General features: G+C 71.3%; 118 protein-coding genes, 2 tRNA genes, 1 other RNA gene, 1 pseudogene and 2 riboswitches (2 of these 124 only partly in view). Of the genes and pseudogenes, 62 read left to right on the top strand and 60 right to left on the bottom strand.

Annotated features, from left to right (window positions below):
* Positions 1–758 carry the end of an EAL domain-containing protein gene (locus EV292_RS01490; RefSeq protein WP_243693548.1) on the top strand. Its footprint begins 940 nt before the window's first position, so 758 of the gene's 1698 nt are visible here — the last part of the coding sequence; its start codon lies off the left edge, out of view; the stop codon is at positions 756–758.
* On the opposite strand, the gene EV292_RS01495 is transcribed toward EV292_RS01490, so the two are convergent.
* From EV292_RS01495 to EV292_RS01510, 4 genes are read right to left on the bottom strand one after another with little or no spacing between them, the layout of a single operon-like run.
* The gene (locus EV292_RS01495; protein ID WP_132907421.1) at positions 728–1924 is read right to left on the bottom strand and encodes a CCA tRNA nucleotidyltransferase; all 1197 of its coding nucleotides are present in this window, start codon (positions 1922–1924) and stop codon (positions 728–730) included. The two genes, EV292_RS01490 and EV292_RS01495, sit on opposite strands and share 31 nt — an antisense overlap.
* Positions 1912–2502 carry a CoA pyrophosphatase gene (locus EV292_RS01500; protein ID WP_132907422.1) on the bottom strand — a complete coding sequence of 197 codons (591 nt, stop codon included), beginning with the start codon at positions 2500–2502 and terminating at the stop codon, positions 1912–1914. Before EV292_RS01500 ends, EV292_RS01495 begins: the two co-directional genes overlap by 13 nt.
* Positions 2499–3062, bottom strand: coding sequence for a DUF1285 domain-containing protein (locus EV292_RS01505; RefSeq protein WP_207913311.1), 564 nt, complete (start codon positions 3060–3062; stop codon positions 2499–2501). Before EV292_RS01505 ends, EV292_RS01500 begins: the two co-directional genes overlap by 4 nt.
* Before the next feature lie 38 nt (positions 3063–3100).
* A complete protein-coding gene (locus tag EV292_RS01510) occupies positions 3101–3610 on the bottom strand; it encodes an N-acetyltransferase (protein WP_132907423.1) in 510 nt (169 codons plus the stop codon).
* A gap of 82 nt (positions 3611–3692) precedes the next feature.
* On the opposite strand from EV292_RS01510, the gene EV292_RS01515 reads away from it, so the two are divergent.
* Positions 3693–4325, top strand: coding sequence for a glutathione S-transferase N-terminal domain-containing protein (locus EV292_RS01515; RefSeq protein ID WP_132907424.1), 633 nt, complete (start codon positions 3693–3695; stop codon positions 4323–4325).
* A gap of 2 nt (positions 4326–4327) precedes the next feature.
* Entirely contained in the window at positions 4328–4702 is a 375-nt protein-coding gene (locus tag EV292_RS01520; protein ID WP_132907425.1) for a dihydroneopterin aldolase, read from the top strand.
* Here EV292_RS01520 and EV292_RS01525 read toward each other — a convergent pair.
* Complete coding sequence (locus EV292_RS01525) at positions 4677–5579, bottom strand: hypothetical protein (RefSeq protein WP_243693549.1); 903 nt, start codon at positions 5577–5579, stop codon at positions 4677–4679. The two genes, EV292_RS01520 and EV292_RS01525, sit on opposite strands and share 26 nt — an antisense overlap.
* A gap of 224 nt (positions 5580–5803) precedes the next feature.
* Here EV292_RS01525 and EV292_RS01530 point away from each other — a divergent pair, with 224 nt between their 5' ends.
* The 4 genes from EV292_RS01530 (at position 5804) to EV292_RS01545 (ending at position 8381) form a co-directional block, all read left to right on the top strand.
* Positions 5804–6475: an energy transducer TonB gene (locus EV292_RS01530; RefSeq protein WP_132907426.1), complete on the top strand. Its 672-nt coding sequence runs from the start codon at positions 5804–5806 to the stop codon at positions 6473–6475.
* 64 nt (positions 6476–6539) lie between these two features.
* Entirely contained in the window at positions 6540–7331 is a 792-nt protein-coding gene (locus EV292_RS01535) for a MotA/TolQ/ExbB proton channel family protein (RefSeq protein WP_132907427.1), read from the top strand.
* Between the two features lie 118 nt (positions 7332–7449).
* Positions 7450–7929, top strand: coding sequence for a biopolymer transporter ExbD (locus EV292_RS01540; RefSeq protein WP_207913312.1), 480 nt, complete (start codon positions 7450–7452; stop codon positions 7927–7929).
* Between the two features lie 23 nt (positions 7930–7952).
* Positions 7953–8381 carry a biopolymer transporter ExbD gene (locus tag EV292_RS01545; protein WP_165926991.1) on the top strand — a complete coding sequence of 143 codons (429 nt, stop codon included), beginning with the start codon at positions 7953–7955 and terminating at the stop codon, positions 8379–8381.
* A 566-nt stretch (positions 8382–8947) separates the two neighbouring features.
* Here EV292_RS01545 and EV292_RS01550 read toward each other — a convergent pair.
* Positions 8948–10687: a HAMP domain-containing methyl-accepting chemotaxis protein gene (locus EV292_RS01550; protein WP_165926992.1), complete on the bottom strand. Its 1740-nt coding sequence runs from the start codon at positions 10685–10687 to the stop codon at positions 8948–8950.
* A gap of 459 nt (positions 10688–11146) precedes the next feature.
* On the opposite strand from EV292_RS01550, the gene EV292_RS01555 reads away from it, so the two are divergent.
* The gene (locus tag EV292_RS01555; RefSeq protein ID WP_132907429.1) at positions 11147–11497 is read left to right on the top strand and encodes a tetratricopeptide repeat protein; all 351 of its coding nucleotides are present in this window, start codon (positions 11147–11149) and stop codon (positions 11495–11497) included.
* A gap of 106 nt (positions 11498–11603) precedes the next feature.
* On the opposite strand, the gene EV292_RS01560 is transcribed toward EV292_RS01555, so the two are convergent.
* Complete coding sequence (locus tag EV292_RS01560; RefSeq protein WP_243693550.1) at positions 11604–12821, bottom strand: FAD-dependent oxidoreductase; 1218 nt, start codon at positions 12819–12821, stop codon at positions 11604–11606.
* A gap of 94 nt (positions 12822–12915) precedes the next feature.
* On the opposite strand from EV292_RS01560, the gene EV292_RS01565 reads away from it, so the two are divergent.
* From EV292_RS01565 to EV292_RS01575, 3 genes are all read left to right on the top strand, one after another.
* A complete protein-coding gene (locus tag EV292_RS01565; protein ID WP_132907430.1) occupies positions 12916–13536 on the top strand; it encodes a biliverdin-producing heme oxygenase in 621 nt (206 codons plus the stop codon).
* 135 nt (positions 13537–13671) lie between these two features.
* Entirely contained in the window at positions 13672–14688 is a 1017-nt protein-coding gene (locus EV292_RS01570) for an LLM class flavin-dependent oxidoreductase (RefSeq protein ID WP_132907431.1), read from the top strand.
* Between the two features lie 57 nt (positions 14689–14745).
* Positions 14746–14828, top strand: a riboswitch (glycine riboswitch).
* A 170-nt stretch (positions 14829–14998) separates the two neighbouring features.
* Complete coding sequence (locus EV292_RS01575) at positions 14999–16336, top strand: L-serine ammonia-lyase (RefSeq protein ID WP_132908126.1); 1338 nt, start codon at positions 14999–15001, stop codon at positions 16334–16336.
* A gap of 233 nt (positions 16337–16569) precedes the next feature.
* Here the strand turns inward: EV292_RS01575 and EV292_RS01580 are convergent, their stop codons facing one another.
* The 3 genes and pseudogenes from EV292_RS01580 to EV292_RS01590 form a co-directional block, all read right to left on the bottom strand.
* A complete protein-coding gene (locus EV292_RS01580; RefSeq protein ID WP_132907432.1) occupies positions 16570–17316 on the bottom strand; it encodes a flagellar hook capping FlgD N-terminal domain-containing protein in 747 nt (248 codons plus the stop codon).
* Between the two features lie 11 nt (positions 17317–17327).
* Entirely contained in the window at positions 17328–19052 is a 1725-nt protein-coding gene (locus EV292_RS01585) for a flagellar hook-length control protein FliK (protein WP_132907433.1), read from the bottom strand.
* Between the two features lie 46 nt (positions 19053–19098).
* A pseudogene (locus EV292_RS01590) lies at positions 19099–20748 on the bottom strand (FHIPEP family type III secretion protein); the annotation flags it as partial.
* 1 nt (position 20749) lies between these two features.
* Here EV292_RS01590 and EV292_RS01595 point away from each other — a divergent pair.
* Positions 20750–21478, top strand: a complete 729-nt coding sequence (locus EV292_RS01595; RefSeq protein ID WP_243693619.1) for an OmpA family protein — start codon at positions 20750–20752, stop codon at positions 21476–21478.
* Positions 21479–21495: 17 nt separating this feature from the next.
* On the top strand, positions 21496–21924 hold the full coding sequence (locus EV292_RS01600; protein WP_132907436.1) for a hypothetical protein: 429 nt from the start codon (positions 21496–21498) through the stop codon (positions 21922–21924).
* Positions 21925–22035: 111 nt separating this feature from the next.
* Here the strand turns inward: EV292_RS01600 and EV292_RS01605 are convergent, their stop codons facing one another.
* The 5 genes from EV292_RS01605 to EV292_RS01625 all read right to left on the bottom strand — a co-directional run bounded on the left by EV292_RS01605 (position 22036) and on the right by EV292_RS01625 (position 24078).
* Positions 22036–22254 carry a DUF4170 domain-containing protein gene (locus EV292_RS01605; protein ID WP_132907437.1) on the bottom strand — a complete coding sequence of 73 codons (219 nt, stop codon included), beginning with the start codon at positions 22252–22254 and terminating at the stop codon, positions 22036–22038.
* A 176-nt stretch (positions 22255–22430) separates the two neighbouring features.
* Complete coding sequence (locus tag EV292_RS01610) at positions 22431–22886, bottom strand: hypothetical protein (protein ID WP_132907438.1); 456 nt, start codon at positions 22884–22886, stop codon at positions 22431–22433.
* 37 nt (positions 22887–22923) lie between these two features.
* Positions 22924–23199 (bottom strand): DUF3618 domain-containing protein, encoded by a 276-nt coding sequence (locus tag EV292_RS01615; protein WP_132907439.1) that lies wholly within the window; start codon positions 23197–23199, stop codon positions 22924–22926.
* Positions 23196–23537, bottom strand: coding sequence for a phage holin family protein (locus tag EV292_RS01620; protein WP_132907440.1), 342 nt, complete (start codon positions 23535–23537; stop codon positions 23196–23198). Before EV292_RS01620 ends, EV292_RS01615 begins: the two co-directional genes overlap by 4 nt.
* Before the next feature lie 4 nt (positions 23538–23541).
* A complete protein-coding gene (locus EV292_RS01625; RefSeq protein ID WP_132907441.1) occupies positions 23542–24078 on the bottom strand; it encodes a hypothetical protein in 537 nt (178 codons plus the stop codon).
* 133 nt (positions 24079–24211) lie between these two features.
* Between EV292_RS01625 and eno the strand changes: the two genes are divergently transcribed.
* Complete coding sequence (eno, locus tag EV292_RS01630) at positions 24212–25492, top strand: phosphopyruvate hydratase (RefSeq protein ID WP_132907442.1); 1281 nt, start codon at positions 24212–24214, stop codon at positions 25490–25492.
* A gap of 44 nt (positions 25493–25536) precedes the next feature.
* Complete coding sequence (locus EV292_RS01635) at positions 25537–25854, top strand: septum formation initiator family protein (RefSeq protein WP_132907443.1); 318 nt, start codon at positions 25537–25539, stop codon at positions 25852–25854.
* Positions 25855–26120: 266 nt separating this feature from the next.
* Here the strand turns inward: EV292_RS01635 and EV292_RS01640 are convergent, their stop codons facing one another.
* The 3 genes from EV292_RS01640 to EV292_RS01650 are packed head-to-tail and all read right to left on the bottom strand — an operon-like array spanning position 26121 to position 28721.
* On the bottom strand, positions 26121–26945 hold the full coding sequence (locus tag EV292_RS01640) for an alpha/beta hydrolase (protein WP_132907444.1): 825 nt from the start codon (positions 26943–26945) through the stop codon (positions 26121–26123).
* A gap of 58 nt (positions 26946–27003) precedes the next feature.
* Positions 27004–28173, bottom strand: a complete 1170-nt coding sequence (aroB, locus tag EV292_RS01645) for a 3-dehydroquinate synthase (protein WP_132907445.1) — start codon at positions 28171–28173, stop codon at positions 27004–27006.
* Positions 28170–28721, bottom strand: coding sequence for a shikimate kinase (locus EV292_RS01650; RefSeq protein ID WP_132907446.1), 552 nt, complete (start codon positions 28719–28721; stop codon positions 28170–28172). Before EV292_RS01650 ends, aroB begins: the two co-directional genes overlap by 4 nt.
* Positions 28722–28818: 97 nt before the next feature.
* Here EV292_RS01650 and EV292_RS22470 point away from each other — a divergent pair, with 97 nt between their 5' ends.
* Genes EV292_RS22470 through EV292_RS01665 form a run of 4 tightly spaced genes read left to right on the top strand, consistent with a single transcriptional unit; the run spans position 28819 to position 32577 of the window.
* The gene (locus tag EV292_RS22470) at positions 28819–28956 is read left to right on the top strand and encodes a hypothetical protein (protein ID WP_165926994.1); all 138 of its coding nucleotides are present in this window, start codon (positions 28819–28821) and stop codon (positions 28954–28956) included.
* Positions 28937–30718 carry a hypothetical protein gene (locus tag EV292_RS01655; protein WP_132907447.1) on the top strand — a complete coding sequence of 594 codons (1782 nt, stop codon included), beginning with the start codon at positions 28937–28939 and terminating at the stop codon, positions 30716–30718. Before EV292_RS22470 ends, EV292_RS01655 begins: the two co-directional genes overlap by 20 nt.
* Positions 30718–31617, top strand: a complete 900-nt coding sequence (locus EV292_RS01660; protein ID WP_132907448.1) for a tyrosine recombinase — start codon at positions 30718–30720, stop codon at positions 31615–31617. The genes EV292_RS01655 and EV292_RS01660 overlap by 1 nt, the downstream gene beginning before the upstream one ends.
* A gap of 9 nt (positions 31618–31626) precedes the next feature.
* Complete coding sequence (locus EV292_RS01665; RefSeq protein WP_132907449.1) at positions 31627–32577, top strand: acetyl-CoA carboxylase carboxyltransferase subunit alpha; 951 nt, start codon at positions 31627–31629, stop codon at positions 32575–32577.
* Between the two features lie 126 nt (positions 32578–32703).
* Here EV292_RS01665 and EV292_RS01670 read toward each other — a convergent pair whose 3' ends face one another.
* The gene (locus EV292_RS01670; protein WP_132907450.1) at positions 32704–32874 is read right to left on the bottom strand and encodes a Flp family type IVb pilin; all 171 of its coding nucleotides are present in this window, start codon (positions 32872–32874) and stop codon (positions 32704–32706) included.
* 165 nt (positions 32875–33039) lie between these two features.
* Complete coding sequence (locus EV292_RS01675; RefSeq protein ID WP_132907451.1) at positions 33040–33222, bottom strand: hypothetical protein; 183 nt, start codon at positions 33220–33222, stop codon at positions 33040–33042.
* Between the two features lie 38 nt (positions 33223–33260).
* Between EV292_RS01675 and EV292_RS01680 the strand changes: the two genes are divergently transcribed.
* From EV292_RS01680 to EV292_RS01710, 7 genes are all read left to right on the top strand, one after another.
* Positions 33261–33677: a (deoxy)nucleoside triphosphate pyrophosphohydrolase gene (locus tag EV292_RS01680; protein ID WP_132907452.1), complete on the top strand. Its 417-nt coding sequence runs from the start codon at positions 33261–33263 to the stop codon at positions 33675–33677.
* Positions 33678–33690: 13 nt separating this feature from the next.
* Positions 33691–33871: riboswitch (cobalamin riboswitch) on the top strand.
* A gap of 121 nt (positions 33872–33992) precedes the next feature.
* Positions 33993–35921, top strand: a complete 1929-nt coding sequence (locus EV292_RS01685) for a TonB-dependent receptor (protein WP_243693551.1) — start codon at positions 33993–33995, stop codon at positions 35919–35921.
* A gap of 1 nt (position 35922) precedes the next feature.
* The gene (locus EV292_RS01690) at positions 35923–36741 is read left to right on the top strand and encodes an ABC transporter substrate-binding protein (protein ID WP_132907453.1); all 819 of its coding nucleotides are present in this window, start codon (positions 35923–35925) and stop codon (positions 36739–36741) included.
* Positions 36738–37700, top strand: a complete 963-nt coding sequence (locus EV292_RS01695) for an iron ABC transporter permease (protein ID WP_132907454.1) — start codon at positions 36738–36740, stop codon at positions 37698–37700. The genes EV292_RS01690 and EV292_RS01695 overlap by 4 nt, the downstream gene beginning before the upstream one ends.
* Entirely contained in the window at positions 37697–38467 is a 771-nt protein-coding gene (locus EV292_RS01700; protein WP_132907455.1) for an ABC transporter ATP-binding protein, read from the top strand. Before EV292_RS01695 ends, EV292_RS01700 begins: the two co-directional genes overlap by 4 nt.
* 218 nt (positions 38468–38685) lie before the next feature.
* Complete coding sequence (locus tag EV292_RS01705) at positions 38686–40392, top strand: GMC family oxidoreductase (protein ID WP_207913313.1); 1707 nt, start codon at positions 38686–38688, stop codon at positions 40390–40392.
* Positions 40389–41096 (top strand): gluconate 2-dehydrogenase subunit 3 family protein, encoded by a 708-nt coding sequence (locus EV292_RS01710; RefSeq protein WP_132907456.1) that lies wholly within the window; start codon positions 40389–40391, stop codon positions 41094–41096. Before EV292_RS01705 ends, EV292_RS01710 begins: the two co-directional genes overlap by 4 nt.
* A 313-nt stretch (positions 41097–41409) precedes the next feature.
* Here EV292_RS01710 and EV292_RS01715 read toward each other — a convergent pair whose 3' ends face one another.
* The gene (locus EV292_RS01715; RefSeq protein ID WP_132907457.1) at positions 41410–42276 is read right to left on the bottom strand and encodes an NmrA family NAD(P)-binding protein; all 867 of its coding nucleotides are present in this window, start codon (positions 42274–42276) and stop codon (positions 41410–41412) included.
* Positions 42277–42570: 294 nt separating this feature from the next.
* On the opposite strand from EV292_RS01715, the gene EV292_RS01720 reads away from it, so the two are divergent.
* Positions 42571–45810, top strand: coding sequence for a TonB-dependent receptor (locus tag EV292_RS01720; protein WP_132907458.1), 3240 nt, complete (start codon positions 42571–42573; stop codon positions 45808–45810).
* A 181-nt stretch (positions 45811–45991) separates the two neighbouring features.
* Here the strand turns inward: EV292_RS01720 and EV292_RS01725 are convergent.
* A tRNA-Cys gene (locus tag EV292_RS01725) sits at positions 45992–46065 on the bottom strand.
* 156 nt (positions 46066–46221) lie between these two features.
* Here EV292_RS01725 and EV292_RS01730 point away from each other — a divergent pair.
* Genes EV292_RS01730 through EV292_RS01740 form a run of 3 tightly spaced genes read left to right on the top strand, consistent with a single transcriptional unit; the run spans position 46222 to position 49001 of the window.
* Entirely contained in the window at positions 46222–46893 is a 672-nt protein-coding gene (locus EV292_RS01730; RefSeq protein ID WP_132907459.1) for a protein-L-isoaspartate O-methyltransferase, read from the top strand.
* A gap of 43 nt (positions 46894–46936) precedes the next feature.
* Positions 46937–48421 carry a TolC family outer membrane protein gene (locus EV292_RS01735; RefSeq protein ID WP_132908129.1) on the top strand — a complete coding sequence of 495 codons (1485 nt, stop codon included), beginning with the start codon at positions 46937–46939 and terminating at the stop codon, positions 48419–48421.
* A 34-nt stretch (positions 48422–48455) separates the two neighbouring features.
* Positions 48456–49001 carry a DUF2497 domain-containing protein gene (locus tag EV292_RS01740; protein WP_207913314.1) on the top strand — a complete coding sequence of 182 codons (546 nt, stop codon included), beginning with the start codon at positions 48456–48458 and terminating at the stop codon, positions 48999–49001.
* 52 nt (positions 49002–49053) lie between these two features.
* Here EV292_RS01740 and EV292_RS01745 read toward each other — a convergent pair whose 3' ends face one another.
* Genes EV292_RS01745 through EV292_RS01760 form a run of 4 tightly spaced genes read right to left on the bottom strand, consistent with a single transcriptional unit; the run spans position 49054 to position 51979 of the window.
* Complete coding sequence (locus tag EV292_RS01745) at positions 49054–50403, bottom strand: HAMP domain-containing sensor histidine kinase (protein WP_132907460.1); 1350 nt, start codon at positions 50401–50403, stop codon at positions 49054–49056.
* 1 nt (position 50404) lies between these two features.
* The gene (locus tag EV292_RS01750) at positions 50405–51091 is read right to left on the bottom strand and encodes a response regulator transcription factor (protein WP_132907461.1); all 687 of its coding nucleotides are present in this window, start codon (positions 51089–51091) and stop codon (positions 50405–50407) included.
* Positions 51057–51461: a PDZ domain-containing protein gene (locus EV292_RS01755; protein WP_243693552.1), complete on the bottom strand. Its 405-nt coding sequence runs from the start codon at positions 51459–51461 to the stop codon at positions 51057–51059. Before EV292_RS01755 ends, EV292_RS01750 begins: the two co-directional genes overlap by 35 nt.
* Positions 51458–51979 (bottom strand): DUF1003 domain-containing protein, encoded by a 522-nt coding sequence (locus EV292_RS01760; RefSeq protein ID WP_132907462.1) that lies wholly within the window; start codon positions 51977–51979, stop codon positions 51458–51460. The genes EV292_RS01755 and EV292_RS01760 overlap by 4 nt, the downstream gene beginning before the upstream one ends.
* Before the next feature lie 135 nt (positions 51980–52114).
* On the opposite strand from EV292_RS01760, the gene EV292_RS01765 reads away from it, so the two are divergent.
* The 8 genes from EV292_RS01765 to EV292_RS01800 all read left to right on the top strand — a co-directional run bounded on the left by EV292_RS01765 (position 52115) and on the right by EV292_RS01800 (position 62704).
* On the top strand, positions 52115–52450 hold the full coding sequence (locus EV292_RS01765; protein WP_132907463.1) for a hypothetical protein: 336 nt from the start codon (positions 52115–52117) through the stop codon (positions 52448–52450).
* A 3-nt stretch (positions 52451–52453) separates the two neighbouring features.
* On the top strand, positions 52454–53200 hold the full coding sequence (locus tag EV292_RS01770; protein WP_243693553.1) for a virulence factor: 747 nt from the start codon (positions 52454–52456) through the stop codon (positions 53198–53200).
* 114 nt (positions 53201–53314) lie between these two features.
* Positions 53315–53719, top strand: a complete 405-nt coding sequence (locus EV292_RS01775; protein ID WP_132908133.1) for a DUF2147 domain-containing protein — start codon at positions 53315–53317, stop codon at positions 53717–53719.
* Positions 53712–56345, top strand: coding sequence for a bifunctional lysylphosphatidylglycerol flippase/synthetase MprF (mprF, locus tag EV292_RS01780; protein WP_132907464.1), 2634 nt, complete (start codon positions 53712–53714; stop codon positions 56343–56345). The genes EV292_RS01775 and mprF overlap by 8 nt, the downstream gene beginning before the upstream one ends.
* The gene (locus tag EV292_RS01785; RefSeq protein WP_132907465.1) at positions 56342–56545 is read left to right on the top strand and encodes a hypothetical protein; all 204 of its coding nucleotides are present in this window, start codon (positions 56342–56344) and stop codon (positions 56543–56545) included. Before mprF ends, EV292_RS01785 begins: the two co-directional genes overlap by 4 nt.
* A 106-nt stretch (positions 56546–56651) precedes the next feature.
* On the top strand, positions 56652–59966 hold the full coding sequence (locus tag EV292_RS01790) for a glycosyltransferase (RefSeq protein WP_132907466.1): 3315 nt from the start codon (positions 56652–56654) through the stop codon (positions 59964–59966).
* Positions 59967–60131: 165 nt separating this feature from the next.
* Complete coding sequence (locus EV292_RS01795) at positions 60132–61532, top strand: NAD(P)H-hydrate dehydratase (RefSeq protein ID WP_132907467.1); 1401 nt, start codon at positions 60132–60134, stop codon at positions 61530–61532.
* Positions 61529–62704 (top strand): class I SAM-dependent RNA methyltransferase, encoded by a 1176-nt coding sequence (locus EV292_RS01800; RefSeq protein ID WP_132907468.1) that lies wholly within the window; start codon positions 61529–61531, stop codon positions 62702–62704. Before EV292_RS01795 ends, EV292_RS01800 begins: the two co-directional genes overlap by 4 nt.
* Before the next feature lie 551 nt (positions 62705–63255).
* Here EV292_RS01800 and truA read toward each other — a convergent pair.
* The gene (gene truA / locus EV292_RS01805; RefSeq protein ID WP_132907469.1) at positions 63256–63999 is read right to left on the bottom strand and encodes a tRNA pseudouridine(38-40) synthase TruA; all 744 of its coding nucleotides are present in this window, start codon (positions 63997–63999) and stop codon (positions 63256–63258) included.
* Complete coding sequence (gene fmt, locus EV292_RS01810; RefSeq protein ID WP_132907470.1) at positions 63996–64901, bottom strand: methionyl-tRNA formyltransferase; 906 nt, start codon at positions 64899–64901, stop codon at positions 63996–63998. Before fmt ends, truA begins: the two co-directional genes overlap by 4 nt.
* A 55-nt stretch (positions 64902–64956) precedes the next feature.
* On the opposite strand from fmt, the gene recR reads away from it, so the two are divergent.
* Together recR and def are read left to right on the top strand one after the other, a co-directional pair.
* Positions 64957–65553, top strand: a complete 597-nt coding sequence (recR, locus tag EV292_RS01815) for a recombination mediator RecR (protein ID WP_132908134.1) — start codon at positions 64957–64959, stop codon at positions 65551–65553.
* A 45-nt stretch (positions 65554–65598) separates the two neighbouring features.
* Entirely contained in the window at positions 65599–66132 is a 534-nt protein-coding gene (def, locus tag EV292_RS01820; protein WP_132907471.1) for a peptide deformylase, read from the top strand.
* A 4-nt stretch (positions 66133–66136) separates the two neighbouring features.
* Here def and EV292_RS01825 read toward each other — a convergent pair whose 3' ends face one another.
* From EV292_RS01825 to EV292_RS01835, 3 genes are all read right to left on the bottom strand, one after another.
* Entirely contained in the window at positions 66137–67360 is a 1224-nt protein-coding gene (locus EV292_RS01825; RefSeq protein ID WP_132907472.1) for an NAD(P)/FAD-dependent oxidoreductase, read from the bottom strand.
* Position 67361: 1 nt separating this feature from the next.
* Positions 67362–68264 (bottom strand): RNA polymerase sigma factor RpoH, encoded by a 903-nt coding sequence (rpoH, locus tag EV292_RS01830; protein WP_132907473.1) that lies wholly within the window; start codon positions 68262–68264, stop codon positions 67362–67364.
* A 73-nt stretch (positions 68265–68337) separates the two neighbouring features.
* Complete coding sequence (locus EV292_RS01835) at positions 68338–69285, bottom strand: RluA family pseudouridine synthase (protein ID WP_132907474.1); 948 nt, start codon at positions 69283–69285, stop codon at positions 68338–68340.
* A 22-nt stretch (positions 69286–69307) separates the two neighbouring features.
* On the opposite strand from EV292_RS01835, the gene EV292_RS01840 reads away from it, so the two are divergent.
* The 12 genes from EV292_RS01840 to EV292_RS01895 all read left to right on the top strand — a co-directional run bounded on the left by EV292_RS01840 (position 69308) and on the right by EV292_RS01895 (position 78759).
* Positions 69308–69760: a M67 family metallopeptidase gene (locus EV292_RS01840; RefSeq protein WP_132907475.1), complete on the top strand. Its 453-nt coding sequence runs from the start codon at positions 69308–69310 to the stop codon at positions 69758–69760.
* A 9-nt stretch (positions 69761–69769) separates the two neighbouring features.
* Positions 69770–70414: a histidine phosphotransferase family protein gene (locus tag EV292_RS01845; RefSeq protein ID WP_132907476.1), complete on the top strand. Its 645-nt coding sequence runs from the start codon at positions 69770–69772 to the stop codon at positions 70412–70414.
* 196 nt (positions 70415–70610) lie between these two features.
* Positions 70611–72914, top strand: a complete 2304-nt coding sequence (locus EV292_RS01850; RefSeq protein ID WP_132907477.1) for a chemotaxis protein CheW — start codon at positions 70611–70613, stop codon at positions 72912–72914.
* Complete coding sequence (locus EV292_RS01855; RefSeq protein ID WP_132907478.1) at positions 72911–73351, top strand: chemotaxis protein CheW; 441 nt, start codon at positions 72911–72913, stop codon at positions 73349–73351. The genes EV292_RS01850 and EV292_RS01855 overlap by 4 nt, the downstream gene beginning before the upstream one ends.
* Positions 73352–73493: 142 nt before the next feature.
* Entirely contained in the window at positions 73494–73859 is a 366-nt protein-coding gene (locus EV292_RS01860) for a response regulator (RefSeq protein WP_132907479.1), read from the top strand.
* 78 nt (positions 73860–73937) lie between these two features.
* Positions 73938–74954 carry a chemotaxis protein CheB gene (locus EV292_RS01865; protein WP_243693554.1) on the top strand — a complete coding sequence of 339 codons (1017 nt, stop codon included), beginning with the start codon at positions 73938–73940 and terminating at the stop codon, positions 74952–74954.
* Positions 74951–75802: a protein-glutamate O-methyltransferase CheR gene (locus EV292_RS01870; RefSeq protein WP_132907481.1), complete on the top strand. Its 852-nt coding sequence runs from the start codon at positions 74951–74953 to the stop codon at positions 75800–75802. The genes EV292_RS01865 and EV292_RS01870 overlap by 4 nt, the downstream gene beginning before the upstream one ends.
* A gap of 18 nt (positions 75803–75820) precedes the next feature.
* A complete protein-coding gene (locus EV292_RS01875) occupies positions 75821–76738 on the top strand; it encodes a DMT family transporter (RefSeq protein WP_243693555.1) in 918 nt (305 codons plus the stop codon).
* Positions 76735–77424, top strand: a complete 690-nt coding sequence (locus EV292_RS01880; protein ID WP_132907482.1) for an N-acetylmuramoyl-L-alanine amidase — start codon at positions 76735–76737, stop codon at positions 77422–77424. Before EV292_RS01875 ends, EV292_RS01880 begins: the two co-directional genes overlap by 4 nt.
* A 39-nt stretch (positions 77425–77463) precedes the next feature.
* Positions 77464–77856: RNase P RNA component class A (gene rnpB / locus EV292_RS01885), an RNA gene on the top strand.
* Positions 77857–77911: 55 nt separating this feature from the next.
* The gene (locus tag EV292_RS01890; protein WP_132907483.1) at positions 77912–78460 is read left to right on the top strand and encodes a J domain-containing protein; all 549 of its coding nucleotides are present in this window, start codon (positions 77912–77914) and stop codon (positions 78458–78460) included.
* Positions 78457–78759: a (2Fe-2S) ferredoxin domain-containing protein gene (locus EV292_RS01895; RefSeq protein WP_207913315.1), complete on the top strand. Its 303-nt coding sequence runs from the start codon at positions 78457–78459 to the stop codon at positions 78757–78759. Before EV292_RS01890 ends, EV292_RS01895 begins: the two co-directional genes overlap by 4 nt.
* Positions 78760–79001: 242 nt before the next feature.
* On the opposite strand, the gene EV292_RS01900 is transcribed toward EV292_RS01895, so the two are convergent.
* The 9 genes from EV292_RS01900 to EV292_RS01940 all read right to left on the bottom strand — a co-directional run bounded on the left by EV292_RS01900 (position 79002) and on the right by EV292_RS01940 (position 82404).
* Positions 79002–79418 carry a SufE family protein gene (locus tag EV292_RS01900; protein ID WP_132907485.1) on the bottom strand — a complete coding sequence of 139 codons (417 nt, stop codon included), beginning with the start codon at positions 79416–79418 and terminating at the stop codon, positions 79002–79004.
* 55 nt (positions 79419–79473) lie between these two features.
* Positions 79474–79713, bottom strand: coding sequence for a hypothetical protein (locus EV292_RS01905; protein WP_132907486.1), 240 nt, complete (start codon positions 79711–79713; stop codon positions 79474–79476).
* Between the two features lie 26 nt (positions 79714–79739).
* Positions 79740–79994 (bottom strand): hypothetical protein, encoded by a 255-nt coding sequence (locus EV292_RS01910; protein ID WP_243693556.1) that lies wholly within the window; start codon positions 79992–79994, stop codon positions 79740–79742.
* Positions 79995–80022: 28 nt separating this feature from the next.
* Entirely contained in the window at positions 80023–80310 is a 288-nt protein-coding gene (locus tag EV292_RS01915) for a hypothetical protein (protein ID WP_132907487.1), read from the bottom strand.
* 23 nt (positions 80311–80333) lie between these two features.
* Positions 80334–80642, bottom strand: coding sequence for a hypothetical protein (locus EV292_RS01920; RefSeq protein WP_132908137.1), 309 nt, complete (start codon positions 80640–80642; stop codon positions 80334–80336).
* Positions 80643–80673: 31 nt separating this feature from the next.
* Positions 80674–81054: an envelope stress response membrane protein PspC gene (gene pspC / locus EV292_RS01925; protein ID WP_132907488.1), complete on the bottom strand. Its 381-nt coding sequence runs from the start codon at positions 81052–81054 to the stop codon at positions 80674–80676.
* Positions 81054–81350 (bottom strand): envelope stress response membrane protein PspB, encoded by a 297-nt coding sequence (pspB, locus tag EV292_RS01930; RefSeq protein ID WP_132907489.1) that lies wholly within the window; start codon positions 81348–81350, stop codon positions 81054–81056. Before pspB ends, pspC begins: the two co-directional genes overlap by 1 nt.
* Before the next feature lies 1 nt (position 81351).
* Positions 81352–82014 carry a phage shock protein PspA gene (gene pspA, locus EV292_RS01935; RefSeq protein ID WP_132907490.1) on the bottom strand — a complete coding sequence of 221 codons (663 nt, stop codon included), beginning with the start codon at positions 82012–82014 and terminating at the stop codon, positions 81352–81354.
* An 81-nt stretch (positions 82015–82095) separates the two neighbouring features.
* The gene (locus EV292_RS01940) at positions 82096–82404 is read right to left on the bottom strand and encodes a hypothetical protein (RefSeq protein ID WP_132907491.1); all 309 of its coding nucleotides are present in this window, start codon (positions 82402–82404) and stop codon (positions 82096–82098) included.
* On the opposite strand from EV292_RS01940, the gene pspF reads away from it, so the two are divergent.
* Entirely contained in the window at positions 82403–83476 is a 1074-nt protein-coding gene (gene pspF / locus EV292_RS01945) for a phage shock protein operon transcriptional activator (RefSeq protein WP_132907492.1), read from the top strand. The two genes, EV292_RS01940 and pspF, sit on opposite strands and share 2 nt — an antisense overlap.
* Positions 83477–83539: 63 nt before the next feature.
* Positions 83540–84154 carry a superoxide dismutase gene (locus EV292_RS01950; protein WP_132907493.1) on the top strand — a complete coding sequence of 205 codons (615 nt, stop codon included), beginning with the start codon at positions 83540–83542 and terminating at the stop codon, positions 84152–84154.
* A 661-nt stretch (positions 84155–84815) separates the two neighbouring features.
* Here EV292_RS01950 and EV292_RS01955 read toward each other — a convergent pair.
* The 9 genes from EV292_RS01955 to EV292_RS01995 form a co-directional block, all read right to left on the bottom strand.
* Entirely contained in the window at positions 84816–85088 is a 273-nt protein-coding gene (locus EV292_RS01955) for a DUF1488 family protein (protein WP_132907495.1), read from the bottom strand.
* 84 nt (positions 85089–85172) lie between these two features.
* Positions 85173–85838 carry a spermidine synthase gene (locus EV292_RS01960; protein ID WP_132907497.1) on the bottom strand — a complete coding sequence of 222 codons (666 nt, stop codon included), beginning with the start codon at positions 85836–85838 and terminating at the stop codon, positions 85173–85175.
* A gap of 10 nt (positions 85839–85848) precedes the next feature.
* Positions 85849–86217 (bottom strand): DUF6481 family protein, encoded by a 369-nt coding sequence (locus EV292_RS01965; protein WP_132907498.1) that lies wholly within the window; start codon positions 86215–86217, stop codon positions 85849–85851.
* 87 nt (positions 86218–86304) lie between these two features.
* Positions 86305–86380, bottom strand: a tRNA-Lys gene (locus EV292_RS01970).
* A gap of 113 nt (positions 86381–86493) precedes the next feature.
* On the bottom strand, positions 86494–87600 hold the full coding sequence (gene rodA / locus EV292_RS01975; protein ID WP_132907499.1) for a rod shape-determining protein RodA: 1107 nt from the start codon (positions 87598–87600) through the stop codon (positions 86494–86496).
* Positions 87597–89711 (bottom strand): penicillin-binding protein 2, encoded by a 2115-nt coding sequence (gene mrdA, locus EV292_RS01980; protein ID WP_132908138.1) that lies wholly within the window; start codon positions 89709–89711, stop codon positions 87597–87599. The genes rodA and mrdA overlap by 4 nt, the downstream gene beginning before the upstream one ends.
* Positions 89711–90220, bottom strand: a complete 510-nt coding sequence (mreD, locus tag EV292_RS01985) for a rod shape-determining protein MreD (protein WP_132907500.1) — start codon at positions 90218–90220, stop codon at positions 89711–89713. Before mreD ends, mrdA begins: the two co-directional genes overlap by 1 nt.
* Entirely contained in the window at positions 90217–91119 is a 903-nt protein-coding gene (gene mreC, locus EV292_RS01990) for a rod shape-determining protein MreC (protein ID WP_132907501.1), read from the bottom strand. The genes mreD and mreC overlap by 4 nt, the downstream gene beginning before the upstream one ends.
* A 24-nt stretch (positions 91120–91143) precedes the next feature.
* Positions 91144–92184 (bottom strand): rod shape-determining protein, encoded by a 1041-nt coding sequence (locus EV292_RS01995; protein WP_132907502.1) that lies wholly within the window; start codon positions 92182–92184, stop codon positions 91144–91146.
* A 147-nt stretch (positions 92185–92331) separates the two neighbouring features.
* Here EV292_RS01995 and mutL point away from each other — a divergent pair, with 147 nt between their 5' ends.
* The gene (gene mutL / locus EV292_RS02000; RefSeq protein WP_132907503.1) at positions 92332–94110 is read left to right on the top strand and encodes a DNA mismatch repair endonuclease MutL; all 1779 of its coding nucleotides are present in this window, start codon (positions 92332–92334) and stop codon (positions 94108–94110) included.
* 241 nt (positions 94111–94351) lie between these two features.
* Here mutL and EV292_RS22475 read toward each other — a convergent pair whose 3' ends face one another.
* The 4 genes from EV292_RS22475 to rpsF form a co-directional block, all read right to left on the bottom strand.
* On the bottom strand, positions 94352–94516 hold the full coding sequence (locus tag EV292_RS22475) for a hypothetical protein (RefSeq protein ID WP_165926972.1): 165 nt from the start codon (positions 94514–94516) through the stop codon (positions 94352–94354).
* A gap of 420 nt (positions 94517–94936) precedes the next feature.
* Entirely contained in the window at positions 94937–95530 is a 594-nt protein-coding gene (rplI, locus tag EV292_RS02005; protein WP_132907504.1) for a 50S ribosomal protein L9, read from the bottom strand.
* A 12-nt stretch (positions 95531–95542) separates the two neighbouring features.
* Complete coding sequence (rpsR, locus tag EV292_RS02010) at positions 95543–95767, bottom strand: 30S ribosomal protein S18 (RefSeq protein WP_007403456.1); 225 nt, start codon at positions 95765–95767, stop codon at positions 95543–95545.
* Entirely contained in the window at positions 95767–96195 is a 429-nt protein-coding gene (rpsF, locus tag EV292_RS02015) for a 30S ribosomal protein S6 (protein ID WP_132907505.1), read from the bottom strand. Before rpsF ends, rpsR begins: the two co-directional genes overlap by 1 nt.
* Before the next feature lie 209 nt (positions 96196–96404).
* On the opposite strand from rpsF, the gene fabD reads away from it, so the two are divergent.
* From fabD to mltG, 6 genes are all read left to right on the top strand, one after another.
* Positions 96405–97364, top strand: coding sequence for an ACP S-malonyltransferase (fabD, locus tag EV292_RS02020; RefSeq protein ID WP_132907507.1), 960 nt, complete (start codon positions 96405–96407; stop codon positions 97362–97364).
* A gap of 30 nt (positions 97365–97394) precedes the next feature.
* Positions 97395–97820, top strand: a complete 426-nt coding sequence (locus EV292_RS02025) for a GxxExxY protein (protein WP_132907508.1) — start codon at positions 97395–97397, stop codon at positions 97818–97820.
* Between the two features lie 3 nt (positions 97821–97823).
* Positions 97824–98561 carry a 3-oxoacyl-[acyl-carrier-protein] reductase gene (gene fabG / locus EV292_RS02030; protein ID WP_132907509.1) on the top strand — a complete coding sequence of 246 codons (738 nt, stop codon included), beginning with the start codon at positions 97824–97826 and terminating at the stop codon, positions 98559–98561.
* A 131-nt stretch (positions 98562–98692) separates the two neighbouring features.
* Positions 98693–98929 (top strand): acyl carrier protein, encoded by a 237-nt coding sequence (locus tag EV292_RS02035; protein ID WP_028056834.1) that lies wholly within the window; start codon positions 98693–98695, stop codon positions 98927–98929.
* Between the two features lie 137 nt (positions 98930–99066).
* On the top strand, positions 99067–100323 hold the full coding sequence (fabF, locus tag EV292_RS02040) for a beta-ketoacyl-ACP synthase II (RefSeq protein ID WP_132907511.1): 1257 nt from the start codon (positions 99067–99069) through the stop codon (positions 100321–100323).
* 11 nt (positions 100324–100334) lie between these two features.
* Positions 100335–101303 carry an endolytic transglycosylase MltG gene (gene mltG / locus EV292_RS02045; RefSeq protein ID WP_132907512.1) on the top strand — a complete coding sequence of 323 codons (969 nt, stop codon included), beginning with the start codon at positions 100335–100337 and terminating at the stop codon, positions 101301–101303.
* A gap of 131 nt (positions 101304–101434) precedes the next feature.
* Here the strand turns inward: mltG and gyrB are convergent, their stop codons facing one another.
* The 4 genes from gyrB to EV292_RS02065 form a co-directional block, all read right to left on the bottom strand.
* Entirely contained in the window at positions 101435–103951 is a 2517-nt protein-coding gene (gene gyrB / locus EV292_RS02050; RefSeq protein ID WP_132907513.1) for a DNA topoisomerase (ATP-hydrolyzing) subunit B, read from the bottom strand.
* Between the two features lie 65 nt (positions 103952–104016).
* The gene (locus EV292_RS02055) at positions 104017–104895 is read right to left on the bottom strand and encodes an alpha/beta hydrolase (RefSeq protein ID WP_132907514.1); all 879 of its coding nucleotides are present in this window, start codon (positions 104893–104895) and stop codon (positions 104017–104019) included.
* 3 nt (positions 104896–104898) lie between these two features.
* Positions 104899–106104: an MFS transporter gene (locus EV292_RS02060; RefSeq protein ID WP_132907515.1), complete on the bottom strand. Its 1206-nt coding sequence runs from the start codon at positions 106102–106104 to the stop codon at positions 104899–104901.
* Positions 106105–106362: 258 nt separating this feature from the next.
* The gene (locus EV292_RS02065) at positions 106363–107517 is read right to left on the bottom strand and encodes an MFS transporter (RefSeq protein WP_165926995.1); all 1155 of its coding nucleotides are present in this window, start codon (positions 107515–107517) and stop codon (positions 106363–106365) included.
* Between EV292_RS02065 and EV292_RS22480 the strand changes: the two genes are divergently transcribed.
* Positions 107516–107671, top strand: a complete 156-nt coding sequence (locus tag EV292_RS22480; protein WP_165926996.1) for a hypothetical protein — start codon at positions 107516–107518, stop codon at positions 107669–107671. The genes EV292_RS02065 and EV292_RS22480 overlap by 2 nt on opposite strands.
* Before the next feature lie 51 nt (positions 107672–107722).
* Here EV292_RS22480 and recF read toward each other — a convergent pair whose 3' ends face one another.
* The 3 genes from recF to EV292_RS02080 all read right to left on the bottom strand — a co-directional run.
* Positions 107723–108760, bottom strand: a complete 1038-nt coding sequence (gene recF, locus EV292_RS02070; RefSeq protein WP_132907517.1) for a DNA replication/repair protein RecF — start codon at positions 108758–108760, stop codon at positions 107723–107725.
* Positions 108761–108854: 94 nt separating this feature from the next.
* Positions 108855–109985 carry a site-specific DNA-methyltransferase gene (locus EV292_RS02075; RefSeq protein WP_132907518.1) on the bottom strand — a complete coding sequence of 377 codons (1131 nt, stop codon included), beginning with the start codon at positions 109983–109985 and terminating at the stop codon, positions 108855–108857.
* 180 nt (positions 109986–110165) lie between these two features.
* Positions 110166–110247, bottom strand: partial view of a ribonuclease HII gene (locus tag EV292_RS02080; protein ID WP_132907519.1) — the 3' portion only. It continues 527 nt past the right edge of the window; 82 of the gene's 609 nt are visible here — the last part of the coding sequence; its start codon lies off the right edge, out of view; the stop codon is at positions 110166–110168.

Here is a 110247-nt window from a genome sequence, read left to right on the forward strand (position 1 = left end):
CGCTGCGCCGCGCGATCGAGAACGAACAGCTTCACCTCGTCTATCAGCCGATCCTCGATCTCACCTCGGGCAAGGTCAGCGGGTTCGAGGCGCTGGCGCGCTGGACCGACGATGAGGGTGTGAACGTGCCGCCGGTGCGCTTCATCCCGGTGGCGGAGGAATCGGGGCTGATCGTTCCGCTCGGCCGCTGGGCAGTCGACACCGCGATGCAGACGCTGGCGGACTGGGACGGGCGCTGGGGCGGGCATTGCGGCGCGGCGGTGGCGGTCAACGTCTCGCCGATCCAGCTCCAGCGCGACTCGATCCCGGGCATGGTCGAGCGCGCGCTCGGTGCCGCCGGGCTCGGGGGCGAGCGGCTCAAGCTGGAGCTGACCGAGAGCGCGATCATCGCCGATCCCGATCGGATCGCGGGCGTGCTGATGGCGCTGAAGGAGCTCGGTACCGTCATCGCCATGGACGATTTCGGCACCGGCTTCTCGAACCTGGCCTCGCTCCACACGCTGCCGATCGACCTGCTCAAGATCGATCGCAGCTTCGTCACCGGCATGCTGACCGACCGCGACCAGCTCGCGATCGTGCGCGCGATCCTCGGCCTGTCCAAGGCGCTGGGGATGGACACGGTGGCCGAGGGGATCGAGACGATCGAGCTCGGCCAGACGCTGGGCGCGCTCGGCTGCACTTATGGCCAGGGCTATGCCTATGCCCGCCCGCTCGACGCCGACGCGGCCTATGCGTTCCTGGTCGCGCGCAACGCCTGAGCCACTTCCTCGTCCGCGATCGCCTCGGCGCGTGCCGCATCGGGGAAACCCTCCGCGATCCAGCGATCCTCCACCCGCCTGAGCACGCGCGCCACCTCCGGCCCGCGCGTGAGCCCCCGCGCCACCAGCGCGCCGCCCCCGATCGGCAGCGCCGGCGACGACCAGCCGCGCAGCGCCGCCGCGTCGGCCCCGGCGAGCAGCAGCCGGTCGAGCGCGATCGTGGCGCCGACGCGATAGGCGAGCGCGCGCGCGCCCTCGTCGCCCGCGCCCGCACCCGCCTGCACCAGCCGTTTGCGGTCGGCATTGGAGAGCTTGAGCCGCGCGCCCACGCCTTCCGCGGCGTCGCGCGGGAGCAGCGCGGCGAGACGGCGGATCGCGTCGGGCGCGACGTCAGCGGCGCGCTCACGCTCGGCCAGCGCCGCCAACCGCGCGACGCCGTCGTGATCGATCTCGGGCAGCACCGGGCGGAAGATGCCGCTGTCGTGCATCAGCCGCACCGCCGCCACCGCGCCCGGCGCGACGAGCAGCTTGAGCAACTCGGCGGCGACCCGCTCGCGGCTCAGCGCCATCAGATCGTTGGCGCGATCGACGCAGGCGGCGAGCCCGGCGGCGTCGATCGTCGCGCCGAACCGCGCGTGGAAGCGGAAGAAGCGCAGGATGCGCAGGTGATCCTCCGCGATGCGCCGGTGCGGGTCGCCGATGAAGCGGACCCGGCGCACCGCGAGATCGTCGAGCCCGCCGAAATAATCATAGATCGCGCCGCTCGCCGGGTCGGCGTAGAGCGCGTTGATCGTGAAGTCGCGCCGCGCCGCATCCTCGCGCCAGTCATCGGCGAAGGCGACGATGGCGTGCCGCCCGTCGGTGGCGACGTCGCGGCGCAGCGTGGTGACCTCCACCACTGTTCCCTCGCTCACCGCGGTGACGGTGCCGTGCGCGATCCCGGTCGGGATGGTGCGGATACCCGCCGCGGCGAGCCGCGTCACCACGGCCTCCGGGTGGAGCGGCGTGGCGAGATCGATGTCGGCGACGTCGAGCCCGAGCAGCGTGTCGCGCACCGCGCCGCCGACGTAGCGCGCGTGCCCGCCCGCGGCGTCGAGCGCCTCGGTGAGGCGCGCCAGGCCGGGGCGGGTGCGCCACGTCGCGGCGGGAAGGATCACGTCGACCATCGCAGCCGCCGCGACAGATTGACGATCATGCCCGCGGTGGCGCCCCAGATCCGGCGCTCGCCCCACAGCAGCTCGAAATAGGCGCGCTCGCGCCCCTGCCAGGTCGCCCGGCGCGGCTGGTGGTGGGCGGCGTCGAGCAGGAAGTCGAGCGGCACCTCGAACAGGTCCGCCACCTCGGCCTCGCTCGGCACCAGCGGCAGGTCGGGGGGCACGACGCCGATGATCGGCGTGACGCGGAAGCCGGTGCCGGTGCGATAGACATCGGACGCGCCCACCACCTCCACCGCGTCGCGCGGCAGCGCGATCTCTTCCTCCGCCTCGCGCAACGCGGCGGCGATCGCGTCCTCGCCGGGATCGAGCCGGCCGCCGGGAAAGGCCACCTGACCGGCATGGCGTCGCAGCGTCTCGGTGCGCTGGGTCAGCAGCACGCCGGGGCGCGCGCGATCGGTCACCGCGACCAGCACTGCCGCTTCGGTGAGCGTGTGACCGCCCGACAGGTCGCCGTCATCGCCCTCGATCAGCGCGGTCTCGGCCTCCGAGACGAGCGCGACGGCGAGCCGCTCCGCCAGGGTGGTCATCGCGGGGCGAGCGGGAAGAAGGTGCCGCCGCTCCACACGCCGGGCGGCACGTCGTCGCCCGCGAGCGCGCGCTCGGCCAGCTCGTAATAGAGCGAGCGCGCGACCAAGGCCTCCAGCCCGCCGCGCACGACGAGGTAGGGGCGCGGCCCATCGTCGCGTTCGACGAAGCGCAGCGGGTGCGTCGCGGAAGCGGTCACCACGTCGCCGGTGTTGAGCCGGAACGCCAGCGTCGCGTCACGACCCGTGCCCGCGGCCTTGAGCTCCACCGCGACGAAAGGCGCATCCTCCACCACGATGTCGAGCTTCTCGACCGGGGTGACCAGCACGTAGCCGCCGTCCGGCTCGCGGCGCAGGATCCGGCTGAACGCGCGCACCATCGCGGGCCGCGTGATCGGACTGCCCTGGTGGTACCAGGTGCCGTCGCGCGCGATGCGCATCTCGCTGTCGCCGCAATGCGCCGGGTTCCAGCGCTCGACCGGGGGAAGCTGGTCGCTCTCCGCCAGACGGGCGATGTCGGCGACGGACAGATCGTTGAAATCGGGTGGGGGCGCCATCGGCATGCGCGCCAGTTAGGGCGCCCCGGGGCGGGGGTAAAGGCTCAGGCCGACGCGGTGACGCGCGGCGCGATCGTCCCGTCGCCGTGCGGCACCCCCGCGCCGCGCGCGAGCAGTCGGTGACGCTCGACCGGGCCGGGCAGCCGCCATCCCGCCGTCGCCGCGGCGGTGAAGCCGAAGAAGCGTCCGTAATAATCGGGATCGCCGATCAGCATGAGGTTCAGCCCGCGCGCGTCGGCGGCCGCCAGCGCGGCGGCGGTGAGCCGGCGCCCCAGTCCGCCCTGCTGCCGCGCCGGCTCGACTGCGACCGGGCCGACCAGAACCAGCGGCACCTCGGCGCCATCGTCCCCCAGGAAGCGCACCGGCCAGCATTGGATCGAGCCGAGCAACGCCCCCGCCTCGACCAGCGCGAAGCTCAGCCCGGCGAGCGGGGCGGTGCCGGCGCGCAGCCGATAGGCGGTGCGCTGGTGCCGATCGGTGCCGAAGGCACGGTCGAGCAGCGCCTCGATCGCCGCGCCCGCCACTGCCTCGATCGCCACCAGTTCGGCCGCCATATGCCTTCCTCGCTGCCGGGGCATGGACGCCCGGGCGCGGGCGCTTTAGCGGGACCGCGACCGAACGCAACCGGGATCACCGATGAAGCTCTATGACGCGGCCTGGGCGCCGAACCCGCGCCGCGTGCGCATCTATCTCGCGGAGAAGGCGATCTCGATCGAGCGCGTCGCGATCGACCTGCGCGCCGACGAACAGCTCGGCGACAGCTATCGCCGCGTCAACCCGCGCGGCACCGTTCCCGCGCTGGTGCTCGACACCGGCGAGGTGATCGCCGATTCGGTCGCGATCTGCCGCTTCCTCGAGGCGCTGCACCCCGAACCGCCGCTGTTCGGCACGCGCGCGATCGAAGTGGCCCGGGTGGAGGCCTGGACGCGGCGGGTCGAGCAGGACGGCTATGCCGCCGCGGTCTACGCGCTGCGCGAACGGGCGCCGCGATTCGCCGATCGCGCGCTGCCGGGGCATTGGCCGCCAGTGCCACAGATACCCGAACTGGCGACACGCGCCGCCACGATGTGGACGAGGTTCGCCGCGGCGCTCGACGAACGGCTGGCCGAGTCCGAGTGGATCGCGGGGGAGGGCTATACCTTCGCCGACGTCTCCGCGCTGGTCACGATCGATTTCGCGCGCGCCGCCGCGCTGGACATGCCCGCCGACGCCGTCCACCTGCGCCGCTGGCACGCCGCGGCGACGGCGCGCCCCAGCGCGGGAGCCTGACGATGGACGACGACACGCTCGAGCTCGAGGTCCACGACCTCGAGGTGCAGGTGCTCACCGGCATCTATTCGGAAGAGACGCACCTGCCGCAGCCGCTGCGGATCTCGTTGACCGTGCTGCTCGACGCGCCCGCCCGCTACCGGCCGGACACACCCTTGTCGGCGTCGAAGAATTACCTCGACCTACGCCATGCCGCGACCGATGCGCTCGCCACCGCGGGTCACTTCACGCTGATCGAGGCGGTCGCGGACCATATCGCGGAGACGCTGTTCCTCCAGGATCGTCGCGTCCGCCGTGTCAGGGTGAAGATCGTCAAGCTCGCCATCGCCGAGGCGGGCGAATCGATCGGGATCACGCTGGTCCGCCAACGGCGTTGATCGACGTCGCCTCTGTACCATTTCGGCACGGGCCGAGCTGGTCGAGAACGAGGCGATAGTCCGCCTGCGCCTGCTGCGCGTCACCCGGTTCCAGCGACGCGGTGGCGCGCTCGGGCAGGGCCGCGGGCAGCGCGCAGGCGAGCCGATACCAGAGCAGGGTGTCGCGGCGCGGCGCCTCCGCGGCGTCGTCGATGATCTCGCTGAGCGCGACCGACCAGCGCGGTTCCTCGCCCGGTCGTCGAAGGATCGACAGCGCGGCGGGGCGATCGTCCTTGGTGGTCAGGAAGATCTGGGTCTCACCCTCGCCGGGGAGCGCGCCGGGGACGTGGAAGGCGCCGCGGACCCCGGTGATCACCGGGGGCGCGTCGCGCGCGGTGAACTCCTGCGCGATGCGGCGCGCCAGCGACTCGACCGCCGGGGTCCAGTCGCGCTGCGCGTCGGGGGTGACCAACTGCACCTGATCGGGACGCCCCGCGACGGGACGCGCGAAGGCGAGCACGCGGCGCTTCTTCAGATTGGGGGCGCGACCGCGCCAGTCCGGGCCAGCGTCGACTACCCAGCCGACGCGCTGCGGGATCGCGCTGGTGCCGCGCACCAGCGTACCCACATCGGCCTCGACGTAGAAGCGCGTGAACCCCGGCGCGAGCCCGCCCGCCTCGGCGCCCTTGATCTTCGCGGCGGAGCGAATCGTCGCGTCGATGATCAGCGGGCTCTGCTCGACCAGCCCGGCCAGCGTGGCATAATCGACGGCGGGTGAGGCGGTTGCGGCAGGCGGAGTCTGCGCCGCCGAGGCGCCGGGCACGAGCAGGAGCAGGCTCGCCGACGCGAGCAGCGCGAAGGGGGGTCGCGTCGCCGACCGATTCTGGCGTAGGATCATCCGCGCTGGGTACGTCAACCTGCCTGAACGATACAGAAATAAATCTGTCGTCGTTCGATTGTACGTTTGTTGCGCCTGACAAAGCGTTTGCGTCCCCAAAACGGGCGCGATAGGACTCGACCGTCTGTGGCCTGCCCTCGGGGAAGCTACGGAACGGTTAACAACCCCGGCCGGATCCGCTCCGGCCGCCCAAGGGCCGCAGGATGAGGGAGTTTCGTTGCTGAATGGCCTATTCTGACCAGAAGATGAGCGGAGGTAAGATCGGCGCGCTGGTGATCGTCGCGCTGATCCACGTCGCTCTCGGCTATGCCTTCGTTACCGGCCTCGCGACCAATTTCGTCAAGAAGCAGGTTGAGAAGCTGAACACGTTCGACGTCGAGGAGCCACCGCCCCCGCCGCCGGACGAGCCGCCGCCCCCGCCGCCCGACGTGCCGATGACGCCGCCGCCGGTGGTGTCGCCGCCGCCGATCGTGCAGAACCCGAACCCGCCGCCCGTGGCGATCGCGACGGTTCCGACTCCGCCGCCGGTCTTCGTGCCGACGCCGACGGTCGCACCGCCCGCGCCCCCGGCACCGCCCGCGCCGCCGGCGCCAGCGGTGAGCAAGGCCGCGGGTCTGAAGGGTAACCCGGGTCAGTATTTCGGCGCCGACAACTACCCGCCCTCGGCGATCCGCGCCGGCGAGCAGGGACGTGTCGTCGCGAAGCTGACCGTGGGGACGGACGGCCGCGTGACCGACTGTACGGTGACGACGTCGAGCAACTCCTCGGCGCTCGACCAGGCGACCTGCCGCATTGCCAAGGCCCGCGTGCGTTTCTCGCCCGCGCAAGATGCTGCCGGCAACCCGATCGCGTCCAGCTACACCCTCCCGGTGCGCTGGGTGCTTCCGGAGAACTGATCCGCGTGAACATGGCGACGCGGACGCGTCTGCCGACAACATTTTGGCTTAAGGAAGACGAAGAATGATCATCAACATCCTCGCCGCGGGTGGGACCGCGGCAGCCGAGAACCAGTTCGGCCTGCAGCAGGCGCTCAAGGAAGGCGGCATCATCTCGCAGTCGGTGTTCACCATCCTGGTGATCATGTCGGTGGTGTCGTTCTACATCCTGTTCTCGAAGCTGTTCGAGCAGCAGAAGATCATCAACCAGGCGAAGCGCGTCCGCGCGAACTTCTGGACCAGCAACTCGCTGCGCGAGGGTTCGGCCAAGCTCGACAAGAACTCGGCCTACAAGCAGCTGGTCGACGACGGCCTGGCGGCGCAGGAGCAGCACTCGAAGCTGACCGACCCGGTCGAGGCGCATGACTGGCTGCACGGCTCGCTGGCGCGTTCGGAGTCGGCGATCAACTCGAAGCTGGGCGGCGGTCTGGCCTTCCTCGCGACCGTCGGCGCGACCGCGCCGTTCATCGGTCTGTTCGGCACCGTGGTCGGCATCTACCGCGCGCTGATCAAGATCGGCGCCTCGGGCGACCCCTCGATCGACAAGGTCGCGGGTCCGGTCGGTGAGGCGCTCATCATGACCGCGCTCGGCCTGGTCGTCGCGGTTCCCGCGGTGCTCGCGTACAACTGGCTGCAGCGCCGCAACAAGTCGATCGCCGAGGACCTGTCGGCCTTCTCGAACGACGTGCTCGGCTTCCTGGCCTCGAACGGCGCGGTGCGTCCGTCGCTCGGCAACACCCCGGCGAAGGCCCCGGTGAAGCCGGCCGCGGCGACCACGACCGCGGGCCAGGCCGGCGGCGTGCAGACCCGCCCGTAAGGCGAAAAGGGGTATGCGGGGCCGTCGCTGCGGCGGCCCCGCCGATCACCTGCCACCGCGGCGACGTCACCGGAGGCGACGCGACGCGGCGGAACGAAGGAATAGGAAAGCCTGATCCATGGCGATGAGCGTTGGCGGTGACTCCGCTGCTGAAAAACCGATGTCGGACATCAACACGACGCCCCTCGTGGACGTCATGCTGGTTCTCCTCATCATCTTCCTGATCGCGGTCCCGGTCGCCATCCAGACGGTCAAGGGCATCACGCTCCCGAACGTCCGGTTCGACCCGACCACGACCAAGCCAGAGAACGTCTCGCTGTCGGTCACCTCGGCGGGCGACGGCAATTGTCAGGTCTATTGGGGCGTCTCCCCGGTGACCCACCAGGAGCTGCTCGATCGCGCCGTGGCCAAGCTGAAGGCCGAGATCGATCGGCAGGGCGGGCCGGGCAACCCCGACCTCGAGCTGCCGGAAGCGCACGTCCGCGGCGACGTCAACACGCCCTGGCGCTGCGTGGCGGGGACGATCTACAACATGCAGATGGCCGGCTTCGCGAAGGTCGGGTTCATCTCGCAGCCGAAGACCGGCGACGCCGGCTAAGGCGAGGGACAGGAGTAGCTGACATGGCAATGAGTGGTGGCCGCGACGACGGCGAGCCGATGATGGAGATGAACACGACGCCGTTGATCGACGTCATGCTCGTGCTCCTCATCATGTTCATCATCACCCTCCCGGTTCCGACGCACGCGGTGAAGGTCGACCTCCCGGTCAACGACCCCAACCAGCGCAAGACTCCGGTCGACCCGGTCAAGAACAAGATCGCGATCGACGCGGCCGGCAACGTCACCTGGAACGGCACGCCGGTCAACGCGACCGTGCTGCGCCAGTATCTCGACCAGTCGGCGGCGATGACCCCGGAGCCCGAGCTGCAGTTCCAGCCCGACCCGGCGACGCGCTACTCGGTGGTCGACCAGACGCTGGCCGACATCAAGCGCTCGAACATCACGAAGCTGGGCTTCGTCGGCAACGAGCAGTTCTACAAGGAATTCTGAGCCTCTCAGAGGGACGGTAGACGGGGAAGGGCGGTCCTGCGGGGCCGCCCTTTCTCGTTCGAGGTCATGGCCACGCCCGGCGATGATATGTTGCGCGGATGGCGGGTTGGCGGGGTGGGACCGTTCGTCGCGGACGGCAGTATAGACGCCGCTGCGTGGACGGCGCAGGCCGGCGCGGCAGCCCCAGGCACCGCGGCGAGGTGACATCGCTGCCCCTGCGGCGCTGGGTGCCTGACACCGAGACCAGCTTACGTGCGACGCCTCCTCGCTCCGAGGGCGTCGCGCTTTCGTAACGAATGGTCGGATCGGCCTCCCAGCGTGATCGCGGGGCATCGGGCCGGCGACGTGGCGGGGGCCAAGCTCGATGATCGTCTGTCACGATCAGCGCCCCGCGCCGCGGGCAGCGCGGTCGACGCCCGCATCGCTGACCCAGCGTGTGATCCATCTGGTTCGAACCAGCAGGGTGTTCCTGCGAACGCAGGAGCCCAGGGCCACGAGCGTGCCGTCAGCGGGCACTGGGCTCCTGCATTCGCAGGAGCACGGCTCGACCCGGGTGGGATGAGGCCTTAGCCCGCGTCGGTCCGCCGCCACGGCACCAGCGCGGTGGCCGGCGCCGTCGTGCTATCGGCGAGCCGGAAGCGTTCGACCTGTTCGGTCATCGCCCGCACCAGCAGGTCGAGCTGATGGACCGCGCTCGTCGCTTCCTGCACCATCGCGACATTGTCCTGCGTGGTGGCGTCCATCTGCGCTACGGCGTCGTTGACCTGCTGCAACCCGATCGACTGTTCGCGCGCCGCGTGCGAGATCGAGGCGACCAGTTCGGCGGCGTCGATTACGCGCGCCTTGATCCGCTCGAGCGCGCCCCCCGCCTCGGTGACGAGCCCCACCCCGACGTCCACCTGGCGGACCGAGCCGGTGATCCGCACCTTGACGTCATGCGCCGCCTCGGTCGAGCGCTGCGCCAGCGCCCGCACCTCGGCCGCGACCACCGCGAAGCCGAGCCCGGCGTCACCCGCGCGCGCCGCCTCGATCCGCGCGTTGAGCGCGAGCAGGCTCGTCTGGAAGGCGAAGCCGTCGATGACGCTGATGATCTCGCTGATCTCGGCGGAGGAGCGTTCGAGCGCGATCATCGCCTCGGTGGCGCGGCGGACGATCTCGCCCATCTCCTCCGCGTCGCCGCGCGCCGCGGCCACCATCGCATTGGCGCGCCCGGCGGCGTTGGCGGTCTCCTCCACCGTCTGCGTGATCTGGTGCATCGCGGAGGCCGTGTTGGCGAGCGAGGACGCCTGGCGCTCGCTGCGCTCCGCGAGCTCGTCGGAGGCGGAGCGGATCATGTCGGCGCTGTCAGCCAGTTCGTCGGCGCTGCGGCGCACGATCGCCAGCGCGGCGGCCACCGCCATCATCGCGGTGTTGAGGTCGGCGCCGAGCTGCGCGAACTCGCCGGCGAGATCGCCGTCGACGCGCACGGTGAGATCGCCGCGCGCGAGCGCCGCCAGCGCGCGACCGATCTGCTCGATGATCTGCCGCGCCTGCTCCTGTTTGCCACGTTCGGCGAGGAGGAGCTGACGCTGCAGGTCGGCGAGCGTCTGCGACATCTGGCCGATCTCGTCGGAGCGGCCGAAATCGGGGATGCGTGCGCTCGCGGCGCCGTGCGCGAGGTCGCGCATGCCCGCCTGCAACTGATGGAGCGGCAGGATCACGCTCCGCCGCGTGATGATGATCCCCGCGACCAGCCCGCTGACGGTGAGCGCGAGCACCGCGACGACGAAGATCGCCGCGGCATCGGATTCGACCTGGCTGGCATCGTCGCGCAATGTCCCGGTGCGCTCGGTCATCGCCTCGATCACTCCGTCGGCGACCTTGGACGCGGCGCGTTCGGCGGGGCGGACCTGGCGATGAAAGCGCGCGAGCGCGCCGCGGCGGTCGCCCGATTGCGCCTGACGCGCCACCGCCTGCAAGGCATCGATCACGCCATAGGACAGGCTGAAATAGTCGGGCGGCAGCGCATTGTGCTCGGTACGTTCCAGCGTTCGCAGCTCGGTCCGCATCTTGCGCGAGCGGGTGTCGAACTTGCTGATGATCGTGGGAAGCTCGTGCGGGTCCTGCTCGGTGACGAGGTTGAGGGCGTCGCGCTGAAGCGAGCGACTCAGCGACCGGATCTCGCTGAGGAGGAATACCCGGTCCTGGGTCGCCGCGGCGGTGGCGTTGGCGTCATGGATCTGGCGCGCCGAATACCAGGTGAGCGCGGCGAGCAGCCAGAGCAGCAGCAGCGCGCCCACGAGGGGAGTGAGGAGCCGCGCGGTCACGCTGCGCTTTAGCAGATGGTCTTGCCGACGGGGCTCGGCCGCGTCGGTCGAACGCGCGCGCATCGAGATGACGCCTTGAGAAGCCATGCGACGATTCGGTCCGCAGCCTGTCGATGGTTCCTGCGCTATCTTCTCGATCTTTACGGGGCAAACCGCGGCCGAGGCGACACCAGCGCCGATCGAACCCGTCATTCGGCCTCCATTGTAGATAGTTGCACCGAGGTGCCGTGGTATCTTGCAGAATGATGACAGATCGGCACGTAGTCCTGACAATCTAAGCCTATGTTTATCGCTGACTTGTGCGGCCTGTCGCGGTGCTGTCATGTTCCCGCACAAATGACCCAGCGCGGTGATCCGCGCCCGTCGACCATCGCTTGCCCTGTTGTCGGAAAAGTGACACATTGGCGTCACAAAACCGTAACCTAAGCGTTCGGTACGGGAAGAGGATAGGAGGTCATCATGCGCAACATGGGCTTCGTGATCGCGGGCTCGGCCGCGATGATCGTCGCGGCTCCAGCGGTCGCGAAGGATCGGGTCGGCTATCAGGCGATCGCGGCGGGCAGTCTCGCCCAGGCCGAGCAGACGATCGATGCCGAGCGCGCGATCTTCCCCGAACGTCCCGAGTTGATGCTCAATCTCGCGGCGATCTACGCGCGGACGGGGCGGAGTGGGCAGGCGCGGGCGCTCTATGGCGAGGTGCTGGGCCGCGAGCCGGTCGCGATGGATCTGGCGGACGGTAGCGTCCAGTCCTCGCACCTGCTGGCGCAGCGCGGGCTCGCCAAGCTCGGCGCGACGATCGCCTCACGCTGAAAGGCGCGGGCGACGCAGGCCGGCGATGCGCCAGCCTGCGCCGTCGCGCTAATGTGCTTCGCAGGCAACGCGGTGTCGTCCCAAGGCAACACCAGGCCGCCGCTGGTCACAGCGCGACGGAGGGATCCCTCAACGTGTCGGCGTCGGTGGTCGCGCCCGCGAGCACGAGCGCGCGCCCTTTGACGAAGTCGCGCGCGGCGTTGACGCAGTCGAGGGCGATCACGCGCCCGGTTCGGCGATAGATGACGCTGAACCGTCCGGTGGCGGGATCGCCGCGGACGATCTCCTCGTCATGGCCGATCGCCAGGCCGACCGTCTGCAGCTTGAGATCATATTGGTGGGACCAGAACCACGGCACCGCGTCATAGGGTTCCGGAGCGCCGGTCAGATGCCTGGCCACGATAGTCGCCTGGTCGGTCGCGTTCTGCACCGATTCGAGCCGGATCAGCGCGCCATCCGCGAAGCGATTGATATGCGCGGCACAATCCCCGATGGCGTAGACATGCGGCAGGCTGGTGCGACAGTAAGCATCGACTGTCACGCCATTGTCGCCCGCCGCGCCAGCGTCGCGCAGCGGTGCCACCGCGGGCACGATGCCGATCCCCACGATGACCATCTGCGCCGTTAGCATCGCGCCATCGGCGAGTCGCACGCCCGCCGACGCCCCGTCGCGCTCCTCGATACAGGCCACTTCGGCGCCGAGCCGCAGCGTCACGCCGCGGGCGCGATGCGCCTTGGCATAGAAATGCGACAGCGTCGTTCCGGCGACGCGCGCGAGCAGGCGATCCTGCTGCTCGACCAAGGTCACCTGTTTGCCGCAGGTCCTCAGCACCGCGGCGGCCTCGAGCCCGATATACCCACCGCCGACGATCGCGACCGTGTCGACCCGCGGCAGCTCGCCGATGAGACGATCGACGTCGGCGCGGGTCCGCACCATGTGGACGCCGGCGAGGTCATGCCCCGAGCAGCTCAGCCGCCGCGGGGCGCCGCCCGTCGCCCAGATCAGCGACCCATAGCCGATCGAGCGACCGCCGAGATCGAGCCGCCGCGCGACCGCGTCGACCCGCTCGACGCGTTCGCCGAGCCGCAGCGTGATCGCGCGCTCGGCCCAGAAGGCGGCGGGGCGGATCAGCATCCGCTCGAACGCGCGCTCGCCGAGAAGATAATCTTTCGACAGCGGCGGGCGCTCATAGGGCAGATCGGGCTCGTCGCCGATCAGCGCGACGCTGCCGGCGAAGCCGCGCTGGCGCAATGCCGCCGCCGCCGCCGCGCCGCCATGGCCGGCGCCGACGATCACCACGTCATATGCTTCGCTGGATGCCACGCCCGTCTCCCACGACCCGCGCGCAGATGATCGATCCGACGAGGCGCCGCAAGCGCCCGTTGCACGCGACCGGGCGCGGGTGCTAGCGCGAGGCGTGACCGACCGCGCCCGACCGACCGCTCCGCCACCGGCGACCCGGACGCAGCGGCTGCGCGACGCCACCGCCGCCGCGCATCGCGGTCTCGACGCGGCGGTGATGGCGCTCGATCCCTTCGCCAGCCGCGCGCATTATGCGCGGCTTCTGGCGGTTCATCACGGCTTCCACCGCGACGTCGCCGCGCTCTATGCCTCCCCCGAGCTGGCGATCACGATCCCCGATCTGGCGGCGCGCGGGCGGGCAGAGGCAGTGGAGCAGGACATGGCCGACCTGGCGGTGACGTCCGCTTCTCCCGCGCCGCCCGCTTTCGCGCCGGGGGGCGCGATCGATCGCGCGCGCGCACTGGGCTGGTTGTATGTCGCGGAAGGCTCCAGCCTCGGCGCGGCGCTGCTGCTCAAGGCGGTGGCGCCGCTGGGGCTCGATGCCGGCTTCGGCGCGCGCCACCTCGCTGGCCATCCGGAGGGCCGCGCCGCGCACTGGCGATCGTTCACCGCCGCGCTCGACGCCGCGACGCTGCACCCCGACGAAGAGGCGCGGGCGGTCGCGGGCGCGCATGAGGCCTTCGCCGCGGTGCAGGCGCTCGTCGACCGCGAAAGGGCGCGCGCCGCGGCGGCCTGACCCGCGGCGGTCGTCGGGTAAGGGCCGCCGCCTTGTCGTCGCACCGCCGCGCCGCCAGATACGATGCCGACACAGGCGCCGGTCCGGCGTGGAGGCGTTGCTTGAAGAAGGTCGGGGCATGAAGAAGGTCGGGGCATGAAGAAAATCGGGTTCCTCTCCTTCGGCCATTGGTCGCCGTCGGGGCAATCGGCGACGCGCTCGGCCAGCGACGTGCTGCTCCAGTCGATCGAGCTGGCGGAAGCGGCGGAGCAGCTCGGCGTCGACGGCGCTTATTACCGCGTCCACCATTTCGCGCGACAATTGTCCTCGCCGTTCCCGCTGCTCGCGGCGGTCGGCGCGCGCACCCGTCGGATCGAGATCGGCACCGGCGTGATCGACATGCGCTACGAGAACCCCTTCTACATGGCGGAGGACGCCGGCGCCGCCGACCTGATCAGCGGAGGGCGGCTCCAGCTCGGGCTGAGCCGCGGCTCGCCCGAGCAGGTGATCGAGGGCTGGCGCCATTTCGGTTACGCCCCGGCGGAGGGCGAGAGCGACGCCGATATGGGGCGCCGCCATGCCGCGCTGTTCCTCGACCTGCTGCGCGGCGAGGGGTTCGCGCGGCCCAACCCACGGCCGATGTTCCCCAACCCGCCGGGGCTGTTGCGGCTGGAGCCGCACGCGCCGGGGCTGCGCGAGCGGATCTGGTGGGGCTCGGCGTCGGACGCGACCGCGGTCTGGGCGGCGCAGCAGGGAATGAACCTGCAGAGCTCGACGCTCAAGGCGGACGAGACCGGCGAGCCCTTCCATCTCCAGCAGGCGCGGCAGATCCGCGCCTATCGCGAGGCGTGGGCGGCGGCGGGGCATCAGCGGACGCCGCGCGTCTCGGTGTCGCGCTCGATCTTCGCGCTCGTGGACGATCGCGACCGCGCCTATTTCGGCGCCGCCGCGGGGAGCGACCAGATCGGGGTGATCGATGACATGCGCGCGGTGTTCGGTCGCTCCTACGCCGCCGAGCCCGACCGCCTGATCGAGCAATTGCGCGCGGACGAGGCGATCGCCGCCGCGGACACGCTGTTGCTCACGGTGCCCAACCAGCTCGGCGTCGACTATAATGCGCATGTGCTGGAGTCGATCATGACGCATGTCGCGCCCGCGCTCGGCTGGCGCTGAGCCGGGCGCGGCGCGCATCGGTGGCTTGACCCGTCTGGCGGCGCGCGGGATAGCAGCGGGGCCGACGTGGGAGAGACCGGAGCGATCCGGCACCGAAGGAGCAACCGCCCCGGAAACTCTCAGGTAGAAGGACCCGCCGGCGCCAACATCTGGAGAGCGGTGCGGCGACGCACCCGCCGACGGGATAATGATCTCAGGCGCAAGGGACAGAGGGGCAGACGGGCCGCAGCGGCGGCCCCGGGGAGGTCACGTGCGCATCAGTCCCGACGTCGTGCTGCTCGATCGCGGCGCGTCGCGCCCGATCAGTGTCATGGAGCTGTTCACCATCGGTGTCGGGCCGTCCAGCTCGCACACGGTCGGGCCGATGCGCGCCGCGCACGATTTCGCGCAGCGTGCGCTCGCCGCCGACTCGCCGCCGCGCCGCGTCCGATGCGATCTCTACGGTTCGCTCGCGCTGACCGGGCGCGGCCATGCCACGGACACCGCCACGATCCTCGGGCTCGCCGGCTGGTTGCCCGAGCGGCTCGATCCCGATGCCGTAGCCGCGATCCTCGCCGAGGTGCGCGCGACTGGCGGCCTGCCGCTGGGGGGCGAACGGCCGATCGCGTTCGTCGAGGCGAGCGACCTGCTCTTCCACCCGCGTACCTTCCTGCCGCAGCATCCCAATGCGATCCGCTTCGTCGCCGAGGCGGAGGACGGCACGCAGCTGGAGGAGACCTATTTCTCGGTCGGGGGCGGCGCCATCCTTCGCCTCGGCGCGCCCGCGAGCGCGCAGAATGTGGCGGTCCGCCATCCTTTCTCCTCGAGCGCCGAGCTGCTGGCACGCTGCGTCGAGAGCGGGCTGACGATCGGCGCGCTGGTGCGCGCCAATGAGGAAGCGTGGCGTTCGCCGGCGGAGAGCGACGCCTTCGTGGATTCGGTGCGCGACGCGATGAACGCCTGTATCGATCGCGGCATCGCGCAGGAGGGGGTGCTGCCCGGCGGCCTGCGCGTGCGTCGTCGCGCGCGCGCGATGTATGAGGGGCTGTCGCGCTGCGGTCCGCAGCGGAGCCCCGCCGAAGTGTTCGAATGGGTCAGTCTCTGGGCGCTCGCGGTCAATGAGGAGAATGCCGCCGGCGGCCGCGTGGTGACCGCGCCGACCAATGGCGCGGCCGGCGTGCTGCCCGCGGTGCTGCGCTTCTACGAGACGCTGGTGCCGGGCGCCTCGCGCGCGGGGGCGCGCCACTTCCTCTACACCGCGGCGGCGATCGGCATGCTCTACAAGAAGCGCGCCTCGATCTCGGCGGCGGAGATGGGATGCCAGGGCGAGGTCGGCGTGGCCTGCTCGATGGCCGCCGGGGCGCTGGCGGCGGTGCTCGGCGGCAGCGATCGCCAGGTCGAGAATGCCGCGGAGATCGGGATGGAGCATAATCTCGGGCTGACCTGTGACCCGATCGGCGGACTGGTTCAGATACCCTGTATCGAGCGCAACACGATGGGGGCGGTGAAGGCGATCAATGCCGCCTATCTGGCGCTGCGCGGTGACGGTGAACATGTCGTCAGCCTCGACGCGGTGATCGAGACGATGCGCCAGACCGGCGAGGACATGAAGAGCCAGTATAAGGAGACGAGTCTCGGCGGGCTGGCGGTGAACGTGGTCGAATGCTGAGCGAGCGAGGCGTGGCCGCGGCGCCCGCCGTTCATCGGGCGGCGTGCACGATCCCGAGCGGGACCGCGCGTGCCGCTGCCCCGGCCGATGCGCCGCGCGTCAGCATGTGATCCATCTGTGCGAACCGGCGGTGTGCTCCTGCGGACGCAGGAGCCCAGAGCCACGAGCGTCCCGTCCGCGGCACCGTGCTCCTGCGTCCGCAGGAACACGGTTCAACCCAGGCGGATCAGACCTTAGCGTGCCGCGTCGGTCACGGCACTGTCGATCGCGAGCAGCGCGTCGAGCGGATAATTGGTGCCGTTGACGGTGACGATCGCACGCCCGTCGAGCATCATCGCCGAGCTGATCACGCCCGACGCGGTGACCGCGCCGTTGATCGTGCCGCCGTTGATGTCCTTGGCGGTCATCGTCAGCGTGTAATTGCCCGCCGGCGCGCGCGCGCCCGTCGAGGTCGAGCCGTCCCAGCTCACCTGGCCCTTGGCCGCGCGATCGACGAGCAGGGTCTTCACCACCGATCCCTGGCTGTCCTTCACCTCGGCGACGAGGGAGGAAGGCACCTGGCTATATTGATAGGTCCAGGTGGCGGGTTTGTCGTCGCTCAGTCCGGCGACCGGGCTGTCGAAGCGCGCGACGCGGCCGACATAGTTGGACGCCTGCGCCATCTCGCCCGCGGACAATTTGGCGAGGATCGACTTGAGCGTGCCGCTCTGCTGGATCGCCTGTTCGGTCTGCGCGAACTGCACCAGTTGCTGCGTGAACTGTGACGTGTCCATCGGGTTGAGCGGGTTCTGGTTCTGGATCTGCGAGGTGAGCAGCTTCAGGAACATGTTGAAGTCAGCGCCGATCGTCGGCTTCTGCTGGCTGCCCGGTGCGTTGCTGTCCGACACCGCCTCGTTGGCGCTGATGCTGTTGCTCGGCTTGGACCTGTTCTGCTCCTGCGCGGGCTTGGTCGGTGAGGAATGGGAGATGGCGACGGTCATGAATAGGCTCCTCAGGCGATCACATCGACGCGGCCGCTGCTGCGCAACCGGCGTGGGGGGAGGGGGGCGTCCTGGACGACGAGGGGATCGCGCTCGTCCATGCCGCGGGGACGGTCGCCCTGCGTCGGATCGTACCAGCGCTGGCCGCTGCTCGGCTGTCGCTCGGAGAAGTGGAACGAGCCGCTGTCCGCGCGAAGCCCGGCGTCGCTGAGCGCACGTTGCAATTGATCGACGTCGCGGCGCAGCAGATCGAGCGCGGCGCGATTGTCCGCGGCCACCACGGCGCGCAGCTCGCCCTGATGGGTGAAGCTCAGCCGCACGTCGATCCGCCCCAGATCGGGTGGATCGAGCCGCAGCGAGACATGATCGCGGCCCTCGACCAACCCGCGCGCCATCGCGACGCCAGTGTCGTGACCGATCGTGCCGAGCTGCGCCCAATGGGTTGCGTCGCCATGCGCCGCGGTGCCCTGATGCGCGGCATAGGTTCGGTCGGCGCGCTGCGTCAGGGCGGTCGCGTCGATCCCATCCCGCGGCATCGGCGAAGGAGCGGGACCAACGCCGGGGCGGGCCTCGGAGATCAGCGACGGCAGCACCGCAGCATGATGCGCGCGCGGCGTAGCGGGCAGGTCGATAGACGTCCTTTCTTCGCGATCGCCGACGTTCGTGGTCGCGCTTTCGGCGTGCGGGCGGATCGCGCCGGCCGGGTCGGGTGTGAGCGCGGCGAAGCCGGCGCCGTCATCGACGAACGCGGCGCCCTGGGAAGAGGCCGGGTCGCCCTGACCATCACGCACCGGTGACGGGGCACCACCGTCCCGGCCGGCGCCTTCCCTAAACGCGCCCCGCGCCGCTGCCGACGATGACACGGGTTCATCGACCCGCGTGACCTCGGCGGTGACCGGCAGGAGGACGCCCTGGACCGGGACCGCGACGGGCGGCCATGGCGTCGGCATCGCGGCCCGATCGTCGGCTCGGTGCGGTACGCGCGACGATTTCGGCGAGCGCGCCGCGCGCGGCGGCGCCGAGCGATCCGCGCTCTCAGGCGTCTCGGGGGAGTCCGCGCCGGGGAGCGCGCCGGCCAGCGCGACCGCATCGATGCGCGAAGCCGTTGCGGGGTCGGCCGCTACCGCGGCGGTGCTCGCCGCTGCGACCGCCGACGACGGATCGACGGCGAGTAGCGCGTCCGTGGCAACAGACGTGCTCTGTTCGAGGGCGGAGTCCGCTCGCACCGATGACGGGGGGTCGCGATCAAGCGCTGTCATCTCCGCGTTGGCGGCCGATCCGGGCGCTGGAGCGATGAGGTGCTCGCCGGCCGAGTGTGCCGCGCTCGCCGGCTCGAGCGAGGGCGGGGTCTCACCCCAGAGCGGCGTGATAACGTCGGCGCCATCGGTGCGCGCGACGGCGGGAGCGCGGTCGAGTGCCGGCGCCGCCGTAATGGCATCGGTCGTCGCGTCGAACCGGAACGACCCCATGGTCGGAGACACCGCCGCCGCGGTACGCATCGCGCCGGCGAGACCGACGTGCCGCGATCCCGTCGCGTCGCCGTTCCCCGCGCCGACGACGCGCGGCGGAGCCGACGACACCGCCGCCTTCTCGCCGGCGCCAACCCCGCCGCCCGCGAGCTCGGCCGATACGATGCGATCGAAGCCCGACGCGTCGCCCGCGCCGTCGTCACCATTGCCGCCGCGCGGCGATGCGGCGGGGCTGGCAAAAGCTGCATTGACGTCGATGGCGGCCACGCTGATCCCTCTCGGACACTTGAGGTTCTTATAGGAGGTGCGGCGCTCAGGCCGCGGCGGCGCTGGGTGAAATCTCGTCCAGCGTGCCCAGCGTGCGGACGCGGACGCGCGGGTGGATCTCGCTCTGCGACAACACCACCGTCGCGGGCCGCGCGCGCTCGATCACCGAGCGCACGAACGGCCGCAGCGCAGGACTGGTGAGCAGGCACGGGATCTCGTTGCGCGCCGCCCAGCGATCCAGCGCCGCCCCGACCGCGACGATGAACGCCTGGACGTCGTCGGGCGCCATCGCCAGCTGACGCTCGTCGCCCTGGCCGACGATGGCTTCGGAGAAGGTCTCATCCCAGCGCGGCCCCAGCAGCAGCACCGGGACAGCGCCGTCATGCGCGTGCTGCGCCGAGATCTGTCGCGCCAGCCGCGCGCGCACATGTTCGGCGATGAAGCGGATCGACTGGGTGAAGCCGATCGCCTCGGCGATGCCCTCGAGGATCGTCGGTATGTCGCGGATCGACACCTCTTCCGCGAGCAGCGTCTGCAACACGCGCTGCACCGCGGACACGGTGATCTTGGCGGGGATGATCTCGGCCACCAGCTTGTCGACGTCGCGATGCACCTCGGTGAGCAGCTTCTGCGTCTCGGTATAGGTGAGCAGGTCGGGCAGGTTGGCCTTGACCACCTCGGTCAGATGCGTCGTCACCACCGTGCCGCAGCTCACCGTCGTCAGCCCGCGCAGCCCCGCCTCGTCGCGCAGGCTGCGATCGATCCACAGCGCGGGCAGGTCGAACACCGGCTCGCGCGTCGCCTCGCCCGCGATCCCGAGCGGCGCGCCACCCGGGTTGATCACCAGCAATTTGTCGATCCGCAGCTCGCCGCGCGCCGCCTCCGTGCCGCGGACGTAGACCAGATATTGGTGCGGCGGCAGCGTCATATTGTCCAGGATCCGTACCGCGGGCAGGACGAAACCGTAATCGGACGCGAGCTGGCGCCGCAGCGCGCGCACCTGGTCGTCGAGCCGCGGCTCGCTGTTCGAATCGTTGATCAGCGGCAGCAGCGCATAGCCCAGTTCGATCCGCACCGCGTCGATCGCCAGCGTCGCCGCGATCGGCTCGCCGGTCTCGCCCGCATTCTTGTCGGCCTCGATGATCGACAGCGCCAGTTCGTCGGCGCGCCGCCGCGACGCCGCCTGGCCGAGCGACCAGCTCAACCACCCGCACCCCGCCGCCAGCAGCGCGAAGGGGACAAACGGCAACCCCGGCGCCAGCGCGAGCGCCGCCAGCAATACCGCGACGATCGCGAAGGCTTGCGGGTAGCGCCCGAGCTGCTCGCTCAGCGCCAAGCCGGTCTTGCCGCGGGCGCCGCCCTTGGAGACGAGCAGACCGGCGGCGGTGGAGACGATCAGCGCGGGGATCTGGCTGACCAGTCCCTCACCCGCGGTGAGGATCGTGTAGGTGCGAAACGCTTCGCCGAAGGGCAGGCCGTGGATCAGGACGCCGATCGTCAGCCCGACCAGGATGTTGATCCCGGTGATGACGACGCTGGCGATCGCGTCGCCCTTCACGAACTTGGAGGCGCCGTCCATCGCGCCGTAGAAGCCGCTCTCGGCCTCCAGCTCGGCGCGCTTGGCGCGTGCCTGATCCTCGGTGATCATGCCGGCGGAGAGATCGGCGTCGATCGCCATCTGCTTGCCCGGCATGCTGCTGTGGCTGATCGCCACGCCCGACAAGGGGCGGCTGAAGGGACTGGCGCAATATTTCTCCACCTCGGTGACGACGATGGCACCGGCGGCGCAGACCGATCAGCAGGAACTGACGCCCGGCACTGGCGGACGGCTGCGGCGCGCCCAGGGCGACCAGCCCGAGGCGTTCGGGATGATCAGCGCCGAGGCGGGCACCGCAGGCGCGGCGCGCGGCGGCACCGCCGACATACCGGCGGCGAGCCGGCGTACGCTCGCCGACGAGCTCAAGGTGGCGTTGGAGCTGACCCCCAATACGGTGGCGGGGCCCAAGTCGGTCCAGGTCGATCACGCGCGCGACGGCACGCGGATCACGCTGATGGACACGGCGCAGCAGAGCATCTTCGAGGGGCCGACCGCGCAGCTCAACGTTTATGGGCGGGCGCTGCTCGAGCGGGTGGCGCGCAAGCTCGAGCGGGTCGACGCACAACTGGCGGTCGAGGGGCATACCAGCGCCGAGGGGGGTGCGCAGAGCCCCGCCAACTGGCGCCTCTCGGCGGAGCGCGCGCAGGCGGCGCACGATTATCTGGTCGCGGCGGGGCTCTCGCCCGGTCGCTTCGCGCAGATCGTGGCGCGCGCGGGGACGCAGCCGGTCTATCCCGACGCGCCCGGTCGACCGGAGAATCGCCGGATCGCCATCATCGTGCTGGCCGAGCCGCCGGTCCTGCCGCGCGACGCCAGCCTCCGTTACTGAACGCAAGGAACCTCGCGGTGTCCCCTTTCCTCCGTCGTCTCCTCGTCGTCGTCGGCGGCGTCCTTCTCGGCGCGCTGAGCGGGCTGGAGGCGAGCCATATCGTCGGCGGCGAGGGGCTGTTCGGCGCGGCGCCGCGCCGCGCCTTCGTCCCGGTCGGCGCGCTGACCGCGCCGCTGGTGGGAACCGACGGGCGGCTCCTGGGCTATCTGAGCTTCGAGGCGGAGATCGAGGTGCCGGTGCGGCGCGAGCGCGAAGTCCGCGCGGGGCTCCCGGTGCTCGCCGATGCGGTCAACCGCACCAGCTTCGCCGCGCCGCTGGCCGGCGAGGCCAACGGCTTCGTGCCGCAATTGCCGGTGTTGCGCGAACTCGTCCATGCCGCCGCGTTGAAGACCTATGGGCCGGACGTCGTGTCTCGCACCGTGATCACCCGCGCCAGCCTGACCTGAGCGACCGACAACACGACCAGCCGCGCTCGCCCTTCGCGCCGGAGCGCGCGGCGCTCCGCGCTGACCGTCCGAGCGGGCGCGACCCTCCGCCCGCAGCTTCAACCTTCCGGCTCAGGCCGTGAGGTCAGGCTCCAGCAGGCGGTGCAGGTGCACCACGACATATTTCATCTCGGCATCGTCGACGGTGCGCTGCGCGGCGGCGCGCCACGCCTTCTCGGCGCTGGCATAATCCGGGAACACGCCGACGATGTCGATCGAGGACAGGTCGGCGAAGTCGAGCGTGCGCGGGTCAGTCACGCGTCCACCGAAGACGAGGTGCAGCTTGCTCATGGGGCGGCTCCTGAGAGGGTGAGCGATGAGAGATGCCGCCGCCTGACCCGAACGGACGAGAGCAGCCGGCGACTGGCGCGCGACTGCTCTCCTGATCCCGTGCGGTGTCGGTGCCGCGATGCCGCTCACCTGTTGTGAAACCGGCCTTAGCGCCACCCGCCGCGCGATAGAAGGGGTCAGCTCGCGCTCTTCACCTGCTCCTTGCCCGCCTTGGCGGCCGCCGCGCCGGCGCTGGTCGCCGCCTTGACGACGCCCTGGAACAGCGACTTGGCTTGGCCGCGCGCGGCATCGGGGGTCAGGCCGAGCTGCTCGATCTCGCCGCGCCCCGCCTCCTTGGCGGCGGCGAAGGCGGCGAGCGCGGCGGCGTTCACCTTCTTGCCCACCGGCGCGAGCAGGTCCTTCTCGCGCTGCCCGCGCGGGATCACCGCCGCGACCAGGGCGCCGAGCGCGAGCCCGCCGACGACCAGGCCGAGCGGGTTGGCCTCGAGGGTCTCGGCGGTGGCATGCGCCGCATCGCTGGCGCGATGACGCGCGCTCTCATAGGCGTGCGACGCTCGGTCGCGTGCCTGGTCCACGCCGTCGCGCAGGCGGCCGTGGCTGTCGGCATGATCGTGATTCTGCTGGTCGGTCATGGTCTCTATCCTCTCGGCCTGGCGGACGAAGTTGATGTCACGATGTCTTCCTGCTGAGCAGGCGCGCGATCCGCTTCCGGTTGAGGAAAGCGAGCAATAACGCGCCGGCACCGGCAACAGTGGCGGGGTTGCGCCGGGCCGCCTCGAGGCTGGCGCGCGCGGCGCGATTGCCGCCGCCCAGCACCTCGGCCTTGGCGACGCTGACGAGCCGGCGCGGCTCGAGCTCCGCCTGAAGTGCCTCGACGGTGCCGTTGAGCCGCGCGCGCGCTTCGGCCGCGCGCGCCTCGGCGGCGATGAGGTCGGCGCCGCTCATGCGCCCGGCTTCGCGGTCAGGCGTGAGCGGCCCGCGAGCGCGAGCACCAGCGCAACGAGCAGCACGCCGCCCACCACCACCAGCGTCGCCAGTCCCGGGCCGATCAGCGTCGCCAACGTGAGCACCAAGCCTACGAGCAAGGTGATCAGCGCGGCGAGCGCGAGCACGCCCGCCACCGCGAACAGCATCGCGGCCTTCTTGTAGCGGGTCGCCGCCGCACCGGCCTTGGCCTTGGCGAGCGCGATCTCGGCGCGCGCCACGTCACGCGCGTCGTGCGTCAGCCGCGCGACGAGGTGGGGGATGCTGGGCTCCCCGATCACCGGTTCACGTAGCTCCATCGGGTCAGGCGTCGCGCTGGTCGAGGCCCGCGCTCAGCAGCCGTGCGACGACGAAGCCGACGCCCGCGGCGACGCCCACCGCCACCGCCGGGCTCTTGCGCACCAGCTCGCGCGCGTCGGCCAGCAGGTCGTCGACGCTCTTCTCGTCGATCGCGCTGGTGAAGCCCTGCACGCGGTCGGCGGCGCCGCGCGCATATTGGCCGTATTGCTCACCCAGCTTGTCGTCGACCTGTTGCGCGGCGTCGCGCAGCAGCTGCGAGAGCTGGCCGAGCGCGTCGCTCGCCTTGGCCTTGCCGTCCTCGGCGAAGAGGCGCGCCTTATCGGCGGCCTGTTCACGGCCCTTGGCGACATTGTCGCGCAACGCCTGCTTGGCGCCGGCGACGGTGCTGCCGGTGTCGCCGCCCGCGCCGCTCTCGGGCGAGAAGTCGACGCCGGCGTCCTTGAGCGGCGCGGCGGGGGTGAAGCGCGCGTCGGCGGGCGGCGCCGTGATATCGCCGTCGCTGATCGGCTGCGCGGTGTCGCGGTCCTGCTGGTCGGCCATGATCCATCCTTCCCTGGTCGAAGTCGAACAACCGGCGCCGGGGGCCGGGGGTTCCCTCGCGTTGCAGCCCGCCGCGGTGATCGCTACACGCGGCGGCGTCGCCGTTGGGGCAGCAAGCTAAGAGGATCGTTACGTGACCGCAATCATCGACCTGCACGGCCGCCAGATCATCGACAGCCGCGGCAACCCGACCGTCGAGGTCGACGTCCTGCTCGACGACGGCAGCTTCGGCCGCGCCGCGGTGCCCTCGGGCGCCTCGACCGGCGCGCACGAGGCGGTGGAGAAGCGCGACGGCGACAAGGCGCGCTGGTCGGGCAAGGGCGTGGAGCGCGCGATCGAGGCGATCAACGGCGAGATCGCCGAGGCGATCGTCGGGCTCGACGCCGAGGACCAGCTCGAGGTCGATCACGCCATGATCGAGCTGGACGGCACCGAGAACAAGGGCCGGCTCGGCGCCAACGCGATCCTCGGCGTCAGCCTCGCGGTCGCCAAGGCGGCGGCGGACGCACGCGGGCTGCCGCTCTACCGCTACGTCGGCGGTGTCGCCGCCCACGTGCTGCCGGTGCCGATGATGAACATCATCAACGGCGGCGAGCATGCCGACAATCCGATCGACTTCCAGGAGTTCATGGTCGTGCCGGTCGGCGCGGAGTCGCTGGCCGAGGCGGTGCGCTGCGGCTCGGAGATCTTCCACACGCTCAAGAAGGGGCTGAGCGAGAAGGGCCTCGCCACCGCGGTCGGCGACGAGGGCGGCTTCGCGCCGAACCTTGCCAGCACCACCGACGCGCTCGACTTCATCATGACCTCGATCGAGCGCGCCGGCTACACGCCGGGCGACGACGTCATGCTGGCGCTCGACTGCGCCGCGACCGAGTTCTTCAAGGACGGCAAGTACGTCATCTCGGGCGAGAACCTCACGCTCGAGCCGGCCGCGATGGCGGAGTACCTCGCCGATCTCGCGGCGCGCTACCCGATCTTCTCGATCGAGGACGGCATGGCCGAGGACGATTTCGAGGGCTGGAAGGCGCTGACCGACGCGATCGGCAAGAAGGTGCAGCTAGTCGGCGACGACCTGTTCGTTACCAACCCGAAGCGGCTGCGCGACGGCATCCGCCAGGGCCTGGCCAATTCGCTGCTGGTGAAGGTCAACCAGATCGGCACGTTGAGCGAGACGCTGGAGGCGATCCGCGTCGCCGAGCGCGCCGGCTATACCGCGGTGATGTCGCACCGTTCGGGCGAGACCGAGGATTCGACCATCGCCGATCTCGCGGTCGCCACCAACTGCGGCCAGATCAAGACCGGCAGCCTCGCCCGGTCGGACCGGCTCGCCAAGTACAACCAGCTGATCCGCATCGAGGAGGAGCTGGGCGACGTGGCGCGCTACGCCGGACGCGACGTGCTCCGCCTGCGCTGATTGGGCTTGCCAAGGACGTGGCGGCGCGCGAGAATCGCGCCGCCATGCCCGCCCGCAAACCCGATCGTCTCCGGACCACGCTCCGCTCCGCCGCGCTGCCCGCGCTGGCGGTGACGATCATGCTGTTCTTCGGTGCCTATGCGATCCTGGGGCCGAACGGCGTTCTCGCGCTGGGCGATTACAAGCGCCAGTTGGTGGCGCGCGAGCGGCAGTTCTCCGCGCTCGACGCGCGCCGCGAGATGCTGCGCAACCGCGTGGCGCTGCTCGACCCGCGCCACGCCAACCCCGACATGGTTGACGAGCTGGTGCGCAAGGAGCTCAATGTCGCGCATCCGGATGAGGTGATCGTCCCGCTGAAGTGAGGGGCGGCGGATGGTAGGGGGCGGCGGTGTTCACGGGACAGATGCAAAACCTTCCCGTCATCCCGGACTTGTTCCGGGATCCACCGTTCCGCACACTCAGTGCGCGTTGCTTTCGCGGTGGAGTGGATCCCGGAACAAGTCCGGGATGACGGGAGAGGAAGAGCGTCTCGCGAGTTAGGCGAAGGGGCGCGTTGTCGCTGGGGTGGCGACAGGCGCTTAGGGTAAGGGGCCTGCGCCAGAAGCCACGATCCGCTCGCCCCCTCCGATCACCGCCCCAAAAACGTCAGCAGGTCGCGCGTCAGGCGTTCGCCCTCGGTCGCGAACAGGCCGTGCGGGGCGCCGTCATATTCCACCAGCTGCGCGCCCTGAATACCGCGCGCCGCCTGCCGCGCGCTCGCGTCGATCGGCACCGTCTTGTCGCCGGTGCCGTGCAGCACCAGCGTCGGCACGCGGAAGGCGGGGAGATCGCCCCTGAAATCGGTGTGGCCGAAGCTCTCGGCGCATTTCAGCGTCGGCTGTAGCCCGGCCTGCATCGCCAGCCGCCACGCCCAGTCGAGCGTCGCCTCGCTGACCGGGCTGGTGACATAGCCGACGCCGAAGAAATCCTTGAAGAAGGTGCGGAAGAAGTTCGGCCGGTCCTTCAGGATGCCGTCGCCGATCCCTTGCAGCGTCTCCTCGGGGACGCCGTCAGGATTGTCGTCGGTCTTGAGCATGTAGGGCACGACCGAGCCGATCAGCGCCGCCGAGATCACGCCCTTGCCGTCGTAGCGCGACTGGTAGCGCGCCACCTCGCCGCCGCCCATCGAGAAGCCGACCAGCGTCACGTCCTGCGTCGCGCCCGCCGCCTCGAGCACGTCGTTCAGGTCGTCGGTGAGCGTGTCATAATCATAGCCGCCCCACGGCTGGCCCGATCGCCCGAGGCCGCGGCGGTCGTACGCGATTGCGCGGAAGCCCCCGTCGGCCAGCGCCTTCATCTGCGGGTCCCAGCTGTCCGACGAGAGCGGCCAGCCGTGGATCAGCACCACGGGGCGACCCTCGCCCCAGTCCTTGACGTACAGATCGGTGCCGTCGCGCGTCTTGACGTAGGGCATGGGCTCGCTCCTTGGGAAACTAAGCCACGTTAACCGCCGCGCCGCGGCCCCGTTCCGCTCAGTCGGTCGCAGTCGCGGAAGCGCTCGCCGCGGCGCGCGGCTGCGCGGCGAGGAAGGCCTCCACCTCGCCGAGCGCCACGCCGCGATCGAGATAGGTCTGGCCGATGCCGCGCGCGAGCAGGAAGGGCAGGGTGCCCGCCTCCATCTTCTTGTCGTGGCGCATATGCTCGACCAGCCGCTCGGCCGGCGCGTCGATGCCCGCCGCGGCGAGCCCGTCGGGCAGGCCGCTGTCACGCCAATGCGCCGCCACGCGCTCGGCGTCGGCAGCGGAGCAGCGCCCCGTCGCGGCCGAGAAGGCGAAGGCGAGCGCGCACCCCGCCGCGACCGCTTCGCCGTGGAGTAGGCGGTCGGAGAAACCCGCCTCGGCCTCCAGCGCGTGGCCGAAGGTGTGGCCGAGGTTGAGCAAGGCGCGGCGGCCGTTGGTCTCGTGCTCGTCCTCGGCGACGATCCGCGCCTTGGCGGCGACCGCGTGCGCGATGGCATGGGTGCGCGCGGCCGGGTCGCCGGCGAGCAGCGCCGCGCCGTGACGCTCGCACCAGGCGAAGAAGTCGGCGTCGTCGATCAGCCCGTATTTCACCACCTCGGCATAGCCGGCGCGGACTTGGCGCGCCGGCAGCGTGTCGAGCACGTCGGGGTCGATCAGTACGAGGCGCGGCTGGTGGAAGGCGCCGATCAGATTCTTGCCCGCGCGCGCGTTGATCCCGGTCTTGCCGCCGACCGACGAATCGACCTGCGCCAGCAGGGTGGTCGGGATCTGGACGAAGCGGCAGCCGCGCTTGAGGATCGCGCTGGCGAAGCCGACCAGGTCGCCGATCACCCCGCCGCCGAGCGCCACGACATGGTCGCCGCGCTCGACCCCGAGCGCGAGCAGCTGGTCGGTGAGCCTCTCGAGCGTGGCCCAGCTCTTCGACGCCTCGCCCGCGGGCAGCACGATCGAGCGATGCCCGACCCCGACCGCGTCGAGCGCGCCGCCCAATGCGGCGAGATGGTCGGCGACGTTGACGTCGGCGACGATCACCAGCGGGCGCCGGCCCGCCAGCGGCGCGAGCCACTCGCCGGCGCGGGTCAGCAGGCCGGGCTCGATCACCACGTCATAGCTGCGCTCGCCCAGCCGCACGGGGACGGTAGCGCCCCGGCCAGAGGGCGCGCCGGTCTGCTCTTCACTCATCTGCCCAGGGCCTCCAGGATCGCGCGCACAGTCGTCTCGTGCGGGGCGTTGGCGCTGGCGACGCGAAGATGCGCCAGCGCGTAGAGCGGGTTGCGAACGGCGGCGAGGTCGCGCAGCACCGCCGCCGGGTCGCGTCCGCGCAGCAGCGGACGGGTGTCGCGGCGGCGCACGCGCTCGGCCAGCACCTCCACCGGCGCGTCGAGCCAGATCGCCAGCGCCTCGGACAGGATCAGCGCGCGCGTCTCATCGTTGACGAAGGCGCCGCCCCCCGTCGCGATCACCTTGGGGCGGCCGTCGATCAGGCGCTGGATCACGCGGCGCTCGCCGTCGCGGAAATAGGCCTCGCCGAACTGCGCGAAGATGTCGCTGATCGACATGCCGGCGGCGGACTCGATCTCGGTGTCGGCGTCGACGAAGGGCAGGCCGAGCCGTGTCGCCAGCCGGCGCCCGACGGTGGACTTGCCCGCGCCCATCAGCCCGACCAGCACGATCGGCTGGCCGATCCAGGCGGCTCCTCGTTCGCGCGGGGCAGGCGGGCTTTGCAACATCGTCGGCAGGGCTATACAGCGCCTTCATGCCCCGGCAACAGCGTGCGCGCCGCGCGCTTCTCCCGGGGCGGTTGGGCGCGTGCGCGATGGGGTATCCATGTCTCGGTTGATCGTCTCGGTGGTGGTGTTGCTGGTGATCGTGCTCGGCGCCCTGTTCTTCCTCGCCGGGCGCGCGACCGAGCAGCCGACGACGCGGGTCGAGAAGGCGGTCGAGCTTGGCAACCTCGCGAACTAGGCGCGCGCTCGTCGCGGGCGCCGCGGCGCTCGCGATCGGTGCCGCCGCCGCGGCGCAGCAGCGCCCCGAGTCGCTGCTGCCGCCCGGCTTCGGCGACAACGCGCCGACGCCCGTCCCGTCGCCGAGCACGAGCCCTGCCGCGCCGGGCGCCCCTGCGGCGGGCACCGCGCCCGCGCCCGCGCCGCGTGTCACGGCGACGACGCCGGCGGGGCCGCTGCCGCCGCTGCCGCCGTTGGTGATGCCGTCGCCGACGCCGAGCGCGACCCCCGCCGCGCCGCGCTACGAGATGCCCGCCTTCGCGCGCCGCTCGCTGGCACAGGTCGGCCCCAGCGACAGTTTCGCCGCCGACGCCTTCGCGGGCGCCGACGGTCGGTACGTCGAGCGACTGATGCGCCAGCTCTCGGCACCGATCGCGTCGCGCTGGCTGTCGATCGCGCTGCGCCGCCTGCTCGCGGCCGAGCTGGTGACCCCCGCGCACGTCAACGGTGCCGACTTCGCGGCGGAGCGCGCCTGGCTGCTGCTGCGGATGGGCGAATCGGTCACCGCTCGCGCTGTGGCGCAGTCGGTGGACGCCGACCGCGTCACGCCCAAGCTGCGCCAGATCTGGATGCAAACCGCGCTCGCCACCGCCGATCCCGGTGCCTTGTGCCCCTTGGCGGCGGGTGCCGGGGACAGCGAGCGCGGCTGGATCGTCGCGCGCGCGATGTGCGCCGGGCTGACCGGCACCGCGCGCACCCAGCCGCTGCTCGCCGAGATCCGCCGCCGCCGCGTCGCGAGCGGCATCGATCTCCAGCTCGCGCAGAAGGTGATGGGCGCGGGGCTCAACAGCCGTCAGGCGATCACGATCGAATGGGCGCCGGTCACCGAGCTGACCGCGTGGCGCTTCGGCTTGGCGACCGCGACCGGCGTGCCGATCCCGGCCGAGCTCTATGCCACGGTCGGATCGCAGGTCACCGGGTGGCGCGCGCTGGCGCCCGCGATCCCGCTCGGCGAACGCGCCGCGGTGGCGGATCGGGCCGCCGCGATGGGCACCTTGTCGAGCGCGGCGCTGGTCGATCTCTACGCTGCGCTGGGCGATGCGGAGGAGGTGCCCGCGCCGTTCGCTCGCGCCGCCAACGACCTGCGCGACGCTTATGTCGGCGACAGCCTCGACACGCGGCTGGGGGCGATGACGCGGCTATGGGACTCGGCCGAGACGCCGGCGGCGCGCTATGGCCGGCTGATCCTCACCGCGCGCGCGGCGGCGCGGCTGCTGCCCGCGGGCGAGGTGGAACAGGCCGATCGTCTCATCGCCTCGATGCTGAGCGCCGGGCTGGATCGCACCGCGCAACGTTGGCGCGCGCACGTGCGCGCGGGCGGGGATGCCTGGGCGATGCTGCTGCTCGCCGACCCGGACGGCGGCGCGCGCGGCGTCAGCGCGGCGGATTACGCCCCCGGCGGCGCCAACGCCGAGCGCAAGAAGCAGCTGTTCTTCGCCGCGCTGGCGGGACTGGGGGACGTGCCGGCGGCGGATCTGGCCGAGGCGGGCGAGCGCTTCGGCGTGCCCGTCGCCACCGCCAATAACTGGACCCGCGCGCTGGACCGCGCGGTGGCGGTCCGCCAGCAGGGAACGGTGGTGCTGCTCGCCGCGGTCGGCTTGCAGGCGAACGGCTGGGGCGGGGTGCCGCCGGCGGCGCTCTACCGCGTGGTGGCGGCGCTGCGCGCGGTGGGGCTGGACGGCGAGGCGCGGATGATCGCGGCCGAGGCGATCGCCCGGCTCTGATGAGCGACGACCGGCGCGCGATCGAGCGCTTCCTCGAGATGATGGCGGCGCAGGCGGGGGCGGCGACGAACACGCTCGCCGCCTATCGCCGCGATCTGACCCTGGCATCCGAGGTGCTCGACGGCGGGCTCGCGCACGCCGATGCGGCGGCGCTGGGCCGGCTCGCCGATGGCTGGAGCGCGCTCGCCAGCGCCAGCGTCGCGCGCAAGGCGTCGGCACTGCGTCGCTTCTTCGCGTTCCTGGTGGAAGAGGGGGCGCGCGCCGACGATCCGTCGCCCGCGCTGCCGCGCCCCAGCCTGCGCCGCGCGCTGCCGCGCACGCTGAGCCATGCCGACGTCGACCGGCTGTTCGCGGCGATCGCCGACCGGCTCGCGCGCGTCCCGGTCATCCCGACCGACCTGCGGCTCGCGGCGCTGTTCGAGCTGCTGTACGGCTCGGGCCTGCGCGCGAGCGAGCTGGTGTCGCTGCCGCGCAACGCGGTTCATCCCGATCGCCCGTTCCTGATCCTGCGCGGCAAGGGCGGCAAGGAGCGGCTGGTGCCGATCTCCGATCGCGCGCGCGCCGCGGTGGCGGCGTGGCGCGCCCATGTGGCGACCGATCGGTTGTTCCTGTTCCCGTCGGGGACGACGCATCTGTCGCGCGTGCGCCTGTTCCAGCTGGTGCGCGCGCTCGCCGCGGAGGCGGGGATCGCGCCCGATCGCATCAGCCCCCACGTGCTGCGCCATGCCTTCGCGACTCACCTGCTGGAGGGCGGCGCCGACCTGCGCGCGCTCCAGACGATGCTGGGCCATGCCGATATCGCGACCACCGAGATCTACACGCATGTCGACAGCCGCCGGCTGGTCGAGCTGGTCAACGAGCGCCACCCGCTCGTTGACGCGTTGCGTCAGCGCGCCTAGCTGCGGCCGATGCCTAGTTTCCTCGACTTCGAGAAGCCCATCGCCGAGCTGCAGGCGCGTATCGACGAGCTGCGCGACACCGGTGCCGAGGGCGCGATCGATATCTCCGCCGAGATCGCCAAGCTCCAGGCCAAGTCGGACAAGCAGCTCAAGGACACGTTCGCCAAGCTGACCCCGTGGCAGAAGACCCAGGTGGCGCGCCATCCCGAGCGTCCGCACTTCCGCCATTATGTCGCCGGGCTGTTCGACGAGTTCGTCCCGCTGGCGGGTGACCGCGCCTTCGGCGACGACCAGGCGATCCTCGGCGGCTTCGCGACCTTCCGCGGCCAGCGCGTGATGGTGCTGGGCCATGAGAAGGGCGACGACACCGCGAGCCGGCTCAAGCACAATTTCGGCATGGGCAAGCCCGAGGGCTATCGCAAGGCGATCCGGCTGATGGCGCTGGCCGATCGATTCGGGCTGCCGGTGGTGACGCTGGTGGATACGTCGGGCGCCTTCCCCGGCATCCAGGCGGAGGAACGCGGTCAGGCCGAGGCGATCGCGCGCTCGACCGAGGCCTGCCTCGCGCTCGGGGTGCCGCTCGTCGCCTCGGTGGTGGGTGAGGGCGGCTCGGGCGGCGCGATCGCGCTCGCCAGCGGCAATCGCGTGCTGATGTTCGAACATGCGGTCTATTCGGTGATCTCGCCCGAGGGGTGCGCCTCCATCCTGTGGCGCACCGCCGATCGCGCGCCCGATGCGGCGGAGGCGATGAAGGTCACCGCGCAGGATCTGAAGACGCTGGGCGTGATCGACGCGATCGTGCCCGAGCCGCTGGGCGGGGCGCATCGCGACCCCGCGGCGGCGATCCGCGCGCTGGGCGACGCGATCGAGCGGACGCTCGGCGAGCTCGCGCCGATGTCCCCCGACGCGCTGCGTGCCGATCGTCGCGACAAGTTCCTGCGGATGGGGCGCCTGAGCTGAGCCGCGCGCGCCCGCACGGCGCGGGATGATCGCTCGACGATGGGGCGAGACCATCGCCCGCGTTCAAAAGAAAAGGGCGGCGGAACCGAAGTTCCGCCGCCCCCATCCTGTCAGAGCGTCGCCGGATCAGGCGCCGTTCTTCATGTTGGTCTGGATGCCGTTGAAGGTGTTGGTCAGCTGGGTGCCGACGCTCTTCATGGCGGTGATGGCAGCGACGGCGACCAGCGCGGCGATCAGGCCGTACTCGATCGCGGTGGCGCCCTTGCTGTTCTTCAGGAAAGCGCGAATCTTCTGCATGTCGATCTCCGAGACAATGGTACTTCAGTTACCCGGCCGAAGAGCCTTGTCCGGCTCCAGCGGGTTCGATGTACCCCCATCAGAGTTGACAAAGCTTTAAGTCTGATCGGCAAATTTGTTCGATGTCACGCCGGTCGCGGGACGTCGGGAACTCAGCGCGTTCGATCAGCGCGCGGTGAGGAGATTGGCGGCGACCGTCGGGATCAGCGCGACGAGCGAGAGCGACAGGCGCGCGACCACGATCGCGGCCGCCAGCCCCGCCGCGGCGAGCAACAGCCGATGCTCGCCCGCGGCGATCTGCCCGCCGAGACGCGGGAGCAGCGAGCGGCTGGTGCGGGGACGTGCCATGACTCCATTATAGCGCCGCGGGGATTAAGGAACGGTCGATGACGATGCTGGTGGTTGCCGCCGCGCTGCTCGACGAGGAGGGACGCTGCCTGATGCAGCGCCGCCCCGCGCACAAGCGGCATGGCGACCTGTGGGAATTCCCCGGTGGCAAGGTCGAATCTGGCGAGGCACCCGCCGCGGCGCTCGTGCGCGAGCTGCGCGAGGAACTCGCGATCGCGGTCGATCCGGCGGACGCGACGCCGCTGTCCTTCGCCGCCGACACGACGACGGCGCCACCGCTGGTCATGCTCCTCTACGTCGTGCGGCGCTGGACCGGCGTGGCGACGCCGCTCGCCGCCTCGGCGCTGCGCTGGGACCGACCCGCGGCGCTCGCCGCGCTGCCGATGCCGCCGGTCGACGTACCGCTGCTCGCCGCCTTGCGCGATTCGCTTGCTCGCGGTGCCGCGCTGTCCTAGGGGCGCCGGCGCGACAGGTTCCCCGCGAGGGGAAGCAAAAGGGAAGCCGGTAGCGCGAAGCGATCCGGCGCTGCCCCCGCAACTGTGACCGGCGAGCCTCCTCCCGCGCGTGCCACTGGACCCTCGGGTCCGGGAAGGCCGGAGTCGAGGCGCTGACCCGGGAGCCAGGAGACCTGCCCGTCGCGGTTGTCCTTCGCGCGGACGGGGTGTGCCGGGCGATCGAGGTCTCTGCCCTCGCGTGACGACGACCGGGCGGCGACGCCGCGGCACGGGGCCGCGCGTCGATCCGCCCGCGAGTGTGAGGGGGAAGACGTGGTGTTCTCGAATCGATTCATTCTGGCCGCGGTGCCGCTGCTCGCCGTCGCGGGCGCGGCGCAGGCGCAGAGCGCGCAGTCCAACGAGGCGCTGGGACGCGCCGCCGCGGCGGGCGACGAGGTGATCGTCACCGCCGACCGCGCCGCCGTCCCGGCGTCGAGCGTGGCGCAGGCGGTGACGGTGCTCGACACCGCCACGATCGAGCAGCGCCAGGCCACGGTGATGTCCGACCTGCTGCGCCAGACGCCCGGCGTCGCGGTGACGCGTACCGGCGGCGTCGGCAGCCTGACCTCGGTGTTCATCCGCGGTGCCGAGAGCGAGCAGACCGCGACGCTGATCGACGGGGTCAAGATCAACGATCCGTCCTCCCCGGCGGGCGGGTTCAATTTCGGCGAGCTGCTGGTCGGCAATGTCGCGCGGGTCGAGGTGCTGCGCGGCGCCTCGTCGGTGCTGTGGGGCAGCCAGGCGATCGGCGGCGTGGTCAACCTGATCACGCGCCAGCCGACCGAGCGGCTCAGCGTCTCCGCGCGCGCGGAAGGCGGATCGATGGGAACGGGACAGGCCTTTGCCAACGTCTCGGGCCGGTCGGGCGCGATCGCGGCGAGCGTCGGCGCGGGCTATTACAGCACCAACGGCGTCTCCTCTTTCGCGCGCGGCAGCGAGCGCGACGGCTTCCGTTATTATGGCGGCAACGCCAGCGTCACCGCGACGCTCACGCAGAACGTGTCGGTCGATCTGCGCGGTTATTATGCCAACGGCCGGACCGAGTTCGACGGCTTCCCGCCGCCCGACTATACGCTGGGCGACACCGCCGAATATAGCGACGCGGAACAATGGGTCGGTTATGGCGGGCTGAACGTCGCCATGTTCGACGGCGCGCTGCGCAACCGCCTCGGCTATGCGCGCACCGATATCGCGCGCGTCAGCTACGACCGCGCCGCGACCCCGCGCGAGACCTATCGCTCGCGCGGACGCAACGACCGGATCGAATATCAGGGCATCGCCGCTCTGGGGGCGTGGGCGCGCGCGACCTTCGGGGCGGAGCGCGAGGTGTCGCGCGCCTTCACCCGCGGCTATGGGACGACCGAGCGCGGGCGCGCGCGGCTGTTCAGCCTCTATGGCCAGCTCGCGCTGACGCCGCTGGCGGGGGTGACCGCCACGGGCGGGGTGCGCCACGACGACCACGACCGGTTCGGCGGCGCCACGGTCGGCGCGGCGAGCCTGGCCTGGACCCCCAATGACGGCGCCACCTTGCTGCGCGGCAGCTGGTCCGAGGGGTTCAAGGCGCCGACGCTGTTCCAGCTCAACAGCAGCACCGGCAATCCCAACCTCCGCCCCGAGCGATCGAGCGGATGGGATGCGGGCGTGACCCAGCGCGCGCTGGGCGGGGCGCTGGAGGCGAGCGCCACCTGGTTCCACCGCGTCTCGCGCGATCTCATCAACACGCGCGCCTGCAGCCCGGCGATCGACGGCCCGATCTGCGCGGATCGGCCGTTCGGCATCTATGACAATGTCGCGCGGACGCGCGCGCAGGGGCTCGAGCTCGCGCTGACGCTGCGCCCGGTCGAGGCGCTGACCGTGGTGGGCGCCTACACCTATCTCGACGCCGAGAACCGGTCGGCCGGCGCCAATCTCGGCCGCCCGCTGCTGCGTCGTCCACGGCACAGCACCACGTTCAACGCCGATTACCGCTGGCCCTTCGGCCTCTCCACGGGCGCGACACTCACCGCGGTAGGGGACAGCGTCGACGTGGGATATGTCCGCCTCGACGGCTATGTTCTGGCCGATCTGCGCGCCGCGCTGCCGATCACCGACCGGATCGAGGTCTATGCCAGGCTCGAGAATGCGTTCGATCAGCGCTACGAGGCGGCGGTGGACTATGGCAATCCCGGGCGCGCGGCGTACGGCGGCGTGCGGCTGCGCTATTGAGATGCGGCGCGGCGCGATCCTCCTGCTGGCGGCGGCGCCGGCGCTGCTCTCCGCCGCGGCACCGCGCGCGCCGCGGATCGTGTCGATCAATCCCTGTCTCGACGCGGTGCTGGTGCGGGTCGCCGATCCGGCGCAGATCGCCTCGATCAGCGCCTATTCGCAGTACGCGCGCGCCAGCTCGATCCCGCGCGCGGTCGCCCGCCGCTTCAACGCCAACGCGGGCACCGCGGAGGAAGTGGTGGCGCTGCGCCCCGACCTCGTCGTCGCGGGCGGGCACGTCGCCCCGGCGACGGTGGCGGCGCTCGCGCGGTTGCGGGTGCCGCTCGCGCAATATGCGGTGCCCGCCACCGTGGAGGAAAGCGTCGCACAGGTCCGCGATCTGGCGCTTCGGGTGGGCCATCCCGCGCGCGGCGTCGCGCTGGCGGCGCGAATCACCGCCGCGGCCAGCCCGGTGCGGGGCGCGCGGCTGCCCGCGATCATCTTCGGGCCGGGCGGGCTGGTCCCGGGCGCGGGTACGCTGCCCGACGATCTGCTCGCGCGGGCGGGCTATCGCAACATGAGCGCGGCCTATGGTCTGGCGCGCTGGGACGTGCTGCCGCTCGAGCATCTCGTCGCCGCGCCGCCGCGGATCGTCTTCTCGGTCGCCGCGGCGGAAGGCGGCGGCGACCGCGCCGAGCGCCACCCCGCGCTGCGACGGCTCGCGCCGGGGTTGCGGATCGCGGCGTTTCCGGCGCGGCTGCTGAACTGCGGCGGTCCGACCATCGTCGAGGCGATGCGGACACTCCGCGCCGCGCGCCCGGCAGCCGGTGCGCGCGGATGACGCGGCCGGTCCCATGGCTCCTGCTCGCGCTGCTGCTCGCCGCGGCGGCCTCGCTCGCCGCGGGCAAGGTGTGGATACCGCTCGACGCCTGGAGCGCGGCCGATCCGCGCTCGATCATCATCCTCGAACTGCGCCTGCCGCGCACCGTGTTGGCGCTCGCCGTCGGCGCGGGGCTGGGCTGCGCGGGGGCGGCGATGCAGGGCTATCTGCGCAATCCGCTGGCCGACCCGGGACTGTTCGGGGTGTCGTCGGGCGCGGCGCTGGGCGCGGTGTGCGCCTTGTTCTTCGGCTATGCCGCGCAGGCATGGCTGCTGCCCGGTTTCGCGCTGGCGGGGGCGGGGGCGACCATGGCGCTGCTCGCGCTGATCGCGGGGCGATCGGGCAGCCTGATTCTCTTCGCGCTCGCGGGCATGGTGCTGACCAGCCTCGCCGGCGCGCTGACCGCGCTCGCGATCAGCCTCGCGCCTACGCCCTTCGCGGCGTCGCAGATCGTGATCTGGCTGATGGGGGCGCTGACCGATCGTAGCTGGGACGACGTGCTGCTCGCGCTGCCGCTGATCGCGCTGGGGATCGCGGTGCTGGCGCGGACCGGCGGTGCGCTCGACGCGCTGACGCTGGGCGAGCCCGCGGCGCGTTCGCTCGGCGTCGACCCGCGCCGGTTGCAGCGCACGATCGTGCTCGGGGTCGCGCTGACCGTCGGCGCCAGCGTGGCGACGGCAGGGGTGATCGGCTTCGTCGGGCTGATGGTGCCGCATCTGGTCCGCCCGCTCGCGCGGCATCGTCCCGGCGCGACGCTGCTGCCGAGCGCGCTCGCGGGCGCGCTGCTGGTGACCGTGGCGGACACGCTGGTGCGGCTGGTGCCGAGCGCCTCGGAACTGCGGCTGGGGATCGCGATGGCGCTGCTCGGGGCGCCCTTCTTCCTCTATCTCCTGCTGGCGATGCGGCGGCGGCTGGCATGAGCGTGCTGGCGGCCAGTGATCTGTCGCTGACGCTCGGCGACCGGCGCGTCCTCGACGCGGTGACGGTGGCGTTCGCGCCGGGGCGCGTCACCGCGCTGCTCGGCCCCAATGGCGCGGGCAAGAGCAGCCTGCTCGCCTGTCTCAGCGCGCTGCGGATGCCGGATGCTGGCGCCGCGACGCTCGACGCGGTGGACGTGCGGGCGGTGACGCCGTCCGCGCGCGCGCGGCGGATCGGCTTCCTGCCGCAGCAGGCCGAGGTGCATTGGTCGATCGACGTCGCGACGTTGGTCGCGCTCGGACGATTGCCGTGGCGCGGTCGTGGCGGGGACGGCGAGGCGGATCGCGCCGCGGTGAGGCGCGCGCTGGCGGCGACCGCGACCACGGCGCTGGCCGACCGGCGGGTCGACCAGCTGTCCGGCGGCGAGCGCGCGCGCGTGCTGCTCGCCAGGGTGCTGGCGGGCGACCCCGAGTGGCTGCTCGCCGACGAACCACTCGCGAGCCTCGATCCCGCGCATCAGCTCGACATCGGCGCGCGGCTGCGCGCGGTGGCGGCGGGGGGCAGGGGCGTGGTGCTGGTCGTCCATGACCTCAATCTCGCGGCGCGTCTGGCCGATGAGGTGGTGTTGCTGCGCGATGGCCGCATCGTCGCGGCGGGTGAGACCGCGACGGTGCTGACCGCGGAAACGATCGCGACGACCTATGGCGTGGCAGTCGACGAGGGCGTGACGTCACGCGGGGACCGCTTCTTCGTGCCGATCGCGCGATAGCGTCCGGGAAAGGGGCGGACGACCGCCTCTCCACGACTTCAGCTGGCCGCCGCGCTTCAGCGGCGGGCAAGGTTCGCGTGTTATCACGGGGTTGCGCGCTCGCGCCTGGAGGCTAGTGCTCGGCGGCGGCGAGTGGAAAGGGAGCAGATGAAGGTCGTAGGACGAGAAGTTCGGGTCACGTCGGCGCCGCTGGCACCATCGCACGCGGGGTATGACGCGTGACCGCAGCCCAGCAGAATGCCGCGGACGCACCCGCCGACGTCATCATCGTCGGCTCCGGCGCGGCGGGAGCGATGGCGGCGCACAGCCTGACCCGCGCGGGGCTGCGCTGCCTCATGCTCGAGGCCGGGCGGCACTATGATCCCAAGGCCGAGGTCAACATGTTCGCGCCGGAGAGCGATGCGCCGCTGCGCGGTACCTCGACCCCGGACAAGCCCTTCGGCTATTTCGACGCCACCGTGGGCGGCGGCTGGGAGGTCGAGGGCGAGCCTTACACGATGCGCCCGGGCAGCGACTTCCGCTGGTACCGCCCGCGCATGCTCGGCGGGCGGACCAACCATTGGGGTCGTCACGTGCCGCGCTGGGGGCCGTATGACTTCAAGCCCTTTTCCCGCGACGGTCTCGGCGCGGACTGGCCGATCGGCTATGACGACGTCGCCCCCTTCTACGATCGCGTCGAGAAGATGATCGGCGTCAACGGCGGCAAACTCGGGCTGGAGAACCATCCCGATTCGCCCGACGGCTGTCTCATGCCGCCGCCCAAGCCGCGCGTCACCGAGATGATGATCAAGGCCGCGGCGGAGAGCGTCGGCATCCCGGTGCGCGCGGCGCATACCGCGGTGCTGACGCGCGACATGCCCGACGCCGTCGCACCGCGCAGCGCCTGTTTCAACGCCACGCCCTGCACGCGCGGCTGCTCGATCGGCGCGATGTTCCAGTCGACCACCTCGCTACTGCCGATGGCGGAAGCGACCGGGCGGCTCAAGGTCGTCACCGACGCGATGGTGGCGCGCGTGCTCGTCGGCGCCGACGGTCGTGCCACGGGTGTCGAATATGTCGATCGCGCCAGCGGGCAGCGTCACCAGGTGCGCGCGCGCGCGGTGGTGCTGGCGGCGGGGACGGGGGAGACGACCCGGCTGCTGTTCAACTCCGGGGTCGACGGTCGCGGGCTGGCCAATGGGTCGGGCGAGCTGGGACGCAATCTGACCGACTCCACCGGCGCTTCCTTCGCCGCTTATGTCCCGGCGCTCGCGAACCGCCCGCGCTACAACGAGGACGGGATCGGCGGCCAGCATATCTACATCCCCTTCTGGCTCTACGAGCAGCAGAAGCGCGGCGAGCTGGATTTCGCGCGCGGCTATCATTTCGAGATCGGCGGGCGGTTCGACATCCCGCCGGCGACCGCGCTGCCGCGGGTGTGGGGCGGCGCGCTCAAGCAGGCGGTGCGGCAGCGCTCGGGCGCGACCATCCGGCTGACGCTGCGCGGTGAGATGATCCCCAACCGCGACACCTTCTGCGAGATCGATCCCGGCGTGAAGGATCGCTTCGGCATCCCGGTGCTGCGCTTCGCCTTCCGCTGGTCGCGCCACGAGGTGAACCAGGTGGCGCACGGCCGCCGCGCGGCGCATTCGGTGTTCCAGCGGCTGGGCGGCACGATCCTCGATCCCGATCTGCCGCCCGAGCAGATCATGACCGCGGGTGGCGAGATCATCCACGAACTCGGCACCGCCCGGATGGGCGACAGCCCGCGCAACTCGGTGGTCAACGGCTACGGACAGACCTGGGAGGTCCCCAATATCGTGTTGATGGACGGCGCCGTCTTCGCCTCGGGCGCGCACAAGAACCCGACCCTGACGATCCTCGCGCTCGCGCTGCGCGCGTCCGAGCATCTGGCGAAACGGCTTCGCACGGGAGCGCTGGCATGACGGTCTCGCGTCGCACCACGTTGCAGTGGATCGCCGCCGCGGCGACGCTGCCGCTGCCGGGCTGGGCCGCGTCGGCCGCCGCCGCGGCGACCGGCGCGCCGCCGCCCTTCGCGGTGGTCGACTGGCCGCGCGCGGTGCCCGAGCCGCCCGCCGCGCGCGGCTATGGGCGTGATCCCAAGCTGACCGAGCCGAGCGTACCCTGGCCGCTGACGTTCGACCGCGCGCAGCGCGCGACGATCGATCTGCTGGGGGACATGATCCTGCCGGAGGACACGGTCTCTCCGGGTGCGGGGAAGCTGGGCGTCGGCGCCTTCATCGACGAGTGGATCAGCGCGCCCTATCCGGTGCAGCGCGCCGACCGCGCGCGCGTCCTCGCCGGGCTGACATGGCTCGACGCGCAGAGCCGCGCGCTGCATCGGCAAGGCTTCGCCGCGCTGACCGTGCCGCAGCGCGCCGCCCTGCTGGACGCGCTGACGGTGGCGACGCCTTCGCCGGGGATGGTCGAGCCGGTGGCGTTCATGGACCGGCTGCGCAACCTGTTCGTGCTCGGCTTCTACACCCTGCCCGAAGGCAAGGCCGATATGGGCTATATCGGCGATCAACCCACGGAAGGGCCGTACCCCGGCCCGTCGCCCGAGGCGCTGGCGCATCTCGACGCCGCGCTGCGCGGGTTGAAGCTGTCGCCGGAGATGGCGCGCGGCTGAGCCGAGGTGGCGTGATCGGTCCATGCTGTTCCCCGGGGACGCCGTGGCGCTCCGGGGAACCATGGGGCCGACCTACCATGTTAGTTGGCGAGCGGCCCGCCCCGTCCGTCATCCCGGCCTCGAGCCGGGATCCATCCTTCCGCGCGCGCACCGCCGGCAGTCCTCGCGGCGCGATGGATCCCGGGTCGAGCCCGGGATGACGGGGAGGGGAGAAGGCCCCGATCTCTCATCGCAGCACCACTCGACCGAGAAGGCGGCGATGGCGACTCACCGAGCCGCCACCTCGCGCGGGGATGCCGCCGCTTTCCGCGGATCAGCCAACGGCGAGGCGCCGCGCGGTCTCGGCATAGTCATGGAGCGGGCGGCCCAGCATCCTCTCCATCCGCGCGCGATCGCCCGGTGCCGGGATCATGCCCTCGCTGACGTAACGTTCCGCCATCAACCGCATCTCATACGCCATCCAGCGGGGCATGAACGACGCCATGCTCTGCTCGAACCCGCTCGGGTCGTCGCCGCCATAGACGATCGGGCGGCCCAGCACCTCGCTCCAGATCGCGGCCACGTCGGCGCCGGTAAGGGTCTCGGGTCCGACCAGGTTGATCGTCTCGCTCGGCAGCGGCGCGCTCGCGGCGTGGCGGCGGATCAGCTCGAGCGCGGCGATCTCGGCGATGTCACGCGCGTCGACCATCGCGATACCCTTGGCGCCGATCGGCATCGGATAGACCCCGTGGTCGAGCACCACGTCCTTCACCATCACCTCATTGTCGATGAAATAGGTCGGGCGCAGGATGGTGGCGCCGACGTCGAGCGCGTCCAGCAGCTGCTCCGCACCGCGCTTGACCGCGAAATGCGGCACGTTGACCGCGCCATCGGCACCGAACACCGACAGATAGACGATGCGTCGAACGCCCGCCTGATAGGCGACGTTGAGCGCGACGATCGCCTGGGTGAACTCGTCGCCTGTCACCGCATTGAGCAGGAACAGCGTGCTAACGCCATCGAGCGCGCGGCGCAGCGCGTCCACGTCGAGCGGGTCGCCCTGCGCCACCTCGACCGCGGTGGGAAAACTGGCCTTGCCGGGGTCGCGGGTAAGCACGCGCACGGGAGCGTCGCGGCGTACGAGCTGGTCGACGAGGTGGCGGCCGACGCGGCCGGTGGCACCGATCACGAGAATGGTCATGGCTGTGTCCTTCGATCTGCCTTGCTGACGGATCGAAGATGAGTGTTCCGGCATCGGGCGAATAGTCACGGGATTCAGATACGCCGTTCCACTAGCGGAACACCCGGATTGCTCGCGCCGCGGCAAGCCTGCCTCGCTTGCGTACGCTCTGTGTCATTTGGTTTCCATTGTTACAACTATGCAACACGCGGCGGTGAAAGGCGCCGGGTTGGCTGGGTAAGCGATTGTCAAAGCGCCCTAAAAAGCTGTCTCTCGGATGAACGAACAATCATGTCGTGAGACTTAGGGGGTCACATGAAATCCGCCCATCTGATGACGGCCACCGCGCTGGCGGCGTCGCTGGTGCTCGCCGTCCCGTCCTTCGCGCAGACCGGCGCGCCCGCGGCGCCGGCCGACGACACGCTGACGCCGGCCGATCAGGCGATCCGCGACGCCGAGGCGCAGACCCAGAGCGGCGGCGACATCGTCGTCACCGGATCGCGCATCGCGCGACCGAACCTCGACACGTCGGTGCCGGTGACCAGCTTCTCCTCGGCGCAGCTCACCAGCGTCGGGCAGGTGTCGCTCGGCGACACGCTCAACCGCATCCCCGCGCTGCGCTCCACGCTGAGCCAGGCGAATTCGACCGCGAGCATCGGCACCGCCGGCATCAACGCGCTCGACCTGCGCGGCCTCGGCCCCGATCGCACGCTCGTGCTGGTCAACGGTCGCCGCCACATCTCGGGCTCGCCGGGCAGCTTCCTGATCGACACCAACTCGATCCCGACCGACCTGGTCGAGCGGATCGACGTCGTCACCGGCGGCAACTCGGGCGTCTATGGATCGGACGCGGTCTCGGGCGTCGTCAATTTCGTGCTCAAGCAGAATTTCGAGGGGCTGACGCTGCGCGCGCAGGGTGGGCTGTCGTCGCGCGGCGACCGCGGCTCCTATCTGGCGAGCGGCGTCTGGGGGAAGAATTTCGGCGAGGGCCGCGGCAATATCGCGGTCTCGGCCGAATATGCGCGGTCCGAGCAGTTGCTGTTCAGTGATCGCAACGCGCAGACCGGCGCCTATACCGGCGTTCCCGGCTTCTATCAGACCCAGCGCACCACCTTCGTCAATCCGGACGGCACCGCGCGCAACGAGCCGCCCGCGGGCGATGGCATCCCCGACCGGTCCTATTTCGGTGTCAATCCGGGCAACACGTTCGGGATCATCTCGCTGGGTGGCGCGGTGCAGACCGCCTGTCCGGCCGCGACCGCGACCAATGCCGCGCGCCGCGCCGCCATCTGCACCGGGCAGACCTCGCCGACCGGGGGGCTGCTCAGCAATCCCTACGTCTTCCTGCCCGACGGGACGCTGGTGCGCGACAATCCGGCGATCGACAATCGCGCGGTCGGCGGCGGCGTGTTTGGCGGGCGCACCGCCTCGGGCGTCGAGGGCGCGATGCTGCTGCCCGGACTGAGCCGCGCGAACTTCAACATCATCGCGCATTATGACGTGTCGGACGCGTTCAAGCCGTACGTCGAGGCCAAGTACGTCCACATCACCGCCAACCAGACCTCGACCCAGCCGACCTTCGTCAACGGGCGGCTGCTGCCGACCTTCTCGACCCAGAACCCGTATCTGGGCGATCAGGCGCGTGCGACGCTGGGTACGATCCTGGCGCCGGGCGCGACCAGCTTCTCGTTCTTCCGCTTCAACAACGACATCGGCACCCGCGCCGAGGATCACAAGCGCGACACCTATCGCATCGTGCTCGGCGCGCGCGGTGACATCCTCGAGACCGGCAACTGGAAGTACGACGCCTTCGTCAATTATGGGCGCACCGAGACCTTCTACACCACCGGCGGCAACGTCGACGTGCAGAAGTTCAACCGCGCGGCCGATGCGGTACGCAACAGCGCCGGACAGATCGTGTGCCGCGTCAACGCCGACGCCAGCGCCGCCAACGACGATCCGGCGTGCCGCCCGATCAACCTCTTCGGCGAGGGCGCGCCGGCGCTGACCCCCGAGGGCGTCGATTACGTGCTGGTCAACTCGTCGCGCAAGCAATGGGCCGAGCAGTGGAACGCGCTCTACTCGGTCAGCGGCGACAGCTCGGGCTTCCTGCGTTTGCCCGGCGGGCCGATCCAGACCGCCTTCGGCGTCGAATACCGTCGCGAGGATTATTACTCGGCCTATGATCCCTTCACCCGCGGCGAATATGCGCCGGGTCAGTCGAACACCTTCCTGAACGCGATCGCGGTCAGCGACGCGCCGGCGACCAGCGTGTTCGAGGCGTTCGGCGAGCTGCGCGTCCCGCTGCTGGCCGACCTGCCGCTGATCCGCGAGCTGACGCTGGAGGGCTCGGGGCGCGTCTCCAAGTATAATTTCCTCAGCAAGTCGGTCTATGCCTGGACCGCGGGCGGCGTGTGGTCGCCGGTGCGCGACCTGCGGCTGCGCATGACCTACTCGCGCGCGGTGCGTGCGCCCAACCTGGCCGACCTCTATGCCGGGACGAGCCAGACCTTCGCCAACAACTTCGTCGATCCGTGCAGCCAGGACGTGATCAACCAGGAGCCCAACCGCGCGCGCAATTGCGCCGCCGCGGGCGTGCCGACCACGATCACCTTGCCCGACGGCAGCACGCGTCCCTGGACCAACGCGCCGACCAGCGGGATCCTCGGCACCAACGGCGGCAACCCCAATCTCGAGCCGGAGGTGAGCCACAACTTCACCGTCGGCGGGGTGTTCCAGCCGCGCTGGCTGCCGGGCGTGTCGCTGACGGTCGATTATTACAACATCCGCATCAATCAGGCGATCAATACGATCAGCGCGCAACAGCTGGTCAACCGCTGCTACGAGGATCCGGTCGGCCTCAACAATGCGTTCTGCGGGCTGGTCAATCGCCGCCGCGATGCGGGCAACAATATCGCCGACTACACCTTCGCCGGGCAGCAGGGGCGCCGCTTCGCGGGCTTCCCCGACTTCAACAATGGTATCGTCGGCAACGGCTTCACCAACAACCCCTTCAACTACGCGAAGCTGCAGACCAGCGGCATCGACGCCGAGCTGAACTACGCGCACGCCTTCACCGAGGACATCAAGCTGAACGTGCGTACCGCGGTGAGCTGGCTGTCGACGCGCAACCAATTCACCTTCTTCTCGGACCCGAGCCGCTACACGCGGATCAAGAGCACGCTGGGCGATCCCGAGTGGCGTGGGCTGTTCTCCGCGAACATGACCGCGGGTCCGTTCGACCTGTCGCTGACCACGCAATATATCGGCAAGCAGACCGTCAGCGCGTGGAACGTGCAGAACCGCGAGCAGGATCGTCCGCCGACCGACGCCGACCGTAACCCCTTCAATTACTATCCGGACGTGTTCATCCACGACATCCAGTTCGGCATCCGCGCGAACGAGCGGTTCCGGCTCTACGTCGGCGTGGACAATGTCAACGACCAGCTGCCGCCCTATGGCCTGACCGGTACCGGGGCGACCGACGCCAATATCAGCTCGATCTTCCCCAACACCGGGCGTTATTTCTATGCCGGTGCGAACATGAAGTTCTGATCGGCGCGAGTGAGGCGACGACAACGGGCCGCTTTCCCCATCGGGAGAGCGGCCCGTCCGTCGTCCGGGGCGTGACCCGATGACAGCACGATGACGCGCGCGAGACGCGCGGACCTCGGTGGAGAATGTCGGAAGGGCGGACAGGTCGGCGGAGGCATGCGCTGCCCGATCGACGTTCCGCTGGAGGCGCGACCGGGAATCGAACCCGGGTGCAAGGATTTGCAGTCCTCTGCGTCACCACTCCGCCATCGCGCCTCGATGCGGTGGAGGCGCGCAGATGCGGGCAGCCGTGCCGCGTGTCAAGCGCCCGCGCGCGGCAAAGTGATTGGCGAAGCCGCGCGCGCGCGATACAAACCCGCCACACGCAACGTGTGTTGCATTACTAAAACAGCTATGTCACAGGAACGTCCGATGACCGCCGCAGCCACCCTCCGTGACGATGATTTCACCGCGATGCGCCAGGCGATGGTGGCGAGCCAGCTGCGGACCGTGGCGGTGACCGATCCGCGCGTGGTCGCCGCGATGGCCGAGGTGCCGCGCGAGCGGTTCGTGCCCGTCGAATCCGCGCGCATGGCCTATCGCGACACCGCGATCGCGCTGGGGCAGGGACGCGCGCTCAACACGCCGCTCGCCACCGCGCGCCTGCTGGTCGAGGCGCGGTTGCGCGCGAGCGACCGCGTGCTGCTGATCGGCGCCGCGGGCGGCTATACCGCGGCCGTTCTGGCGCGGATCGTCGCGCAGGTGATCGCGGTCGAGGAGGCGCCCGCGCTGGTGGCGCAGGCGCGTGCGGCGCTCGCCGGCGAGCCCAGGGTCACGCTGGTCGAGGCGCCGCTCGCGCACGGCCATGCCGCGGACGCGCCCTATGACGTGCTGCTGGTCGATGGCGCGGTCGAGGAGCTGCCGTCGACGCTGCTGTCGCAGGTGGCGGACGGCGGCCGCATCGTCGCGGGCCTGGAGGAGCGCGGCGTGTTCCGCCTCGCCGCCGGCGCGCATCGCGGCGCGGCGACCGCGCTGACCCCCTTCGCCGACATCGATTCCGTCCGGCTGCCGGGCTTCGCCAGGCCCCGCAGCTTCACCTTCTGATCGAGGTACTCGCTTGCGTCGACGTTCGCTGCTGCTGCTTCCGATGCTCGCACTGGCGAGCGCGCCGCTCTCCGCCGAGACGCTGCGGGACGCGCTCAATCAGGCCTATCGCAACAACCCGACGCTGACCGCGCAGCGCGCGTCGCAGCGCGCCAATGACGAGAACGTGCCGATCGCGCGCGCGGGCGGGCGGCCGACGATCACCACCTCGACCGGGGTGAGCGAGAACTTCCTGCGCGGCGGCAACAGCTTCAACACGCCGGAGCGGCAGCTGACCGCGTCCGCCGGGGTGACGCTGCCGATCTATCAGGGCGGGCGCGTCAAGAACGGCATCCGCGCCGCCGAGGTGCGGGTGGAGGCGGGGCAGGCCAATCTGCGCGGCGTCGAGGCGACCACGTTCACGGACGTGGTCAGCGCGTACAACAACGTGCTGCGCGACGAGGCGATCGTCGGGCTCAACACGCAGAACGTGCGCGTGCTGGAGACCAATTTGCGCGCCAGCCGCGATCGCTTCGAGGTCGGCGACCTGACCCGCACCGACGTGGCGCAGTCGCAGGCGCGGCTCAGTCTCGCGCGCGCGCAGCTCCAGTCCGCGCAGGCGACGCTGATCTCCAGCCGCGAGACCTATGTCCGTCTGGTCGGCACGCCACCCGGCACGCTCGAGGCGCCACCGCCGCTGCCCAAACTGCCCAACAGCGCCGACGCCGCGGTCGACGTCGCGATACAGGACAATCCCAACCTGCTCGCCGCGAACAAATTGCGCGAGGCGACCGGCTATGACGTGCGCGTCGCGCGCGCCAACCGGCTGCCGACGCTCGGCGCGACAGTGTCGCAGAATTATTTCAACTATCTCGGCACCGCCGGGCGCGGCACCGCGGCGGGGCTGGGGATCGGCCAGACCGGGACCTCGACCGCGGTGGGCGCGACGATCAACCTGCCGCTGTTCCAGGGCGGGCGCCCCGCGGCGCAGATCCGCCAGGCGCAGGAATTGCGCGGTCAGGCGATCGAGCAGGCGACGGCGACCGAGCGCCAGGTGATCGCGGCGGCGCGCTCGGCCTATGCGGTATGGCGCTCCTCGCTCGAGGTGATCGCCTCGGCGGAGGAAGCGGTCAACGCCAACAAGCTGAGCCTGGAGGGCGTGCGCGCCGAGAACAGCGTCGGCACGCGCACCATCCTCGACATCCTCAACGCCGAGCAGGAATTGCTCAACAGCCAGGTCCAGCTCGTCACCGCGCGGCGCGACGCCTATGTCGCGGGCTTCTCGCTGCTCGCGGCGATGGGGCATGCCGAGGCGCAGGATCTCGGGCTCGACGGCGGCGCGCTCTACGATCCGATGGTCAATTATCGTGCCGTGCGCGGCAAGATCAACGATTTCGCGAGCGCGCCCGCGGCGGAGCCGGTCGCCACCAGCACCGCCAAGGTGGGCGCGCAGGACGCCACGGTGACCAAGCCGCTGGATCCTCTGCTCGAGAGCGATGTTGACAGATCGCCCGCGTTGACGACAGGTGTGGACCGACCGCGTCCTTGATGTTGCGCGGAAAACACGCTGTGAGGATCGCCCGATGGCGGATGTGAACGCCGAACCCTCGATGGAGGACATCCTCGCCTCCATCAAGCGCGTGATCAAAGAGGGCGAGACCCAGGTCCCGCCGCGCCGTCCGTCGCCGCGACCGCTCGGCGGCCATGAGCGCGATCACGTGCTCGAACTCAACGACTCGCTCGCGGCGCCCACGCCGACCGAGCCGCCGCGCGCGGCCGAGCCGCCCGCCGGCTCGGGCTTCGCCGCGGTCGAGCAAGCGTTCGGTGCCCCGGCGCCGAGCGCCGCCCCGGCTCACAGCCCTGCCGCCCCGACCCACAGCGCGGCCGCGCCGGCCGAAGCCTCGGCCGCGGCGGTGTCCGCCGCGACCGTCGAGGCGACCCGCGGCGCGCTCGGTGCGCTGTCGCGGCTGGTGGTCAAGCCGGAGCCCGACAGCGACGGGACGCTCGAAGGGCTGGTGCGCGACATGCTGCGCCCGATGCTGAGCGAATGGCTCGATCAGAACCTGCCGCGGCTGGTCGAGCAGATGGTCGCGCGCGAGATCGCCAAGATCACGGCGGGTCAGGGCTGAGCGAGGCGCGGTTCGGCTGAAATTCGGGAGCGGGGCGCGACGGCGCGCCCCATCACGGTCGCAGCGGCAGCGTCAGACGCACGATCAGCCCTGGCGCGGCATCGTCGAGCGTGATCGTCCCGCCGTGCAGCCGGGTGACCGCGGCGACCAGCGACAATCCCAGGCCCGCTCCTGCGCCCCCGCGCGCCTCGTCGACCCGGCCGAAGCGGCTGAGCGCCAGCGCGCGTTGCCCCGGGGCGATGCCAGGCCCCCGATCGGCGACGCTGATCGTGGCCGTGTCGGCGTACGCCTCGAGCGCGAGCGCGATCGGCCCCGCGCCATATTTGAGCGAATTGTCGATCAGGTTGCCGAGTGCCTGCGCGATCAGCTCGCGATGCACCGGTAGCGTCAGCGTCGCGGGGGCGGAGACGGTGATGGCGCGGCCCGCGTCCTCCGCCACGGGGCCGTAGATCTCGGCGAGCTGCTCCAGCTCCACCGCCAGATCGATCGGCGCGAAGGTCTCGCGACCGATTCCGGCTTCGGCGCGGCTGATGCGGAGCGCGGTCTCGACCAGCGCCAGCACACGATCGCCCTCGCTGAGCGCGCGATCGACCGCTTCCTGCGCCGCGGGCTCGGTGACCTGCGCCGAGGCGCGCTCCAGCGCCGAGCGTAGCCGGGTCAGCGGCGATTTGAGGTCGTGCGCCAGCGTGTCGGTGGCGAGCGTCAGTTCACTCACGAGCGCCTCGACGCGGTCGAGCGTGGCATTGACCGCGCCGGCGAGCAGCGCGAAGGCGTCGCCGCTCGCATCGTCCGCGACGCGGCGCGACAGGTCGCCGCCGCGCACCGCGCGCAACGTCGTCACCGTGTCGTCGAGCCGGGTGACGATCATCCGCGCCGCCAGCCACGCCGCCAGCGAGGCGAACGCCACCGCGAGCGACAGCGCCACCAGCATCGCGGCCTCCAGCAGGCGGACGGTGCGCCGTTCCCCCTCGATCACGCTGCCGGTCAGCAGTCGCCCGCCGTCGGGCAGCCGCGTGGCGCGCACCAGCATCGCCTCGGGCGTGTCGTGGCGCACGCGATAGAGCTCGACCGCCACCGTGCTGTCGTCGCCGGGCACGTTGGGAGGCCAGGCGGCGAGATTGCCCGCGAGCGGCCGGCCGCGCGCGTCGGTGAGCAGCACCACCGCGCCGGGTACCGCGCGGCGCTCCCCGCGCAGATGGATCGCGCGCGCCAGTCCCGCGGTGCCGCTGCCCGCATGGGTGGCGAGCAGGTCCTGGCGCAGCACCTCCTCGGTGACGAACGCGCGGTCGTACACCTGGCCGCGCACGATCGCGCGCAGCGTCAGCAGCAGCGTCGCCGCCGCCGCGAGCTGGAGCAGGAAGACGAGCGCGGCGAAGCGCGCGGTGGTCGAACGCCAGTGCACCTCAGGGATGAACGCCGAGGCGATAGCCCGAGCCGCGCACGGTGTGGAGCAGGGGATGCGCGAACCCTTCGTCCACCTTCTTGCGCAACCGGCTGAGATGGACGTCGATGACGTTGGTGCCGGGGTCGAAATGATAGTCCCACACGCCCTCCAGCAGCATCGTGCGGGTGACGACCTGCTCCGCGTGGCGCAGCATGAACTCGAGCAGCCGGAACTCGCGCGGCTGAAGCTCGATCGTGCGGCCGGCGCGACGGACGCGACGCGCGAGCAGGTCCATCTCCAGATCGTCGCACCGCAGCACCGTCTCCACCGCCGCGCCGGCGCGGCCGCGCCGCACCAGCAGCCGGATGCGCGCGAGCAGCTCGGCGAAGGCGAAGGGCTTGACCAGATAGTCGTCCGACCCGTTGGTCAGGCCCTTGACGCGATCCTCGGGCGAGCCGAGCGCGGAGAGCACGATCACCGGCGTCTCGATCCCTGCGCCACGCACCGCGGCGAGCACCGCCATGCCGTCGATCCCGGGCAGCATCCGGTCAAGCACGATGCAATCATAGCTGCCGTCGGTGGCGTGAAAGAGCCCGTCGCGCCCGTTGGCGGCCCGATCGACCACGAAGCCTTCCTCACCCAGGCCCTTGGCGACGAACTCGGCGGTCGCGTCATCGTCCTCGATCAGCAGGATCTTCTGCGCCATTCTCGTTCCCCCCCGGTTCGCGCACCACGATCGCCACGTCGTGTCCGGCGCGGCGCACCAGCAGCCGTACCAGCCGCCGTGTTGCCATTCCGTGCTGTACCTCGGCAAGCGTCGCCGGTGCGCGGCCGTCGATCCGCTCGATCAGATCGCCCACCGCCAGCCCGGCGCGCTCCGCCGGCCCGCCCGCGCGCAGGCTCGTGACCATCGGCGCTACCCCGCGCGGGGGTTCGGTGACCACGAAGGTCGCGCCGACGTCGGCGCTGCGCGGCGCATGGAGCGCGCGCACCGCCTGCATCGCCGCCGCGGCGGCGATCGCCGCGGCGACGCCCGCGACCAGCACCAGGCGATCGAGCGGCTGCAGCGCGGTCACGCCGCCTCGGGCCGCTGTCGCCGGATCAGCTCCTCGATCCGCGCCGCGACCGCCAGCTCGATGATGTCATGGAGACGCAGGATCTCCAGCTCGGTGCGGAGATTGACCTCGTAATCCAGTCGCGCGGCGAGCCGGTCCTTGGTGGCCTGGCGGTTCTGGCTCATCATGATGACCGGCGCCTGCACCGCGGCCAGGGTCGACAGCATCAGGTTGAGGAAGATGTAGGGATACGGATCGAAGGCGCGGCCGGGCGGCAGCAGCCCGCTGTTGAGCAGCATCCAGCCGAGCAGCAGCAGCGCGAAGCCGAGGATGAAGCCCCAGGAGCCGCCCACCGCGGCGACGCGATCGGCGAGCCGGTCGCCGAGGGTCGCGGTCTCGTCGGCGACGTCTCCGGCATCGCGCGCGACGGGACGCTTCTCCGCGATCTTGGCGAGGACGCGCCGCTCCTCCGCGTCGAGCGCGGCCGGCGCCTTGCCGATCAGTCGCGCGGCGAAGGCGTGGAGGGGATTGCTGGCCATCGGGTAGCTCCGGAACGTCGCGGCGGACTGTGTCTCGGTCTGCCCGGCGGCGACTGTTCGCGCGATGAGCGTAAGATGACGAATTGCTAATGTTTTTGTCAGCGCCGCAAGATGCCGGGCGGGGCAGGGAGGGGCATGCCCCCGCTTCGTGACTCGCGCGCCGTGCTCGACGAGCGCATCTGCCGGCTGATCTGCCCGATCGCCTCGGCGATGGTCGGTGTGTGCCTCACCGGGATCGGCCTGCTCCACCTCGGCGTCGCGATCGGGCGACGCGCCAGCTTCGCGGACGACCTGCTCGCGGTCGACTCGCTGCTGTTCCTGGTGGCGACGCTGACCTCCTATGTCGCGCTGCGCGGCGGCGCGAGCCGGCGCCTCCATCTGATGGAGCAGTTCGCCGACGCGAGCTTCATCACCGCCATGCTGCTGCTGACCGCGGCCTGCTTCGTCATCACCTATGCGCTGAGTGCCTGAGCCATGATCCGATCCACGCCGTCTTCGTCGCGCCGCCGCAATCCCGTCGCGATCGGCTTCGCCGCGGCGATGGCGGTCGCGCTGCTGCTGCTCGGCTATCTCGGCTTCCTGGGCTATTACGGCGGCCCCTTGTTCCGCTTCGTGCCCGCGCCGCCGCGCGTGGCGGCGCCGGCGCCGGGGACGGTGGCGGTGATGTTCTCGGGCGATTCCGGCTTCAACGCCGGCATGACGCCGCACATCGGCCGCGCGCTCGCGGCGCACGGCCTGCCGGTGATCGAGGTCAATTCGCTCACCGCCTTTCGCGATGGCCGTACGCCCGCACAGACCGCGGCGCTGGTGGAAGACGCGACGCGGCGCGCGCTGGATCTGCCGGGGGCGGCGCGCGTGGTGCTGATCGGCCAGTCGTTCGGCGCGGACATGCTGCAATATGGCGCCTCGGTGCTGCCGCGCGCGCTGCGCCCGCGGGTGCGGCAGCTGCTGTTCGCGGTGCCGGGCGACACGCTGCTGTTCCGCGCCAGCCCCAACGGCATCTTCGACGGCGCGCCCGATCGCGCCGCCTTGCCGAGCGCCCGCCGCATCGACTGGGCGCCGGTGCTGTGCGTCCACGGGGCCGAGGAAAGCAACAGCCTGTGCCCGTCATGGCGTCAGCGCAACGTTCGCGTCGTGACGCTGCCGGGCGATCATTACCTTCACCATGACCCGGATCGGCTGTTCGCGACGCTGTGGCAGGCGATCCGCGCGGGGCGCTGAGCCAACATTACCGATTATTCAGTCGGCGACGAGCCGCTCGCAATGCGTCCGCGCCTAGACCGCGGCCGGTAACGATCGGGGGAGTGACCGGCTGTGATCAGCAAGAGCGCGTCGATGATGGCAGGTATCGCGGCGCTGCTCGCCGCGATGCCGGCGGCGGGCGCGGAGACGGCGGGGCCGATGGGCATGTGGATGAACCCGCACCAGACGGTGGCGGTGCGAACCGGCGCGTGCGGTGATCGCCTGTGCGGCTGGATCGTCTGGGCGAGTGCCGAGGCGCAGGCGGACGCGCGCGACGGTGGCGTCGGCTCGCTGATCGGCACCGAGTTGCTGGAGAACTATCGCCACGATCCCAGCGGCTGGTCCGGGACGGTGTACGTGCCCGACATGGGCCGCCGCTTCTACTCGCGGATCGAGCAGGTCGGCGCCGACGGACTGCGCGTGAAGGGCTGCATCCTCCACGGTCTGGTCTGCCGCTCGCAATTGTGGCGGCGCATCGCCGAGCTGCCCCGTGGGTAATCGACGCGCACGGCTGGAGCGGTGGCGCACGCCCGCGACGCTCGCGGCCGTGGCGCTGCTGCTCGGGCTCGGCTTCGTCGCGATCGAGCGGCTGACGCGCGAGATCCGCTTCGCCGACGTGCGCGCGGCGATCCACGGCCTGTCCTGGGCGCAGATCGTGGCGGCGGTGGGTTTCACCGCGATCAGCTATCTCGCGCTGACGCTGTACGACGTTCTCGCGCTGCGCGTCATCGGGCGACCGCTGCCATGGCGTACCGCGGCGCTGGCGTCGTTCACCAGCTATACGTTGAGCCACAATCTCGGCCTCGCGCTGCTCACCGGGGGATCGGCGCGCTACCGCATCTACACCGCCGCCGGGCTCGACGGGCCCGACGTCGCGCGGGTCGTCGGCATCGCCAGCGCGACCTTCTGGACCGGCATCGTCACCGTGGCGGGCGCCGCGCTGCTGCTGCGCGATTCGAGCATCACGCTGGCGGGGGTGACGCTGGAGCCGATGGTGGCGCGCCTGATCGGGGCGGCGGTGCTGCTGGCGGTCGGCGGGCTGGTGCTCGCCTGCGCGATGGCGCGCGGGCCGCTGCGGATCTGGCGCTTCACCTTGCCGCTGCCCGGGGCGCGCGCGGCGCTCGCGCAGATCGCGATCGCGCTGCTCGATACCGCCGCGGCCGCGGCGGCGCTGTTCGTGCTGATCCCGCATCTCGGCTGGGCGCCGCTTCCCGCGTTCGTGCTGGCCTATGCGCTGGGGATCGTGGTCGCGCTCGTCACCCATGTGCCGGGCGGGATCGGCGTGTTCGAGGCGGTGGTGCTGGCGGTGGTGCCGGGCGATCGCGCGGCGGTGTTCGCGGCGCTGATCGCCTATCGCCTCGTCTATTACGTGCTGCCGCTGGCGCTGGGCGTGGCGCTGCTCGCGCTGCACGAGGGGCGGCGCCAGCACCAATGGCCGCGGCTGCTGCGCGGATCGGGCGCGCTGGTCGGCGAGGTCGCGCCGCTGGTGCTCGCCGCGGCGAGCTTCTCCGGCGGGGTGATGCTGCTGCTCTCGGGATCGTTGCCGTCCCTGGGTCAGCGCGTCCGCGCGCTCCACGCGCTGTTGCCGCTGCCCTTCATCGAGGCGAGCCATATCGCGGCGAGCCTGGTCGGCACCGGGCTGCTGCTGCTCGCGCCCGGGCTGTATCGCCGGCTCGACGGCGCCTTCGTGGCGACGCGTGCGCTGCTGCTCGCCGGCGCGATCTTCTCGCTCGCCAAGGGGATCGACTATGAGGAGGCGGCGGTGTGCCTCGCCCTTGCCGCGCTGCTGCAATGGACCCGCGGCGCCTTCTATCGCCGCACCGCGCTGACTCAGGCGCCACTGTCGGGGGCGTGGCTGACCGCGATCGTGGCGGCGGTGGCGCTCGCCGCCTGGGTGGGGTTCTTCGCCTATCGACGTATCCCGTATGACGACGATCTGTGGTGGCGCTTCGCGCTCCGTGCCGACGCGCCGCGCTTCCTGCGCGCGACGCTCGCGAGCGCGGTGTTGCTCGCGGGGGTGGCGCTGTGGCGGCTGCTCGGGCCGGCGCGGACGATCGAGACGCCCCCCGCCGACCCGGTCGCGGTGCGCCGCGTGCTCGCCAGCGCGGAGCGGACCGACGCGATGCTGGCGCTCACCGGCGACAAGCGCTTCCTGTTGTCCGACGACGGACGCGCGATGCTGATGTACCAGGTGCGCGGCGCGAGCTGGATCGTGATGGGCGATCCGATCGGCGCGACCGATATGTGGGACGAGCTGCTGTGGCGGATCCGCGACCTCGCCGACCGCGCGCAGGGGCGGGTGCTGCTGTATCAGGTGACCGGGCTGGTGCTCGATCTCGCCATCGGCATGGGGTTGCAGATCGTCAAATATGGCGAAGAGGCGATCGTCGACCTCGCCGCCTTCCGCCTCGAGCTGCCGCGGCTGCGCTCGGTGCGCAAGGCCGAGCGCGCCGCCGCGCGCAAGGGCGCCGAGTTCCGCATCGTCCCCGCCGCCGCGGTGCCGGTGATCCTGGACGAACTCGCCACCATCTCGGACGAGTGGATGCGCGCCAAGGGCCATCACGAGAAGGGGTTCAGCCTCGGCCGCTTCGATCCCGATTACCTGCGCCACTTCGACATGGCGCTGGTGATGGTGGACGATCGGATCGTCGCCTTCGCTAACCTGTGGCTGACCGAGGGGCGGCAGGAAGCGTCGGTCGATCTGATGCGCCACCGCGCCGACATGCCGCCCGGCACGATGGACTTCCTGTTCGTCCATCTGATCGAATGGGCGCGCGAGCGCGGCTATCGCCGCTTCTCGCTGGGGATCGCGCCGCTGTCGGGGATCGCGGGACGGCGGCTCGCCCCCGCCTGGGCGCGCGCGGCGGCGCTGATCTTCCACCATGGCGAGCGCTTCTACGGCTTCCGCGGGCTGCGCACCTACAAGGAGAAATACGCGCCCGCCTGGGAGTCGCGCTTCATCGCCGCACCGCGCGGGCTCGCGATGATCAAGTCGCTGCGCGATCTGTCGCTGCTCGTCGGCAAGCCCGCGGCCCGCGCGACGCGGGGCAGCGGGATAGCGGCGCGCCTCCCCGCGCTGCCGCCGCGGCCGGTCGACACGCTGTTCAATCTCGCCTCGTCATGAGGAGCGGCGCGCTGCAGCATGCGCCAGCGACGGCGGCGAGCGAGGTGCCGCCCGACTGTCGCGCCGGCCGCCATCTGCCCGGCCGGCGTGTCACGATCGACCCGGACGGCGTGGCGCATGCGCGCTGTCGCCGCTGCGGCTGCGAGCTGACGCGGCTCCCCGCGATCCGGCGCTGGTACCGGTCGGGGCTGATCGGCTGATCATGACCAACTTGTAAGCCACGGCCCACGCGGCGCTTATCCGCGATCGACTAGCCGGGTCCGATCATCACCGGGCGCCCATCGGCGCCGTTGCGAAGGCTCGCCCATGTCCGCCCCCGTCTTCTTCGATCCCACCGGGCGCCGCAGCCGCCACTCCAAGCGGGTGATCGCGGCGCTGCTGGTGGCGGTGGTGCTGGCCGCGATCGCCTTCGCGACGACCCTGGTGGCGGTGCCGCGCGGCGTCGACCTGCGCCTGCCGCTGCCGCGCGCGCATGCCGCCGCCGCGCGCGGCGAGCAACGGCGCCACGGGCTCGCCGCCTGGCTGCCGCATCGTCGCGCCCCCGCGGGCAAGGTCGCCAACCCCGCGCTCAGCATCGCCTTCTACGTGCCCGGGAACGACGACAGCCTCGCGTCCTTCCGCCGCAACGCCGCGGCGCTCGACTGGGTGGTGCCCGCGCTGATCAGCGTCGCCGGCCCGCAGCATCGCATCACCGTCGAGCATGACGCGCCGTTCGACCGCACCCTAGCGGCGCTGTCGCATGCCCCCAAGGTCTTGCCCATGGTGCAGAATTTCGGCGACAGCGAGTGGGACGGCAAGGGCAGCGCCGCGCTGCTCGCCGACCCGCGCGCGCGCGCCGACACGGCACGTCGCCTCGCCGCTTATGTCGCACAGCGGCGCGTCGGCGGGCTGGTGATGGACTTCGAGGCATTGCCCGCGGGCGCGATGCCATCCTACCTCCAGTTCCTGCGCACGCTCCATGCCGCGATGCCGCGCGGCACCGTGCTCGCGGTGACCGCCCCGGCCGAGGACGATAGCTGGCCGATCGCGGCGATCGCGCAAGCGACCGACAAGATCATCCTGATGGCCTATGACCAGCATTGGGAGGGCGGCACCCCCGGTCCGATCGCGGCGCAGGACTGGTTCATCCGCGAGGTCGAGGCGGCGCGGCGGATCGTCCCCGCGGACCGGCTGGTGGTGGCGCTCGGCAGCTACGCCTATGACTGGCACGGCGATGCCACCGACGCGCTGTCGATCGAGGAGGCCTGGCTCGCCGCGCACGACAGCGAGGCGCCGATCGGCTTCGATCCCGCCAGCGGCAACGCCAGCTTCGCCTATGACGAGGACGGGCAGCGTCACACCGTGTGGATGCTCGACGCCGCGACGAGCTGGAACGAGATGCAGGTGCTGCGCCAGCTCGGCATCGGGAGCGTCGCGCTGTGGCGGCTGGGCAGCGAGGATCAGGGTTTCTGGGCCGACCTCGTCGCGATGCGCACCGGCGGCCGCCCCGACCTGCGCCGGCCGACCGCGCTGCTCAACACCGATATCGAGGGGTCGGGTGAGATCCTGCGGATCACCGCGACGCCGACCCCCGGTCAGCGCACCCTGTTCGCCGACCGCCAGGGATTGATCCGCCGCGAGCGCTATGACGCGCTGCCGACACCGTATGTCGTCCGCCGCGCCGGCGCGGCCGATCCGAGGAAGCTGGCACTGACGTTCGACGACGGCCCCGACGCGACCTGGACGCCGCGCATCCTCGACGTGCTCGAGGCGGCGCACGTCCCCGCGACCTTCTTCGTGATCGGCGGCAACGCGCTCCAGCATCCCGCGCTGCTCAACCGCATCGTCCGCGACGGCGGCGAGATCGGCAATCACAGCTACACCCACCCCAATATGGCGCGGCTCGGCCCGCGCGAGACCGCGCTGGAGCTGAACGCGACGCAGCGACTGGTCCAGGCCTATACCGGGCGCTCGATGACGTTGTTCCGCGCGCCGTATTTCGGCGACGCCGAGCCGACCACCGCGGACGAGCTGGAGCCAGCGCTCCAGGCGCAGCGCGCGGGCTATACGATCGTCGGGCTCCACGTCGATCCCAATGACTGGCAGCGTCCGGGCGCGGACGCGATCGTCCAGCAGGTGCTCGATCAGGTCCACGCCGCCACCCCCGAGAAGTCGGGCAACGTGATCCTGCTCCACGATGGCGGCGGCGATCGGTCCGAGACGGTGGCGGCCCTGCCGCGGATCATCGCGCGGCTCCGCGCCGAGGGTTATACGTTCGTCACGGCCTCGCAGCTCGTCGGTGCCACCCCGGCGCAGGCGATGCCCCTGGTCGCGGAGGGAGACCTATGGGCGGTGCGCACCGACGTCGCGGTGTTCGTGGTGCTCGCCGCGCTGGCGGCGACCCTGACCTGGCTCTTCTATCTCGCCATCTCGCTCGGGATCGCGCGCGCGGTGCTGATGGCGGGGCTTGCCTGGGCGCAGGCGCGGCGGCGCCGCCCCGAGCCGCCCGTGTTCGCGCCGAGCGTCTCGGTGGTGATCCCGGCCTATAACGAGGAGCGCGTCATCGTCGCCTCGATCGAGCGCGTGCTCGCCAGCGACTATCCCCAGCTCGAGGTGATCGTCGCCGACGATGGCTCGACCGACGCCACCAGCGCGGTGGTCGAGGCCGCCTTCGCCGCCGACCCGCGCGTGCGCTTGCTGACGCTCGCCAACGGCGGCAAGGCGTCCGCGCTCAACCGCGCGCTGTTGGTGGCCACGGGCGAGGTCGTGATCGCGCTCGACGCCGACACGCAGTTCGAGCCCGCGACGATCCGCCGCCTCGCGCGCTGGTTCGCCGACCCGCGGATCGGCGCGGTCGCGGGTGACGCGCGGGTGGGCAATCGCGTCAATCTGGTCACGCGCTGGCAGGCGGTGGAATATATCACCGCTCAGAATCTGGAGCGGCGCGCGCTCGCCGGCTTCGACGCGATGACGGTGGTACCCGGGGCGGTCGGCGCGTGGCGGCGCGCGGCGCTCGACGCGGTCGGCGGCTATCCCGAGGACACGCTGGCCGAGGACCAGGACCTCACCATCGCGATCCAGCGCGCGGGCTGGCGCGTGACGTACGATCCCAGCGCGGTGGCGTGGACCGAGGCGCCGGAGAGCTTCCGCGCGCTCGCCAAGCAGCGCTTCCGCTGGGCGTTCGGTACTTTGCAATGCCTGTGGAAGCATCGCGCGGTGCTGCGGACGCGCAAGCCCTCGGGGCTCGCCTTGGTGGGGCTGCCGCAAGCGTGGCTGTTCCAGATCGCCTTCGCCGCGATCTCGCCGCTGATCGATCTCGCCTTGCTCGTCTCGATCGCGGGAACCGCGCTGCGCGTGGTGCAGCACGGCTGGGCGCAGACCAGCGGCGATGTCGCGCGCATGGGGGTCTATTGGCTCGACTTCACCGCGATCGACGTGCTGTGCGGCTGGCTCGCCTATCGGCTCGACGGCCATCGCGTCCGCTATCCCGCGCATCTGCTCGTGGCACAGCGGCTGGTCTATCGCCAGATCATGTACGGTGTCGTGCTGCGCGCGATCGCGGCGGCGATCGGCGGCTGGCTGGTCGGCTGGGGCAAGCTGGAGCGCAGCGGTCGCGTGACCGCCGCCGGCGCGGGAGCGTGACCGACGGCTAGCGCAGGTCCGGCCGGATCCGCCGGGGATGCGACGACTTTCTCGCGATCGGCGCGACCGCCCGCATTGACACGCGGCCCCGCTTGCGGCTCTGACGGCACGCCCGCGTCGGCGCGACCGACGCCCGCCCGGAACAAGCGAGGGATCTAGGACGCCATGACGCCGCTCGACGGCACGATCGTGCTGGAGGCCGCCGCGATGCGCGCCGCCGAGCAGGCGGCGATCGCCGCGGGGGACAGTGTCGAGTCGCTGATGCAGCGCGCCGGGCGCGCGATCGGCGATGCGGTGCATCGTCTCGCGGGCGCGCACGCGGTGCTGGTGATCTGCGGCCCCGGCAACAACGGGGGTGACGGCTATCTCGCCGCGGCGCGGCTGCGTGCGCTCGGGCGCCACGTGCGCGTCGCTGCCGCGAGCGCGCCGCGTGGCGCCGCCGCTCGTGCCGCCCGCGATGCCTGGGGCGCGGCGGTCGAGCCGCTCGCCGAGGCCAAGGCCGCACCTGTGCTGGTCGATGCGCTCTACGGCACCGGGTTGAGCCGCGCGATCGAGCCGGCGGACGCCGCCGCGCTGGCGCGGCTCGTCGCGGCGGCGACGCTGGCGATCGCGGTGGACCTCCCCAGCGGGACGGCGAGCGACGACGGCGCTCTGCTCGGCGAGGTGCCGGCCTTCCATGTCACGCTCGCGCTGGGCGCGGCCAAGCCGTCGCATCTGCTCCAGCCCGCCGCCGCGCGCTGCGGATCGGTGCGCGTGCTGCCGCTCGGCATCGCGATCGAGGGGACCACGCGCGCGCTCGCCGCACCCGCGCTGGCCCCGCCGCCGGTCGACAGCCACAAGTTCAGCCGCGGCATGATCGCGGTGATCAAGGGGCGGATGGCGGGTGCGGGGGAGCTCGCCGTGCGCGCCGCGATGCGGGCGGGGGCAGGCTATGTCACGCTGCTCGGCGCGACTATCCCGCAGGCGCCGCACGCGCTGGTGCGCCGCTCGATCGAGCGCGACGACCCGCTCGCCGACACGCGCATCGGCGCGCTGGTGGTCGGCCCCGGGCTCGGCCGCGACGATCACGCGCGCGAGCTGCTCGAGCGCGCGCTGGCGAGCGACCGCGCGCTGCTGATCGACGGCGACGCGCTCCACCTCGTCACGCCCGAGCGGCTGCGCGCGCGCGGCGGCACGATCGTGCTCACGCCGCACGCGGGCGAGTTTCACGCGCTGTTCGGCGAGGCCCGCGGCTCCAAGCTCGCCGCCGCGCGCGAAGCGGCGGAGCGCGCCGGGGCCGTCGTCGTCTACAAAGGCCCCGACACCGTGATCGCCGCGCCCGACGGCCGTGCCCTGCTCGCGGGCGAGGCGAGCAGCTGGCTCTCCACCGCGGGCAGCGGCGACGTGCTGGCGGGCGCGATCGCGGCGCGGGTCGCGGGTGATGGCGACCCGCTCGACGCGGCGGCGGCGGGCGTGTGGCTGCACGCCGCGGCGGCGCGCCAGCTCGGCGCCGGCTTCATCGCCGACGATCTCGCCGAGGCGCTCGCCCCCGCGCTCGCCGCGGCGATCCGGGAGACGCGCGCGTGAGCCTCATCGTCAAGGTCGCCGGTCGCGGCGACGGCGTCACCGCCGACGGGCGGTACGCCGCCTTCGCCGCGCCGGGCGACACGCTGGCGGACGACGGCAGCGTCCTGCCCGGCCCGCACCACCAGGTGCCGCCGTGCCGGCATTTCCCGACCTGCGGCGGCTGCCAGCTCCAGCATCTCGACGATCCGAGCTGGGCGGGCTTCATCACCGAGCGGGTCGAGTCGGCGCTGGCGGCGCAGGGACTCGTCGCGCCGATCCGCGCGCCGCTGCTGTCGCCGCCGCGGACACGGCGGCGTGCGACGCTCCACTTCGAGCCGTCGGGGCGGCTCGGTTTCAGCGCGGAGAAGAGCCACCAGCTCGTCGATTTGCAGGAATGCCACGTGCTCGCGCCCGAGCTGTTCGCGCTGGTCAAGCCGCTCAAGCGGCTGCTCGCCTCGTTCAGGGCGAAGCGGCGGCTCGACGTGCATCTCGCGCTGGCCGACCAGGGGCCGGACGTGCTGATCACCGGTGTCGCGCCCGAGGGATTGCAGCACCACGAGTCGATCACCGCCTTCGCCCAGGCGCACGGCGTCGCACGCGTGGCGTTCGACGACGGGCTCGGCGCGGAGACGCGCTGGGAGCCCGAGCCCGCGACGGTGACGCTCGGCGGCGTCGCGGTGCCGCTGCCGCCCGGCGCCTTCCTTCAGGCGACGCGCGAGGGCGAGGCGGCGCTGGTCGCGGCCGCGCGCGAGGCGATGGGTGCGCCGCGCACCGTGGCGGACCTGTTCGCGGGGCTCGGCACCTTCGCGCTGGCGCTGCCCGCGCGGGTCTATGCGGCGGAGGGCGGGCGCGACGCGCTGCTGGCGCTCAAGGCGGCGGCGGGGCGGGCGGGGCTGCCGGTCTTCACCGAGCATCGCGATCTGTACCGCCGCCCGCTCACCGCGACCGAGCTCGACCGGTTCGACGCGGTGGTGCTCGACCCGCCGCGCGCCGGCGCGCGCGAGCAGGCCGCGCAGCTGGCCGCGAGCAAGGTGCCGGTGGTGGCGTATATCTCGTGTAATCCGAGTAGCTTCGCACGTGATGCTAAGGAGATGGTCGAGGTCGGCTATCGGCTCGACTGGGTGCAGCCGGTGGGGCAGTTCCGCTGGTCGACCCATGTCGAGCTCGCGGCACGGCTGTCGCGGGAGGGGTGACCGCACTCCCGCCGCGGCGTGGGATAGGGGTTCACGCGGAGGCGCGGAGGCGCGGAGGCGCAGAGAAGACGCTCCGGCGGGCGGAGGTTGGCGGTCTCCAATTGCCTTCCGGGATGGAAGAGGGTTCACGCGAAGACGCGAAGACGCGAAGCGTCAATCATCCACCTGCGCCGTCTAATGGCCAGGAGCGCTCAAGCGTGAGGCTCGCTCACGAGCCTCGGGGCTATAGGTTTGGGCGCTCAGTCCCTCTGCGCCTCCGCGCCTCCGCGCCTCCGCGTGAAATTTCGCTCTCTCCACGAGCAGATCGTTGCGGAGTTGCTCAACTTGAGGACCTAGCCACCGTGTTCCGGCGAACGCCGGAATTCAGGGCCAAGCAGAGCAACACCTCGCAGGGCGTGCAACCCTGTGCTCCTGTGTCCGCAAGAGCACAGAAGCGATCGTCGCGACGATCCCCGCGAGGCGGAGCGCCCGACGTCGGCGCCGTGTCAGACCACGCTCGCGCGGTCATCCTTCGCGTCTTCGCGTCTTCGCGTGAACCATCCTAGCGCCGCTCAAGCCGGATAGCGCGCCCCGACGAAATACAGCCCGTCCGGCGGCGCATTGAGCCCGAGCCGCGCGCGATCCGCTGCCCGCAAGGCATCCCCCAGATCGTCCGCGCTCCACCGCCCGAGCCCGACCAGCGCGAGGCAGCCCACCATCGACCGCACCTGATGGTGGAGGAACGACCGCGCCGCCACGTCCACCGCGAGCCGGTCGCCGTCGCGAGCCACCGCGATCGAGTCGAGCGTCTTGACCGGGCTGGCCGACTGGCAGTGCGCCGAGCGGAAGGTGGTGAAATCATGCTGCCCGACCAGCCGTTGCGCTGCCGCGTGCATCGCCTCGGCGTCGAGCGGCTGGGTCACCTGCCACGCGAGGCCGCGCTCCAGCGTCAGCGGCGCGCGGCGATTGACGATCCGGTAGCTGTATGCGCGGCCCAGGCAGGAGAAGCGCGCGTGCCAGTCGTCCGCCACCGCCTCGCACGCGGTGACCGCGACCGGCGCGGGCCGCAGTCGCGCGTTGAGCGCCTCGCCGAGGCGAAAGGCGGTGAGCGGCTTGGCGACGTCGAGATGCGCGCGCATCGCGGTGGCGTGGACGCCCGCGTCGGTGCGGCCGGCGGCGTGGACCACCACTGTCTCGCCCGTGACCGCGTGCGCCGCCTCCTCGATCGCCTGTTGCACGCTCGGGCCGTGCGCCTGCCGCTGCCAGCCCATGAACGGCCGCCCGTCGAACTCGACGGTGAGCGCGTACCGGGTCACAGCCTCGTGCCCGGCGGCAGCGCGAAGCCGCGCAGCAGCTCGCCCGCGTCCATCTCGCCGCGCCCGGCGCGCTGCACCCGCAACAGCCGGATCGCGCCGCTGCCGCAGGCCACCAGTAGCGTGTCGTCGAGCACCTCGCCCGGCGCGCCGGCCCCGTCCTCGACGCGCGCGGCGCGCACCTTGATCCGCTCGCCTTCGTGCTCGACGAAGGCGCCCGGCGCGGGATCGAAGGCGAGTATCTGACGCTCGACCTGGGCGGCGGGCGCGGTGAAGTCGAGCCGCGCCTCCTCCTTGCTGATCTTGGCGGCGTAGGTGACGCCCTCCTCGGGCTGCGGCCGCGGCGGGTAGGCGGCGGGGTCGGCGAGCACCTGCACCATCAGCCGCGCGCCCATCGCGGCGAGCTCGGCGGTGAGCTGGCCCGCGCTCTTGCCCGCACAGGGCGTGCGCCCCTCGATCCGCACCGGCCCGGTGTCGAGCCCCGCCTCCATCTGCATGATGCCCACGCCGGTCTGGGCGTCGCCGGCCAGGATCGCGCGCTGCACCGGCGCCGCGCCGCGCCAGCGCGGCAGCAGCGAGCCGTGGACGTTGAGGCAGCCGAGCCGGGCTGCGTCGAGCACCGCGCGCGGCAGGATAAGGCCATAGGCGGCGACCACCGCCACGTCGGCGTTCAGCGCCGCGAAGTCGACCTGCGCGCCCGCGTCGCGCAGCGTCACCGGGGTCCGGACCGCCAGTCCGAGCGCCTCGGCGCGGCGCTGCACCGGCGACGCGACCAGCTCGCGGCCGCGTCGCCCGCCGGGGCGCGGCGGCTGGCTGTACACCGCGGCGATGTCGTGCCCGGCGGCCACCACAGCGTCGAGCGTCGGCACCGCGAACTCGGGGGTTCCCATGAAGATGATCCGCATGGCGCCAGCTCTCGACACGCTGGCGCGGCGCGACGCAACCCCCTATCTGTTCCGCATGGCTTCCCCCGAGATCGAGGCGCTGACCAACGCGCTGGCGCGGCTCCCCGGTTTCGGGCCGCGCTCGGCGCGCCGCGCGGTGCTCCACCTCGTCAAGAAGCGCGAGGGCGCGCTGGTGCCGCTGCGCTCGGCGCTGGTGGCGGTGGAGGAGCGGCTGTCGACCTGCTCGACCTGCGGCAACGTCGACACCACCGACCCGTGCGCGATCTGCGCCGACCCCCGCCGCGACGACCGCTCACTCTGCGTCGTCGAGGACGTGGCCGATCTCTGGGCGCTGGAGCGGTCGCGGCTGTTCCCGGGGCGCTTCCACGTGCTCGGCGGGCGGCTCTCCGCGCTGGAGGGCGTGCGCCCCGAGGACCTGTCGATCGAGCCGCTGCTCGCGCGCGTCGCGGGCGGCGGAGTGGACGAGGTGGTGCTGGCGATGAACGCGACGCTCGAGGGCCAGACCACCGCGCATTATCTCGCCGAGCGGCTCGAGCGCTTCCCGGTGCGGCTCACCCAGCTGGCGCACGGCCTGCCGGTCGGCGGCGAGCTCGACTATCTCGACGAGGGCACGCTGGCGCAGGCGCTGCGCGCGCGGCGCCCGGTGGCGTGAGCGCGCTCGCTTGACGCTTCTCCGGCGCGCCCCTAGCTCGCGCGCATGGCCATTCTTCCGATCGTAGAGGTACCCGACGCGCGGCTGCGCGAGACCTGCGCCCCCGTCGCGGAGGTGACCGACGAGGTGCGCGGCATCGTCGCCGACATGTTCGACACGATGTACGACGCGCGCGGGATCGGGCTCGCCGCGATCCAGGTCGGCATCCTGCGACGGATCGTCGTGATCGACCTGCAGGAGCGCGAGCTGGAGGAGGGCGAGCCGCCCGAGGCGGCGCGCGCGCCCCAGGCCTTCATCAACCCCGAGATCAGCTGGGTGAGCGAGGAACAGTCGAGCTACAACGAGGGCTGCCTGTCGATCCCCGAACAGTACGCCGAGGTGACCCGCCCCGAGCGCTGTCGCGTGACCTGGCTCGACACCGCTGGCGAGCGCCACGAGGCGGAGTTCGACGGGCTGATGTCGACCTGCATGCAGCATGAGATCGACCATCTCAACGGCGTGCTGTTCATCGACCATATCTCGCGGCTGAAGCGGGGCATGTTGCTGAAGAAGCTGGACAAGCTTCGCCGCGGCGGGTGAGCGGTCAGCCGCGCCGGTCGAGGATCGCGCGCGCGGCGGCCGACCCGCTCGCGAAAGCGCCGTGCGCGGTGGAGAAATCGTGCGGCGAACAGGCCTCGCCCGCGAAGAAAAGCCGCGCGTCGACCGGCGCCGCCAGCACCGCGCGCGCGCCGGCGTGGCCGATCGCGGCGTGCGAGTAGCTGCCGCCGATCCACGGTTCGTGCCGCCAGCGCGTCGCGGTGACCGGATGGAGCCGCGCGCGCCACTCTCCGCCGAGCAGCGCGACGAGTTCGTCGATCACGAAGGCCGCGGCGGCGTCGCTATCCTCCAGCGCGTCGGCGGTCGGGCCGCCGAGAAAGCTCTCGATCACCGGAAAACCGAAGGGTGAGAGCCGGTGGCTCGCGGTGTCGGCCGAGTAAGGATTGCCCATCAGATGCGTGTCGGCGGGCCAGTCGGGCCGGTCGACGCGCAGCATCACCTTGTCCGCGACGCCGAGCGGCAGCGTGGCCGCGGCGTCGATCTTGTCGGGCAGCGGCGGGTCGAACACGATCGCGCCGCGCGCCAGTATCGGGGTGGGAACGGCGATCACCACCGCCGCGGTCTCGATCGCGCCGCCGTCGCTCTCCACGCGGATGCGCGCGCCACGATGGTCGACCCGGGTCACCGCGCAGCCGAGCCGCACCGGCAGCCCGCGCGCATGATCGGCGATCAGCGTGCCGTAGCCCTCGCGAACGGCCCAATTGTCCTCGGTCGCGGCATCCTCGTAGGCGAGCCAGTCGTGCAGCGAGACATCGTCGATCGCGGCGCCATTGGCGAAGCGCGAGATCGCGTCGAGCAGCGGCCGCCAGCGCTCGTCGGGCGGTACCGCGGCGCCGAGCGCGCGATCGGGCGCCGTGGCAAGGGCGTGCGCCGCCGCGGTCATCCGCTCGCGCGCGGCGTTGGCGGCCTGGTGGTCGGCGCGCGGGAAGCCGAGGTCGCGCCACTGTTCGCCCCAGCGCGCGGTGTCGGTGGCGACGGTAAAACCGCGCGCGCGCGCGATCGCGGTCCAGGAATTGCGCCGGGCCGAGTGGAGCCAGCCGCAGCCGAGATCCACCACGGCGTCGCCGATGGCGAGGCTGTGCGCGCGCCCGCCGAGCCGGTCGCCCGCCTCGAGCAGCAGCACGTCGCGCCCGGCGTCGTGGAGCTGGCGCGCCGCGGCGATGCCCGCGGCACCGCCACCGACGATCACCGCATCCGCGCCGGCCGGCATGTCAGGCGGTCAGCAGCCGCTTCTCGCCTGCCAGCCGCATCATCGCGCGCTGGAGCTTCTCGAACGCGCGCACCTCGATCTGGCGGACCCGCTCGCGGCTGACACCATAGACCTGGCTCAGCTCCTCCAGCGTCTTGGGGTCGTCGGTGAGACGCCGCTCGGTGAGGATGTGCTTCTCGCGGTCGTTGAGGTCGGCCATCGCGTTGACCAGCATGTCGTGGCGCACGTCGGCCTCCTGCTGGTCGGCGACGACCTTGTCCTGCAACGGGGCGTCGTCCTGCAGCCAGTCCTGCCACTGGCCCTCGCCGTCCTCGCGCATCGAGACGTTGAGCGAGGTGTCGCCGCCCATCGCCATGCGCCGGTTCATGCTGACCACGTCGGCCTCGGTGACGCCGAGATCGGTCGCGATCTTCTGCACGTCCTCGGGGCGCAGGTCGCCGTCCTCGAACGCGTCGAGCCGCGCCTTCATGCGGCGCAGGTTGAAGAACAATTTCTTCTGCGCCGCGGTGGTGCCCATCTTCACCAGGCTCCACGAGCGCAGGATGAATTCCTGGATCGAGGCGCGGATCCACCACATCGCATAGGTGGCGAGGCGGAAGCCGCGGTCGGGCTCGAACTTCTTCACGCCCTGCATCAGGCCGATATTGCCCTCGGAGATCAGCTCGCTGACCGGCAGGCCGTAGCCGCGATAGCCCATCGCGATCTTGGCGACGAGACGCAGGTGGCTGGTGACGAGCTGCGCCGCCGCCTCGGTGTCGCCATGCTCCTGGAAGCGCTTGGCGAGCATATATTCCTGCTCGGGCGCCAGGATCGGGAATTTCTTAATCTCGGCGAGATAGCGGTTGAGGCTCTGCTCCCCGCCGAGCGCAGGGATCGTCGCCGGGACGTTGCTGCGTGCTGCCATGATCCTTGATCTCCCTTCCTGGCGGGAAACGCGGCGATCTCCGGCCAAGTGCCGGACGATGCGCGCTTCGCACCTATACGATGAGCTGACTGAACAGTTCCTGCATGTCCCGCGGCATCGCACTGTCGAACGACAAGGCGTCGCCAGTGATCGGGTGGATGAACCCGAGGCGGGCGGCGTGCAAGGCCTGACGGCGGAAACCGAGCGTTTCCAAGACGCCGCGATGTGCCTGTTTCGTTCTACCATAGACCGGGTCGCCCAGCAAGGCATGGCCGAGCGACGCCATATGGACGCGGACCTGGTGGGTCCGCCCGGTCTCGAGCCGGCATTCCACCAGCGCGGCGTCGCGCAGCGGCTGGAGCAGCGTGTAATGCGTCACCGCGCGCTTGCCGCCCGCGACGATCGCGACCTTCTTTCGGTTGGCGGCCGAGCGCGCCAGCGGCGCGTCGACGCTGCCCGCCGCTGGCATCGGCCGGCCGTTGACGATCGCGCGGTAGCGCCGGTCGATCGTGTGCGCGGCGAACTGCTTGGCGAGGCCCTCGTGCGCGCGGTCGGTCTTGGCCGCGACCATCAGCCCCGACGTGTCCTTGTCGATGCGATGCACGATCCCCGGTCGCGCCACGCCGCCGATCCCCGACAGCGAGCCGTCGCAATGATGCAGCAGCGCGTTGACCAAGGTGCCGTCGAGATTGCCGGCGGCGGGATGAACCACCAGCCCGGCGGGCTTGTCGACGACGATGAGGTGATCGTCCTCGAACGCCACCACGAGCGGAATGTCCTGCGCCTCGTTGTGCGCGGGGGCAGGGGCCGGGACCGCGACCGCATAGGCCTCGCCGGCGCGCGACTTGCGCGCCGGATCGCGCACCGCCGCGCCCGCTTGGGTGACCTGGCCCGCGTTGATCAGCACCTTCAGCCGCTCGCGTGACAAGGTCGGCACCGCCTCGGCGAGCGCGCGGTCGAGCCGCCAGCCGTCGGCGGCGGGCGCGATCGTCGCGCTGATGATGGCAACCCCCCGGTCCATTGGTACGTGCTATGTGGCGACGATGGTCGAGATTTCAATCCACCTGCGTGACGAACTGGTCGCTGCCGCCGGCGCGAGCGCCGATGAGATATGCGGCCTGCTGCTCGGTCGCGGTGAACGGATCGAGCGGGTCGTGCCGTGCCGCAACGTCGCGGCGACACCCGCGACCCGCTTCGAGCTCGATCCCGCCGCGCTGCTGGCCGCGCACCGCGCCGCGCGCCAGGGCGGCCCGGCGGTGCTCGGCCACTACCACTCGCATCCGAGCGGCGACGCGCGCCCGTCGCCGCGCGACGCCGCCGACGCCGCGCCCGACAACAGTCTGTGGCTCATCGTCGCGGGCGGCGCGGTCACCGCGTGGCGCGCGCGGGCGGACGGCGCGCTCCACGGCCGCTTCGACGCGGTGGCGCTGCGCGACGACGGTTGCGGAGCCGGCGACGACCCGCCACAAGGCGGCGACGCCCCCCGCGCGGAGTAATCCCCCGACATGACGATCAGCCCGGTCGACTTCGCTTCCCTGTTGTGCTCGCGCCTGTGCCACGACCTGCTGTCGCCGGTCGGCGCGCTCAACAACGGGCTCGAGCTGCTCAACGACGAGACCGATCCCGAGATGCGCGCGCGCTGCCTCGAGCTGCTCAACGAGAGCGCGCGGGTCTCGGCCAACAAGCTCAAGTTCTTCCGCCTGGCGTTCGGCGCGGCGGGCGGGTTCGGCGAGCGCGTCGACGTGCGCGAGGCGCGCCAGGCGGTCGAGGGGCTGCTCGGCGACAACAAGCGGCTCCAGCTGCAATGGCTGATCGAGGAGGCCGAGCTGCCCAAGGCGGCGGTCAAGGTGCTGCTCAACCTCGCGCTGATCGCGGGCGATACGCTGGTGCGCGGTGGCACGGTGACGATCGGAGTCGAGGAGACCGCCGAGACGACCGAGATCGTGCTGCGCGCCGAGGGGCCGCGGCTGGTGCTCGACCCCGAGCTGCGCGCGACCCTCACCGACGGCGCGGGCGCCGAGGCGATCACGCCGCGCGCCGCGGCGGCGTTCCTGGTCAACGCGATTGCGGCCGAGGCGGGGGGCTCGGTGATGGTGAGCGACGCGGTGGACGGAACGTTGCTGTTCGGCGCGGCGCTGCCGAACCGCTAGGTCGAGCTCAGGGGAGCGGCAGCCAAGAGGCTTCCTCGGCGGCGCGCCGACCAACGCGGCCGAAGTCGATCAAGCTGCCGCTTCGAAACGCCCCGTCGCCGCCGTGATCGATCACGCGCCGCCGCTCCCTCAGTAAACACCCTTTTAACCGCCGCCGTGCCATGCCGCGCTCGCCGACAGGAGGCGACGGGGCCGCATGGACGATCTGCTGCAGGAATTCATCGCCGAGACACGCGAGACGCTGGAGGCGCTCTCGGGTGAGATCGTCGGTTGGGAGGCCGATCCGAGCGATCGCGCGCGGCTCGATTCGATCTTCCGCTTCGTCCACACGATCAAGGGCAGCTGCGGCTTCCTCGACCTGCCGCGGCTCGCCCGGCTGAGCCACGCCGCCGAGGACGCGCTCGCCGCGGTGCGCGGCGGTGACCGCGTGCCCGACAGCGCCTTAGTCAGCGCCATCCTCGCCATCATCGATCGCATCGGCGACCTGGTCGAGGCGATCGACGCGGGCGAGTCGCTCGACGACGGCGGCGAGGCGCTGCTGATCGCCGCGCTCGACGCCGCCTCCAGCGCTACCCCCGCCACCCCCGCCGACCTCGCCACCCCCGCGCTGCCCGATGCCGCCGCGCTCGCCGCCACCGCGCAGCGCGCCGGGCACAAGCGCTCGGTCCGCCTCTCGGTCGACCTGCTCGACCGCATGATGAGCGGCGTGTCGGACATGGTGCTCGCGCGCAATCAGCTCGCGCGCCACCTGCGCCAGATCGAGGATCCCCGGCTCGAGGCCATGCTCGAGCGGCTCAGCCTGTCCGTCGACGAGCTGCGCGACACCGTCACGCGCACGCGCATGCAGCGCGTCGAGGCGCTGTTCTCGGCCCTGCCGCGGCTGGCGCGCGATTCCGCCGCCTCGCTCGGGAAAGCGGTGTCGCTCGTGATCGAGGGCGGCGACGTCGAGCTGGACCGCGAGATGATCGAGCTGCTGCGCGACCCGCTGGTCCATATCGTCCGCAACGCGGTCGACCATGGGCTGGAGGACCGCGCCGACCGCATCCTCGCGGGCAAGACCGGCACCGGCGAGCTGCGCGTCGTCGCGCGTCAGGCGGGCAATCTCATCATCATCGACATCGTCGACGACGGTCGCGGCGTCGACACCGATCGGCTCGTCGCCAAGATCCTGCGCGACCAGCCGTCGCGCGCCGCCGAACTGCGCGGGCTCGACGAGGAGGGGCGGCTGCGGCTGATCTTCGAGCCCGGCCTGTCGTCGCGCGACGAGGTCACCGCGCTGTCGGGCCGCGGCGTCGGCATGGACGTGGTCAAAGCCAATGTCGAACAGGCGGGCGGGCGGATCTCGCTGGTCAACCGGCCGGGGCAGGGGCTCACCGTCTCGCTCGAGGTGCCGCTGACGCTCGCCATCCTCAACGCGGTGCTGGTCGATGCCGCGGGCACGCGCTTCGCGGTGCCGCGCCAGTCGGTCGACGAGATCGTCGCGGTCGACGGCGGCGCGGTGCGGGTCGATCGCGTCGGCGCAGGGTCGGTCGTGCTGCTGCGCGGCCAGCGGCTGCCGATGGTCGAGCTGGGCGACCTGCTCGATCGCGCGCCCGCCGAGCCGCCGCGCTATCTCGCCATCGTGTCGCTGCGCGAGGGTCGGTTCGCGCTGGCGCTCGACGGCGTGCGCGACACGCAGGAGCTGGTGGTGAAGCCCGCCGCGCCCGCCGTCATGCGCGCGGGGATCTATGCCGGGCAGATGCTGCCCGACGATGGTCTGCCGATCCTGCTGCTCGACTGTTCCGGCATCGCCGCCAAGGCGGGGCTGACCTTCGAACAGGTGCAGGTCCAGGCCACCGCCGCGGTCGCGGTGGAGGCGGTGCGCGCGCTGCTCTTCCTCGACGTCGACGGCGAGCGCCGCCTGATCGTCTCGGACGCGGTGGACCGGATCGAGAAGGTCGCGGCGGGGGCGGTGCGCTCGCTCGCGGGCGGCACCTGGCTGACGATCGACGGTCGCTCGGTCCCGGTCTGGGCCGGGCAGGGCGTCGTCGCCGAGACGGTCCGTACCGTGCTGCGGCTCCAGGCGGACGGGCTCGAACTGGCCTATCCGGTCGAGGAGGCGATGGAGATCGTCCCGCTGCCGGGCGAGCTCGCCCCGGCGGCGGACCCGCACGGCGTGATCGCGGGACTGGCGGTGATCGATGGCGAGCCGATCGAGCTGGTCGACCCGCTCGCGCTGTTCGGCGCCTTGCCCGTCGCCGCCGAGCGCCCGCTCTGCCTGCTTCACGGCAGCGAGGGGGCGTGGATGGAGGCCTTTCTCAAGCCGACGATCGAGCAGGCCGGCTATCGCGTCGTCCGCGCGATCGCACCGGGCGAGCGCGCCGCGGTGGCGCTCGCGATCGACGAGGAAGCGGACAGCGCGCCCGCGCCCGCGCTGCGGCTCAGTCGCACGCGCGGCCAGCCGCTCTACCGTTATGATCGCGGCGCGCTGATCGCCGCGCTGAAGGAGCATCGCGCATGATCGGATCGCTGCAACTGGTGGCGCGGATCGGTGGCTGCGGCGTCTTGTTCGACGCCGAGCGGGTCGATTCGGTCGTCGAGGTCGGGGCGGTCGTGCCGGCGCCCGGCGCATCGGCGTCGGTCATCGGCCTGGCGGCGATGCGGAGCCGCGTCGCCACCGTGCTCGACGTGCGCGCGTTGCTGGGTGTCGAGCGCTGCCCCGAGGAGAAGCCGCGCGAGGGGGGACGGGCCGTGGCGACGATCGTCGACGGCCACCTCTACGCGATCGCGGTCGACTCGCTGGAGGATGTCTCGACCTTCCAATTGGGTGCGGCGCCGGCCGGGCTCGATACTGCGGGCGAATGGGACTTCGTCACCGGCATCGGCGAGGGGCAGCAGGAAACCCTGCTCGCGCTCGACGTCGACCGGCTGGTGGCGCGTGCCAGCGCGCTGGCCTGACCGGGTCTCAGTGGATCCGCGCTTTCACCGCTTCAATGCCCGATGACGTCGCGATCCGACCCACTTTCGCCCGTGCCGTTAACGTCAAACTTACCCCTCGCGCGGCACAAGGATGTCACGCCCGATATTGCAGGAACAGCCGATGAAGACTTGCCTGATCGTCGATGATTCCAAGGTGATCCGCAAGGTCGCCCGGCATATCCTGGAGACGCTCGACTTCACCGTCTCCGAGGCGGGCGACGGGCGCGAGGCGCTCACCGCGTGCCGCGCGGCCTGCCCCGACGTCATCCTGCTCGACTGGAACATGCCGGTGATGAGCGGGATGGAGTTCCTGCGCGCGCTCGGCGACGAGACGCTGCCGGCGCGCCCCAAGGTGGTGTTCTGCACGACCGAGAACGGCATGGCGCACATCCGCGCGGCGATCGAGGCCGGCGCCGACGAATATGTCATGAAGCCGTTCGATCGCGAGACGCTGCAGAGCAAGCTCCAGATCGTCGGCGTCGCCTGATCCCCGCCGCCCCGCCGCGCCCGGCCGATGCCTGCCATGCCGCAGATCGCATCTTCTCTCGCTCCGCCGCACCCGGCCGTGCCGCGTGTCCTGATCGTCGACGATTCGGCGGTGGCACGCGCGGCGCTGGGCCGGTACATCGAGCATAGCGGCCGGTTCCGGCTGGCGGCGGCGGTGGCGGACGCGTCGCGCGCGCTGTCCTTCCTAGCGACCGAGCGCGTCGACCTCATCCTGCTCGACCTCGAGATGCCGCGGCAGAGCGGGATCGACGCGCTGCCGGCCCTGCTCGCCGCAGGGGCGGGCGCGCGCGTGCTGATCGTGTCGAGCGCCGCCGCGGAAGGCGCCGAGGTGACGATGCGTGCGCTCGCGCTCGGCGCGGCCGACACGCTGGTGAAGCCCGTCGCGGGCGCGTTCGCGAGCCGCTTCGGCGAGACGCTGTTGGCGCGGCTCGATGTCCTCGCCGGTCCGGCCGCCGTGCCCGAGGCGCCGCGGCGCAGCGTCGCCGCCGCACCTGCGCCGGCCTTCGACGCCATCGCGATCGGCGCCTCCACCGGCGGCATCCACGCGCTCGCCTCGCTGCTCGCCGAGGTGCCGCTCGCGGTGGCGCAACCGATCTTCGTCACCCAGCATCTGCCGCCCTCCTTCTCGCCCTATTTCGCGGCGCAGGTCGGCGTCTCCGCCAAACGGCCCAGCCTGCTCGCGCAGGATCATGGCCGCGTTCGCGCCGGCGAGCTGCTGATCGCGCCCGGCACCGCGCACCTGCTGGCGTACCCGCTCCATGACGGCACGGTGGGCACGCGGCTGTCGCAGGCCCCGGCGCCAACCGGTAACCTGCCCTCGGTCGATCCGATGTTCGCCAGCCTCGCCGCCACGTACGGCCCGCGGCTGCTCGCGATCGTGCTGAGCGGCATGGGGCGCGACGGGCTGGAAGGCGCGCGCGCGGTGCGCGATGCCGGCGGTACGATCCTGGTGCAGGATCGCTCGACCTCGGTGGTGTGGGGAATGCCCGGCGCGGTCGCCAAGGCGGGGCTGGCGCAGGGCGTGATGTCGCCCGCCGAGATCGGCGCCGCCATCGCCGCGGGGGGCGCACGATGAGCGCCGCGCCGGGCGCCACGCCCGTGACGATCGACGCCGGCTCGGCGCAGGTCTTCGCCGCGCTGCTCGAGGCGCGCACGGGGCAGCGGATCGCCGCCGGCCGCAGCTGGCGGTTCGACGCCGCCCTCAAACCCCTGCTCCAGTCGCTCGGGCTCGACCGGGTGGAGCAATTGACGGCGAGGCTGATGGAACGTCACGACAACGCGCTCGCCGACCGAATCGTCGACTCGCTGCTCAACCAGGAAACCTCCTTCTTCCGCGACGCCGGCGTGATCGAGTCGGCGGCCAAATTGGTGCAGGAGCAGCCCGCCCCCGCACGGGTCTGGTGCGCCGCCTGCGCCACGGGGCAGGAGCCGCTGTCGCTGGCGATGCTGTTCGCCGAGGCGGGCGGCGCGATGCCCGAGATCGTCGCCACCGACGTGTCCGCCGCCGCGATCGCGCGCGCGCGGGCGGGCAGCTACAGCCAGTTCGAGATCCAGCGCGGCCTCCCGATCCGGCGCATGATGCAATGGTTCGAGAGCGCCCCCGACAATCACTGGGCCGCACAGCCGCGGCTGCTCTCCGCGATCAGCTATCGCCGGCACAATCTGGTGGTGGATCCCGCGCCGCCGGGCACGTTCGACCTGATCCTGTGTCGCAACGTGCTGTTCTATCTCGCGCCGCATCTGCGCGAACAGGTGCTGGAGCGGCTCGCCGCGGCGCTGAAGCCGAGCGGCGTGCTGCTGCTCGGCGCGGGCGAGACCGTGATCGGCCAGTCCGAACAGCTGCGCCCATGCCGGCGCGCGCGCGGCTTCTACGAGCGCGTGAACGCGCCCGACGATGCGGAGCGGCTTTACACCACGCGCTAAGTCCGCGATTCGGCGCGGGTGACGAGCGCCGCTCCGCCTCCTGCCACCGCCTTCGGCGCGCGCGATCTCGCCGTGGTGGTGATGATGAACCTGCTGTGGGGGCTCAACATCGTCGCGGTGAAGGAGGCGGTGGAGTTGGTCCCGCCGATCACCGCGGGCATGCTGCGCCAGCTGATCGTGCTGCTGGTCTGCGCCAGCGCGCTGCGGATCGTGCCGGGCAAGATGGTGCCGCTGCTCGCGCTGGGCGTGCTCTCGGGCGGACTGTTCTACGTCTTCATCAATCTCAGCCTCGCTGTGTCCGACAATGTCGGCGCGCTGGCGATCGCGGGGCAGCTCGGCGTGCCCTTCTCGCTGCTGCTCGCGATCCTGGTGCTGCGCGAACGGATCCACGCGCCGCGCGTGATCGGTATCCTGCTCGCCTTCGCCGGTGTGGGCCTGCTGGTGTTCGATCCCGCCGCGGCGCGCGAGGGGCTGGGGCTGGCGCTGACCGCGGCGAGCAGCCTGGTCTGGGCGATCTGCTCGCTGATCCAGCGCCGGCTGGTCGGCGTGCCGGTGCTGACGATCTACGCCTGGATCGGGCTGCTCGGCACGCTGACGCTGGGGCTGACCTCCTGGTGGGTCGAGCCCGGCGCGATCGCGGCGCTGCCACGGGCGCCGATCGCGGCGCTGCTGCCGATCGCTTTCTCGGGCATCGGCTCGACCGTGCTCGGCCATGGCTCGATGATGTGGCTGCTCCAGCGCCATCCGGTGTCGACCGTCACGCCGCTGACGCTCGCCGCGCCAGTGGTCAGCGTCGCCGCCGCATCCTATTGGTTCGGCACGCCGCTGACCTGGCCGATGGTGGCCGGGGGCGCGGTGGCGATGCTGGGGGTCGCGATCGTGACGATCCGGACGGCGGCGCAGGGCGAGCGGACGAAAGGTGAGCGGCAGGGATGAAGTGCGTCGAGGCCCCGTCCCCCAACCACAACGAGCGCGCGCTGCCGATCTCGATGATCGTGCTCCATTACACCGGGATGCGCAGCGCCGCGGAAGCGATCGCCCGGCTGCGCGACCCCGCCGCCGAGGTGTCGAGCCATTATGTCGTCGACGAGGACGGCACGATCCTCCGGCTGGTCGACGACGAGCGACGCGCCTGGCACGCGGGCAAGGCGCATTGGCGCGACGTCGACGACGTCAACTCGGCCGCGATCGGGATCGAGATCGTCAACCCCGGGCATGAGTTCGGCTATCGCGCCTTTCCCGAGCCCCAGATCGACGCGGTGATCCGCCTCGTCGCGCACCTCAAGGACAAGTACGAGATCACGCGCGGCAATATCGTCGGCCATTCCGACGTCGCGCCCGCGCGCAAGCGTGACCCGGGCGAGCTGTTCCCGTGGCACCGGCTGGCGCGGCTGCGGCTGGCGCTGCCGCGGCCGACCAAGAACCTGATGGACCCGTTCTGGAGCGAGCCCGCCTTCTGCCTCGCGCTCGAGCGCTTCGGCTATGACGTCACCGACCGGATGGCGGCGATCATGGCGTTCCAGCGGCGCTTCCGCCCCGAGCTGATCGACGGCGAGATCGACGCCGAGTGCCGCATGATCCTGCTGGCGTTGCTCTTGCCGCGACCGCGCGGCGACGACTGACGCTTCCCACGCGCCGCCGCAGCCGCTAGGGCGACCGCGCCAGGGGGCCGGGCGGCCGCGTCACGCGTGAGCGTGCCGAGGAAAGTCCGGGCTCCACGGAACGACGGTGGCGGGTAACGCCCGCCGGCCAAGGGCGCGAGCCCGCGGTCAGGGACAGTGCAACAGAGAGCAGACGGCCACGGCTTCGGCCGGGCCAAGGTGAAAGGGTGCGGTAAGAGCGCACCGCGCGGCCGGCAACGGTCGTGGCACGGTAAACCCCACCGGGAGCAAGACCGAATAGGGGCGGCAGGGGCGCGTTCGCGCGTCCGGGGCGTGTTCCCGCTCGCCGCCCGGGTTGGTCGCTGGAGCGCGTCGGCGACGGCGCGCCGAGAGGAATGGTCGCCCAGTCCCGAGAGGGATGGACAGAACCCGGCTTACAGGCCCCCTGGCATTTTCGCCGCCGCGCTCGCTTGGCGCGCGCGGCGGCGGACCCTATGTGCCGGGGCGCATGGCACGTATTCCCACCCGCTCGAACGACTGGGGTTTCCCGCGCTGGCGCGGCTATGGCGCGGGCCGCGAGGCGGCGAACGTGCGGCTGTGCGACCGCCACGGCTGCGAGGAGCCGGGCGACTGCCCCGCGCCCAAGTCGCCCAACAGCCCCGATCGCTGGTATTTCTGCCAGGCGCACGCGGCCGAGTATAATCGTGGCTGGAACTATTTCGAGGGCCTGTCCGCCGAGGAAGCGGCGGCGCGCGAGGCCGACGAGCGCCGTGACGCCGGCGGGTATCAGCAGTCGCGCCACCAGGCCTGGGCGGGGCCGGGGGACGGCACGCGCTCGCGCGACGAGATGCGCGCGCTCGAGGTGCTGGAGCTCGAGGTCGATTCGTCCTTCGACGACGTGCGGCTGGCGTGGCGCCGGCTCGCCAAGTCGAACCACCCCGACGTGCGCCCCGGCGACGCCGAGGCGGCCAAGCGCTTCCAGGCGATCCAGGCGGCCTATGAGGTGCTGCGCGCCGCCGAGGACGCGCGCACCTGGAAGCCGCGGGCGGAGGCGTGAGGGACGAGGTCCGCGCGCGCTGGGGCGGCGCGCTGCTGGTCTGCGGCAAATGCTCGAAGAAGCTGGGCGGCGGCTTCGGTCGCAAGGGCAAGAGGTCGCTCGCCAAGGCGCTGCGCGACGAGCCGGGGCTGGGCAAGGAACGCAAGGCGGCGCTCGGCGTGGTCGAGGTGCGTTGCCTCGGCGTGTGTCCGCGCGGCGCGGTGACCCTGGTCGACACGCGCGCGCCGGATCGCTGGCGGCTGGTCGAGGCGGGTGCCGACGTGGCGACGCTGGCGGCGAGACTGCGCGGCGAGGGGTGAGAGCGCCGGCGGGGGAGCGCGTGGTCGCCCCCTTTTTCGTCATCCTGAACTCGTTTCAGGATCCACCGGCCCGCAGGCGCCGCCGCGGCTGAGTGAGCGGCGACGTGGATCCTGAAACGAGTTCAGGATGACGGAGCAGAGGAGGAAAGCGAGGGCGGCGTCGTGGATCCTGGAACGAATCCGGGATGATGGAGCAGAGGAGGAAGGCAAGCGCGGCAGGGCCGCTCGCGCCAGCGCTCGCCTCAGGCGTAGCGCCGCGCGGTCTCGCGGATCAGCGCGATCATGTTCGGTATGCCCTGCGTCCGGTTCGAGCTCAGCTGTGCCTTGAGCTCGAACGGTGCCAGCGCGCCCTCGATATCGGTCGCGAGGATCTCGCCGGGCGCGCGGTCCTGTACCGTCAGCAGCACCAAAGCGATGATCCCCTTGGTGATCGCGGCGTTGCTGTCGGCGAGGAAGTGGAGCGTGCCGTCCCCGGCCACCGTCGGATAGACCCAGACCGAGGCGGAGCAGCCCCGCACCAGCGTCGCCTCGGTCTTGAGCGCCGCGGGCATCGGCTCGAGCGATCGACCCAGTTCCACCAGCAGGCGGTAGCGGTCATCGCCCTCGACGAACTCATATTCCTCGCGGATCGCGTCGAGCGTGGGGGCGGTGTCGGTCATCGCGCGCGGGCTAGCCGCCGCGCGCGCGCGCCGCAACCGCGCAGCGGCCCGCCGCTCAGAGGTCCACTCCCGCCGCGATCGCCTCGAGCTTGCGGATCCGCTCCTTGAGATCGGCGATCTCAATCCGCGCGCCCGCGCTGGGCGACGCCGGGGCCTGGCTCTGGCGGTCATGCCCGAGCTGCTCGTGCTGGAGCTGGAGCCAGCCGCGCCAGCCGTTGAGCGCGGCGTAGATCAGCATCGCCAGCCCGGCGAGCCCGGTCGCGGCCATGCTGAGGTAGAAAGTGGGATCGGACATGGCTGCCGTCTCCGTGCGGGTTGAGGTCAGCGGTCGCGCAGCTGCTCGATCTGGCGTTCCAGATCGGCGCGACCATGGTTGTCGGTGATGAGGCGCTCGAGCACCGCGACGCGCTCCTTGAGCTGTCGCACCTCGTCCTGCGAGCGACCGCCGTCGCCGGCGCTGTTGCGCACGATCTCTTCGGCGTGGAGGCGTGCCATCGCGCGGTACCGCTCCTGCATCACCCGGCCGATCACCGCGATCAGCACGATCAGCACGACCATCATCGAGGTCGGACCCATCTTACTCTCTCCTTCTCGGCGACGCCGCTCAGTTGAGCCGGTCGTCGCGCAATTGTTCGATCTGGGCGGCGACGTCGGCGCCGCGGTCGGTCGCGATCCGCTCCAGCACGCGCACGCGCGCCTCGAGCCGTTCGGTATGCGCCGCATATTGCGCGGCCTTCTCGGCCGTGGCCTCGGTCAGTACCTGCGCCATCCGCTCCTTGTGGGTCAGCCAGCGGCGGAACATCTCGCCGCCCACGCCCAGGATCACGGGCAGGCCGATCACCACGAAAGCCAGCATGAAGAGGGTGAAACCGTTGAGCTGTTCTAACCACATGGCGTGTTCCTCCCGTTGCGGCGTCAGCGGTCGCGCAGCGCCTCGATCTCGCGCGCGGTGCGCACCGCGGGATCAGTGGCGATGCGTTCGAGCACCGCGATCCGCTCCTCCAGCCGCCCGACCTGGCCGGTGAGCCGCTCGTTCTCGGCCTCGAGCAGCGCGACGCTGCGATCGGTACCCATGCCGTCATCCGCCAGCGCGTGGAGCATCCGGCGACGCCGACGCTCGGGACGATCGTCGAGCGGATAGCCGTGGCGCGCGCGCACCCAGGTGCGAAAGGCGTGCGAGGCACTCACCGCGGTGACGATCCCCACCGGTACCATCCAACCCATGTCCATGTTCATGGCCTCCCTTCGCCCGGTCTCAGCGCAGGCTGTCGATCTCGCGCGCGAGCGCGCTGTTGCGGCTGGTGTAATGGAGCTCGATGTCGGCGAGCCGCCGGTCGATCTCGCGGAACTTGGCGCGCACCTCGGCGGTGGAGCGCTTGGGGTTGGAGCGCACGCCCTGCCAGAATTTCTGGTCGTCGCGGTCCTGGTACAGGCCCGCCGGCTTGGGCTCCGCCATCCAGGCGATCAGGCCATAAGCGATCAGCGTCCAGGGGAAGCCACCGGCGAGGGTGAGCAGCACCATTGCGACGCGAACCCAGATGACCTCGATCCCGGTATAGTCGGCGATGCCGGAGCAGACGCCTTTCCACTGGCGGTTCTGCGGGTCGAGGTAGAATTTGGTGCGACTGTCGGACATCAGTTCCTCCGATCGATCGAGCGCGCGGTCGGCTGGTCGAGGCGATAATCGGGCTGGCTGCGGTAATCGGCCACGCCCGGGCGGAAATCGGGATTGTCGGCGGCGACGATGCGCTCGACGGTGTTGACGCGATCCTCGAGCCGGCGCGCGAGATTGTACATCTCGTCGAGCAGCCGCTCGTCCTCGTCGGTCATCCGCGGCGCGGTCTTCCACCGCGTGACGTAGTGGAGGATCAGCCAAGGCAGGCCGATGAACATCGAGGTGATCGCGATCAGCGGTACGAACAGTTCAGCCACCTCAATTCTCCCGGTTCAGCTTGGCCTTGAGCGCCGCCAGCTCGGCGTCGATCTTGTCGCTCGAGCGCAGCGCGTCGAACTCGTCCTCGAGCGACTTGGGCGTCAGCCCCATCGCCTCGGCGCGCCCCTCGGCCTCGTCGGCGCGGCGCTCCAGCACCTCAAAGCGGCTGAAGGCTTCGTGGGTCTTCGGCCCGTTCCACATCTCGCGCAGCCGCGCCTTGGTGTTGGCGCTCTCCAGCCGCGTCGCGATCGCATTCTGCTTGGCGCGCGCCTCGCGCAGCTTGTTCTGCAGCTTGGCGATATCCTCCTCGGCGGAGCGCAGCGCCTCGTCCAGCGTGGCGACCTCGTCGCGCAGCTGCGCGCCCATCTCGGCGGCCTTGCCGCGCTCGACCAGCGCCGCCTTGGCGAGGTCCTCGCGGTCCTTCGACAGCGCCAGCTCGGCCTTCTCGGTCCAGCTCGCCTCGATCTCGGCCAGCTTCTGGATGTGGCGCCGCATCTCCTTCTGATCGGCGATGGTGCGGGCGGCGGAGGCGCGCACCTCCACCAACGTCTCCTCCATCTCGAGGATGATCATGCGAACCATCTTCGCCGGGTCGTCCGCTCGCTCGAGCAGCTCGGCCATGTTGGCGGCGACGATGTCGCGGGTGCGGGAGAAAATGCCCATCTCGATAAGGACTCCTGCGTCAGTCGGTCCCTTGTAGCGGATCGCGCGGGCGGCGGGGAGGGTGCCGTGCCGCGCGGCGTGTCACGCCACCCGGTGGATCGGTGCGGTGCCGAGCGCGGTCGCCGGACCGACGGCGCCGAGCACCATGGTGGCGCTGACGACGAGGGTGAGGGCGAGCGTGGCGAGCGTGCTGGTGCGATCGGTGCGGGTCATGGTGTGTCTCCTTCGTCCTGAGTTGACGAGAGCATTGCAGGAGACGTGCCAACTGCCTGTCGCCGCGCGCAACACCAGCTTTTCCGCCATTTTCGGCCAGGGCGCCGCGCCGGCGGGCGGATAGGAAGATTTCGACGGTTGCCAGCGCTTGGCATTCTGCGCCAGAAGTTGGCGCATGGAGCGAACCACTCAGGTCGTCGGTCAGTCGGGCGTCTTCCTCGACGCGCTGGAGCGCGCGAGCCGCGCGGCCGGGCTCGATCGGCCGGTGCTGGTGATCGGCGAGCGCGGCACCGGCAAGGAGCTGGTCGCCGAGCGGCTCCACCATCTCAGCCAGCGCTGGGACCAGCCGCTGGTGACGATGAACTGCGCCGCGCTGCCCGAGACGCTGATCGAGGCCGAGCTGTTCGGCCATGAGGCGGGCTCGTTCACCGGCGCGACCAAGGCGCGCGTCGGCCGCTTCGAGGAAGCCGACGGCGGCACGCTCTTCCTCGACGAGCTCGGTACCCTGTCGATGGGCGCGCAGGAGCGGCTGCTGCGCGCGGTCGAGTACGGCGAGGTGACGCGCATCGGCGCCTCGCGCCCGCGCCGCGTCGACGTCCGCATCGTCGCCGCGACCAACGAGCATCTGCCCGATCGGGTCGACGCCGGCACCTTCCGCGCCGACCTGCTCGACCGGCTCTCGTTCGAGGTGGTGACGCTGCCGCCGCTGCGCGCGCGGCGCAGCGACGTGGCGGTGCTCGCCGACTTCTTCGGGCGCCGCATGGCCGCCGAACTGGGCCGCGACGAATGGGAGGGGTTCACCGAGGAGGCGATGGCGCTGATGCGCTCCTATCGCTGGCCCGGCAACGTGCGCGAGCTACGCAACGTCGTCGAGCGCGCGGTCTATCGCTGGGAACGCGGCGGCGCGATCGGCGAGATCGAGTTCGATCCCTTCGCCTCGCCCTATCGTCCTGGTACGCCGCGGCCGGCAGCGTCGAGCGCGCCGCCATCAGCCGCCGCGGCGGGGACAGCGCCCGGCGAGCCGCCGCGCGAGGCGCCCGCCGAGCCGGAGGACGAGGAGGTGGCGGCCTGCGAGGTCGGCCCGTCCGACTTCAAGAGCCGGGTCGCCCGGTTCGAGCGCGAGCTGCTCGCCAAGGCGCTCGCCGACCACCGCTTCAACCAGCGCGCGACCGCCGAGGCGCTGGGACTGAGCTACGACCAGCTCCGCCACGCGCTGCGCCGTCACGACCTGATCGGGGCGGTTGCGTAACGATCGCGCGGGAGCCATTTGGGCGGGCGTCGCGTTGCGCACGCGAACCCACAGGAGGATTCCATGGCTTTCGAACTCCCGCCGCTGCCGTACGATTATGACGCGCTGGAGCCGGTCATCTCCAAGGAGACGATGACCTTCCACCACGACAAGCACCACAAGGCCTATACCGACAAGCTCAACGAGGGCGTCGCGGCGGACCCGAAGCTGGAGGGGCAGTCGATCGAGCAGATCCTCGGCCAGATCTCGTCGCTGCCGCCGCTGCTGCGCAACAATGGCGGCGGCTATTGGAACCACGACTTCTTCTGGAAGATCATGGGCAAGCCCGGCAGCACCAGCGGGCCGAGCGGCAAGCTGGCCGCGGCGATCGACGCTTATGGCGGCCTCGACAAGCTCAAGGAGGATTTCAACACCAAGGGCGCGGGCCAGTTCGGCTCGGGCTGGGCCTGGGTGATCGTCGACCAGGGCGGCCAGCTCAAGGTCACCTCGACGCCCAACCAGGACAATCCGCTGATGGACGTGGTGAGCGACCGCGGCACGCCGATCCTGGGGAACGACGTGTGGGAGCACGCTTATTACCTCACCTACAAGAACGACCGGCCGGGCTATCTCAAGGCGTGGTGGGACGTGGTGAACTGGGACGAGGTCGGCCGCCGCTTCGACGCTGCTACCGCTTGAGGTGAATGCGCGAGGGCGCCGCGCCGGGAGACCGGGGCGGCGCTCCTCGTGATGAGGTTTTGCGGCCTCGGCGAGGGAGGATCCTGCACCTGCGAGGAAGGTGGCAGGCCGAAAGCTTTAAAGAGGGATGTTATGGCGGGCTAGTCACGCCCAACGCGCGGCAATCCTCCTCCGACGCGGGTCGCGCCGCCTCCCCTGACAGGCTTCGTTCCCTAACACGCTTCGTTCGGGAAATCCCCAATACACTCTTCACTATCCGTCATCCCGGACTTGGTCCGGGATCCACTCTTCCGCGAGAGCAACGCTTTGAGAGTATGCGGCACCGTGGATCCCGGACCAAGTCCGGGATGACGGATGAGGTTGTCGGAAGAACCCTATCGTGAAGGCATCGACCAACCGACGCCTCATATCCGAGAAACCCGCGCTCCTCTCGCCGCCGCCCCTCAGCGCCGCGGCGTATCGGGCGCGCGGCGCGCGAGCACCACGACCATGCCGAGCGTGGCCAGAGCCCCGATCCCGCCGACCGCCACTACCAGCGCGCTGGGTACGTCCATGATCCTCTCCTCGCCGTCGTGCGGCTATCGTTGTGACAGGAGAGTGACGCGAGTCGACGGGCCGCGCAATACTGTTGTTGCGCGGCGCGCCCGACGAACTTTCCGAACTATTCCAGATCGTTCTCGCTGACGATCACCAGCCCGGTGCCATTCCCGCGCGACAGCGCCGAGAGAGCGGCCTCGCTGATCGCGTCGACGAAGCGGTTGAACATGTCGATCGCGTCGCCGTCGGGCGCGTCCCCGCTCAGCGCCTCGAGCACGTCATATTGCACCGCGAACTCCTGCTCGTCGCCGTCGACCTCGGCGGTGAACTCCACCTGGCGCTCGTCGATATTGTCGAGCAGCGAGTTGTTGTCGATCTCCAGCTCGTTCGCGGCCATAACGTCTCCCTTTGATGCGGCGGCTACAGAAGAGCGGTAAAGCCGCAGCCCGCGCGCGTGTTCCGCGCGACCCCCATGATCGGGTCAGCGCGCGAACCAGATGACGTGCGTGGCACCCTTGCCGTTGGAGCGCGCGCGCACCTTCACCTCGTCCACCGCGAAGCCGGCGCGCGCCAGCCGGCGCGCGAAGACGGGGTCGGGCGCGGCCGACCAGATCGCGAGCACGCCGCCCGGCGCCAGCGCCGCGCGCGCATCGTCGAGGCCGCGCGCGTGATAGAGCGAGTCGTTGGCCTCGCGCGTCAGCCCGTCCGGTCCGTTGTCGACGTCGAGCAGGATCGCGTCGTAGCGGCGCCGCGCGCGCCGGATCACCGCGCCGACATCGCCGATCTCGAGCGACACGCGGGGATCGTCGAGGCACCCCGCGGTGAGCTCGGCCATCGGCCCGCGCGCCCAGTCGATGATCCCCGGCACCAGCTCGGCGACCAGGATCTCGGCGTCCGCGCCGAGCCGGGCGAGCAAAGCGCGCAGCGTGAAGCCCATGCCGTAACCGCCGACCAGCAAGCGCGGCGCCGGACGATCACCCAGCCGGTCGCACGTCATCGTGCCGAGCGCCTCTTCCGAGCCGCTCATGCGCGTGCTCATCAGTTCATTGCGGTCGAGCACGATCATGTGATCGGCGCCGCGCCGGAACAGCCGCAGCGGTGCGCCGCCCGGCACCTCGGCGACCCCGACCAGCTCGCGTGGGATCACGTGCGGCGTATCACTTGCGCTGGCGCGCCTTGCGCGCGGCGTAGCGCGCGTCGCGTGCCGCCTTGAGCTCGGCCGCGGTCGGCAGCGACACCGCGCGCTTGGCGGCGGCCTCGGCGGCAGCCTGCTCGGCCGCGGCGGCCTCGGCCTCGGCCTGGCGGCGCGCCTCTTCCTTGGCGGCCTTCTTGGCCTCGATCGCGGCGCGGTGCGCGGCGCGCTTCTCCTCCTCGGCCGCTTCCTTGGCCGCGCGCGCGGCGGCGCGTGCCGCCACCTGCGCGGGGTCGGGCGCGGGGCGGTTCTTGAGCAGCTCGAGCGCCTTCTGCTTGGCCTCGCGTGCTGCCTGGGCGCGGTCGTTGAAATCGGGGGCCTTGAAGCCTGCCATGCCTGAGTCGTCTCCGTCGTGAGGGGCCGGTGGTGTCCCGGCCCATAGCACAACGGCCCCGCATCGCTGCGGAGCCGTTGAAAAAACTGGTGGACGCACTTGGGCTCGAACCAAGGACCCGCTGATTAAGAGTCAGCTGCTCTACCAACTGAGCTATGCGTCCGTGACCGGCGGGAAGGAAGCGGTTGGTGCCGCCCCGCGATCGGGAAGCGCGCCTCTACCAACGCGCTCCGGCTTTGCAAACCCCTTTTTTCGCGCTGCGGCGAGAAAAGCCGCTCACCAGCGCTGGCGCAGTTTGGAGGAGCGGTCGATCCCCATCAGAATGCCCAGCGAGATCAGCACCGTCATCTGCGCCGAGCCGCCGAAGCTGACCAGCGGCAGCGGGATGCCAACGACAGGCGCCAGCCCCATCACCATCATCAGGTTGATCGCCATGTAGAAGAACATCGTCGTCGCGAGCCCCGCCGCCGCCAGCTTGGCGAAGCGGTCCTCGGCGCGCACGCCGACGTTCACTCCCCAGCGGATCACGAGCAGGAAGGCGATGATGAGGAAGGCACCGCCCGCCAGCCCCCATTCTTCCGCCATGGTGGCGAAGACGAAGTCGGTGTGGCCCTCGGGCAGATAGTCGAGGTGGCTCTGCGTGCCCTGCAGGAAGCCCTTGCCGAACAGTCCGCCCGACCCGATCGCGATCTTGGACTGGCTGATGTGATAGCCGGTGCCGAGCGGGTCGCTCTCGGGATCGAGGAAGATCAGCACGCGGTGGCGCTGATAGTCGTGGAGCACATATTCGAAGGCGAGCGGGATCGCGACCGCGGCCGCCAGCGCGCCGCCGACGAACAGCCGCAGCGGGATGCCAGCGAGGAACATCACCGTCGCGCCGCCGGCGCAGATCATCAGCCCGGTGCCGAGGTCGGGCTGCGCCATCACGATCAGCGCGGGGAGGCCGATCAGCACCGCGGCGGGCCACAGCGCGGCGAAGCGCCGGGTCTCGGTCGCGGGCAGCAACGCGTAGAAGCGCGCGCAGGCCAGCACGATCGCCAGCTTCATCAGCTCGGACGGCTGGATCCGGATCGGGCCGAAGCCGAGCCAGCGCTGGCTGCCGCCGCGCACCGCGCCGAGCAGTTCCACCATCACCAGCAGCACCAGGATCACCGCGTAGATCCAGAAGGCCGAGCGCTTCCACCAGTCGAGCGGCACGCGCGACAGCACGACCGCGCCCGCGAGGAACACGACGAAGCGCAGCCCCTGCGGCACCACCCAGGGGGTCATGCTGCCCCCCGCGGCGGAGTAGAGCACGATCAGCCCGAAGCCGCCGATCCCGGCGACCAGCAGCAGCACGCGCCACGGCAGGGCCGCGAGCGGGGCGGGGACGAAGCCGCTCACTCGCGCCCGGTCCCGCCGTCGCCGACGCGCCCGCTTTCGCTGTCGGGCTCGGGCGATCCAGTGCGCGCCGGGCCGTCGCCGGCGGCGGTGTCGGCCGCCTGCGCCTCCGCGGTGGCGTTCGAGGCGTCGGTCGCCGCGGCGACCGCGTCGGAGCCGGTCGCGGCGACGTCGTCGAGGTCGGGACGCGGCGGGGGCGGGGTGTGCGCGGCGCGATACGCCGCCTCCTCCGCCGCCATGCGCGTGCGGATGTCGCCGCCCCAGGTCGGCTCGACCTCGGCCAGGCTCTTCAGCGCGCGCTCGCGGTCGAAGAGGTAGGTCATGATGTCGCGCCCGATCATCGGCGTGTCGAGATTGCGCACGGTATGGCCGTTGTGCTCCAGCACCACCGCCGCGGCGAAGCGCGGATTGTCATAGGGCGCGAAGCAGACGAACAAAGCGTGGTCGCGCAGCTTGAACGGCAGCTGCCCGTTCTTGAGCACGCCGCTGCGTCGCTCCGCCGTAGTGATACGGCGCACCTGCGCGGTGCCGGTCTTGGCCGCGATCGCGACGCCGGGCACCTGCATCCGCGCCGCGCCGCCGGTGCCGCCGGCGTTGACCACGCCGTACATCGCCTCGCGGATGAGGCGGAAATGCTCGGGGTCGATCGCCATCGGCTGGGCGCGCGGCTTGAACGGGTCGCGCAGGAGCGTCGGCTGGAGCTCCAGCCCCGAGCCGAGCCGGCTCGCCATCACCGCGAGCTGGAGCGGGTTGGCGAGCACGTATCCCTGGCCGATCGAGGCGTTGATCGCGTCGGCGACCTTCCACTCGGTCTTGTACTTGCGCCGCTTCCACTCGCTGTCGGGAACGGTGCCGTAGCGCTGCGTGGCGAAGGGCAGGTCGAACTTCTGCCCGAGCCCGAGCGCGCGCGCCACCGGCGCGATCTTGTCGTAGCCGACCCGCCGCGCCATCTCGTAGAAGTAGATGTCGCAGCTCTGCATGATCGCGTTCTTGAGATCGAGCGGACCGTGGCCGTGGCGCTTGTGGCAGTGCCACACGCCGTTGCCGACCTGGAACGCGCCCGAGCAGAACACGCGGTCGTTGGGATCGATCCCCGCGGCGAGCAGCGCCAGCCCGTTCATCGGCTTGACCGTCGATCCCGGCGGGTAGAGCCCCTGAGTCACCTTGTTCATCAGCGGAACGTGGTCGTTCTCGCTGAGCATCTTCCACTCGAGCTGGCTGATCCCCTCGGAGAAGCTGTTGGGGTCGTAGGCGGGCATCGACACCATCGCGAGCATCTCGCCGTTGGTGCAGTCGAACACCACGCACGAGCCCGAGTTGGTGCCGAGCCGCCGCGCGGCATATTCCTGCAACCCGGCGTCGATCGTCAGCCGCAGCGTGCGCCCGGGCACGTCGGGGCGGGTGGCGAGCTCCTTGACCAGCTTGCCGCGCGCGGTGACCTCGACGCGCTTGGCGCCCGCGGTGCCGCGCAGCAGCGGCTCCATCGTCTTCTCGAGACCGTCCTTGCCGAGCTTGAATCCGGGGGTGAGATAGAGCGGGTCGCGCGCCTTCTTATATTGTTCGGAGGTCGCCGCGCCGACATAGCCGATCAGATGCGCTACCGCGGCGCCCTGCGGATAGTGGCGCGCGAAGCCGCGCGACGGCGCGACGCCGGGCAGTTCGGGCTGGCGCACCTGCACCGCGGCGAAACGGTCCCAGTCGATGTTCTCGGCGATCTCGACCGGGCGGAAGCCGGGCGAGTGCTTCAGCTCGGCCTCGATCTGCGCCACCTCCTCGTCGTCGAGCCCGAGCAGGGCACGCAGCCGCGCGAGCGTGCGCTCCTTGTCCTCGAGCCGGTCGGGGATGACGTCGACGCGGAAGTCGGTGCGGTTGCTCGCGATCGGCTGGCCGTTGCGGTCGACGATCCAGCCGCGCCGCGGCGGGATCATCGTCATGCTCACGCGGTTGCGCTCGGACAGCAGGTTGTAATGCTCGTTCTGCGTGATCGCGAGATAGCCCATCCGCCCGATCAGCAGCCCGCCCAGCCCGATCTGCCCAGCGCCGAGCAGCCAGGCGCGGCGCGAGAAGCTGTAGGCCTGCGCGGCCTCGGTCATGACGCGCGGCGGCCGCGCCATCAGCGTGCCCGCTTGAGGTCGATCCACGCCACCAGCCGGGCGGCGGCGGGGAAGAGCAGCACGGAGAGGATGATCTGGATCACGAGCACGCCGTCGACATAGGCGGAGAGCGGGCTCGCGAACAGCCGTCCCCCCGCCAGCGCGAGCGCGATCGCCACCGCGGCGATCGCCCAGCTCTGCGCGAAGTCGCGCACGCCCGAGCGCGCCTCGAGCGCCTCGACCAGGAAGAAGGCCAGCGTCCACAGCAGCATCGCGCTGCCGAGCGGCTGGCCCGAGACGAGATCGTCGAACAGCCCGAGCAGCGCCGGTGCCCAGACGCGCAGCGACAGCGGCGCGAGCAGCCGCCACGCCAGCATCATCAGGAGCCCCAGCGGCGGCAGCAGTCCTACCGAGGCGTTCCACGGCAGCGTCGTCGCCAGCGAGCCGGCGAGCACGCTCGCCCAGGGGAGAAGGCGCGCGCGGCCGGGCGGCAGCGGTTCCTTGAACAGCGGGCGCGCGGGGAGCGTCACGGCTCGGGCGTGGGGGAAGGCGAGGGCTTGGGCGCGGGAGCGGGCGGGGCAGGGGGCGGCGGCATGAAGGCGCGATGTACCAGCGCGACGTCGAGCGAGTCGGGGCGCGCGAACGGCCGCGCCGGCGCGCTGTCGGTGCCGGCGCGCAGCACCCGCGCGACCGGCACGCCGGGGACGAAGATGCCGCCCGTGCCCGAGGTGACGAACAGGTCGCCGGGGCGGAAGCGCCCGTCCGCGGTGTCGATCGTGCGCACGTCGACCAGCCCGTCGCCGCGCCCCGCCGCCAGCGCGGGACGGCCGTCGCGGGTGCGGCGGACGGGCACGACGCTCTCCGGGTCGGTGATGAGCAGCACGCGCGCGGTGTCGGGGCCGACGTACAGCACGCGCCCGATCAGCCCCTCCGGCCCCGTCACCGGCTGGCCGTCCGCCACGCCCTGAAAGCTGCCCGCGTTGAGCAGCCCGAAACGGCGCGTGCTCGACGCGCTGGTGCTGACGATCCGCGCCGCCGCGATCGTCTCGGGCAGCCGGTCGCGCAGCACGAGAAGGCGCCGTAGCCGCACATTCTCGATCTGCGCCTGACGACCGGCGAGCAGCGCGCCGCGCGCCTGATTCAGCCGCGCGCGCAGCTCGCGGTTCTCGCCGCGCACCTGGAAGTGGCTGGCGATCGCGTCGGGAATGGAGGCGAGCTGGCTGCCCGCGCCCGCCAGCAGTGCGGCGGGCGGTGCGGTCAGCTCGGCGACCGCCGACCGCAACGCGTTGAACGCGACGGGGTTGAAGGTCGACAGCGCGAGCAGCACCGCGCCGACCACCGCCCCGGCGATGCCGAGGATGTAGGTGAGGAACAGGCTATATTGTGCGCGCCGCGAGAAGCCCGGACGCCGATCCCGTGACGGCGCCATTGCCGCCATCTCCTCGCCTCGAGCTTACCCGTTCTGAAGAACAGCGCGGAACATCGGGTCCTCGAGCGCGCGGCCCGTGCCGATCGCGACGCAGATCAGTGGGTCGTCCGCGACCGTCACCGGCAGCCCGGTCTCGTCGCGCAGCACCTCGTCGAGCCCCTGGAGCAGCGCGCCGCCTCCGGTGAGGACGATGCCCTGGTCGACGATGTCGGCGGCGAGCTCGGGCGCGGTATTCTCCAGCGCGATGCGGACGCCGTCGACGATCGCGGCGACGGGCTCGCTCACCGCCTCGGCGATCTGCGCCTGGTTGATCTGGATCTCCTTGGGCACGCCGTTGACCAGGTCGCGGCCCTTGATGTGGACCGTCTTGCCGATGCCGTCGATCGGCGGCTTGGCGCAGCCCAGCTCCTGCTTGATCCGCTCGGCGGTGGCCTCGCCGATCAGCAGATTGTGGTTGCGGCGGACATAGCTGACGATCGCGTCGTCCATCTTGTCGCCGCCGACGCGCACCGAGGTGGTGTAGGCGAGGCCGCGCAGCGACAGCACCGCCACTTCGGTGGTGCCGCCGCCGATATCGACCACCATCGAGCCGACCGGCTCGGTGACGGGCATGTCGGCCCCGATCGCCGCCGCCATCGGCTCCTCGATCAGATAGACCGCGCTGGCGCCGGCGTTCTGCGCGGCGTCGCGGATCGCGCGGCGCTCCACCTTGGTCGAGCCCGACGGCACGCAGATCACGATCTCGGGCCAGCGCATGAAGCGCCGGCGCCCGTGCACCTTCTCGATGAAGTATTTGATCATCTGCTCGGCGACGTCGATGTCGGCGATGACGCCGTCACGCAGCGGGCGGATCGCCTCGATCGACCCGGGCGTCTTGCCCATCATCAGCTTGGCGTCCTCGCCGACCGCCTTGACCCGCTTCTGACCGTTGACCGTCTCGACCGCCACCACCGACGGCTCGTTCAGCACGATGCCGCGCCCGCGCACGTACACCACCGTGTTCGCGGTGCCGAGATCGATCGCCATGTCGTGCGAGGTCATCTTGAACAAGCGCGAGAATACCATTGACGTTGGGGTCCGTTGCTGTGCGCGCCGGGCGGGACGACCGGCCATGTTCGTCTATATCCGATCCGCGCGCCGCCGCCGTGAATCATGCGTGCAATTCTATCTGCGGGGTCGCGGGAAGCGGCGGCTTGGGCTAGGTGCTGCGCTGTGTCAATACGCCGGCTCCCCTCGCATCTGGTCAATCGCATCGCCGCGGGCGAAGTGGTGGAAAGACCGGCCAGCGCGTTGAAGGAGCTGGTCGAGAACGCGATCGACTCCGGCGCGACGCGGGTCGCGGTGGTGCTCGCCGCCGGGGGTGTCGAGCGCATCGAAGTGGCCGACGACGGCTGCGGCATGACCCCCGACGAGATCGCGCTCGCGCTCGAACGCCATGCCACCTCCAAGCTGCCCGACGACGCGATCGAGGCGGTGCAGACGCTCGGCTTCCGCGGCGAGGCGCTGCCGTCGATCGCCTCGGTGGCGCGGCTGACGATCGAGAGCCGCCCGCGCGGCGCGGAAGGGTGGGCGCGCACCGTCGACAACGGCACGGTCGAGCGCGACGGGCCTGCGGCGCTGCCGCCCGGCACGCGCGTGGTGGTGGAGGGGCTGTTCGCGCGGGTGCCGGCACGGCGCAAGTTCCTGCGCTCGCCGCGGTCCGAATATGCCAGCTGCCTCGATGTGGTGAAACGGCTCGCGATGGCACGCCCCGACATCGCCTTCGCGGTCGAGCATGACGGCCGTCGCGTGCTGGCGGTGTCCGCGGCGGAAGGCCGACCTGGGCGAGTCGCCGCGCTGACCGACCGCGCGCTCGCCGACAATTCGGTGGCGGTCGACCTCGAGCGCGACGGACACGTGCTCGGCGGCGTGGCGGGGCTGCCGACCTTCCACCGCGGCGTGGCCGATCACCAATATCTGTTCGTCAACGGGCGACCGGTGCGCGACCGGCTGCTGATCGGCGCGATCCGCGGCGCCTATGCCGAGATGATGCCGCGCGACCGCCACGCCGTGGTCGCGCTGTTCCTCGACGTCCCCGCGAGCGAGGTCGACGTCAACGTCCACCCGGCCAAGACCGAGGTGCGCTTCCGCGACCCGGCGCTGGTGCGCGGCATGATCGTCTCGGGGCTGCGCCGCGCGCTCGACGCCGCGGGCCACCGCGTCGCGCACTCGGCGCCGGCGGACATGGGCGCTTTGTGGCGGCCCGAGCCGGTCGCTGCCGGCGCGGCGCCGGCGTTCGGCTTCGATGCCGCGCCGATGGCCGCGCCGTCACCCGGCGGCACGCTGCTGCGCGAGCAGCGCACCACCTTCCTGACGCCGCCGCCGCAGGCGCGCGCGGAGGCGAGCTGGGCGCCGCCGCCCGAGCGCGACGACTATCCGCTCGGCGCGGCGCGCGGGCAGGTCAACAAGACCTATATCGTCGCCGAGGCGCAGGACGGCCTGGTGCTGGTGGACCAGCATGCCGCGCACGAGCGCTTGGTGCTGGAGCGGATGCGCGCCGCCCTGGCCGGCGGGCGCGTGGCGAGCCAGGCGTTGCTGATCCCCGAGGTGGTCGAGCTCGACGAGCCAGCCTGCGATCGGCTCGAGGCGCGTGCGGCCGAGCTGGCGGAGTTCGGGCTGGAGCTCGAGCGGTTCGGTGCGCGCGCGATGCTGGTACGCGCGACGCCCGCGCTGCTCGGCAGCGGCGACCCGACCGCGCTGGTCACCGACCTCGCCGACGAGCTCGCCGCCTATGACGAGGCGCTGTCGCTGCGCGAGCGGCTCGACGCGGTGGCGGGAACGATGGCGTGCCACGGCTCGGTCCGCGCCGGGCGCGCGTTGTCGCTCGCCGAGATGAACGCGCTGCTGCGCGAGATGGAGGCGACGCCGCACTCGGGCCAGTGCAACCACGGGCGTCCGACCTGGGTGAAGCTCGACTTCCCTGACATCGAGAGGCTGTTCGCGCGGCGGTGAGAGGCGTGATGCGCGCCGCCATCGCCGCGTTCACCGGCGTCATCCTGAACTCGTTTCAGGATCCACGGTGCCGCGTGAGCGCCCTCCGCGGCGCCTGCGGGCCGGTGGATCCTGAGACAAGCTCAGGATGACGCCGTCTCGCGGTGGCGGAGGTGGGAGCGCGGCGCCTGCGGGCCGGTGGATCCTGAGACAAGCTCAGGATGACGCCGTCTCGTGGTGGCGGGAGGTGGGAGCGCGCGACCTACTTCTCGCGCTTCGTCCCGCTCGCCGGCACCTGCGACAGCCGCGTCAGCAACAGCGGGATGTCGTGCGTGATATACGTGTCGGTCGGCACCGTCACGCTCGTGCGCAGCATCTTGCCCAGCGCGGTGAGGCGCTCTCTCCTGTCTCTGTCCGCCGCGGTCACGACCCGAATGTCCTTACGCTCATACCAAGGCCACCGTCGCACCCGATCCGGTGCGCGGTCGCCGTCACTGCAGGATCAACCCGTCCGGATCCCCCGCGTTCCGCTCAACAGCGTCGCCCGTCGCACGCGGAAACGCTTTGTCGCAGCGCATTTTCGTTCAGCCCGCCGCAACCTTTGCGCGCGGCACGCATTCTCCCCGGCGATCCAGCACAACAGGTCGCGCCATGAGCAAGATTATGCCGCTAGTTCTAGCACTTGTCCCGCTCGCCGCATTGGTCGGCGCGGTCGTGACAGTGCCCTGAACGCAGAGCCCCCCCGGGCGTCGTTTCCCCACCCCCCCCCCCACGGCGCCCAACGGAAAGGCCCGCCCGGATCGCTCCGGGCGGGCCTTTCTGTTCACCGCGAACGGTGGCGCGGGGGTCAGCCCTGCGCCGGCTCGTCCTGCGCCTCGGCGGTCGCGCCCGGCTCGGCGTTGGGATCGTAATCCTCGGTGAAGCCGCCCTGGTCGCGGCCTTCCTCGAAGACCTGCGCCATGACGTCGACGCCCTGCGCCTGCATCTCGGCCTCTTCCGGCGAGCGCGCGACGTTGACCTTCACGGTCACCGCCACCTCGGGATGGAGCTGCACGCGCACGTCGTACACGCCGATCGCCTTGATCGGGCGGTCGAGCACGATCTGGCTCTTGGTCACCTTGTGACCGTCGGCCTCGAGCGCCTCGACCAGGTCGCGCACCGCGACGGAGCCGTACAGCTGGCCGGTGTTCGACGACTGGCGGATCAGCGTGACCTGCGCGTCCTTGAACGAGCCGGCCTCCTTCTCCGCGTCCGAGCGCCGCGACGCGTTCTCGGCCTCGATGCGCGCGCGATTGGCCTCGAACACCTTGCGGTTGGCCTCGTTGGCGCGCAGCGCCTTCTTGCGCGGCAGCAGGAAGTTTCGGGCGAACCCGTCCTTCACCTTCACCACGTCGCCGATGCCGCCGAGCTTCTCGACGCGCTCAAGCAGAATGACGTCCATCTGCTCTTCTCCTTACTTCACGACGTAGGGCAGCAGGCCCAGGTGGCGGGCGCGCTTGATCGCCTGCGCCAGCTCGCGCTGCTTCTTGGCGCTCACCGAGGTGATGCGCGACGGGACGATCTTGCCGCGCTCGGACACGAAGCCCTGCAGCAGACGCACGTCCTTATAGTCAATCCGCGGCGCGTCCTTGGCACTGAACGGGCACGACTTGCGGCGGCGGAAAAACGGGCGCGCCATTATGCGTTCTCCTCTTCGCGGTCACGACGCGGACGGTCGCCCCGATCACCGCGATCCCCGCGGTCGCCACGCTCCCCGCGCTCGCCGCGGCGCTCGCGGTCGCGCTCCTGCTTGCGCATCATCACGGTCGGACCCTGCTCGTGCTCGTCGACGCGCACGGTCATGTAGCGGATCACGTCCTCGTTGATGCTGGTCTGACGCTCCAGCTCGGCGACGGTGTCGCCCGGCGCGTCGATCTCGAGCATCACGTAATGCGCCTTGCGGTTCTTCGCGATGCGATAGGCGAGGCTGCGCAGCCCCCAGGTCTCGGTCTTGACGACCGTGCCGCCGTGGTCGGTGACTACCTTGGTCGCGGCTTCCGCCAGCGCGTCCACTTGCGCCTGTGCCAGATCCTGGCGCGCAAGGAACACGTGCTCGTACAGAGCCATGCATGTACCTCTATGTTGGCCGATCGCTGACGGGCACCCCATGTGCCACGCCCCTCCGGCTGTCGTGCAACAACAAGGGGCGGAAGAAGCCGTAGCTTCCCGCCCCGAGTGGGCGCGCTATGCCGCAGAACCCGTCCGCGCGCAAGGGCCCGCGGTTGACCGGCCGGGAGCGCCGCCCTAGCAGCGCAGCCTTTCCAAGGAGAGGCACGATGCGCGCGTTCATCTTCCCCGGTCAGGGCAGCCAGACGGTCGGCATGGGTGCCGCGCTGGCCGACGCCTCGGCGGTCGCGCGCGAGGTGTTCGGCGAGGTCGACGAGGCGCTCGGCCAAAACCTGCGCCGCCTGATGGCCGAGGGACCCGCCGACGACCTCACGCTCACCGAGAACGCCCAGCCCGCGATCATGGCCAACGCGATCGCGACGCTCCGCGTGCTGACGCAGGAAGGCGGCGTCGTGCTCGCCGACAAGGCCGATTATGTCGCGGGCCACTCGCTCGGGGAATATAGCGCCCTGTGCGCGGCCGAGACCTTTGACCTCGCGACGACGGCGCGGCTGCTCAAGCGGCGCGGTCAGGCGATGCAGGCGGCGGTGCCGGTGGGCGAGGGGGCGATGGCGGCGCTGCTCGGCGCCGACGTCGCCAAGGCCGAGACGATCGCGGGCGCCGCGGTCGACTCGATCCTGGCGGAGGGCGGCGAGCCGCTGGTCTGCACCGTCGCCAACGACAACGACCCGTCGCAGGTGGTGATCTCGGGGCATCGCGTCGCGGTGGAGCGCGCGGTCGCTTTGGCCAAGGAGCTGGGCGCCAAGCGCGCGGTGCTGCTGCCGGTGTCGGCGCCGTTCCATTGCTCGCTGATGGAGGATGCCGCGCGCGCGATGGAGGCGGCGCTGGCCGAGGCCGAGCTGCGCGCGCCGCTGGTGCCGGTCTTCGCCAACGTCGACGCCGCCGCGGTGGCCGACCCCGGCGCGATCCGGCGACTGCTGGTCGAGCAGGTGACCGGGCGCGTGCGCTGGCGCGAGTCGGTGCTGGCGATGGCGGCGGCGGGGGTGACCGAGTTCGTCGAGTTCGGCGGCAAGGTGCTCGCCCCGATGGTCAAACGCATCGCGCCCGACGTCGAGGCGGTCAGCGTGGTGTCGATGAACGACGTCGAGGCGCTGCTAAAAGGGATGTGAGATCTCACGCGAAGACGCGAAGGCGCGAAGATGGTGGATGTGGAGCGGGCCGCGGCGGACACCATCGATATCGCGATCCGCGTACATCGAGAGCTCGGGCCCGGATTGCTCGAGAGCGTCTACGAGACGGTCCTCGCCGCGAAACTGGCCAAGCTCGGCTACGAGGTGCAGCGGCAGCTGCCGATATCCTTCGAGTTCGACGGGATCAGATTCGACGACGCTTTTCGCGTCGACCTCTTGATCGGACGACGGCTGCTGGTCGAACTCAAGTCGATCGAGCGGCTCAACGCCGCTCACATGAAGCAGCTGTTGACCTACCTCAGATTGTCCAGAAGACCTCTTGGATTGCTTATCAATTTTGGCGGCGCCACATTGAAGGAGGGGCTCCGCCGCATCGTCAACAGCCACACCGACTTCGCGTCTTCGCGTCTTCGCGTGAACCAAAACACGGAGTGAAGCATGTTCGATCTCACAGGCATGACCGCGCTGGTCACCGGCGCTTCCGGCGGGATCGGCTCCGCCATCGCGCGCGGGCTCGCGGCGCAGGGCGCGCGGCTCGCGCTATCGGGCTCGAACGCCGACAAGCTCGAGCGCTTCCGCGCCGAACTCGGCGGTGAGCATGTCGCGCTCGCCTGCGACCTGTCCGACGCCGCCGCGGTGGACGCGCTGGTGCCGCGCGCGGTCGAGGCGCTCGGCAAGCTCGACGTGCTCGTCAACAATGCCGGGGTCACGCGCGACAATCTCGCGATGCGGATGAAGGACGACGAGTGGGATCAGGTCATCCGCGTCAACCTTGAGGCCGCCTTCCGCCTGATCCGCGCCGCCGCCAAGCCGATGATGAAGGCGCGCTTCGGCCGCCTCGTCTCGATCACCTCAGTGGTGGGCCAGACCGGCAACCCCGGCCAGGCCAATTACGCTGCGTCCAAGGCCGGCCTCGTCGGCATGTCCAAGGCGCTGGCGCAGGAGCTCGCCAGCCGCAACATCACGGTCAACTGCGTCGCGCCGGGCTTCATCCGCTCGGCGATGACCGAGGTGCTGCCCGAGGCGCAGAAGAGCGCGCTGCTCGGGCGCATCCCCGCGGGCGATCTCGGCAGCGGCGAGGACATCGCCGCGGCGGTGGTCTATCTGGCCTCGCGCGAGGCGGGCTACGTCACCGGGCAGACGCTGCACGTCAACGGCGGCATGGCGATGGTCTGAGCCGCGAAGGCGGCGAACCGTGGCGTGACGCGGGGCCGGGTGGGGCATTCGCACCCTTGCCACGGGACCGAGCGCGTTCTACCTGCGTTCAGCAATTCGAAACCTACCCCCCAATTGAAAGAGGGAAAGCTATGAGCGAGACCGCCGACCGCGTGAAGAAGATCGTCGTCGAGCATCTCGGCGTCGAGGCCGACAAGGTCACCGAGGACGCCAGCTTCATCGACGATCTGGGCGCGGACAGCCTCGACATCGTCGAGCTGGTGATGGCGTTCGAGGAAGAGTTCGGCGTCGAGATCCCCGACGACGCGGCCGAGAAGATCTCGACCGTGAAGGACGCGATCACCTATATCGACGAGCACAAGGGCTGAGGAACGGGGGAGACCTCCCGCTCTAGCGAGCTGATTTGAGCGGCTCTCCATCCTCGGCTAGGGGGTGGGGAGCCGTTTCGTTTGAGAAGGGCCGGCGCGGCGACGCGTGGCGCAGCGCCGGTGAAGAAGGAAAGTCTATGCGTCGTGTCGTCGTCACCGGTCTCGGCCTCGTCACCCCGCTCGGGGCCGACGTGGAGACCAGCTGGTCCAATCTGATCGCGGGCAAGTCGGGCGCCGGGCCGATCACGCGCTTCGACGCGTCGGACCAGAAGTGCACGATCGCGTGCGAGGTGAAGCCTGCCGACCATCCCTGGGGCTTCGATCCCGACCGGCGCGTCGACCATAAGGTGCAGCGCCAGGTCGATCCCTTCATCGTCTACGGCATCGACGCGGCCGGACAGGCGCTCGAGGACGCCGGGCTGACCGAGATGAGCGAGGCCGAGCGCCTGCGCGCCGGCTGCTCGATCGGCTCGGGCATCGGCGGCCTGCCGGGGATCGAGAGCGAGTCGCTGGTGCTGGCGGACAAGGGGCCGAAGCGCGTCAGCCCGCATTTCGTCCACGGCCGGCTGATCAACCTGATCTCGGGGCAGGTCTCGATCAAATACGGGCTGATGGGGCCGAACCATGCGGTGGTGACGGCCTGTTCCACGGGCGCGCACTCGATCGGTGACGCCGCGCGGATGATCGCGCTCGACGACGCCGACGTGATGCTCGCGGGCGGGTCGGAGAGCACGGTCTGCCCGATCGGCATCGCCGGCTTCGCCGCGGCGCGCGCGCTCAACACCAGCTTCAACGACCGGCCCGAGCAGGCCAGCCGCCCCTATGACCGCGACCGGGACGGCTTCGTCATGGGCGAGGGCGCGGGCGTGGTCGTGCTGGAGGAATATGAGCGGGCCAAGGCGCGCGGCGCCAAGATCTACGCCGAGGTGGTCGGCTACGGCCTCTCGGGCGACGCCTTCCACGTCACCGCACCCGAGCCGGAAGGGTCGGGCGCCTATCGCTCGATGGAGATGGCGATGCGGCGCTCGGGGCTGGCGCTGTCGGACATCGACTATATCAACGCGCACGGCACCTCGACGATGGCCGACATGATCGAGCTCGGCGCGGTCAAGCGACTGTTCGGCGACGCCATCGGCGGCCTGTCGATGAGCTCGACCAAGTCGGCGATCGGGCATCTGCTCGGCGGCGCGGGCGCGGTGGAGAGCATCTTCTGCATCCTCGCGCTGCGCGACCAGATCGTGCCGCCGACGCTCAACCTCGACAATCCGTCGGAGGGCGCGGAGGGCGTCGACCTCGTGCCGCATGTCGCGCGCAAGCGTGAGGTGCGCGCGGTGCTCAACAACAGCTTCGGCTTCGGCGGGACCAACGCCTCGCTGGTGATGAAGTCGATCTGAGGACGCACGCCATGCGCCGGCTCGGCTGTCTGGGACTGATCGCCGCGCTGCTGCTGTTCGCGGCGGGCGTGTGGGTCGCGCAGGGGTGGAAGGGGGCGGGGCCGCTGTCCCGCCCGACGCATGTCACCGTCGCGGACGGCAGCTCGCTGGCGGGCGCGGCGCGCGCGCTCGAGCGCGCCGGGGTGATCGCCTCGGCGCAGCGCTTCCGCCTCCAGGCGCGGGTGTTCGGCGACGGCGCGCCGATCCGCGCGGGCGAATATGCGATCCCGGCGCATGCCAGCGCCGCGCAGGTGCTCGCGCTGTTGCAGAGCGGCAAGGTGGTGCAGCGGCTGGTGGTGATCCCCGAGGGCCTGCCCGCCGTGATGGTGCGCGACGTGCTCGATCGCGCCGACGCGCTGACCGGCCCGGTGGACACGCCGGCCGAGGGATCGGTGTTGCCCGACGGCTATGCCTTCGAGCGCGGCGAGACGCGCGCCGCGGTGCTGGCGCGGATGCAGCGCGCGATGCGCGACTATCTCGCCGCCGCCTGGGCGCGGCGCAAGCCCGGCGCGGTGGTGACCTCGCCCGAACAGGCGCTGGTGCTCGCCTCGATCGTCGAGAAGGAGACGGGCAAGCCGGCCGAGCGGAGGATGGTCGCGGCGGTTTATTCCAACCGCCTGCGGCTCGGCATGCCGCTCCAGGCCGATCCGACCGTGATCTACCCGATCACCAAGGGCCGACCGCTCGGGCGGCGGATCCGCCAGTCGGAGCTGCGCGCGAAGAACGGGTATAATACCTATGCCTCAGCCGGGCTGCCGGTCGGGCCGATCGCCAACCCCGGGCGGCTGTCGATCGACGCGGTGCTCGACCCTGCGGCGACGCGCGCGCTCTATTTCGTGGCGGACGGGAGCGGGGGGCACGTCTTCGCCGAGACGCTCGAGCAGCATAACGCCAATGTGCAGCGCTGGTACGCCGTCCGGCGCGCGCGCGGCGAGATGTGATCGCCACCTGACGCCCCGACGCGCCCGCGGGCGCGTAGAGTGTTCTTCCGCTTGTCGTGTCGCGCCACGCGCCGACGGTCCCCGTAGGTGACGCCGCGGAGGCGCCGAGCGACGCCTCCGCCCGCCCGTCCTCAGACGTCGAGGTTGGCGACGCTCAGCGCATTCTCCTGGATGAACTCGCGGCGCGGCTCGACCACGTCGCCCATCAGCCGCGTGAAGATCTCGTCGGCCACGTCGGCCTGGTCGATCGCCACCTTGAGCATCGAGCGGTTGGACGGGTCCAGCGTGGTCTCCCACAATTGCTCCGCGTTCATCTCGCCGAGCCCCTTGTAGCGCTGGATCGCCAGCCCCTTGCGCCCCGCCGCCAGGATCGCGTCGAGCAGTTGCGACGGACGCGCGACGAGCGACTCGCCGCGCCCGACCGTCACCGTCTCCTCGCCCTCCTCGTCGGTGGCGACCGCGTCGGCGGGCGTCTCGACCGCCGGGCCCCCCTCGGCATTGCTCGGGACAGGCTTGACCGGCACCAGTTTGGAGGCGTGGGCGAAGCTCTCGGCCTGTTCGGCGGCGAGCGTGTGGAGCTTGCGCGCCTCGGCCGAGGCGAGGAACGCCGGCTCGACGATATGGTGATCGGTCACGCCGCGCCACAGCCGCTCGAAGTGGATGCCGCCCTCGTCGGTCAGCCGCGCGGTCCACGTCGCCTCGCTGTCGCCCTGGTCGAGCCGGCGCGTCACCTCGGCCACCGCGGCGGCGCGCGCCTCGCGCGTCAGGTCGGGCGCGAGCGCGCCGCCGAGCGCGAGCGTCTCGATGATCACCGGGTCGTAGCGCCGCGGCACGTAGCGCATCAGCGTGCGCATCCGCCGCGCATGCTCCACCAGCGGACGCAGATGCGCGCCGGTCAGCGCCTCCGCGCCGCGGTCGAGCGCCATCGCGCCGAGCCCCGCGTCGACGAGATATTCGTCGAGCGCGGCATCGTCCTTGAGATAGACCTCCGACCGCCCGCGCGTCGCTTTGTAGAGCGGCGGCTGCGCGATGTAGAGATGCCCTTGCTCGATGATCTCGGGCATCTGGCGGTAGAAGAAGGTCAGCAGCAAGGTGCGGATGTGTGCGCCGTCGACATCCGCGTCGGTCATGATGACGATCTTGTGGTAGCGCAGCTTGGCGAGGTTGAAGTCGTCGCGGCCGATGCCGGTTCCCATCGCCTGGATCAGCGTGCCGATCTCCTTGGAGCCCAGCATCCGGTCGAAGCGCGCGCGCTCGACGTTGAGGATCTTGCCGCGCAAGGGTAGGATCGCCTGGAAGTGGCGGTCGCGCCCCTGCTTGGCCGAGCCGCCGGCGGAGTCGCCCTCCACCAGGAACAGCTCGGACTTGGCGGGATCGCGCTCCTGGCAGTCGGCCAGCTTGCCGGGCAGCGAGGCGATGTCCATCACGCCCTTGCGCCGGGTGAGCTCGCGCGCGCGCTTGGCCGCCTCGCGGGCGGCCGCGGCGTCGATGATCTTGCCGACGATCGCGCGCGCGTGCTGCGGATTCTCCTCGAGCCACTCCGCCATCTTGTCGGCCATCAGGCTCTCGAGCGGCTGGCGCACCTCGGACGAGACGAGCTTGTCCTTGGTCTGCGAGCTGAACTTGGGATCGGGCAGCTTGACCGAGACGATCGCGGTGAGCCCCTCGCGCATGTCGTCGCCGGTCAGGCTGACCTTCTCCTTCTTCAGCAGCCCCGACTTCTCGGCGTAGCTGTTCAGCGTGCGGGTCAGCGCGGCGCGAAAGGCCGCGATGTGCGTGCCGCCGTCGCGCTGCGGGATGTTGTTGGTGAAGGCGAGGACGTTCTCGTAATAGGAGTCATTCCACTCCAGCGCGACCTCGATGCCGATCTGGTCGCGCATGCCCGCTACCGAGATGGGGTCGGGGAACAAAGGCTGCTTGTTGCGATCCAGCCACTTCACGAAGGCCGCGATCCCGCCCTCGTAGAACAGCTCGACCTGCCGGGGCTCCTCGTGCCGCGCGTCGGTGAGGAACAGCCGCACGCCCGAGTTGAGGAAGGCCAGCTCACGATAGCGATGCTCGAGCTTGTCGAAGTCGAACTCGGTGATCTTGAACGTGTCCGGGGAGGGGAGGAAGGTGACGCGCGTTCCCTTCATGCCCTCGGCCGGGCCGACCACCTTGAGCGGTGCGACCGCGTCGCCGTGGGCGAAGCGCATGTAATGCTCCTCGCCGTCGCGCCAGATCGTCAGGTCGAGCCATTCGGACAGCGCGTTGACCACCGAGACGCCGACGCCGTGGAGCCCGCCCGAGACCTTATAGGCGTTATCGTCGCTGGTGTTCTCGAACTTACCGCCGGCGTGGAGCTGGGTCATGATGACCTCGGCCGCGGAGACACCCTCCTCGGGGTGGATGCCGGTCGGGATGCCGCGGCCATTGTCGGTCACCGAGACCGAGCCGTCGGCGTTGAGCGTGATGTCGATCCGGTCGCAATGGCCCGCGAGCGCCTCGTCGATCGCGTTGTCGCTCACCTCGAACACCATGTGGTGGAGGCCCGAGCCGTCGTCGGTGTCGCCGATGTACATGCCGGGACGCTTGCGCACCGCGTCCAGGCCCTTCAGCACCTTGATCGAGGAGGCGCCGTACTCGCTGGAATTCTGCTGTTCTGCCATAGCGGGCATATAGGCATGGCGACCCCCTAACGGAAGCGAAATGGCGCCCTTCTGAGCCGAGAACCTCAGCCGAGGAACTCGTCGATCCGCGCCAGCACGCGCTCGCGGATCGGGTCGGCCTCGCGCAGCAGCTCGTGGCCGCGGCCGGGCAGCAGCTCGAGCTGGCCGAGCGGCAGGATGCGCGCGGCGCGCGCCACGGCACGCGGCGACACGATCGGGTCGCGCCGCGACACCAGCAGCAGCGCGCGCGTGTCCACCGCGGCGAGCGCGGCGGGGCGCAGCCGCGCGATCGAGGCGCAGGCGGCGCGCGTCCAGCCCCAGCTCGGCGCGCCCGAGGCGATCTGCGGGTGGTTCGTCTTCCACCAGACCTTGTCGGCCTGGCGCTCGGGGCAGGAGGTCATCCGCCCGCCGACGTTGCCCGCGTCGCCTTCCCACACGCGCCGGTCGCCGCGGCCGGTGCGCGCCGCCGCGGCGGCGAGCGCGGCGATCGCGGGTGTGCCGAGCGGCCCGGCGCGCAGTCCCAGCATCGGCGACGACAGCACCGCGGCGTCGAAGCGCGCGCGCTTCTCGGCGAGCAGGCGGAGCAGCAGGTGCGCGCCCATCGAATGCGCCACCGCGACCTGCGCCGGGCGCGCCGCGACGAACTCGGCCAGATCGTCGAGCAGCGGATCGAGGCTGTCGAGATGGTTGACCAGCGGGTCGCGTCCGACCCGTCCCGAGCCGCCCTGGCCGCGCCAGTCGAAGCCGGTGACGCTCCACCCGCGCCCGCGCCAATGCGCCATCGCCTCCAGGTATTTCTCGGCGAAATCGCCGCGTCCGCCGAGGAACAGCAGCCGCCCGCGCGACGCCGGCGCGGGCCAGTCATAGGCGCGCAGATCCCAGCCGTCGCGCGCGCGCCACGTCGTGAAGGCGAGCCCGGGCGGGTGGCGACGGCGGTCGAGCATCGCTCATTCCGCTCCGCGCGGGCGCAGCGACAGGAACAGGAGCGCCGCGGCCACCATCGCCGCGGTGCCGAGCGCGAGCGCGACGTCATAGGCGCCGGTGAGATCGCGCAGCTGGCCGAACCCGACCACGCCCGCGCTGGTGCCGAGCAGCGCCACCACCAGCAGCGAGGCATAGGTCTCGCCATAGGCCTGCGTCCCGAACAGCCGCGCCGCGAAGAAGGGGAGCAGATCATTCTCCGCGCCGTTCATCAGCCCGGCGACGAACACGATCAGGCACAGCGCGGCGAGTCCGGGCGCGCGCAGCTCGAGCAGCGCGAACCCCGCGGCGGACAGCAGCGCGACCGCGGCGGCGACGCGATGCGGGGCGAGGCGATCGACCAGCGCGCCGATCGCGACGCGCGCCATCAGCTGCGCACTGCCGAAGGCGGTCACCAGCAGCGCCGCCTCGGTGGCGCCGATGCCGCGCTCCAGCCCGAGCGGTACCAATTGCGTCACCAGCCCCACGGTAGCGAAATTGACGCAGAAGGCGGTGAGCCCGAGCCGCCAGAAGCGGCCATCGCGCCGCGCCGCGCGCGCGCTCGGCGCCGCCACGGGTGCGGCCGGCGCGGGCGGCGCGACGCGGCGCAGCGCGAGCAGCGTCACGGGCAGTGCCACCAGTGCCGCATAGACCGCGAGCAGGACGAACCCGCCGCGCCACCCGTGCCGCGCGATCTGCGCGCCGACCAGCGGGGGCATCAGCAAGGTGGTCAGCGACAGGCCCGAGGTGGCCACGCCGAGCGCCAGCCCGCGATGGATCACGAAGCGCGTGGCGATGAGCCGCCCATAGGCGACCGCGCTGGTGCCCGGCACGCCGAGGGCGAGGCACAGCACCATCAGCTGATAATGCCACAATTCTCCGGCGAGCCGGGAGAAGGCGAGATAGGTCGTCCCCAGTAGCAGCAGCGAGAAGGCGATCACGGGCCGCGCGCCGAAGCGATCGGCGGCACGACCGAACCAGGGCAGGACCAGACAGCCGAGCAGGCCGACCCCGGCGGCGGTGGCGATCTGCCCGCGCGTCCAGCCGAACTCGGCGACCAGCCCGGGAACGAACAGGCTGGAGAGATTCTGGAACAACCCCGGTCCCGCGCCCATGCCGACCAACCCGCCCAGCACGAGCGGCCAGCCGGCACGCCACTCGGCGCGACCGGGCAGATGATTCGGGCTCCCCATCGCGACGAGCCCTAGGATGGTTGGCCGCCCCGCTACCAGCTAGCTCGCGCGCTATTCCGTCCGTCTTGACCCGGAATCGTTCGTCGCCGACCTGATGGGCTGCGATGCCGCACCGACCGGGCTCGCGACGAACGTCGGTGACGGGGGCGCAGCGGTGTGCGCCTGCGGACGCGGGAGCCCAGGGCCACGAGCGCCATATGTGCGGCACTGCGGCTCCTGCTTCCGCAGGAGCACGGTGCAACCGGCGGAGATCAGGCTCTAGCCAGCGCGTGACCCGGTCGGCAGCGCCCGATCCGGCAGCAGCAGGAAACAGCCGCATGCCAGCAGCAGCGCGCCCGCGCCCCCCGCCAGCGCGGGCGTGTAGCTGCCCGAGACGTCGTGCAGCCGGCCGAAGCCGATGATGCCGATCGCGGTGCCCGAGAGCGCCAGCGGCATCGCGGTGCCATAGATCTCGGCATAGGCGCGCAGGCCGAACAGCCGGGCCGCGAAATAGGGGAGCAGGTCGTTCTCCGCGCCGTTCATCAGCCCGGCGAGGAACACCAGCAGCAGCAGCGTCGCCTGCCCCTGCGGCGCCATCGCCAGCAGCGCGAAGGCCAGCGCCGACACCAACGCGAACCCTGCCGCGACCGGCTGGGGGTTGAGGCGATCGACCAGCAGGCCGACCAGCAGCCGGCCAGCGATCGCGCTCGCCGCGAAGCTGGTGAGCAGCAGTGCCGCCTGCGCCGCGCTCTGGCCGAACTCCATCCCGATCGGCACCAATTGCGTCACCAATCCCGTGGTGGCGCCGTTGATGAGCAACGCCGAGGTGACCAGGATCCAGAAGCGGCGATCGCGGCGCGCGTCGCGCGCCGAGACCCCGCTCGGCTCCACCGCCGGGCTGCGCGGCGCGACGATCGCGCGCGGCGCGCGGCGGATCGCGAGCAGGATCAGCGGCAGCGCGACCATCGCACTGGCGGCGGCGAGCGCGACGAAGCCGCTGCGCCAGCCATAGCGCCCGATCACCCAGCCGAGCGCCGGCGCCGCGACGATGGTCATCAGCGCGAGGCCGGAGGTGCCCAGCGCCAGCGCGAGCCCACGCCGCCGCTCGAACGCTGCCGCGATCAGCTTGCCATAGGCCAGGCTGCTCGTCCCCGGGATCGTCAGCACCAGCAGCACGACGCCGATCTGATAGCGCCAGATCGCCCCCCCGATCGAGGCGAGCCACAGATAGGCTACCCCCAGCAACAGCATCGAGGCGACGATGACCGGCCGCACGCCAACGCGGTCGGCAACACGCCCGATCACGGGCGCCGCGATCGCGCCGAGCAGCCCGAGCCCGGCCGCGGTGGCGATCTCCCCGCGCGACCAGCCGAAACTGCGCTCCAGCCCGGGCGTGAACAGGCTCGACAGGTTCTGGTACAGGCCCGGCCCCATGCCGGCGCCGAGCATCGCCGCGGCGACCAGCGGCCAGCCGCGCCGCCACTCGCTCCCGTCGCGCCGGGCGTCCTGCTCGATCGGGGCGGGGGAGAAGGCGTCGGTCAGCGGCGTGGTCCTGCTGGTGCCGGCGCGTGTCGCGCCGGTGGGTTAACGCCGCGTGCGCCGAATGATGGTGCGGTGCAACCCACGTCCGCCACGCCGGTCACAGCGCGAGCCGCGTCGCGTCGCCCGCGGTCGCGAACAAGGCGGGTTCGGTGCCGGTCATCCACACCTGCCCCAGCGGGGCGAGCCGCTCGAACAAGGCGGCGCGGCGCGCGGGGTCGAGGTGCGCGGCGACCTCGTCGAGCAGCAGCAGCGGCGCGCGCCCGGTCGCGCGCGCGACCAGCTCGGCATGCGCGAGCACGATGCCGAGCAGCAGCGCCTTCTGCTCGCCCGTCGAGGCGGAGGCGGCGGGGCGTGCCTTGTCGACGTGGGTCACGATCAGATCGGCGCGATGCGGCCCCGTCAGCGCGCGCGCGGCGGCGGCGTCGCGCGCGCGCCCGGCGCGCAACTCGGCGGCGAGCGCGGCGGCGTCGCCCTGCCACCCCTCCAGCGCGAGCGCGGCGCGCGGCACCGCGCCGGCAGGCTGCGCCGCCAGCGCGTCCCCCAGTGCCGCCACGGTGCGCCGCCGCGCGGCGTCGAGCGCGGCGCCGTGCTGCGCCATCTGCGCCTCGAGCGCGGCGAGCCAGTCGCGGTCGGGCGCTGGCTCGGCGAGCAGGCGGTTGCGGTCGCGCATCGCCGCCTCGTAGCGGCTGCCGTGACGCGCATGGTCGGGCGCGAGCGCGAGCGTCAGCCGATCGAGGAAGCGTCGCCGCTCGCCCGCGGCCTCGGTGAACAGCCGGTCCATCGCGGGGGTGAGCCACAGCACCGCGACCCGCTCGGCCAGCGCCGCGGCGCCCGCCGCCGCGCCGTTGATCCGCACCACGCGCCGCTCCGGCGCCGCGGCGAGCGCGCCGGTGGCGAGCTCCACCCCGTCGGCCAGCGTCGCGGCGACCCCGAACCCGCCGGGACCGTCGCCGCGCGCGATCTCGGAGAGCGGCGCGCGGCGCAGGCCGCGTCCCGGCGCGAGCAGCGACACCGCCTCCAGCACGTTGGTCTTGCCCGCGCCGTTGGCGCCGGTGAGGATCACGAAGCCGGGGGCGGGGGCGAGGCTCAGCGCGGCATGGTTGCGGTAATCGGTGAGGACCAGGCGCGCGAGCATCGCGCCGCCTGTAGGCGGTGCGACCCGGCGCGGCAACGCGCGCCGCCCAGCAAGTCGCTGGGATCGGGCGGCGCTTCTCGCCGCGCGGGGGAGATCAGGGCTGGGTGGCGAGCAGGTAGGTCTGGCGAACGCGATCGATCGGCTCGAGCGCGCCGTCGATCTCGCGATGCCAGAAGGTCCAGCCGTTGCACGCCGGCGCCTGCTGCACCGTGGCGCCGACCTTGTGGATCGAGCCGGTCGCGCCGCAGCCGCTGGCGAGCGAGCCATCGGCGCGCACGGTCGCGCTATGCCGGCGCTTGGCGTCGACCAGGACCGTGCCCGGCGTGAGATAGCCGTTCTCGACCAGCACGCCGAACGCCACCTTGGGCTGGGCGCGCGGGCTCTGCATCGTCGCCAGCGCGGATTCGTCGAGCGGCAGCGCCGCCGCGATCCGCTCCGCCGCGGCATCGACATAGGCCAGCTCGCGCTCGATCCCGATCCAGTGGCGCCCGAGCCGCTTCGCCACCGCGCCGGTGGTGCCGGTGCCGAAGAACGGGTCCAGCACCACGTCGCCCGGCTTGGTGCAGGCGAGCAGGATGCGATAGATCAGCGCCTCGGGCTTCTGCGTCGGGTGGACCTTGACCCCGCCCTTCTTGAGCCGCTCCTGCCCGCCGCAGATCGGGAATTCCCAGTCGGAGCGCATCTGCAGCTCGTCGTTGAGCGTCTTCATGCTGCGATAGTTGAAGGTGTATTTGGCTTTCTCGCCCTTGGACGCCCAGATCAGCGTCTCATGCGCGTTGGTGAAGCGCGTGCCGCGGAAATTGGGCATCGGATTGGCTTTGCGCCAGACGATGTCGTTGAGGATCCAATAGCCCAGGTCCTGCACCGCGGCGCCGACGCGGAAGATGTTGTGGTAGCTGCCGATCACCCAGATCGTGCCATTGTCCTTCAGGATCCGGTGCGCCTCGGCGAGCCAGGCACGCGTGAAGGCGTCATAGGCGGCGAACGTGTCGAACTTGTCCCAGTCGTCGGTCACCGCGTCGACGTGGCTGCCGTCGGGGCGGAACAGCTCGCCGCCGAGCTGGAGATTGTAGGGCGGGTCCGCGAAGATCATGTCGACCGACTTCGCGGGCAGCGCGCGCATCGCCGCGACGCAGTCCGCCATCACGATCTGGTCGAGCGGCAGCGGCGATTCCACCGTCTCCGCGGTACGGCGCGACCGCGCGATCTTGTCGATAACCCCCATGCGATCAGCTCCCCTTTGCCCGCGCAAAAGGCCGTCAAAGCGGGACTCCGTCAAGTCGGCTCGTCGATGCGACTCGCGGGAATCAGCCGAGTCGCGGGGAGAACAGGAGGAGCCCGTGTCCATATGTAGAGTCGTCGGGACGGAGGGGGACTCGATATGTGGTGGTGTGGCGAAAAAGACTCAAAATGGCAGAACCGCCTGCGCGACAGGGGCGAAGCTGCGGCGGTGGAGCGGGGAGGGGCCGTGCTCGCGCAGCGCGCGC

This window comes from Sphingomonas sp. BK235 (assembly GCF_004345855.1).
GTDB lineage: Bacteria > Pseudomonadota > Alphaproteobacteria > Sphingomonadales > Sphingomonadaceae > Sphingomonas.

Coding starts and splice junctions, on each gene's coding strand:
- EV292_RS01730 (WP_132907459.1), top strand. CDS start 46,222: ATGACCGCCGCAGCCACCCTCCGTGACGATGATTTCACCGCGATGCGC.
- EV292_RS01580 (WP_132907432.1), bottom strand. CDS start 17,316: ATGACCGTCGCCATCTCCCATTCCTCACCGACCAAGCCCGCGCAGGAG.
- EV292_RS01955 (WP_132907495.1), bottom strand. CDS start 85,088: ATGGCCGCGAACGAGCTGGAGATCGACAACAACTCGCTGCTCGACAAT.
- EV292_RS01635 (WP_132907443.1), top strand. CDS start 25,537: ATGCCCGCCCGCAAACCCGATCGTCTCCGGACCACGCTCCGCTCCGCC.
- EV292_RS01735 (WP_132908129.1), top strand. CDS start 46,937: ATGCTCGCACTGGCGAGCGCGCCGCTCTCCGCCGAGACGCTGCGGGAC.
- EV292_RS01965 (WP_132907498.1), bottom strand. CDS start 86,217: ATGGCAGGCTTCAAGGCCCCCGATTTCAACGACCGCGCCCAGGCAGCA.
- EV292_RS01500 (WP_132907422.1), bottom strand. CDS start 2,502: ATGACCACCCTGGCGGAGCGGCTCGCCGTCGCGCTCGTCTCGGAGGCC.
- pspC (WP_132907488.1), bottom strand. CDS start 81,054: ATGTCCGACAGTCGCACCAAATTCTACCTCGACCCGCAGAACCGCCAG.
- EV292_RS01940 (WP_132907491.1), bottom strand. CDS start 82,404: ATGCGCCAACTTCTGGCGCAGAATGCCAAGCGCTGGCAACCGTCGAAA.
- EV292_RS01855 (WP_132907478.1), top strand. CDS start 72,911: ATGATCGGATCGCTGCAACTGGTGGCGCGGATCGGTGGCTGCGGCGTC.
- def (WP_132907471.1), top strand. CDS start 65,599: ATGGCCATTCTTCCGATCGTAGAGGTACCCGACGCGCGGCTGCGCGAG.
- EV292_RS01905 (WP_132907486.1), bottom strand. CDS start 79,713: ATGTCCGATCCCACTTTCTACCTCAGCATGGCCGCGACCGGGCTCGCC.
- EV292_RS02035 (WP_028056834.1), top strand. CDS start 98,693: ATGAGCGAGACCGCCGACCGCGTGAAGAAGATCGTCGTCGAGCATCTC.
- rplI (WP_132907504.1), bottom strand. CDS start 95,530: ATGGACGTCATTCTGCTTGAGCGCGTCGAGAAGCTCGGCGGCATCGGC.
- EV292_RS01950 (WP_132907493.1), top strand. CDS start 83,540: ATGGCTTTCGAACTCCCGCCGCTGCCGTACGATTATGACGCGCTGGAG.
- EV292_RS01675 (WP_132907451.1), bottom strand. CDS start 33,222: ATGGCACGTCCCCGCACCAGCCGCTCGCTGCTCCCGCGTCTCGGCGGG.
- EV292_RS01495 (WP_132907421.1), bottom strand. CDS start 1,924: ATGGTCGACGTGATCCTTCCCGCCGCGACGTGGCGCACCCGCCCCGGC.
- EV292_RS01695 (WP_132907454.1), top strand. CDS start 36,738: ATGACGCGGCCGGTCCCATGGCTCCTGCTCGCGCTGCTGCTCGCCGCG.
- pspA (WP_132907490.1), bottom strand. CDS start 82,014: ATGGGCATTTTCTCCCGCACCCGCGACATCGTCGCCGCCAACATGGCC.
- EV292_RS02075 (WP_132907518.1), bottom strand. CDS start 109,985: ATGGGGGTTATCGACAAGATCGCGCGGTCGCGCCGTACCGCGGAGACG.
- EV292_RS01900 (WP_132907485.1), bottom strand. CDS start 79,418: ATGACCGACACCGCCCCCACGCTCGACGCGATCCGCGAGGAATATGAG.
- mreC (WP_132907501.1), bottom strand. CDS start 91,119: ATGGCGCCGTCACGGGATCGGCGTCCGGGCTTCTCGCGGCGCGCACAA.
- EV292_RS01845 (WP_132907476.1), top strand. CDS start 69,770: ATGACGATCAGCCCGGTCGACTTCGCTTCCCTGTTGTGCTCGCGCCTG.
- EV292_RS01710 (WP_132907456.1), top strand. CDS start 40,389: ATGACGGTCTCGCGTCGCACCACGTTGCAGTGGATCGCCGCCGCGGCG.
- EV292_RS01910 (WP_243693556.1), bottom strand. CDS start 79,994: ATGGGTCCGACCTCGATGATGGTCGTGCTGATCGTGCTGATCGCGGTG.
- EV292_RS01625 (WP_132907441.1), bottom strand. CDS start 24,078: ATGGCCGACCAGCAGGACCGCGACACCGCGCAGCCGATCAGCGACGGC.
- pspF (WP_132907492.1), top strand. CDS start 82,403: ATGGAGCGAACCACTCAGGTCGTCGGTCAGTCGGGCGTCTTCCTCGAC.
- EV292_RS01890 (WP_132907483.1), top strand. CDS start 77,912: ATGGCACGTATTCCCACCCGCTCGAACGACTGGGGTTTCCCGCGCTGG.
- EV292_RS01720 (WP_132907458.1), top strand. CDS start 42,571: ATGAAATCCGCCCATCTGATGACGGCCACCGCGCTGGCGGCGTCGCTG.
- EV292_RS01775 (WP_132908133.1), top strand. CDS start 53,315: ATGATGGCAGGTATCGCGGCGCTGCTCGCCGCGATGCCGGCGGCGGGC.
- EV292_RS22480 (WP_165926996.1), top strand. CDS start 107,516: ATGCCGGCGCCGAGCATCGCCGCGGCGACCAGCGGCCAGCCGCGCCGC.
- EV292_RS01615 (WP_132907439.1), bottom strand. CDS start 23,199: ATGAGCGGCGCCGACCTCATCGCCGCCGAGGCGCGCGCGGCCGAAGCG.
- EV292_RS22470 (WP_165926994.1), top strand. CDS start 28,819: ATGTCTCGGTTGATCGTCTCGGTGGTGGTGTTGCTGGTGATCGTGCTC.
- aroB (WP_132907445.1), bottom strand. CDS start 28,173: ATGAGTGAAGAGCAGACCGGCGCGCCCTCTGGCCGGGGCGCTACCGTC.
- EV292_RS01860 (WP_132907479.1), top strand. CDS start 73,494: ATGAAGACTTGCCTGATCGTCGATGATTCCAAGGTGATCCGCAAGGTC.
- mltG (WP_132907512.1), top strand. CDS start 100,335: ATGCGCCGGCTCGGCTGTCTGGGACTGATCGCCGCGCTGCTGCTGTTC.
- EV292_RS01765 (WP_132907463.1), top strand. CDS start 52,115: ATGCCCCCGCTTCGTGACTCGCGCGCCGTGCTCGACGAGCGCATCTGC.
- EV292_RS01520 (WP_132907425.1), top strand. CDS start 4,328: ATGGACGACGACACGCTCGAGCTCGAGGTCCACGACCTCGAGGTGCAG.
- EV292_RS01920 (WP_132908137.1), bottom strand. CDS start 80,642: ATGGGTTGGATGGTACCGGTGGGGATCGTCACCGCGGTGAGTGCCTCG.
- EV292_RS01640 (WP_132907444.1), bottom strand. CDS start 26,945: ATGCCCTACGTCAAGACGCGCGACGGCACCGATCTGTACGTCAAGGAC.
- EV292_RS01620 (WP_132907440.1), bottom strand. CDS start 23,537: ATGGAGCTACGTGAACCGGTGATCGGGGAGCCCAGCATCCCCCACCTC.
- EV292_RS01740 (WP_207913314.1), top strand. CDS start 48,456: ATGGCGGATGTGAACGCCGAACCCTCGATGGAGGACATCCTCGCCTCC.
- EV292_RS01785 (WP_132907465.1), top strand. CDS start 56,342: ATGAGGAGCGGCGCGCTGCAGCATGCGCCAGCGACGGCGGCGAGCGAG.
- EV292_RS02065 (WP_165926995.1), bottom strand. CDS start 107,517: ATGGGGCCGGGCCTGTACCAGAACCTGTCGAGCCTGTTCACGCCCGGG.
- EV292_RS01825 (WP_132907472.1), bottom strand. CDS start 67,360: ATGCCGGCCGGCGCGGATGCGGTGATCGTCGGTGGCGGTGCCGCGGGC.
- EV292_RS01535 (WP_132907427.1), top strand. CDS start 6,540: ATGATCATCAACATCCTCGCCGCGGGTGGGACCGCGGCAGCCGAGAAC.
- EV292_RS01760 (WP_132907462.1), bottom strand. CDS start 51,979: ATGGCCAGCAATCCCCTCCACGCCTTCGCCGCGCGACTGATCGGCAAG.
- EV292_RS01660 (WP_132907448.1), top strand. CDS start 30,718: ATGAGCGACGACCGGCGCGCGATCGAGCGCTTCCTCGAGATGATGGCG.
- EV292_RS01690 (WP_132907453.1), top strand. CDS start 35,923: ATGCGGCGCGGCGCGATCCTCCTGCTGGCGGCGGCGCCGGCGCTGCTC.
- recR (WP_132908134.1), top strand. CDS start 64,957: ATGGCTTCCCCCGAGATCGAGGCGCTGACCAACGCGCTGGCGCGGCTC.
- EV292_RS01545 (WP_165926991.1), top strand. CDS start 7,953: ATGGCAATGAGTGGTGGCCGCGACGACGGCGAGCCGATGATGGAGATG.
- EV292_RS01995 (WP_132907502.1), bottom strand. CDS start 92,184: ATGGTATTCTCGCGCTTGTTCAAGATGACCTCGCACGACATGGCGATC.
- EV292_RS01790 (WP_132907466.1), top strand. CDS start 56,652: ATGTCCGCCCCCGTCTTCTTCGATCCCACCGGGCGCCGCAGCCGCCAC.
- EV292_RS01700 (WP_132907455.1), top strand. CDS start 37,697: ATGAGCGTGCTGGCGGCCAGTGATCTGTCGCTGACGCTCGGCGACCGG.
- rpsR (WP_007403456.1), bottom strand. CDS start 95,767: ATGGCGCGCCCGTTTTTCCGCCGCCGCAAGTCGTGCCCGTTCAGTGCC.
- EV292_RS01770 (WP_243693553.1), top strand. CDS start 52,454: ATGATCCGATCCACGCCGTCTTCGTCGCGCCGCCGCAATCCCGTCGCG.
- rpoH (WP_132907473.1), bottom strand. CDS start 68,264: ATGGCAGCACGCAGCAACGTCCCGGCGACGATCCCTGCGCTCGGCGGG.
- EV292_RS01670 (WP_132907450.1), bottom strand. CDS start 32,874: ATGCAGAAGATTCGCGCTTTCCTGAAGAACAGCAAGGGCGCCACCGCG.
- rpsF (WP_132907505.1), bottom strand. CDS start 96,195: ATGGCTCTGTACGAGCACGTGTTCCTTGCGCGCCAGGATCTGGCACAG.
- fabG (WP_132907509.1), top strand. CDS start 97,824: ATGTTCGATCTCACAGGCATGACCGCGCTGGTCACCGGCGCTTCCGGC.
- EV292_RS01540 (WP_207913312.1), top strand. CDS start 7,450: ATGGCGATGAGCGTTGGCGGTGACTCCGCTGCTGAAAAACCGATGTCG.
- recF (WP_132907517.1), bottom strand. CDS start 108,760: ATGCTCGCGCGCCTGGTCCTCACCGATTACCGCAACCATGCCGCGCTG.
- fabD (WP_132907507.1), top strand. CDS start 96,405: ATGCGCGCGTTCATCTTCCCCGGTCAGGGCAGCCAGACGGTCGGCATG.
- mrdA (WP_132908138.1), bottom strand. CDS start 89,711: ATGGCGCGGCCGCCGCGCGTCATGACCGAGGCCGCGCAGGCCTACAGC.
- EV292_RS02055 (WP_132907514.1), bottom strand. CDS start 104,895: ATGCTCGACCGCCGTCGCCACCCGCCCGGGCTCGCCTTCACGACGTGG.
- EV292_RS01525 (WP_243693549.1), bottom strand. CDS start 5,579: ATGATCCTACGCCAGAATCGGTCGGCGACGCGACCCCCCTTCGCGCTG.
- gyrB (WP_132907513.1), bottom strand. CDS start 103,951: ATGGCAGAACAGCAGAATTCCAGCGAGTACGGCGCCTCCTCGATCAAG.
- EV292_RS01850 (WP_132907477.1), top strand. CDS start 70,611: ATGGACGATCTGCTGCAGGAATTCATCGCCGAGACACGCGAGACGCTG.
- EV292_RS01880 (WP_132907482.1), top strand. CDS start 76,735: ATGAAGTGCGTCGAGGCCCCGTCCCCCAACCACAACGAGCGCGCGCTG.
- fabF (WP_132907511.1), top strand. CDS start 99,067: ATGCGTCGTGTCGTCGTCACCGGTCTCGGCCTCGTCACCCCGCTCGGG.
- EV292_RS01835 (WP_132907474.1), bottom strand. CDS start 69,285: ATGGACCGGGGGGTTGCCATCATCAGCGCGACGATCGCGCCCGCCGCC.
- EV292_RS01715 (WP_132907457.1), bottom strand. CDS start 42,276: ATGACCATTCTCGTGATCGGTGCCACCGGCCGCGTCGGCCGCCACCTC.
- EV292_RS01915 (WP_132907487.1), bottom strand. CDS start 80,310: ATGTGGTTAGAACAGCTCAACGGTTTCACCCTCTTCATGCTGGCTTTC.
- EV292_RS01510 (WP_132907423.1), bottom strand. CDS start 3,610: ATGGCGGCCGAACTGGTGGCGATCGAGGCAGTGGCGGGCGCGGCGATC.
- EV292_RS01605 (WP_132907437.1), bottom strand. CDS start 22,254: ATGAGCAAGCTGCACCTCGTCTTCGGTGGACGCGTGACTGACCCGCGC.
- EV292_RS01555 (WP_132907429.1), top strand. CDS start 11,147: ATGCGCAACATGGGCTTCGTGATCGCGGGCTCGGCCGCGATGATCGTC.
- EV292_RS02060 (WP_132907515.1), bottom strand. CDS start 106,104: ATGGGGAGCCCGAATCATCTGCCCGGTCGCGCCGAGTGGCGTGCCGGC.
- EV292_RS01795 (WP_132907467.1), top strand. CDS start 60,132: ATGACGCCGCTCGACGGCACGATCGTGCTGGAGGCCGCCGCGATGCGC.
- EV292_RS01870 (WP_132907481.1), top strand. CDS start 74,951: ATGAGCGCCGCGCCGGGCGCCACGCCCGTGACGATCGACGCCGGCTCG.
- fmt (WP_132907470.1), bottom strand. CDS start 64,901: ATGCGGATCATCTTCATGGGAACCCCCGAGTTCGCGGTGCCGACGCTC.
- EV292_RS01650 (WP_132907446.1), bottom strand. CDS start 28,721: ATGTTGCAAAGCCCGCCTGCCCCGCGCGAACGAGGAGCCGCCTGGATC.
- EV292_RS01680 (WP_132907452.1), top strand. CDS start 33,261: ATGACGATGCTGGTGGTTGCCGCCGCGCTGCTCGACGAGGAGGGACGC.
- EV292_RS01515 (WP_132907424.1), top strand. CDS start 3,693: ATGAAGCTCTATGACGCGGCCTGGGCGCCGAACCCGCGCCGCGTGCGC.
- EV292_RS01575 (WP_132908126.1), top strand. CDS start 14,999: ATGGAGCTGTTCACCATCGGTGTCGGGCCGTCCAGCTCGCACACGGTC.
- EV292_RS01570 (WP_132907431.1), top strand. CDS start 13,672: ATGAAGAAAATCGGGTTCCTCTCCTTCGGCCATTGGTCGCCGTCGGGG.
- EV292_RS01505 (WP_207913311.1), bottom strand. CDS start 3,062: ATGCCGATGGCGCCCCCACCCGATTTCAACGATCTGTCCGTCGCCGAC.
- EV292_RS01840 (WP_132907475.1), top strand. CDS start 69,308: ATGGTCGAGATTTCAATCCACCTGCGTGACGAACTGGTCGCTGCCGCC.
- EV292_RS01750 (WP_132907461.1), bottom strand. CDS start 51,091: ATGGCGCAGAAGATCCTGCTGATCGAGGACGATGACGCGACCGCCGAG.
- EV292_RS01530 (WP_132907426.1), top strand. CDS start 5,804: ATGGCCTATTCTGACCAGAAGATGAGCGGAGGTAAGATCGGCGCGCTG.
- EV292_RS01610 (WP_132907438.1), bottom strand. CDS start 22,886: ATGACCGACCAGCAGAATCACGATCATGCCGACAGCCACGGCCGCCTG.
- EV292_RS02025 (WP_132907508.1), top strand. CDS start 97,395: ATGGTGGATGTGGAGCGGGCCGCGGCGGACACCATCGATATCGCGATC.
- EV292_RS01665 (WP_132907449.1), top strand. CDS start 31,627: ATGCCTAGTTTCCTCGACTTCGAGAAGCCCATCGCCGAGCTGCAGGCG.